Genomic DNA, 110,978 nt, shown 5'->3' with positions numbered 1-110,978 from the left:
GGTGAGCTCGCGGAGGAGACCCACAACCCGCGCCGGACCACCCCGAAGACGATCGTCCGGGCGCTCACGGTCTCCGGCCTCGGTGGTGGGCTGCTCATCATCGGCGCCCTCGTCGCCGCCCCGAGCCTGACCGACGGCAAGCTCGCCACCCAGGGTCTCGCCTGGGTGATCACCTCGACCCTCGGCGACGTCTTCGGTCGGCTCCTGCTCTGCACCGTCGCCGTCGCCGTCTTCGCCTGCACCCTCGCCGTGCAGACCGCCGGCGCCCGGATGGTCTACTCGATGGCCCGCGAGAAGGCGCTGCCCTTCCACCGCACCCTCGCCCGGGTCTCGCCCCGCACCGGCACCCCGATCGCCGCGTCGATCGTCGTCGGGGTCGGCGCCGGGCTGGCCCTCGCCGTCAACATCGGGCAGTCCGCGATCTTCACCGCCCTGTCGAGCCTGTGCATCGCGATGCTCTACCTGGCCTACCTCGGGGTCACCGGGCCGCTGCTGGTCCAGCGGATCAAGCTCCGGCGCACGGGGCTGCCGACCGGGGTGGACGAGGACGGCAAGCCGCTGTTCACCCTCGGTCGCTGGGGCATCCCGCTCAACGCCCTGGCCGTGGCGTTCCAGATCGGCATGGCGATCAACCTCATCTGGCCCCGGCCGGAGATCTACGACCTGACCGGCACCTCGTGGTGGCTGCAGTACAGCGCCCTGCTGTTCATCGGCGGCGTGCTGCTCGTCGGCTGGGCGTGGTCGAGCTGGCGGCACCGCACCCACGGGCCGATCACCCTGGCCGAGGTGCCCACCACCGCGGCGGTGCCCGTCCCCGCAGCCGCGACTGCGGCGAGCCCGACCGCCGCCTCCGTCGAAGCCTGATCCGGAAGGAACCCCATGCGCGACCTCCACCAGACCGACAGCGTGCTCGCCTCCCGGTCCGACGCACGCGCCCAGGCCGGCTCGCAGTCCGAGTACATGCCGTACCTGCCGGCGTCGTCGTCACCGTTCGCCCCCGAGGGCGTCGACCCCGCAGAACTCGTCTGGGCTGAGACGGTGGCGCCGGGCGGGTACACGCACAAGGTGCTGGCCCGAGGGTCACGGCTGCGGTTCGACGACCCGACGGGTCAGGCCTGCGCCAACGTCCTGGTGTTCAACGCGCTCGAACCGTGGGAGCGGCTCAACGTCGCCGACACCCAGAAGATCCCGTGGCAGGCGTACCTGGGCCAGGGTTCCCCCCTGCTGAGCGGGGACGGCCGGGCACTCGCGACCGTGCTCGAGGACACCTCGGGGCACCACGACGCGTTCTGCGGCACCTCGACCGACGCCTGGAACGAGCGGAAGTACGGCGACGCGGCACCCGAGGGGCGCACCCCGAGCGGTCGGTCGCTGTTCGCGAAGGCCGCCGCCAAGCACGGGCTCACCAAGCGGGACCTGCCGCCGAGCATCTCGTTCTTCCAGGGCGTGCGGATCGACGCCGAGGGGGCGATGACCTTCACCGGTTCGGCGGGCGCAGGCACCCACGTCACGCTCGTCGCCGAGCTGCCGCTGCTCGTGCTGGTCGCGAACGTCGCGCACCCGATCGACCCGCGCCCGGACTACCTGGTCGGACCACTGCGGGTGCACGCCTGGCGAGGGGCCCCGACGACCGCGGCCGACGAGCGGTTCACCGCGACGCCGGAGCTCACCCGCGCCTACCTGAACTCGATCGACCACGCGGAAGCCCGAGGCCTGTGATGACCGACACGACGATCCATTCCCCCGCCTCCACCGTCCCGGTCGGAGCCGTCCACGACCCGGACGTCGCCCTCGACTGGAGCGAGTCACTGGTGCCGGGCACCGTGGTCCGCGACGACCGGGTCGCCCCGCTCGCGCCGTGGTCCGCCGTGGTCCGCGCCGGCGAGGTGCTCACCATCGTCGACGTCGGCGGCAACCAGAGCGCCGACTGCCTGCTCTACGACGCCCACGACCCCGACGAGCGGTACAGCGTGCCGGACACCCTCGCCGCACAGGGCAACGCGTACGTCAGGACCGGCACCGTCCTGATGTCGAACGAGGGCCGCCCGCTGATGACCGTCGTCGCGAACGAGATCGACCGGCAGGACACCATCGGCGGCGCGTGCTCGAAGGAGTCGAACACCCTGCGGTACGGGCACCACACCCAGTACCAGCACGGCTGCCGCGAGAACTTCCTGGCCGAGGCCGGCCGCCACGGACTCGGTGCCCGCGACATCGTGTCGAACCTCAACTGGTTCATGAACGTGCCGGTCGAGGCCGACGGCGCCCTCGGGATCGTCGACGGCATGAGCGCCCCCGGCAAGCGGGTCGCGATCCGGGCCGAGCGGGACGTGCTCGTCGTCGTCTCGAACTGCCCGCAGATGAACAACCCCTGCAACGACTTCTCCTGCACACCGCTGCGCATGATCGTGGTCCAGCCGTGACCGCCGCGCCCGACCCCACCGGGACCGCCACCGTGAACCAGACCCCTGCCCTCAGCACCGACACCGTCCTCGTCGCGAACCGCGGTGAGATCGCCCGTCGCATCATCCGGTCCGCCAAGGCACTCGGCATGCGCACCGTCGCCGTCTACTCGGACGCCGACCGCGCGGCACCCCACGTCCGCGAGGCCGACACCGCCATCCGGCTCGGACCCGCACCCGCCCGCGACTCCTACCTGCGCATCGACGCGGTGGTGCAGGCCGCGAAGGACACCGGCGCCGGACTCGTGCACCCCGGCTACGGGTTCCTGTCCGAGAACACCGAGTTCGCCCAGGCCTGCGAAGACGCCGGCATCCGGTTCGTCGGGCCGACCGCCGACCAGATCGTCCGGTTCGGCGCGAAGCACACCGCCCGCGAGCTGGCCGCCGCAGCAGGGGTCCCGATGCTCGCCGGCACCGGACTGCTCGCCAGCGTCGACGACGCCGTGGCCGAGGCCGAGCGCATCGGGCTGCCCGTCATGCTCAAGGCCACCGGGGGTGGCGGCGGGATCGGCATGCAGGCGTGCTCCACCCTCGACGAGGTCCGCGAGGCCTACACGAGCGTCGTCCGCCTGGCGACCGCGAACTTCGGGTCGGCCGGCATCTTCCTCGAACGACTCGTGCGGCCGGCCCGGCACGTCGAGGTCCAGCTCTTCGGTGACGGCGAGGGCCGCGTCGCGGTGATCGGCGACCGCGACTGCTCCCTGCAGCGCCGCAACCAGAAGGTCATCGAGGAGGCCCCGGCACCGGCGCTCCCCGAGCACGTCCGCGCCGAGCTGCACTCGTCGGCCCGCCGCCTGGCCGAGAGCGTCGGGTACCGCAGCGCCGGCACCGTCGAGTTCGTCTACGACCCCGTGCGCGAAGAGGCGTCGTTCCTCGAGGTGAACACCCGCCTGCAGGTCGAGCACCCGGTCACCGAGGAAGTGTTCGGCGTCGACCTCGTCGAGCTCATGCTCCGCCTGGCCCGCGACGGTGCCGCCGGCATCGACCCCGACGTGTTCGACCGCACCTGGACGCCGAACGGCCACGCCGTCGAGGCCCGCGTCTATGCCGAGGACCCGGCGAAGGGCTCGCTGCCCTCGAGCGGCCTCGTCACCCAGGCCGTGTTCCCGAGCGCGACCACGGCATCCGGCGAGCGCACCGGCATCCGCGTCGACGGCTGGGTCGAGACCGGCTCCGAGGTGTCCGCGTTCTACGACCCGATGCTCGCCAAGGTGATCGCCACCGGGGAGACCCGCGACGACGCCCTCGACCTGCTGCGCGACGGACTCGCGGCCACCCGCATCGACGGCATCGTCACGAACGCCGGGCTGCTCCGCGCGCTGACCGACGACCTCGAGCTCCGCACCGCCACGCACTCCACCTCGACGCTCGACGCGACCGAGGACCCGGACCCGCGCATCGACGTCGTCGCGCCCGGCACCATGACGATGATCCAGGACCTGCCGGGCCGGGTCGGGTACTGGCAGGTGGGCGTCCCGCCGAGCGGCCCGTTCGACGCGGCGTCCTTCGCCGAGGCGAACCGCGCCGTGGGCAACCCGGACGGTGCCCCCGCGCTCGAGGTCACCGCCACCGGCCCGACGCTCCGGTTCTCGGCCGCCGCGGTGGTCGCGCTCACGGGTGCGCCGGCGCCGGTCACCCTCGACGGCGAACCCGTGGCGCTGTGGGAGCCGGTCGAGGTCGGCGCCGGGCAGACCCTGGCGATCGGCACGGCCCCCGGTCCGGGCCTCCGCACCTACCTGGCGGTCCGCGGCGGCTTCGACGTGCCGACCTACCTCGGCTCGACCGCGACCTTCACGCTCGGTGGCTTCGGCGGTCACGCCGGTCGGGCCCTGCTCGCCGGCGACGTCCTGCGCCCGGGATCCCCGGACTCGGACGCCCCGCACCCGGCGTTCCCGTCCGGCACCCGTCTGGGCCTGGTGGGCGGTCCGACCCCGGCCGACCGCCGCACCGCGCTGACCGACGCGTGGGAGATCGCCGTCACCGAGGGGCCGCACGCCGCACCGGACTTCTTCACCCGCGCCGACCTCGACGTCTTCTACGCCACCGACTACGCCGTGCACCACAACTCGGCACGCACCGGCATCCGGCTCATCGGGCCGCGGCCGGAGTGGGCGCGGACCGACGGCGGCGAGGCCGGTCTGCACCCGTCGAACATCCACGACACCCCCTACGCGGTCGGTGCGATCGACTTCACCGGGGACACCCCGATCATCCTCGGACCGGACGGGCCGTCGCTCGGCGGCTTCGTCTGCCCCGCCGTGGTCGCCAGCGGCGACCTGTGGAAGCTGGGCCAGCTCCGACCGGGTGACACGGTCCGGTTCGTCCCCGTCCGCGAAGCCGACGCCGCCGCGCTCGACGCGCACCGGGCCTCCAGGACGGTGCCGCGCACCGGAGGCGACGGCGACGACGGCGTGATCGCCCGCCTGGACGCGACCGACGTGCGGCCGAGCGTCGCGTACCGACGCGACGGCGACGACAACGTGCTCGTCGAGTACGGCGACATGACCCTCGACATCGCGCTGCGGATGCGCGTGCACGCGCTCATGACGAAGCTGCAGGAGCACACGCCGAAGGGGATCCTCGACATCACGCCGGGCATCCGCTCGCTGCAGGTGCACACCGACGCGTCCGTGCTCAAGGCGCGCGACGTGGCGGGGCTGCTCCGCGAACTCGAGGACGAGATCCCGCCGACCGACCAGCTCGTCGTGCCGTCGCGCACCGTGAAGCTGCCGCTGTCGTGGGACGACCCGGCCACCCGGCTGGCGATCGAGCGGTACATGAACGGCGTCCGGAACGACGCCCCGTGGACGCCGTGGAACATCGAGTTCATCCGTCGCATCAACGGGCTCGAGAGCGTCGACGACGTCTTCCGCACCGTGTTCGACGCGAGCTACCTGGTGCTCGGCCTGGGCGACGTGTACCTCGGCGCCCCGGTCGCGACCCCGCTCGACCCCCGGCACCGCCTGGTCACGACGAAGTACAACCCGGCCCGCACCTGGACCGCCGAGAACTCCGTCGGCATCGGTGGCGCGTACCTGTGCATCTACGGCATGGAGGGTCCCGGCGGCTACCAGTTCGTCGGCCGCACGGTGCAGATCTGGAACCGGTTCCGCCGGGGCGGGCTGTTCCAGGAGAACCCGTGGGCGCTGCGGTTCTTCGACCGGATCGAGTGGTACCCGGTCGGTGCCGACGAGCTGCTCGAGCTGCGCGCCGAGACGGACGCCGGACGGGGCTCGTTCGAGACCGTCGAGGGCGAGTTCTCGATCGCGTCGTACAACCGGTTCCTGGCCGACAACGCCGGGTCCATCGCCGACTTCCGGGCGCAGCAGGCGCAGGCGTTCGGCGAGGAGAAGGAGCGGTGGCGGGCATCGGGCGAGTTCGACGTCCGTGACGAACCGGCCGCCGTGGTGGCCGACGCCGTGACCGTGCCCGAGGGGTCGACCGCCGTGTACGCCCCCTTCACCTCGACCGTGTGGCAGGTGGACGTCCGCCCGGGTGACCGCGTGGACGAGGGGCAGAAGCTGCTGGCCGTGGAGGCGATGAAGATGGAGTCGATGGTGCACGCACCGGTGCCGGGCCACGTGCTCGAGGTGTACATCAAGCCGGGCGACCAGGTCGCGCCGGGCCAGGTCCTCGCCGCGATCGGAGCGGCAGCGTGAGCGGGACGAGCGCGGCGAGCGCCGGCGGGACCGCCGCCACCGCGACCGCCACTGCCGCCGCCCGCGTCCGCGACGCCTTCGCCCGCATCGACGCTGTCGACCGGCCCGAGGTCTGGATCACCCTGCGCGACCGCGCCGACGTGCTGGCCGAGGCCGAAGTCGTCGACCCGACGCTGCCCCTGGCCGGCCTGCTGTTCGCCGTGAAGGACAACATCGACGTCGCCGGCCTGCCCACCACCGCAGCCGCCCGCTCCTACGCCCACGACCCCGCCGCCGACGCCACCGCCGTCGCCCGGCTCCGCGCCGCCGGAGCGGTCGTCGTCGGCAAGACGAACCTCGACCAGTTCGCCACCGGCCTGGTCGGCACCCGCTCGCCGTTCGGTGCGGTCCGGAACGCCTGGGACCCGACGCGGATCTCCGGCGGGTCGTCGAGTGGTTCCGCCACGGCGGTCGCCCTGGGCATCGTGGACTTCGCGCTCGGCACCGACACCGCCGGGTCCGGCCGGGTACCCGCCGCGCTCGGCAACCTGGTCGGGGTGAAGCCGACGAAGGGGCTCGTGCCGAACACGGGCGTCGCCCCCGCCTGCCGCTCGCAGGACTGCGTCACGGTGTTCGCCCGGTCGCTCGACCTGGCGCGCACGGCGGCAGAGCTGATGGCCGGTCCGGACGGCGTCGACCCGCTCGCGCGGCCCGACCTCGCCCTCGCCGACCTGCCCGCCGTCCCGCGCATCGCGGTGCCGCTGCCGTCGCAGCTCGAGGGACTCGCACCCGGCTGGGCCGAGGCGTTCGCCGCGGCCGTCGACCGGTTCCGTGCGCTCGGACACCAGGTGGTCGAGGTCGACATCGCACCGCTGCTCGATGCCGCGTCGCTGCTCTACGACGGCGCGTTCGTCGCCGAGCGGTACGCGGCCGTCGGCGCCCACATCGAGGCCCACCGCGACGAGGTCGGTGCCGACCTCGACCCGTCGGTCGCCGCGATCGTGCTCGGTGGCGCACGACCGACCGCCGCGGAGCTCTTCGCCGACCAGGAACGGCTCGACGCGTTCGGGGCAGCGGGTCGCGCCGCGCTCGAGGGCACGACCGCCCTGCTCACCCCGACGACGACGTGGCACCCGACGCTCGAGCAGGTCGCGGCCGACCCGATCGGCGCGAACAGCCGGATGGGTCGGTACACGAACTTCGCGAACCTGCTCGACATGGCCTCGCTCGCCGCGCCCGCCGGCTTCGTCGACGGCCTGCCGTTCGGCGTCATGCTCACCGGTCCGGCGTTCAGCGACCGGCGCCTGGCGGCGTTGGCGGCCGCGTTCGCCGCTCCGACCGTCGACCTGCTGGTCGTCGGGGCGCACCTGCGCGGGCAACCCCTGAACGGACAGCTGGTCGCGTCCGGCGGATCGTTCGTCCGGGAGGCCCGCACCGCGTCCGACTACCGGCTGTACGCACTCAACACGGTGCCGCCCAAGCCCGGGCTGGTCCGCGTGGGTCCGGTCGCGCCCGGCGCAGCTGCACCGGGCTCGGGCATCGTCGGGGAGGTCTGGCGTCTGCCCGCCGCCGGCTTCGGCACCTTCGTCGCAGCCCTGCCGGCACCGATGGCGATCGGCACCGTGGCGCTCGACGACGGCACCGAGGTCACCGGGTTCCTGGTCGAGCCGTTCGCGGTCGAGGGGGCCGAGGACATCACCGACCACGGCGGCTGGCGCGCGTACCGGGAGCAGTCGTGACGGACACCGGCTGTCAGGATGGGGGCATGTCCCCCGACGACCGGCCCGTGCGCCCCGGCCGACCGCGGGTCGTGCCGAACGCCGACTCCGCGCTGAGCCCGCGCGACCAGATCCTCGACGCCGCCGCCGCGCTGTTCGTCGAGAACGGCATCAGCGCGACCTCGACCCGGGCGATCGCCGAACGGGTCGGGATCCGGCAGGCCTCGCTGTACTACCACTTCGCCGGCAAGGACGACATGCTCGTCGAGCTGCTCACGACCTCGGTGCGCCCGAGCCTCGAGCTGGTCCGCGGCCTCGAGCAGCTCGTGCCGGAGTCCGCCTCGGCAGCAGGGGCCCTCGCCGCGCTGGTCGTCGCCGACGTGGACACCCTCGCCCGCACGCCGCACAACATCGGCACGCTGTACCTGCTGCCCGAGGTGCAGGGCGAGCGCTACGACGGGTTCCGGGCCGAGCGCGTCGAACTGCAGGAGGCCTACGGACGCCTCGGCTCGCGCGCTGCCAGCCCGGAGGTCGCCGCCGGTGTCTCGCCGTCGCGCCTCGGTGCCGTGCTCATCCAGATCACCGAGACCGTCATCCAGCTCCGCCGGTCCGGCCCCGTGCAGGACGCCGACCGCGACGCCCTCGTCGCGACCTGCCTGCGCGCCTGCGGCCTCGACACCGCCGCCGTGGCCGAGGCCCGGCGCGACGCCGAGTCGCTGTTGGCCGCCGTCGCGGTCTGACCCTCCCTCTCCCCTCTGCAAGGAGTCACCATGACCACGATCACCCCCGCCGCACACCGTCCGCTCGCCGACGCCCTGCTCCCCCGCACCGCTGTCGTCAGCACCGCCCTGGTCCTCGGCGGCGCACTGCTGACCGCCGGTGCCGCACAGCTGTCCGTGCCGATCTGGCCCGTCCCGATCACCGGGCAGACCCTGGCCGTGCTGCTCGTCGGCAGTGCCCTCGGTGCCCGTCGCGGTGCCCTGTCGATGCTCGTCTACGCACTGCTCGGCGTCGTCGGGCTGCCGGTCTTCGCGGACGGTTCGGCCGGGGTCGGCGTGCTCGTCGGCCCCTCCGGCGGGTACATCGTCGGCTTCGTCGCCGCCGCGGCCCTGGTCGGCTGGGTCGCTGAGCGCTTCGGCGACCGCCCGCTGCGGAACGCGCTGCTGTCCTTCGCCCTCGGCACCGTCGTCACCTTCGTCGCCGGGATGGCCTGGCTCGCGGTGGCACTCGGCCTCGACCTGCAGCAGACCCTGCAGTACGGGCTGTACCCGTTCGTCCTCGGTGGCGTGGTGAAGACCCTGATCGGCGCCGGCGTGATCTCGCTCGGGTGGACCGCGGCACTCCGCTCGGCCACCCGCCGGTGAGCGCTCCGTCAGGACTCCGCCCCCGGCCGTAGGGGTTCCGTCAGGAGGCCTTCCGCGCTGCTCGAGCCCGCGAGAGCGTGAGGTCGTGACACTGACTGCGATCATGCCGACGCTCCGCGCGTCGCTCCCCGATCCGATGGACCCGTTCCTCTGGCCGGCCCACACCGTCGCCACCACCGACGACCTGTTGGTCTCGGCGATCTCGATGGTCCGGCTCGCCGACCTCACCGGCACCCCGACGGTGCACACCGCCGAGCAGTCCCCGCCCCGGTACCGCCCGCGCGGCTGGACGCCCCGCGACGTGAGCGTCGCCGTCGCGTCGGTCACCCGTGTGCGGCGACCGCGCACCGGGGTGGTGCTCCTGGAACTGGACGCGGTCCTGCCGACCTGCGCCGTGCTCGACCAGGTGCGCCTGATCGGACGCCGGAGCACCGCTCCCCTCTCCGCGATGTACGTCGTCACCCGCTGTGACGGTCAGGCCGACGGTCCGTTCCACCGCCTCCCGGCTCCGTTGCCCGCCGATGTCCGCGAAGGCGACCTGGTCTGCTTCCCGTGCCTGGCGACCGTCCGGCACCGCGACGTCGTCGAGCCGGTCCGGGCGGAACTCGCGCCGGTGCGCACCGAACTCGCGCCGGTGGCTCGATGACCGTCGAGCTGCCGGTCCGCACCCGGCTGCTCGACGGCACCCACCTGTGGGGCCGCTACACGATCCGACCCGTCGGGCGGACGCTGTGGAGCTCGCGGACCCTCGTCGTGTTCCCGCCGGGCACGACCACCGGCGAGCGCCTGCTGCTGCGTGCCTGGCACGTCTGGCCGGCCGTCGGGGCGGTCGTCGCCCTCGCCGCCCTGGTGCTCGCCGTCTCGGTCCCCGCCGTCGGGACAACCACCGCGCTGCTCGTCTACGGCGGTGGCTTCGCGGTCCTCGCCCGCGCCACCCGCTCGCTGCGACCACGGGTGCGGTCCGTCACCGTGACGACGTTCCTGGGCGACGGCCGCCGCGAGGTCCACGGCGACGAACGCCTGCTCACCGGCTCCCTGGACGCGCTGTCGATCCTGGAGCAGGCGCTCCGGGCCGACCGCATCCGCCCCGTCGACTTCGAGCTGATCTGGGGCGATGTGTGGAACGCCCTGGAGTCCCCGGACCCGGACCACCGCGTGCAGCGGTCATCCTGAAGCCGGTTCCCGCGCCGCGCGTTTGTATGGGTCCGGGAAGGAGTACGCGATGAAGCACATCCACTACGACGCCACCACGATCCTGGTCGGTGACGACGTCGCCGACGCCGTGATCGAGTACGCCGCGGCCCTCGCAGGCGGGGACCGAGCGGACACCGTCGACGTGCCCGCAGTCGCCGACGACGGGACGATGACCACCACGAAGATCCTCATCGGGCCGTCGAGCGAGATCGTCATCGAGGACGCGGAAGAGGACGAACTCGAGATGGACAACGGGGAGTTCGTCGGGCGGCTGCGCGCCGCCGCGAAGACCTTCGGGCACAGCGAGCCGATCCACGCGAACACGCGGTCGGACCTGGCGGACGCGGCGGAGACTGCCGAGGAGTCCTGACGCCCGGGCGTCGCGCTTCCGCGACGAAACGGAGAGGGTCTCCTGTACTGTGGTGATTCCGGAGAGCCTCTCCGGTACTCGACGCGACAGCCTGGAGGCCCGCCATGCCCGAGCAGACCGCTCCCGCCGGGCGCGCACCGCGCGCCGACGCGCTCCGCAACCGAGACCACATCCTGCGGGTCGCCGAGCGCGCGTTCGCCGAGCACGGCGTGACCGGCTCGCTCGACGCGATCGCCAAGCAGGCCGGCGTCGGCGCCGGCACCCTGTACCGGCACTTCCCCACGCGCGAGGCCCTGCTCGCCGAGCTCCTCGCCGCGCGCGACGAACACCTGGTGGCCCGTCGCGAAGCACTGCGCGACGGCTCCGTGGACACCGGCGACGCCCTGCACGGCTGGCTCGACGCGGTCGCCGAGTGGGCCGGCACGTTCGACGGGCTGCCCGAACCGCTCCGTGCCGCCGCGTCGTCCGACTCGTCGCCGCTCGCCCTGACGTGCCAGGGGTTCATCACCACCACGGACGAGTTCCTCCGCGCCGCCCAGCGTTCCGGTCGTGCGCGTGCCGACGTCCGCGCGCGGGACCTGTTCCTCGCCGCCCTGGCGACCAGCTGGGTCCGGGGTGCCGCGATGGCCGACGACTCGTCCTCCGCCGCACTCTCCGCCCTGTCGCGGCGCGGCTGGGAAGCCCCGATCCTCCCTTGACGTCCACCTCCCTGAAAGGGCACCACATGAACCGCATCGGCATCATCGGCAGCGGAGCCATCGGCACCGCGATCGCGCGCCTGGCCGTCGCCGCCGACCTCGACGTCCTCCTCGCGAACTCGCGCGGCCCCGAGTCGCTGCAGGACCTCGTCGCCGAGCTCGGCCCGCGGGCCCAGGCCGGCACCGTGCGACAGGCCGTCGAGTTCGGTGACGTGCCCGTCCTCGCGATCCCGCTCACCGCCTACCCGGCACTCGCCCCCGACCTCGACGCCTTCGCCGGGCGGACCGTGCTGTCGACGGGCAACTACTACCCCGGCCGCGACGGCCGGATCGAGCAGCTCGACAGCCTCGCGACGACCACGGCGGAGTACGAGCAGACGCTCCTGCCCGGCACCCGGATCGTCAAGGCGTTCAACAACATCGTCGCGCACCACATCCCGAACCTCGCCGGCTCCGCGCCCCGCACGGCGCTGCCGATCGCGGGCGACGACGAGCAGGCCGAGGCCGTGGTCGCCGAGCTCGTGCAGCTGCTCGGGTTCGACACCGTGGACGCCGGGACCCTCGCCGAGTCGTGGCGCTTCGAGCCGGAGTCCGGGGCGTACACGGGGATCTACGCGGCGAGTGCCGAGGGGTTCGCGGCGGACTACCTGGCCGATCAGGGAGCACCGTTGCCCGCCGCGCGGCTGCGGGACATACTGGCGGTGTCGCACCGGGCGGATGTGGCGAACCGGCAGTTCTGACGATCGCAACTCTTTGGGGGACCCTTGCGACGACGAGACCATCAGCTCCTCACTGCAGCAGCGGGCGTGGTCTGCATCGCAGTGGTCACCGGGTTGTCCGCATGTGCCGCGCCTGGGGGTGCCTCTGGGCCGCAGCCCGATGCGATGAGCGCAGCGCGGGCGGAGAACATCCTCGACGCGAGTACCGACCAGGCATGGCAGCTGGTCGAGTCTCGCCATCCAGGGCTCGAGCGGCCGGCAGTCGACCGCGTCCGGACCGTCTCGCACGCCGACTGGGCCCCGACGCAGGAACGCTGCATGAGCGCCGCGGGGTTCCCGCAGGCGAAGGCGATGCCCGATGCGAGCCTCACCTCCGGGCAGGTCCCGGACGCACGGTCCGAGGCGTTCGCGGTCGCTGAGTACACGTGCGGGGTCGAGTACCCCATGGCCGCGAAGTACCAGACTGCCTTCAACGAGTCCCAGCTGGAGTGGCTCTACCGCTACTCCACGGGCGAGCTCACGAAGTGCCTGCAGGACCACGGCATCGCGGTGGGGCGCGGCCCGAGCGAGCAGGAGTTCGTCGACAGCGACGGGGCGTGGTCGCCGTACCGGTCGGTCGATCTGCCGCAGTCCCAGTACTACGAGCTCGTCACCGCCTGCCCGGAGATCCCGGACTCGATCTACGGCTGAGCGGCTCGGAGGAACGCCCCCGAGACCCCGCTCGTCCGAGCTGCCCACCCAGGGAACCGAGGAGCGCGACGACGAAGCCGACGATCTGCAGCGGCGACAGCGCCTGGCCGAGGACAACCCACCCGAGCACCGCAGCGGTCAACGGACTGAGGACGCCCAACAACGCGATCCGGGCCGACGGCAGCGCCCGTGCGCCTCGGAACCAGACGCTGTAGGCCAGGGCACCACCGACCAGCGTGAGCCAGGCGTACCCCGCGTACCCGGCGGCGGCCGGCTGCCACGGCCCGCTGTCGATGATCGGGATGAGCGGGGCGATCACCACGCCCCCGACGATGAGTTGCCACGCGGTCGAGGTCAGGGGGTGTGTGCCCTCCGGGGTGCCCCACCGACGAGTGAGCAGGAGCCCCAGTGCCATGGACACCGTCCCGAGCGCCGCCGCGCCGAGCCCGAGCACGTCGAACACGGCACCTCCGCTGAGGGAGACGAGCGCGGCGCCGACCAGGGCTTTTGAGACGTCGACCGACTACCTTTACTGCCGTACGCTCGTGCTATGCGCGAGGAACTAAAGGACAATGTCGAAGACACCGCGGCCGCCACTCTTGAGGCCCTCGTTTCGCTCGTTCCCGGGATAGGCGGCGTCCTCGCTGTATTTACCAATCGAGCTCTTGGGTCGTCGTTCGAACGACGCACCGTGCGGATCCTTGCCGAGCTCCGCGATGACCTCAGTCGACTCGAAGCATCCGGTTATGTCGCGTTCGACGATCGCTTGACGGAATCTGATCGGTTCCAGGCGTCGGTCCACCGCACCATCCGCCATCTTCTCGAAGCTGACTCCGGAGACAAACGCACTCTCTTGCGCAACGCGCTTCTCAACAGAATCATTGGAGTCCGGGACTCCGGTCGCTTCGACGAGGCGCTCGACCGCATTCAGCCCAAGGACATGATGCTGCTCAAGCTCTTCGACGAGAAGTTCACCATCCGTGGCCTAGGTCGAAGAACCAGTGGGCTAAGCAACCCGCATGACCGACGCGCCGAGCGGCTGCATCGCATTGTTACGTTAGGTCTAGTTGCCGACGTCACACCACCCGGATCGCAGCACGCCGACGGAAACCCGCAAGGTCCGCCTCTGAGTTTCCAAAGCGGCCAGCAGACTGTTCATCGGCTCACGCGCCTGGGTTCGGACTTCATCGGGTACGTCTCCAACCCGATCACCGACGACGGCCCTGACCAAGCGGCTGGTGCATCGAACACTGGGGGCACCGGCGGCCCGTCGATTTGAGCTGTGGGGGGAATACGCACTGAGCGTGCCAGTCGGATCAGCCTAGCCGAGGACCGATCTTCGGTCGACGACCAAACGGAACTTACGTCCACGGGCGGTGCCAGGGCCGCAACGTCGACCTGTGGCCCGGTGAATCGGGTGGTCTCTCTGTGTCACAGCGTCCCGAAAGTGGGTCAGGTCCTCGCCGCGCGGGAGCAGCTCGAAAGCCGTCACACCGTTATCGTGACTCGGAGGTTCTCATCCTGAGGCGTCACCTTTGAGACGTCACCGACATCCTGAAGCCGGCTCAGCATGACCCGGACTTCATCCGTCGCAGGTAGTAGCGTCCACCCGCGCTCGCGGCTGCCAAGTTTGGCGAACGCGGCGCCCAGGTAGTTGGTGACGGCGTAGATCTGATTGACATCCATCGAATCACAAATGCGCGCGAGAAGAGAAATCGTCGGAGCAGTATCTCGCCCGTTCCGTGCAAGCCACGACAAGGCTTCCGGTGTCACAATCGCGTCGGCGTCGTCCGCGAGGCGTTGAAGGAGCGCACGCGCGACATTGTTTTCACGAACATCCCACAAGGGTATTAGCTCAGCGAGTGCACGAATGTTCTCCATCGGAACCGTTTCGGCGTGCGCGATCTCTATCAAAGCGGCGTCATCGGGGCGCGTTTGCAGCGATCCCAACGTCGCGCTCCAGGCGGTCGACGATTCTGCGAGACTAACTACCGCAGCTGTACCAAGCCGAATTGCTTGAGTGGCCGTGGCCAAAGTGTCGGGGAGTCGGCCACCTGCAACCAGGAGCCCGATCGTCGGCCCAGCAGAGCGACCAAGTGCACTCGCATCCACTGTTACGTCGTCGGACATGGAGTCGATCAACTCAATCCGCTCTGCGGCGTCGAGGTCTGCTGTGTTTAAAATACGGACTGCTAGATCACCGTCGCCCGACGGTACAAGGTCCGCAAATCTTCGCTGACTGCGAACCGTCGCCACCGCCGCATCGTCGAGGGCCTCCCCGCTATCTGCATCCGCTGTATATTGGACGAGATTTGCGGCAGTCAATATAACTAGATCCTCAGCGAGGAGCGATGCCCAAATAGTTCGGGGTGTGTGAGCCAAGATCGGTACGCGAACATTGGGGGCGGAAGCTTTGATAGCGCGTATTGTCGCATTGTTCACAGACGACTCGGCGTCTCTTAGCATCAGGCTTAGCCCCTCGCCTCGATCGGCTACTGCACCGTCGCCCGGGGTGCGCAGTGACACGAAGCCGGGCAGATCGTCGGTCAGGCGCGAGTAAAGGGCAGGAAGGGATTCCGCAATAGTCTCGATAGTCGGTATTGACGATGTTTCGAGTGCGTCAAGGATGTTCGCTCGACTCAGAACGAATGCTCCAGCCTGGACAACAGCCCCGCGGACACGAGGTGAGGTCAGAGAAAGATCCTCCACCCACGCTTCGGCATCGGCGAGCTGTGCCACGATACGCGCTGCAACGCGTTCATCGAGATCCCGATGCAATAAATCCAAGGTACCGACGTAGCGACGCATCAAAAGCCGGGACTCCTCTGTGGCAGTCTGCGAATGGCCGTGCTCGAGAGTAGCGGCGAGGAGGACCTCTGCACGCGACGCGGAAATGCCTTGCTCCTCAGCCAGGAACGCCAGCGCGCCGGGCCACTCGGAGGCCAGCGATGCCCAGAAGGAGACCGCGGCGTCCGAGCGAGTGAATACGGAGAGGAACTTCAATGCGACGGCGTCAGGCTCGGCCAGACGAAGTATCATGTTTTTAATACGGGAGTCGCCCGTTTCGACGAGCCGATTCGCAATAGACAAGTTCAAAGCAGAATCCTCCGAAAGAAATGCCGATCCGCGTTGTTCGAGAATCGCGTCAATATCCTCCGGTCGAGAAAAGGGCCGGTCGTAGTCAGGAATCCCTCGTTGAACGTTGCGGATCAAGAAGGTCATGCCGTCCGCCGACAACGAAGTACCGTAATAGCGCGCCGTATAGAGAACGAAGTTCTCATCGATTTCACCACTTGTGAGTAGTTTCACCCACAGATCTCCGTAGTCGCCAAGAAGCGCCTCCACGATCTGACGCGCACTTCTCTTGCCGAGGAGCGTTTCGAACTGCTCGCTGTTCTTGATAAGATCTCCCGCCGTCGCCGTGGACAGGAAGCTGCGGCGCCGCCCAAGTGTCGCGATTTCGTGCTCACGCTCGAGGTTCGCTCGGTCGACAGCGTCGGAACGCGACAGCGAACCTCCCGCCAAGACTTCTGCTTGGGCCTTAGTCAAAGAAAAATTGCCGAAGTCCATGCTCTTCGCGTCAAGTACGGCTGCTACCAATTCTGCCCGTTTCTCTTCGGCAATTGACACCGCAATCCCGTCGATCTGAACGGAAGCACGCGAAGCGGAGGACCATATCGCACTGTTCACGGTGTCAGTTCGTTCGATTAGTCGAGCGACGCGATTAGCCAGACCCTTTTCCAGCGCGTTGACGCTACCCATCTCGTCCTCGAGCTTTGCTATACGGATGTCCCCGACGCGTGCCTTCTCGGTCGTCAGCTTCGCAAGTTGGTCGAAAACCTCGTCGAGCCGGCTATCGCCGGACCTGATAAGTTCGAAATCAGCGGGAGCGAGATTCTTGTACGTGACCATCGCAAATAGTGCTGATGGTGTAAGGTCCTCGAGGTGCCCGGGTGCGAGCAGATCTGCAGAGAAAAATCGGTATTCATTGACAATGTTGCGCAGAAGGCGCATATCGGAGATATGTTCAGCGACAGCCGCGATAACCGCCCTGTTGGGCTTCTTCTCAACGTCCGCGAGTTCGGGTTCGAGCAGGTCTCTCGCAGTCCGGTAGGTTATGAAAGGAACGAGCGGGACTATCGCGTCGAAGAATTTAGTTCGACTTCCGGAGTGATCGACCGCCTTACGCCGACCCCGCGACGCTTGTTTCGAGGTAAAGATGCTATCCCGGATCGCGTAGACGAACCGCACAGATCGGTTGACCTGCTTCGAATTATTCAAAATGATATTCAGATTTCGAAGGGATTCGAGGATGTGCGTGTCGTCGAACCGGTCGAGATCCTCGAAAATGACCACATCGACACTATTGCATTCAAAGTAGTAGATTAACTCATCGAGGTATTCGTCGAAGTAGTAGGTGTCGCGATTACTCAAAGTTATCGAGGCTGGGCCCGCGGAAACCGTCCGAAGGTCGGTGCGCCGTCTAAGCACCCCGAACACACTGTATGCGGCACATCCCAGAGCGAATCCCATAACGAGGAGGCCCGCCCAAGCGGCTCGCTCATTGCCGGCCAGGAATATTTGTGCGATTCGAACGTGTAGACCGAGCAGGCCCGCAACCAATAACCAAGTGGAGCCGACGGCCGCACCGAAACTAATGTCGGGTCCGTTTCCTCGTCGGGCCGTGCGACTGTAGCGTGTTTCGGGCAGGTCGCTGGGTAGCTCACGATACAAGAGTTGTTTGACGATCTCCTTTTGGATGAAGTTCGTCGTCGGGAGTGGCCGCCCTTCGCGGTCGGCGTCCTCGTCGAGAGCCGGATCGATTGTGCTGAGGCTCGACAGCGAAACGTTGATCGACCGGGTCCCGAGACGCTTCTGCAACTCGAGAAGGACGCTGCTCTTGCCGCTTCCATAGGGTCCTGTTAGTGCAATATTGCGAACGTCCTGGTCGGTGTTGAGCTGGTCAAGTAAAGCCAACAGCGCGCTCTCGTGCGCGGACGGCCGATACTCAGGCGTCAGAGCCCGAAGAGACGGCGCTCGCGCCGGGTCTGATCGCCCACTTGAGGTCACTTCCAAATCGGCGATGTCGTTGGGTCGATTTGGACCGTACTGAGCCATGCTCGAAGCGTAGTCGCGGCGAGCGGCGTCGTCCCGCACCGTCGCCTGAGCCAGCTGGCGCGCGGCGTCGTCTCGCTGCTCCCCCGGAAGGCTGACGCTTCCCCCGCCGCCGCCACCTGTACTGCGAAGCCTCCCACTGTCGAAGTCGAACGGGCTGGGCACGTCGTGGACGTACGATCAGTTCATCGGCACGTGATCGTCGACGACGGCCTATGCGTCGCAACAGTCACGACCAGCACACGTTCCGTCGGGTCCTCCGTAGGCTTCATCATGTGACGGCCTCGCCGTCGGCGCTTACCGTGATGCTCTGCGCATGCGCCTACCACTTGCAGACGCGCCTCGACCTGCCGTGCCCGCGGGCGGAGGGCGGCCGCCAGTGCGAACCGTTCGGCCCGGATGCCGAGCTGGTTGGCGGATGCCCCACCCGCGTGTGCTCGTTCACCGTCGAGTGGTACGGGTTTCGACGCTATTGGCGTCCCGAGGTCGGCGTGGGCGTTGGCCAAGAGCCCTCTGACACTAAATCCGCGAATGCCGTTCTTGCGCACGGAGCCGAGCTGCGGATGCCGTCCGCGTCCGCCAGCACCGCGCTCACGGCGTCGGCCCGAATGGGTCCCGCAACCGTCGCACCAGGTTCACCACGAACAACACCGCGTAAGCCGCCAGACTTGCCGATCGACGGTCGCCGTTGCGGCGGTGTTTCGTCGCCGGGCGGGCTCGACCGCCGCTCGCGCGGCCTCGCAGCGTGAATCGCGTCGAAATGCATGTCGAGCATGTCGGGCTTGGCCCGCCAGCCGCCGTAGCCGTCATTCGCACGCCAATACTTGCGGAGCGTCCTGAAGTCACGGAACGGCGACCCGAACACAGCGATGCAAAGCCGCTCGAGTACTGCCTTCAACGTGCGGAGGAGCAAGCGCGGGTCGTCGTTACTGAGCGGCCAGCCCTGCGCGTGCGCGTGCGCGTGCGCGTGCGCGTGCGCGTGCGCGTGCGCGTGCGGCCAGCTTCGTACTTCTCGTGCACGACGCCACGCGCGAACGGACCGCGACCTCGACGTCTGCGAGTTGAGAAGCGTGCCCCCGGAGCACACCTCGAACAAGCCAGTGTCGATGGAGGCTTGCTGCGTGACCGCCGAGACTCCGCTGTCGGCCACCGCCCCTTCGCCCGGGAGGTAGAAGTTCCCAGTTCGCGGTGGCTTCACCCAGCCCGGCAGCCCGGCGTACCTCGTCGGCAATGGTCGCGGCCCTGACGTCGCGCCAATCGACGTCGTCCACATCCGCAGACAGACGCACCTTCTGGTCAATACACCGGGTGCAAGTCACACCAACGGTAATGGCGCAGACTACGGCTTTCGTAGCCTGCAGCCGCCCGAGCACCTCGACGACCGTCGGTCTGCAGGATGACCATGATCCGTGGCCACCGAGTAAGACGCCAAACGGGTCGATCCCCGCGAACAGCGAAGCGGCCCGGGGTTGCGGTTGCTCAGACCTGCTACGAGAAGCTCCGTTACCGCCTCATGACTGGCACTGCCGTCTGGGACAAAGCGAAAGAGCCCCAGATGCCCGCCTTGACGGGAATCTGGGGCTCTTTGCGTTGGCGGTACCGGTGGGATTTGAACCCACGGTGGAGTTGCCCCCACACATGTTTTCGAGACATGATCCTTCGGCCGCTCGGACACGGTACCGGGGAAGAGTTTACACGATCCGGGAGGCCCGTGATGACACCCCGGGTCGGCTCGCCCTCCACAGGCGGTCACCTGCAGGGCTCTCCCCACACCCACAGGTCCTCCTCGTCTCCGGCAAGACCGGCGGGCGTACCGTCCACGGCATGAGATCCCGCACGCTCATCGCACTCCTCACCTCCGTCGTCGGCAGCCTCGGCGTCGTCGGTGCCGCAGCCGTCGGTGCCCGCGCCGGCGTGAAGGGCCAACGGGCAGCGGCGCAACGGGTCGTCGACATGCTCCCGATCCACGCCGACTGGTGGCGGGAACGACAGCAGCACGAGGGGCAGCTGCTCTACGTGGCGATCGGTGACTCGGCAGCGCAGGGGGTCGGTGCGACCGCACCCGGGCGTGGCTACGTGGGGCTGCTCGCGCGGCGCATCCGTCACCGCTCCCACATGTCGGTCCGGGTGGTGAACCTCAGCGTCTCCGGTTCGACCACGTGGGGCGCGAAGCGTGATCAGCTGCCGAAGCTCCGGCACTACGCGCCCGACGTCTGCACGGTGTCGATCGGGGCGAACGACATCGCCGACTTCGACCCGGACAAGTTCGAGCGGAACATCCGGGCGATCTACGGCGCGGTGCCGTCGCACGCCGTGGTGGCCGAGCTGCCGTGCATGTTCGTGCCGGACCGGGAGCGCAAGGTGGCGGTGGCGAACGAGATCGTGCACCGGGTGGCCGACGAGTTCGGGCTGACGGTGGCGCCGCTGCACACGATCACGAAGCGCGTCGGGGTCCGCCGCACCTTCTTCAACAGCTACGGCGACCTGTTCCACCCGAACGACCGCGGCTACGAGGTCTGGGCGAGCGCCTTCGAGCCGGCGGTCGACGCGCGCGTCGACACGGTGGCGGCGATCCGGCACTACCTGTCCGTGCGCGAGGCCGAGAACCTCGGTCGCGAAGCCGGGGCGGTGGCGAATGCCCGCGCCGAACAGGACACCGACGGCGCCGAGGCGCTCGACCACGCGTCGCGTCAGGGTCCGGGGCCGGTCGAGCGCCTGCGCCACCGGATGACCGGGTCGATCGCGCTGCCCGACGAACGAGACCGGTCGGACGAACCAAGCGGACCAGACGAGCCGGCCGACCACGCCGGTGATGTCGGCCGTACGGCCTAGCCTCGACGACATGGCGCGCCCGCAGTCCCTCTACCGTTGCACCGAGTGCGGCTGGACCAGCATCAAGTGGGTCGGCCGGTGCGGTGAGTGCCAGACCTGGGGCACCGTCGAGGACAGCTCTGCGGCGTCGGCGAGCACCCGCGGCACGTCGGCGGTCGCCGTCACCGGCGCTCGGGCCGCGCGACCGATCACCGAAGCCCGCGGCACCTCCGTGCAGCGCTGGCAGACCGGCATCGGCGAGTTCGACCGCGTCCTCGGCGGCGGCGTGGTGCCGGGTGCCGCGGTCCTGCTGAGCGGCGAGCCGGGTGTCGGCAAGTCGACCCTGCTGCTCGAGGTCGCTTCGCGAGCCGCAGCCTCGGGCAAGCGCGTCCTCTACGTCAGCGCCGAAGAGTCCGTCGACCAGGTCCGGCTCCGTGCCGAACGCACCGGGGCGATGCACGACGACCTGTACCTGGCGAGCGAGGTCGACCTCGGCGTCATCATCGGCCAGATCGACCAGGTCCAGCCCGACCTGCTCATCGCCGACTCCGTGCAGACCATCTCGTCGAGCTCGATCGACGGCATCGCGGGTGGTACGTCCCAGGTGCGCGAGGCCGCCTCGACCCTGATCCGCATCGCGAAGGACCGCGCCCTGCCCGTCCTCATCGTCGGCCACGTCACGAAGGACGGCACGATCGCCGGCCCGCGCCTGCTCGAGCACCTGGTCGACGTCGTCTGCCACTTCGAGGGCGACCGGCAGACCGCGCTGCGCTTCGTCCGGGCGCTCAAGAACCGCTTTGGCCCCACCGACGAGGTCGGGTGCTTCGACATGGGCGGCGACGGCATCCACGAGGTCCCCGACCCGAGCGGCCTCTTCATGTCGAAGAACGCCACCCCGGTGTCCGGCACCTGCGTCACCGTCGCACTCGAGGGGCGCCGTGCCCTGCCGGTCGAGGTGCAGGCCCTCATCGTCCCGAGCTCGGCACCGCAGCCCCGCCGGGTCGTGAACGGTGTCGATGCCTCGCGTGTGGCGATGCTGCTCGCGGTCCTCGAACGCCGTGCCGGCCTCAAGCTGTCCGACGCCGACGTCTACGTGTCCACGGTGGGCGGCATGAAGCTCACCGAGCCCGGCGCCGACCTGGCGATCGCGCTGGCCCTCGCGAGCGCCGCACGAGACCGTCCGTACCCGCACACGCTGGCGGCCGTCGGCGAGATCAGCCTCGCCGGCGAGATCCGTCCGGCCACGGGCACGAAGCAGCGCGTGAACGAGGCCACCCGCCTCGGGTTCACGACGGTGCTCGGCTCGGACTCCGGGCACCTGCGCGAGGCCCTGCGTGTGGCGTTCTCGATGACGCAGTCCCCCCGCGAACGCGAGCTCGACCGCGCGTTCTGAGGCGCTACGCGCGCAAAGCGGCCAGCAGGTCCGCCGGCGCGGCCTGCATGGTGTGCGGGCCGGCGATGTCGAAGAACACGCCCTCGAGCATGTCGAGGTGGGCGGCCAGGAACTCCTCGAGCCGCGGCCCGTCGTAGACCATGACCTGCCGGATCTTCTCGTCCGGCACCATCGCCGTGTAGGCGTCCGCCGACGAGAACAGCAGCAGGATGCGCTTGTCCGACCCCTCACGGCCGAACACCCGCACCTGCATGTCCTTCTTGCCGGTGACGAGTCGGGGGACGATCACGATGTCGTGGCGGAGCGCGAACGCCACCGCAGCGACGTCCTGCTTCGCGAGGGCTTCCTCGAGCTGTTCGCTCCGGAAGCGCTGTTCCTTGTCTGCCATCAGCTCAATTCCACCAGATTTTCGTCGTTCCGTGACGCACGGGTAGCCAGTCGGCCCAGAGCACGCTAGCCTGATGGAACCGCTTCGGCGGCGCTCAACGTCCGGGCGAGGTGGTTTGCCCCTCAACCCGGGCCCCAGGGTCACTGGCCGACAGGCCTGGCCCCGAACCCGTCCCGCCGGCACCTGCCCGCGTGGCGCATCACCCCCGTCGACGTACGTCGGGGTCTCCGTCGGTGCATCTGCACCTTGGCGGAAGCAAGAAAGCTAAGGAAACGCCATCATGGCATCTACCGGTACCGTCAAGTGGTTCAACAACGAAAAGGGCTTCGGCTTCATCGCCCCGGACGACGGCAGCGCTGACGTCTTCGCGCACTTCTCTGCGATTGCTGGCAACGGCTACAAGTCGCTCGAGGAGAACCAGAAGGTGGAGTTCGACATCACCGAGGGCCGCAAGGGCCCGCAGGCGGAGAACATCACCGTCCTCGGCTGATCACATCAGCTTGAACAGGCCCCGTCGTCTTCGGACGACGGGGCCTGTTGCTGTTCCCCGGGCCTCTGCTCGGCACAGCCCAGCCGGAACGGATCGGAACCGCAAACCGCGAACCGGGAACCGCACACCCGCCGCCTACTGCAGGATGAACTGCACCGAGCTCTTCGACTCGAGGTTCCCGACGGCGACCTGCAGGTGGTAGCTCGCGCCTCCCGCGGTGACCGCCGGCCGTGACGAGTCGCAGGTCGACGTGGACGAGCGGGTCCGGTCCCAGGCGATCGCCGGGGTCGTGAGCGTCTGACCGGACTTGATCGTGACGTCCTGGTTCGTGCCACCGGTCTGGCAGTCCTTCGACGACCAGTACTGCTCCTGGCCGGAGCTGATCGTCAGCACCTGCTGCGCCGATCCGAGGTCCAGGTGGCAGGAGTTCGTGGAGGAGTTCTTGATCGACATCGCGATCTTCGGGTCCTCGGTGGGGCCGTAGGCCGACTTGTCGAGCACCGGGGTCAGGACGATCTGGTCCTTCGTGCAGGTCGAACCGTCGGCAGCTGCGGGCTTTGACGCAGAAGCCGAGGCGGAAGCCGACGGCTTCGGCGCGGCAGACCGCGAGGACCCGGAACCGGACCCAGAACCGGCAGACGATGCATCGGCACCAGACCCGGCAGAGGCCGACGCACTCGGCGCCGCCGACGTCGCCCCGCTCCCCCGCCCGACGACGATGAGCACCACGACCAGGACGACGACCAGCAGTGCCGCGAGCACGAGCGCCCGGCGACGCCAGTAGACGACCGGCTTCTCGGGCCCGACGGGGTGACGCAACGACGACATGCGCACAGGGTAGACAACGGCGCGGGCCGCACACGGCCACCCCGCCGGGCGGCACGAGAAAGCGTCAGAGGTTCTTCAGCATGCGGGTGTTGCCGAGGGTGTTCGGCTTGACCCGGGCGAGGTCGAGGAACTCCGCGACCCCTTCGTCCGACGAGCGGACCAGTTCGGCGTAGACGTCCGGTGAGACGACGCTCTCGCCGATCTCCAGGTACCCGTGCTTCGCGAAGAAGTCGACCTCGAAGGTCAGGCAGAAGATCCGGGCGACGCCGAGTTCACGGGCGTCGTGCTCGAGCGCTTCGAGCATCCGGTGCCCGACGCGCTTGTGGATCCACTGCTCGTCGAGGGCGAGCGTGCGCACCTCGGCGATGTCGTCCCAGAACACCGCGAGCGCGCCGCACCCGATGGGCGTGCCGTCGGGCCCCTCGGCGATCCGGAACTGCTGGATCGAGCCGTACAGGGCGACGTTCTCCTTGCCGAGCAGGATGCGCCGGTCGACGTAGGGGGCGATGAGCCGCTGGATGTGCGGGACGTCCGAGGCGAGCGCCGGACGCACGAGGATCCCGTGGTCGTCGCGCTCGTGGAACGCGTGCTTGCCGTGCTCTGTCATCCGCCTCACACTACCGGGGTCGCAGGGGGACAGCGCTGCTGAGTGCCGCCCAGGTCGATCGGCCTACCGTCCGGTGCATGCCTCAGATCATCGAAACCGTCGACGTCAACGTCCCCGTCCGCCAGGCCTACGACCAGTGGACCCGTTTCGAGGAGTTCCCGCACTTCCTCGACGAGGTCGAGAAGATCGTCCAGGTGGACGACAAGACCACCGACTGGACCGTGAAGATCGCCGGACAGGAGCGCGAGTTCCGGGCCCTCATCACGGAGCAGCACCCCGACGAGCGTGTCGCCTGGACCGTGAAGGACGGCGAGACCGACCACGCCGGGGTCGTCACCTTCCACAAGCTCTCCGACGCCGAGACCCGCGTCACCGTGCAGATCGACTGGGAGCCCTCCGGCATCCTCGAGAAGCTCGGCTCCGCCGTGGGCGTCGGTGGCCACGCCGTCAAGAAGGACCTGCAGAACTACAAGGAGCGCGTCGAGAACGCGCCGACCCAGCCGGGCTGGCGCGGCGACGTGCAGGCGTAGTCCGCACCACACGACGGACGGGAGGCGCGGTGCCAGCTGGCACCGCGCCTCCCGTTCGTTCGTCCCCCGTTCGGCATCCCCCCATCGAAATGCCGACCTGACGAGCGAGCGCGAGCCTGGCAGAGTGGTGACACCGGCCGACGCGCTGGATCAGTTTTATCATGTCTGAGACAGATGTGAGAGTGGGGACACGTGATCGAGTACAACGACGACGACGCACACCGTCGGGAACTGTCGCGCAAACTGCAGCTCCTGATGGACGTCGTCGAGGCCAACTCGGGCCAGCGACCCCCGTACAAGGAGATCGCCGCCGAGATCGAGACGCAGGGTGCGTCGATGAGTCGACCGCGCTGGGGTTACATGCTCGGCGGCAACGGTCCGGCCGTCCGAGACCAGCGACTCCTGGCTGCCCTGGCGACCTACTTCGGCGTCCCGGCGGAGTACCTGACCGACGCGGCCGGCAACACGGACGTGCCGGAGCGGGTGCAGGCGCAGCTGGAGCTCGTGCTCGAACTGCGCAAGCGCGAGGTCGTCGCGTTCGCGACCCGGCGTCTCGGTGAGTTCGCCTCGGCGGACGAGATCCGCGACTTCACCGACCACCTGCGTCGCCTGGACGAATCGGGCGGCACCCCGTGAGCGGGTACCGCGACCGCTTCGACGCCCTGCGTCGGCAGACCGAGGCCCGTCGCCGCGTGCAGCGCCTCGGGCTCCCCCGTCGGCTGTCCCTGCCGGAGCTGACCGCCCGCGCCGAGGCGGCGCTCGGCAAACCGATCCACGTGCGCACCACGGAGCTGCCGGGCGACCTGTCCGCGCGGCTCATCCAGCGCACCGACCACGCCCTGCTCGAGACCCGCCCCGGGCTGTCGGAGCGCTCCCGGGTGGCCTGCGTGCTGCACGAGCTCGCCCACGTGTTCATGGACGACACCGGCTGCGACCACCAGGCGTACACGGGGCTGCTCAGCGGCCGGACGGCGTTCACCCGCTCGCTGGACACCCCGCACGAACAGGCCGTCGAGCTCGTCGCCGACCAGCTCGCGCTGCGGATCGGGCTGCTCGACCCCGAGGGCCAGCCCGGGATCTTCCGGTGACGCGGTGACGCTGCACGTCTGGGGGTCGATCCCGGTCTGGCTGATCCTGGCGGTGCTGGTCGCCCGGCTGCTCCTGGTGCGCACCCAGTCGGCCAGCGTCACCTGGCTGATGGTCTGCTGCAGCTGCGTCGCCGTCGGGCTCACGATCAACCAGCCCGACGTGACGACGTTCCTCGCCGGGGTGACGCACGTGCCGAACATCGCCGACCTGATCGGCCGCTGCCTGATGGTCTGCGGCATGTTCGCGCTCGCGCAGTCGGTCGAGGCCGCCGCACGCTCCGCCAAGCTCCTGCGCGCCAGCCGCATCATCGGCTGCGTGCTCGTGCTCGTCGCCCTGGTCGTGCTGTTCAGCTTCATCGACGCACCGACGCCCACGGCGCAGTTCATGGTGGCCTACGGCGACCAGCTGCCGACCGCGCTGTACTCGGCGGTCGAGATGACCTACATCGCCATCGTGATCGCCCGGTCGGCCGTCGCCGTGCTGCGCGGGTTCCGGAGCGGCGACGGGCTCGGCCGCCTGTACTGGCTCTTCGTCGTCGGTGCTGCCGGCCTCGTGCTGCTCGCCGGCATCGCGATCGCCCTCGACGCCGTGCACGTCGCCGGTGCCGACGGTGCGGTCGGGGTCCTGTCGAAGCTCTACACCCCGGTGTTCCTCGGCTCGATGGTCCTGCTCGCCATCGGCGCGGCCGGCGGGGTGCTGCCCGACGCCGCGCGGGAGTTCCGCGACTGGCGGGCCGCCCGACGCCGGTTCCGCGTGCTCGAACCGGAACTCCGGCGGCTCGAGACGGCATCGGGCAACACCGGGCTCTACTTCACGATCGTGTGGCAGCGTCGCCAGTGGCGGAGTCGGCAGCACCGACTGTCCGTCGAGATCGAAGACCGCGCGCGCGAGGCCGGGCAGGACGTCCCGGCCGCTGCGACGCTCACCACGGCACGACTCAGGGAGATCACATGACCGGCGCACGCATCACGGCACTCGGGACCGCGGCAGGGGCGGTCGGCACGCTCGGACTCGGCGCGTTCGTCGCACGGCGGTTGCTGTTCCCCACGCCGTACACGGCGACCGTCACGGTCCGCAGCGCCTCGGACACCGAGGTCGAGTTGACCGCCACCCGCGACACCCGGCTGCCGGGCACCTACGACCTGCAGCGCGACGACACCCGGGTGCAGGTCGGCGCGATCACCACCGCGAGCACGGCGACCCGAGCCAGCAGCGACGGCGACACCGTCCGCCGCAGCGTCACCGCTCCCGTGGCGACCGGTGCGTGGGGCTGGGACGCCCTGCGGTACGACGGACCGGACGACGTGCCCGGCACCGAGCCCGAGGCCGCCACGACCCACGTGGTCCACGTGCACGGCCAGTCCCTCGGCCCGCGCCAGGTCCTGCGCGGTGTCGGGGTCTGGCGTTCGCTCGGCGCCTCGTCCGAGATCGTCGACACCACCGACCTGCCGCTCCGCTCCCTCGACGCAGGGGCAGCGGACCGCATCGTCGCCGCCGTGCGCGCCGCCCGGGCCCGCGGCGCTCAGCGCGTCGTGCTGCAGGGCTGGTCCGCCGGTGCGCTCGCCTGCTCCGTCGCCGCCGCACGCGTCGACGTCGACGGACTCGTGGCCGTGTCACCCCTGCTCGACGTCGCCTCGGCACTCCGCGGGGCTGTCCGCGGCGCGCACCTGCCCGCGTTCGTCGGCACCGTCGCCGCCCGCATCGCGACCACGAACGTGCTGTCGCGGCTCGCCGGGGCCCCGACTCCCGTCACGACGACCACCTGGCAGGACTCGTCGACGCCGACGCTGCTGATCCACTCCGAGGCCGATGCCCTGGTCGCCGCGGACGACGTCGCCGACGCCGCGCGGCAGGGCGCCACCACGGTCACGTTGCGCACGGCACCGCACACGCTCGAGTGGAACGAGGACCCGGAGCGCTGGGAGCGCGCCGTCCGCGACTTCGCCGCACAGCTGCCCGACGCCGCCTGACGCCACGGGCGCCCGCCCGCACGGACGACCGACACCGTCCCCGAACGTGCAACGGCCCCGGTCTGCGAACAGACCGGGGCCGGCTGCGTCTCGATCCGTTGGGGGGAACCGATCGAGCGCGACGCGCGAGGAGTTGGGGGGAACGTCTCGCGCGTTGTCATCACAGTACCCCCGGACGGGGGTCCGTGGCCGCAAGGACGCGCAGATCGGCGATGCGGGATCTGAACGCGACCCGAGAACGGACAGGAGGCCCGGTGCCAGCTGGCACCGAGCCTCCTGTCCGTGGGGTGTCAGGTCCTAGGACTCGATCTCGCCCTGGGGCGTGTCGGCCGCGGCCTCGACCGCGGCTGCACCGGCGAGGACCTCTTCGCGGCCCGGCTGACGCCCGGTCTCGAAGTGGAACGCACCGTCGACGAAGTCGACCTTGACGTGGTCGCCGGCGTTGAGCTCACCCTGCAGGATGTGCTCGGACAGCTGGTCCTCGACCTCGTGCTGCATCGCGCGACGCAGGGGCCGAGCACCGAGGGACGGGTCGAACCCGACCTTGATGAGCTGCTCCTTGGCCGGCAGCGTGAGCTCGACGGTCATGTCGCGGTCGAGCAGGCGGTCGGCCAGACGCTTCACGAACAGGTCCACGATCTGCAGCAGCTCGGGCTGCGACAGCTGCGGGAACACGATCGTGTCGTCGACACGGTTCAGGAACTCGGGCTTGAAGTGCTTCTTGAGCTCCTCGTTGACCTTGCCGCGCATGCGGTCGTAGCCGACGGCCGAATCACCCTCGACCTGGAAGCCCACCGGGCCACCGGCGATGCCCTGCGAACCGAGGTTCGTGGTCATGATGATGACGGTGTTCTTGAAGTCGACCACGCGGCCCTGACCGTCGGTGAGACGGCCTTCCTCGAGCACCTGCAGCAGCGAGTTGAAGATGTCCGGGTGGGCCTTCTCGATCTCGTCGAACAGGACCACGGAGAACGGCTTGCGGCGCACCTTCTCGGTGAGCTGGCCGCCCTCCTCGAACCCGACGAACCCGGGAGGGGCACCGAACAGGCGGGACACGGTGTGCTTCTCACCGAACTCCGACATGTCGAGGGAGATCAGCGCACCCTCGTCGTCGAACAGGAACTCGGCGAGGGCCTTGGCGAGCTCGGTCTTCCCGACGCCCGTGGGGCCGGCGAAGATGAACGAGCCGGAGGGACGGTTCGGGTCCTTCAGGCCGGCACGGGTACGGCGGATGGTCTTGGACAGGGCCGAGATGGCCTCTTCCTGACCGATGACGCGCTCGTGCAGTGCCTTCTCCATGAAGACGAGACGCGAGGTCTCCTCTTCCGTGAGCTTGAACACCGGGATGCCCGTGGCCTGGGCCAGGACCTCGGCGATGATGCCCTCGTCGACGGTGCCGGACGCGGCGACGTCACCCGCACGCCACTGCTTCTCGAGGCGGAGACGCTCGCCGAGGAGCTTCTTCTCCTCGTCGCGCAGGCTCGCGGCCTTCTCGAAGTCCTGCTCCTCGATGGCGGCTTCCTTCGACCCGCGGACCGTCGAGATCTTCTCGTCGAACTCGCGGAGCTCCGGCGGTGCCGACAGGATCGACAGACGCAGGCGAGCGCCGGCCTCGTCGATCAGGTCGATGGCCTTGTCCGGCAGGAAGCGGTCCTGCACGTAGCGGTCCGCCAGGTTCGCCGCGGCGACGATCGCGCCGTCGGTGATGGACACCTTGTGGAACGCCTCGTACTTGTCGCGCAGACCCTTGAGGATGTTGATCGCGTGGGGCAGCGACGGCTCGTTGACCTGCACCGGCTGGAAGCGACGCTCGAGTGCGGCGTCCTTCTCGAAGTGCTTGCGGTACTCGTCGAGCGTGGTGGCACCGATGGTCTGGAGCTCACCGCGGGCGAGGAGCGGCTTGAGGATCGAGGCCGCGTCGATCGCGCCCTCGGCTGCACCGGCACCGACGAGCGTGTGGATCTCGTCGATGAAGACGATGATGTCGCCGCGGGTGCGGATCTCCTTCGTGACCTTCTTCAGGCGCTCCTCGAAGTCACCGCGGTAGCGGGACCCGGCGATGAGCGACCCGAGGTCGAGCGAGTAGAGCTGCTTGTCCTTCAGCGTCTCGGGCACGTCGCCCTTGACGATCGCCTGGGCGAGGCCCTCGACGACGGCGGTCTTGCCGACGCCGGGCTCACCGATCAGGACGGGGTTGTTCTTGGAGCGGCGGGAGAGGATCTGCATGACCCGCTCCATCTCCTTCTCGCGCCCGATGACGGGGTCGAGCTTGCCGTCGCGCGCGGCCTGGGTGAGGTTCCGACCGAACTGGTCGAGGACCTGCGAACCCTGCTGCGCGTTCTGCTGCTGCTCGCCGCCGACGGCGACCGCTTCCTTGCCCTGGTAGCCGGACAGGAGCTGGATGACCTGCTGGCGCACCCGGTTCAGGTCGGCGCCGAGCTTCACGAGGACCTGGGCTGCGACACCCTCGCCCTCGCGGATCAGGCCGAGCAGGATGTGCTCCGTGCCGATGTAGTTGTGGCCGAGCTGCAGCGCCTCGCGCAGGGACAGCTCGAGCACCTTCTTGGCGCGCGGCGTGAACGGGATGTGCCCGGTCGGCTGCTGCTGGCCCTGCCCGATGATGTCCTGGACCTGCTCGCGCACGGCGTCGAGCGAGATGCCCAGCGACTCCAGCGCCTTGGCGGCGACGCCCTCGCCCTCGTGGATGAGGCCGAGGAGGATGTGCTCGGTGCCGATGTAGTTGTGGTTGAGCATCTTCGCTTCTTCTTGAGCGAGGACGACAACACGACGGGCCCGGTCGGTGAATCTCTCGAACATGTGCTCTCCCTTGGCCCCTGATGAGCGGAGCCGACGCTGTGCCGGTCTCGTGTGAGTCCGGCCAAGTACTTCGAGAGTAACCAGCGCTCCCCCCGGGGGCTGCCCCTGTTCGCCGTGGGCGTGACCAGGGTGCGTCTTGTGCGCAGTGAGCGAACGACAAGCGGACTGGAGGGCCGTGGCGGGATCGCCACGGGCCTCCAGTCCGCTTGTCGGTCGCGCTGGGTCAGGCGCGCCGCACCGCGCGACGCAGGTCCCGTCGGAAGCGGCGCGCATCGACGCCCAGGGCGTCGAGGACGTCGTGCGCCGATCCGGCGAGCGGATCGTCGACCGAGTCGAGCACGGCGAGGACGACGTGCGGCGGTCGGATGCGCTCCGAACGGCCCGCGATCGTCGCGGCTCGGGCGAGCACGCGCATCGCAGCGGGCGTGCACGCGACCCGGTCGTGTTCGCCGGGGCAGGTGGTGTGGGCGCCGACGAAGGCGCGGATGCCGGAGCGGACGGTGCCCGGGGTGATCCGGTGGGCGTCGAGGAGGGGGCGGAAGCGGGGCATGCCGGCGCAGAGCGTGACGGCGGCCAGCAGCAGGTGTTCGGCGTCGACGAAGCCGAAGCCGGACTCGTGGGATTCGAGGTCGGCGAGCAGCACGATCTCGCGGCCGTGCCGGACGGAAGGGAGGGCGACGGAGAGTTGAGCGGTCTGCATGTATTCAGAATATCGCATGCCGCTGCGAAGGGACAGCCCGCATCGGAGGTCCGCTCGGTACGATCCGGTCATGGAGCAGCCCGTCGTCGGCCTCGTCGTCCACCCGACCAAGAACGTGCAGGAGTCCGTGACGACCCTGCAGCGCTGGAACGCGTCCGGCCAGGGCGAGCTGCTCGCCCGGCGTGCGGACGCCCAGCGCATCGGTGGCGGGGTCGACGTGGTGGACGACGACGACTTCACCGACCGCGTCGACCTGGTCGTGGCCCTCGGCGGCGACGGCACCATGCTCGGCGCGATGCGGCTCGTGGCGAAGCGCCCGGTGCCCGTCCTCGGCGTGAACTACGGCAACGTCGGGTTCCTGGTCGAGATCGAGCCGCCCGAGCTCGAGAGCGCGCTCGAACGGTTGTCCGCCGGCGAGTACCAGCTCGAACCGCACCACGCGCTCGAGGCCCGGTTGTCCTGGGGTGGAGCCCGCACCGACTACCTGGCGTTCAACGACCTGACCATCGTGCGACGGCCGGGCTCCGGGCAGGTGTCGGCCGACCTCAGCGTCGGAGGCCTCGGGTACGGGTACTACCGGGCCGACGCCATCGTGGCCGCCACCCCGGCCGGCTCCACCGCGTACAACTACGCCGCCGGTGGGCCGGTGCTCTCCCCCGCGCTGTCCGGCTCGGTGGTGACGCCGGTCGCGCCGATGGCCGGGATCGACCGCTCGGTGGTGCTCGCCGCACGGGAGCGCTACCGGTTCGACATCGCCGAGGGCACCAGGAGCGCCGCGCTCGAGGTCGATGGGCTCGTGGTCGGCGAGGTGGCCACCGGAGCGCAGATCGACATGCGGCTCCGGAAGGACGCCGGCAGCGTGGTGCGCCTCGACGCCGAGCGGCACGGGCGCACCGGACGCGTGAAGCTCAGCCTGCTCGACCTGCCGGTGCGGCCCGACCAGCTGGTCGAGCTCATCCCGAGTGACCTGCGGCAGAAGCTCCGGCGCGAGATCGACGACTGACGCCGCGCCGGGGCTGGCCCTGGCTCCGGCTCCGTCTCCGGGAACGTGAATGGCCCGCTCGAGCAGTGCTCGAGCGGGCCGTCCCATCACCCCACCGGATCGTCTTCCCACAGAACGACCCGGTTTCCCCGCGCCGGCACGGGTGAACGTGCCGGCCGAAGTCCACTGACCTAGTCGGTCAGGTACAGCTGCATGTCCTGCGAAACCGCCTTGGCGAACAGGCGCAGCTTGGCGCGCGACTCCACCCGGCTGACGGCCTGGCGGGTCGTGTGCACGATCTTCGAGATCTCGTCGAGGGTCATCGGCTTGTCGTCGTCCAGGCCGTAGCGCATGCGGATGACGTTCGCCTCGTCGCTGGGCAGCTCGGCGACGATGGAGCGGATGTCGCGGTGCAGCAGCGTCGTCTCGGTGAGCTCGTTCGGGCTCGCGGCGTCCTCGTCCTCGATGAAGTCACCGAGTTCGCTGTCGTCGGAGTCGCCGACCACGGTGTGGATCGACACCGGCTCGTGCGAGCGACCCTTGAGGTCGACGAGTTCCTCGACGCTCATGCTCAGCTCGGCGGCGACCTCGTCCGGCATCGGTGCACGGCCGAGGTCGACGGTCAGGTCACGCTCGGTGCGCGAGATCTTGTTGATGAGCTCGACGGTGTGCACCGGGATGCGGATCGTGCGTGCCTTGTCGGCGAGACCACGCGAGATGGCCTGGCGGATCCACCAGGTGGCGTAGGTCGAGAACTTGTAGCCCTGCGTGAAGTCGAACTTCTCGACGGCACGGACCAGGCCGAGGTTGCCTTCCTGGATGACGTCCATGAAGGGCAGGCCGCGCTGCGAGTACCGCTTGGCGATGCTCACGACGAGGCGAAGGTTCGAGGTGATCATGCGCTCCTTGGCGCGCTCACCGTCGCGGACCAGCCAGCGGAGTTCACGCTGCAGGGTCTTCGCGAGACCCTTCTCGGTGGCGAGCTTCTCTTCGGCGAAGAGCCCGACCTCGATGCGGCGTGCGATCTGCGCTTCTTCCTCGGCGGTGAGGAGCGAGAGACGGCCGATGTGACGGAGGTAGTCGCCGACCTGGTCGACCGAGGCGCCGCGGACACCGGCGAGCTGCTCGTCGGCCTCGACCTCGGTGTCGAGGGAGGTGGTGGCGGACTCGGCGGTCGCGGTCTTCGATGCCGATGCCTTCTTGGTGGCGGTGCGGCGGGTGGTGCTGGGTGCAGCCGTTGCGATCGTCATGGTGTTTCTCCCTGCGTTCGACGGTGATGGCTTCGTGGGGCGTTGCCGGGGGGTGCTGATGAGTAAAGCGGCCCGGAGGTGTACCCCACAAATCGTTCGGAGCGATTCTCAGGGTTCTCCGTGCTTCATCATCGAAAGCGTCCCCCGCGGGGTACAGCCCACCGCCAGTCTGGTCCCCCAATCGGCCCTGGATCAAGCGGATAACGCCGTGTTTCCGGCGTTGCAGGCGTGTTTCACCAGCGTTTCCGATCGTGTACCCCAGGCGACTGCGTACTCCGGACATGCAAAAGGGGTACGTCCGACCGGATCAGTGCGATCTGGTCGTCGTACCCCGAATACCGAATGGGTGGGGGTCACCAGGAGGGTTCGAGCCACCCGTCCCGGCGCTTGGAGACCTCGAGGTCTGCGTCTCGGTCGAACTCGTCGTACTCGCTCTCGATGTCACCGACGAGGCTGCGGCCCGTGAAGGGATGTGCGGTGGTTGCCATGCGGACGATGCTCACCCCGGCACGCGTCGGCGAGGTGAACGGTGCGTGACGGTCCGTCGGCGCTCAGACGTCGAGGTCGTCGACGTCGCCCTCGTCGTCGAGGGGTCCGTCGTCGCTGCCGACGGGCGAGACGGACGCCCCGGACGCCGGGTGTCCGAAGGCGTCCTCCACGTCGAGGTCGTCGAGGTCATCGACGCCGGCGGCGGACTCCGGGATGGTGGGCATGCGCGACAGGATCACACCGCGCGGTGAACACGGGGTGAAGTGGATCGTGCGCGGGCGGCTACTCGGCCGACGTCGGAGCCGGCGCGGGGCGACCGTGCTCACGCTCGAAGCGGGCGCGCTCCTCGGCCTCGACCTTGGCGTACGCGGCACGCTCGGTCCGGTCAGCACGCATGATCGCGCGCATCACGAACCAGAAGATCAGGCCGACGACGATGGTCGGCGTCAGGGCGAAGACGATCCCGCTTACGACTCCTTCAGGCACCCGAGCATCGTACCCCGGTGGACCGGGAGCTACTTGACCAGCGGGAACAGGATCGTCTCGCGGATGCCCAGGCCCGTGATGGCCATGAGCAGGCGGTCGATCCCCATGCCCATGCCGCCCGACGGGGGCATCGCGTGCTCCAGGGCCCGCAGGAAGTCCTCGTCGACGCGCATCGCCTCGAGGTCACCGCCAGCCGCGAGCTTCGCCTGCTCGACGAACCGCTCCCGCTGCACGACCGGGTCGACGAGCTCGGAGTACGCCGTGCCGAGCTCGAAGCCGCGGACGTACAGGTCCCACTTCTCGACGACGCCCGGACGGGTGCGGTGCTGCCGGGTGAGCGGCGAGGTGTCGACCGGGAAGTTCATCACGAAGGTCGGGCGGTCGAGCGAGTCGATGACGAAGTGCTCCCAGAGCTCCTCGACGTACTTGCCGTGCGTGGCGTGGGCGACCTCGACGCCCTCGGCCTCGGCGAGCGCCTGCAGCTCGGACAGCGGGGTCTCCGGGGTGATCTCGCGCCCCGCGGCCTCGGACAGCGAGCCATACATGTCGATGCGGGGCCACTCGCCACCCAGGTCGTAGGTGCTGCCGTCGGGCAGGGTGACCTCGAGCGCACCACCGGTGACCGCGCGGGTCGCGTTCTGCACGAGCTCCTGCGTCAGGTCGGCCATCTGCTCGTAGTTGCCGTACGCCTGGTACGCCTCGACCATCGCGAACTCGGGCGAGTGCGACGAGTCGGCACCCTCGTTCCGGAAGTTGCGGTTGATCTCGAACACCCGGTCGATGCCACCGACGACGGCGCGCTTCAGGAACAGCTCGGGGGCGATGCGCAGGAACAGCTCGGTGTCGAAGGCGTTCGAGTGCGTCACGAAGGGTCGGGCCGAGGCGCCGCCGTGCTGGGTCTGCAGCATCGGGGTCTCGACCTCGAGGTACTCGTGCGCGGTGAAGGTCTGACGGAGCGAGGCCATCACGGCAGCGCGGGCACGCACGGTGGCGCGGGCCTCGTCGCGGACGATGAGGTCGAGGTAGCGCTGGCGGACCCGCGTCTCCTCGTTGAGCTCGTTGTGCAGGTTCGGCAGCGGCAGGATCGCCTTCGCCGCGATCGCCCAGTCGTCGACCATGATCGACAGCTCGCCGCGGAGCGAGGAGATCACCCGGCCGTGCACGAACACGTGGTCGCCCAGGTCGACGAACTCCTTCCAGCGGGCGAGGGACTCGTCGCCCACCTCGGCCAGGGAGACCATCGCCTGGATGCGCGAGCCGTCGCCCGACTGCAGGGACGCGAAGCAGAGCTTGCCGGTGTTGCGCGAGAACACCACACGACCCGCGATGCCCACGACGTCCTGGGTCTCCTCGCCGGTCTCCAGGTGCGCGTACTGCTCGCGCACGGCCGGGATCGTCGTGGTGATGGGGAGCTCGGCGGGGTACGCCTCGATGCCCGACTCCAGCAGCTTCGCCCGCTTGTCGAGCCGGACCTGTCGCTGCTCGCTGGTCTCCTGCTCGGCCAGTGCGGCGGCGTCGGCGATCGCGGTGTCGGGGGTGACGGTCTCGTCGGTCATGCGGGTGCGGCTCCGATGGTCGTGGGGGTCGGGGGAAATGCTACCCGCGCCGCGGTCCCGCCCCCGAACCGCTAGAGCGTCGACTGCCCGTCGGCGGCGGTGAGCGCGTTGTCGACGGCGGAGCGAACGAGCGCACCGAGGACACGTCCCGGGTGTTCGACGCCGATGCCGGACAGGGTGCCGGCCGACTGGTCGACGATCGCGGTCGAGAAGCTCACGGCCGCCCGCACCGCGTCGGCGTAGGCGGGCCGGTCGCCCTCGGCCACGACGAACGGTTCGGCGCCCATCTCGACCACGAGCGCCTGCGCGATCGGCAGCACGGGCGCCGGGGCGGTCACCGCGCAGTACGCGTCGCGCAGCCGGGACAGGTCGACGCTCGTGCCCGTGAAGGCCATCGCCGGGTGGATCGCCAACGGGATGGCACCGGCCGCCATCGCCGGGGCGAGGATGCCGACGCCGTGGTCCGGGCTGGTGTGCACGACGAGCTGCCCGGGCTGCCAGATCCCGGCGTCCGCCAGCCCCTGCACCAGCGAGGCGAGCTGGTCGTCCGGCACCGCGAGCAGCACGAGTTCGCTCCGCTCGACCAGGTCCGGCGTCGCGAGCACCGGGGCGCCGGGCAGCATCGCCTCGGCGCGGTCACGACCCTCGTCGGACACGGCGGTCACCCCGACGACGGCGTGCTCCGCGTTCGCCAGGGCTGCTCCGAGGACGGGCCCGACCCGTCCGGCGCCGACGATGCCGACCCCGAGACGCCCGGCCCTCATCGCGCGGCTCCGGTCGGTGGGACGTCGTCCCAGCCGGCGGGGACGGCGCCGGACCGGCGGTCCGCCGTCGGTCCGGCAGGGGCTCCGGACCCGGACACGGTGTCGGCCGCAGCGTGTGTGGCGGCCGCGGGACGGGCCTCCCGTTCGCGCCAGCGGTGGGTCGTGTCGACGGCGGCCGCCTCGACGGCACGCTGCGTCGTCTCCGCCCACAGGCGCTGCGCGTCCCGCGCGTCGAGCGCGCCGACGCGGGCCGAGACCGGGCCGGCCACGGTGTGGACGTGGACGGCTGCGAGCCGCAGGGCACGCTCGAGCGGACCCTGCTCGACCTTGACGCTCTGCACCCGGGGCAGCGGCACGATGACGAGCGAGCGCCACACGGCACCGAGCCGCAGCAGCACCGCACCCTGCACGAACCGGTAGCCGTTGCGCCGGAACGCGAACGGACGGAGCAAGGCGCCACGGCGTGGGGAGTGCACGAAGCCGCCGCGGTCGCCCGAGGTGGTGAGGCTGTCGTCGACGACGTCGACGGCTTCGGCTGCCCCCTCGCGCAGGGCTTCCTGCGAGGCCTCGGGGCCGGCGATGACGGTGCCGACGAGCCCCGGCAGGATGATGTCGAGGACCTCGCGGACGTCCGCCGTGGTGCCCACGGGCAGCACGATCGAGGACACCTGCTGGTTGCTCGACGCCCCGTTGCCGGCGCTCGTCGCACGGTTGATGCGGATGTCCCACCAGCCGAACGGACGCCACAGCAGCGGCTGCGCGACGCTGACGGCGTGGATGCGGCCGGGCGGCAGCGTCTCGTTCGACGTCGAGACCAGCCCGAAGCCGATCCGGATGCCGTCGCGGGTCTCGGCGATCGTGTACTGCAGCGAACGGGAGAACTTGCGGACGTAGTAACCACCGGCACCGAGCACGGCGGGGAACAGCCCGAAGAGCAGGCCGTACTCACCGGTGACGGCGACGCTGACGATCATCGCCGCGATGACGAGTACCAGGAACAGCGTCGTGCCGGACAGCAGCATCGACGCGATGAGGCGACCCGGTCGCACCTTGACGATGCGGGTCGCGTGCACGGCTGCCGGGTCGAGCTCGGGCGAGAACATCTCGTCGACGCGGTCCTGCAGTGCCCCGTGCGACTGCCGCGACGGACCGCCGTGGCCGTCGTCGTCCTTCGCCCCGGACGCGAGCACCAGGATCCGCTGCCGCAGGTCGTCGGCGGCGCGGGCCCCGAGGTAGGCGAGCTGCACGTTGGCGTCGTTGCCGGCCTGCGCGATCTCGAGCTTGGCGGTGCCGAACACCCGGGGCACGAGCGGCCGCTGGATGTTGATGCCCTGGATCCGGTCGAGCCGGGCCTTGCGGTGGTTCCGGAACAGCACGCCCGAGCGCACCTCGACGATCTCGCCGGTGACGCGGAACTCGTGCATGCGCCAGGACAGGTAGAACAACCCGATCAGCACCAGGAGCAGCACCACGATGCCGAGCAGGACCCAGCCGACGACGCCGTGCTCGTACACGTACCGGACCGGGTCACCGTCCTCCTGCTGCTCGCCCGGGATGAAGAACTCGACGAGCTGGTCCCGCAGGCTGTTCAGCACGTAGCCGAGGATGACGATGAGGAAGATCCCGCCCTTGAGCAGCGGGGTGAGCGGGTGCAGGCGGTGCCACTCGCCGTCGGTCAGGGGTGCCGCGGCGGCCGCGTTGCCCCGGGTGGGCGGGGCGGGCGGAGCGGGTGGCGGGGTGCCCGGTCGGAAGGTCACGGACGACCCCTACAGTCCGGCGCGACGGGACTCGGCGAGCTCGACGAGGCGGTCGCGCAGCTCGTCGGCGTCCGCTGCCGGGACGCCCGGGATCCGGACGTTCGTCGCAGCGGCGGCGGTGACGAACTTGAGCTCGCTCATGCCGAGCGCCCGGTCGAGCGGGCCCCTCGCGACGTCGACGAGCTGCATCCGGCCGTACGGCACGGCCGTGAACCGCTGCCACATGAGGCCGCGGCGCACGACCAGGTCGTCGTCGCGGAGCGCGTAGCCGATGGCCCGGACCCGTCGGGGTGTGAGCGCGGCGGTGATCGCCGTGGTGACGGCGACGACGATGCCGATGGAGAGCCAGACCGTGCCGGCCCCGGAACCGAAGCCGTCGGTGACGATCCCGATGAGCACGCAACCGGCGGTGAGCACGACACCGATCACGAGCGTGGTGATGAGTTCGGTCCACACGAGCTTCGCGGACACCCGCTGCCAGGCGATCCCACCGAGGCCGAGGCCGGGCTCGTCGAGTCGTTCACGCGGCATCGCGGGCCTCCTGGGGTTGCTCGGTCAGTTCACCGTCGTCGAACCGTTGCGGGGATCGTCACGGTCGTCGTCGTCACCCGGGGGTGCGATGCACATGCGCTCCGCCACGAGTGCGCAGACCGTCAGGACGATCCCGCCCCCGACGGTGATCACGTTCGGCAGGGTCGAGCCTAGCGAAGGCGTCGCGGAACGGGTCAGCAGGTACAGCACGAGGCCGAGGGCGAACCCGCCCAGCAGCGTGCCGCAGATGCTGGACGCCTTCGCGAGCACGACGACCCGCGTCGCGTAGAGCGGGTCGACCGGCCGCTGGCGTCCGGCACCGTCGCGCGCGTGCCGGCGCACCGGGCGCGCCATGAGCACGACGGCGACGCCGATGAACGCGAGCGTGACGCCGAGCGGGATCGAGAACAGGAACGTCGGCAGCTGGCGCGACGCCAGGACGGCGTCGAGTGCGAAGCCGGCGACCACCGTCACGACGGCGATGCTGATCAGCGTGGAGGCGCGGGTGGGCTTCATGCGCTGGTCGCGCTCCCCGCAGGCCGGGAGGCCCGTGCCGGCTCCGCGAACAGGCGCGGCTCGTCGACGCGCTCGGTGTCGTCCCCCACGGCGGTGAGCAGGTCGGCCACCGGTCCGGCACCGGGCAGGACGGCCTCGGGGTCGGCGTCGAGCCACGGGGCGAGCACGAACGCGCGCTCAGCGGCCCGGGGGTGCGGCACGACCAGGGTGTCCGTGGCGATCCGCAGGTCGTCCACCGCGACGACGTCGAGGTCGAGGGTGCGGTCGCCCCACCGGACCTCGCGCGTGCGGCCGTGGGCGTCCTCGATGCCGTGCAGGGCGTCGAGGAAGGCCTGCGGCTCGAGGTCGGTGTCGACGACCACGACGGCGTTCCGGTAGCGGGGCTTCGACGTGTCGAGGCCGTCCAGGGTCACGGCGACCGACTCGACCTCGCGGCTCGAGGCCACCGGCACGACTCCGGGCAGGGCGGCGATCGCGGTGGCGGCGGCTCGGAGCGTGCTCCCCCGGTCGCCGAGGTTCGCTCCGAGGGCGACGACGACCCGGTGGGTCATTCTTCTTCCTCGTCCCGCACCGTGGCGCCGCGGGCACGCCGGATGGTGATCGAGACGTCGGTGAACGGCACGGTGATCGGGGCCTGCGGCTTGTGCACCGTGACCTCGGTCGCCAATGCGGCACGGTGGGTGAGCACGGCCGCGGCGATGCGCTCGGCCAGGGTCTCGATCAGGTCGACCGGGTCGCGTTCGATCTCGGCGACGACCTGCTCGGCGAGGACGCCGTAGTGCACGGTGGCGTCGAGGTCGTCGCTGCCCGAGGCGGCGCGGGCGTCGAGCTCCACGGCGACGTCGACGACGAAGTCCTGGCCGTCCTCGCGCTCGTGGTCGAAGACGCCGTGGTGTCCGCGGGCGCGGACCCCGGTGAGTCGGATGGTGTCGTTCACGATCGAGCTGCCCTCCAGGCGTCCCAGACGTCGAGCACGGCACGGGTCGGTGCCGGGTCGTGCACGCGCACACCCCACGCGCCGCGTTCGGCGGCGAGCAGGCTGATGGCGGCGGTGGCGAGGTCGCGCTCCCTGGGCGGGGCACCCTCGGGGCTCCCGACACCGTCGAGGAACCGCTTGCGTGAGGCGGCGACGAGCACCGGCAGGCCGATCGAGGCGAAGCGCTCGTAGCCGGCCAGGATCTCCCAGTTCTGCACGCCGTGCTTGGCGAAGCCGAGGCCCGGGTCGATGACGACCTGCTCCTGCCGGACGCCGAGCACGATGAGTTCGGCGACCCGGAGTTCGACCTCGCGCCGGACCTCCTCGACCGCGTGGGTGTACTCGGCGTTGCGGTACATCCGGTCGCTGTGGCCGCGCCAGTGCATGACGACGAAGCCGACGCCCGTCGACGCCACGACCCGGGCCATGTCCGGGTCGGCGAGCCCACCGGAGACGTCGTTGACGATGGCGGCACCGAGGTCGACGGCACGTTCGGCCGTCGCGGCGTTCATCGTGTCGACGCTGACCGGGATGCCTTCGGCCACGAGCTGCTGCACGACCGGCAGCACCCGTTCTTGCTCGACCGGCACGGGCACGCGCTCGGAACCGGGGCGGGTGGACTCCCCGCCGACGTCGATGACGTCCGCACCGGCCGCGACGAGGTCACGTGCGTGCTGCACGGCGGCGTCGTAGGCCTGGTGCAGCCCGCCGTCGCTGAACGAGTCGGGGGTGACGTTGAGGATGCCGAGCACCCGGGTGCGCTCCTCGGCCGGACCACCGCGGTCACGGCGACGGCCGGTCACGACCTCGGGCACCGGCTGGGGTGCACGGAGGTCGATCGCGACCGTCGCCGGTTCGGCGGCGGCGGCGCGGGCACGACTCACCTCGGCGAGTCGACGCTCTCGTCGCGTCGGCAGCTCGGTCATGCCGGCCTACGCGGGGGCGATACCCGGGTTGCCGAACGGGCGACGACGGGTCTTCGAGGTCGACTCGGAGTCCGACGGGTCCGCTGCGGTCGAGGCGGCCTTGCCGGGCACGTCGATCGCGGGCAGGTTGCTGACCGGGCGCTTGTCGCTGGAGAGCCACTGCGGGCGCTCCGGCAGCTTGCGGACGTCCTTGAAGATCTCCACGAGCTCCGGGGCGTCGAGCGTCTCCTTCTCGAGGAGCTCGCCGGCAAGGCGGTCGAGGATGTCGCGGTTGTCGTTGAGCACCTGGTAGGCCTCGTCGTGCGCGGCCTCGAGCAGGGCGCGGGTCTCGGCGTCGACCGTCTGGGCGATGGTCTCCGAGTAGTCGCGACCGGTGCCACCGCTCATGTCACGGCCGACGAACGGCTCGCTCGAACCGGACCCGAGCTTCACGGACCCGACGGCCTGGCTCATGCCGTACTCGGTCACCATCTTGCGGGCGGTGCCGGTGGCCTTCTCGATGTCGTTCGAGGCGCCCGTGGTCGGGTCGTGGAAGACGATCTCCTCGGCGACGCGACCACCCATGGCGTAGGTGAGCTGGTCGAGGAGCTCGTTGCGGGTGACCGAGTACTTGTCCTCGAGCGGGAGCACCATCGTGTACCCGAGGGCACGGCCGCGGGGCAGGATCGTGATCTTCGTGACCGGGTCGGTGTGCCGCATCGCCGCTGCCGCCAGGGCGTGGCCGCCCTCGTGGTACGCGGTGATCAGGCGTTCCTGGTCGGACATGATCCGGGTTCGGCGCTGCGGGCCGGCCATCACGCGGTCGACGGCCTCGTCGAGGGCACGGTTGTCGATGAGCTGCGCGTTCGAGCGGGCGGTCAGCAGGGCCGCCTCGTTCAGGACGTTCGCCAGGTCGGCACCGGTGAAGCCCGGCGTCTTGCGGGCGAGCAGCTCGAGGTCGACGCTCGCGGCGAGCGGCTTGCCCTTCGCGTGCACCTCGAGGATCTGCTTGCGGCCGGCGAGACCCGGGGCGTCGACGCCGATCTGGCGGTCGAAACGGCCGGGGCGCAGGAGCGCGGGGTCGAGCACGTCGGGACGGTTCGTCGCGGCGATGAGGATGACGTTGGTCTTGCCGTCGAAGCCGTCCATCTCGACGAGGAGCTGGTTCAGCGTCTGCTCGCGCTCGTCGTTGCCACCGCCGATGCCGGCACCACGGTGACGACCGACGGCGTCGATCTCGTCGATGAAGACGATGGCCGGCGAGTTCGCCTTGGCCTGCTCGAAGAGGTCACGGACACGGCTCGCACCGACACCGACGAACATCTCGACGAAGTCCGAACCGGAGATCGAGTAGAACGGCACGCCGGCTTCACCCGCGACGGCGCGGGCGAGCAGGGTCTTGCCGGTTCCGGGAGGGCCGTAGAGCAGCACGCCCTTCGGGATCTTCGCCCCGACGGCCTGGAACTTCGCGGGCTCCTTGAGGAACTCCTTGATCTCGTGCAGTTCCTCGATCGCCTCGTCGGCACCCGCGACGTCGGCGAACGACACCTGCGGGTTCTCCTTGTTGTTGATCTTGGCCTTCGACTTGCCGAACTGCATGACCTTCGAGCCGCCACCCTGGGCGCTCGAGAGCAGGAACCAGAACAGGGCACCGATGATCAGGAACGGCAGCAGGATGCCGAGCAGCGACAGGAACCAGTTGCCCTGGGCGACGCGGTCGTTGTAGCCGTCCGGCAGGTTGGCGTCGTTGACGGCCTGGACGACCTCTTCGCCGCGTGGCGTGGAGTAGTAGAACTGCTCCTGCTTGTCGCCGTCCTTCAGGACGAGGTCGACCCGCTGCTCGGTGGAGTTGATGGTCGCGGACGAGACCTTGTCATCGGAGAGCTGCTCGAGACCCTTCTGGGTGTCGATCTCTTGCGTGCTGCCCTGGCTGATGACGCTCCAGCCGATGAAGATGCCCGCCAGCGCGATCAGCACGTAGAGGTACGGGCCGCGGAAGATGCGCTTGAAGTTCATGTGATCCGGGCGCGAGTGCCCGACACCTTTCTCTGCCGAAGTTGCGTGCAGGTCAGCATACGGCCGCGATTCTGTGGCGAGAATGGGTGTCCTCTGCGGGCGAACTCACCCCCGGGCCAGAGTCGGCCGAGTGCGGCCCGAGCGCGGCGGGCTGCCCGTCAGGAGTAGACGTGCGGAGCGAGGACGCCGACGCCGCGCAGGTTGCGGTAGCGCTCGTCGTAGTCCAGGCCGTAGCCGACCACGAACGCGTCGGGGATGTCGAAGCCCACGTACTTCACGTCGACCTCGACCTTGGCGGCCTCGGGCTTGCGCAGCAGGGCGACGATCTCGACGCTGGCGGCACCACGGGACTGCAGGTTCTGCTTGAGCCACGACAGGGTCAGACCGGAGTCGATGATGTCCTCGACGATCAGGACGTCGCGGCCGTGCAGGTCGGTGTCGAGGTCCTTGAGGATCCGCACCACACCGGACGACTTCGTGCCGGAGCCGTACGACGACACCGCCATCCAGTCCATCCGCGCCTGCATCTTGAGGTGGCGCGAGAAGTCCGCCATCACCATGACGGCACCCTTGAGCACCCCGACGAGCAGCGGGTCGCGGCCCGCGTAGTCGGCGTCGACGACCGCCGCGAGCTCGGCGAGCTTCTCGTCGATCTGCTCGGGGGTGAAGAGCACTTCGGACAGGTCTGCCTGGACGTCGGAGAGTTCCACCACGCCAGCCTAACCGGCGCTGAACTCGATGCGGTCGCCGGTCCGCGTGGCACGGACGCCCGGCAGGTCGATCGGGCCCTGTCCGCTCCAGTCCGTGACGAGCCGGCAGACCTCGAGCGTCTGCACGCGCGACAGCGTCACCCCGAACTCGCTCTCCACCGCCAGGCGCACGAGTCGCTGCCGGAGCGCCGGCGGGTTCGCCCCGAGCGCCCGCACCGACAGCGAGATGCCGGCCTCGGAGTGCTCGGCGATGTCCTCCGCGATCTCCTCGGCGAAGTGGTCCAGCGCCGCGGAGTCCTCGCGCAGCTGGTCGGCCGTCCGGGCCAGGGCCTCGGGCACCCCGGCACCGAGCTCCCGTTCGAGCACCGGCAGCAGGGTGTTCCGCACCCGCACCCGTGCGTACGCGGGGTCGTCGTTCTGCGGGTCGCGCCACGGCGCCAGCCCCGCTGCGGCGCACGCCTGCCGGGTCGCGTGGCGCCGGACCGACAGGAGCGGCCGGCCGTAGGCCGGACCGCCGTCACGGCGGGCGAGCGGCTGCATGCCGGACAGGCTGTCCGGCCCGCTGCCGCGCAGCAGGCCGAGCAGCACGGTCTCGGCCTGGTCGTCCAGGGTGTGGCCCAGCAGCACCAGGGGTGACCCGGTGGCGGCCGCGACCTTGGCGATCGACGCGTGGCGGGCCTCCCGGGCGGCGCCTTCCGGGCCGCCGTCGGAGCCGACCGTGACCCTGCGGACCGTCACCGGGTCGAGTCCCAGCTCGGATGCCTGCCGGGAGGCGCGGCTCGCGACCGCCTCGGAGCCCGCCTGGAGCGCGTGGTCGACGACCACTGCCCCGGCCCGCAGACCCTGCTTGCCCGCTTCGAACGCGGTGGCCGCGGCGAGGGCGAGGGAGTCCGGTCCGCCGCTCAGTGCGACGAGGACCAGGTCGCCTGCGGCGACCACGCCGTCGTCGACGGCTGCGGCGAGCAGGTCGCGGACCGCCAGGCGGGTCTCGGCGACGGCGGGGTCGAGCCGGGGACGCGGAGAGTTCACCCGGTAACGTTAGCCGCGCTTTCGCAACACACGACAGTCCCCGAAGCAGACACAGGAGCGCAACATGGCCGCGTACGACGTCGTCGTCGAGATCCCCAAGGGCAGCCGCAACAAGTACGAGGTGGACCACGAGACCGGTCGCGTCTACCTCGACCGCGTGCTGTTCACCTCGTTCGTCTACCCCACCGACTACGGGTTCTTCGAGAAGACCCTGGCCGACGACGGTGACCCCGTGGACGCGCTGCTGCTGCTCGAGTTCCCGACGTTCCCCGGCGTCGGCGTCAAGGTCCGCCCCGTCGGCGTCTTCAAGATGAGCGACGAGGCCGGCAACGACGAGAAGGTCCTCGTCGTCCCCGCCAAGGACCCGCGCTGGGCGCACATCCAGGACATCTCGGACGTGCCGGAGCAGACGAAGGCCGAGATCGCGCACTTCTTCGAGCGCTACAAGGACCTCGAGCCGAACAAGTGGGTCAAGGCCGAGGGCTGGGGCGACGCCGCCGAGGCCGAGCGCATCGTGCAGGCCGGTCAGGCCGCGTACGTGCCCGGCTCGCACTGACGATCCCCTGACGACGAACGGCGCCCGCTCTCCTTCCGGAGGGCGGGCGCCGTTCTGTGTCGTGCGGGGTGGGCTGCTGCGGGGCGGGGCGGGGCGTGCGCGGGCGGAGCGTGGCGTGCGGGGGCGCGGCGTGCGGGGGCGCGCCTGGTGGAAACGGGCGTACCGGGTGGAAACGGGCGTACCTGGTGCGTTGATCCGTGCAGGTACGCCCGATCTCGCTTGGTACCGCAGCCGCTCTGGGAAAGAACGGGCACTCCGGGAGCGGGCTACAGGGAACCGCTCGGGCGGGCGACGTACGGCATGAGCTGGTTCGGCAGCCAGATCGCGCGCTCGACGACGCCGACGCCGGGGCGCGCGGCCTCGACCATGGTGCCGTAGCTCGTCACGATCGAGTCGTGGTACGCCCCCGAGGCCGTGCCGTTCGACGAGTAGAACAGGATGTCGCCGGGCTGGCGCTGGGACAGCGGGACGAGGCGGCCGATCGACTTGAAGTAGTTGTACTGCCAGACGACGTTGTGTCCGCCGGTCGCGATGCCCTGCGAGCTGTAGGCCATCATCACGAGGCCGGAGCAGTCCCAGGTGTTCGGGCCGGCGCCGGTCAGGACGTACGGCTCGCCGAGCTGGGCACGGGCGAACGCGATGGCACCGGCGGCCTTCGAGGGGCTGCTCGGGGCAGGGGCGGGAGCGGGCGCCGGTGCCGGTGCCGGAGCAGGGGCGGGTGCCGGAGCAGGCGCGGGTGCCGGCTTGCTCGGAGTGCTCGGCTTCGCGGGGGTGCCGGGGTTCGACGGGGTGCTGGGCTTGGACGGCGTGCTCGGCACGGCCGGGGTGGAGGTCCCGCCGCCGGTGCTGCCGGTGCCGCCCGTGTTGCCGGTGTTGCCACCGCTCGTGCCGCCGCCGGTGGCGTTCCCGGTGCCGGAGCCGGTGCCGGTGCCGGTGCCGCGCGTCTGCTTCGCGATGGCGGCCGCGGCGGCCTTCGCCTGCTGCGCACTCCAGTACGCGGTCTCCGTCGCGACGCTCGTGCCCTTCAGGTACGCGAGCTGGCGCAGGACCTCGGCCTGCTGGTCCTGTTCCTTCAGCACCCGGGCCTGGGCGCCTGCGGCCACGTCGTTGGCCGTCGCGAAGGTGGTCTTCGTCGCCTCGGTCGCCTTGCTCAGGGCCTTCTCGGCCGCGGACTGCTGGGCGGCCAGGGACTCGACGGTCTTCTGGTCGGCGCGTGCTTCGGCCAGGACGGTCGCGGAGCGCTCGGACAGGTGCGACATCGTGCCGACGCGGTAGAGCAGGTCCTTCGAGTCCGACGAGTCCATGAGCATGGTCGTCGACAGGTCACCGCCGCCCGTGCGGGACAGCTCGACCACGAGCCCGGCGACCTGGCCGGCCGAGTCGTCCGCCCGGGCCTTCGCGCGCTTCGACTGCGCGGACAGGTCGGCGAGGGTGTCCTTCGCCTCCTGCTGCTGCGACGCCGCGAGGGCGTACGCCTGCCCGGCCTGCTGCTCGGCGACACCGGCCTGGTCGGCGGCGTCCTGCAGCGTGCCGAGCCGGTCGCTCAGCTCGTCGACCGTCTGCTGGGCGTCGGCCGCATCGGACTTCGCGGCCTTGACGTCGTCCCAGGACGGACCCGAGGGTGCGGCCTGGGCCGGTCCGGCGATGACGACCGACAGGCCGATGCCGAGCACGGCGATGGTCGCGATCCCGCAGGAGAACGAGCGAGCGGAGGTGGTCATGACGTGGGTCGACGCCTTCTGGTGGCGCTGATGCTCATACCGAGATCCCCCGCGCTGCCATGAAGGGGACCGGGTCGACGGCAGCGCCGTTGATCCGGGTCTCGAAGTGGAGGTGGCACCCGGTCGACCAGCCGGTCGATCCGATCTTGGCGATCTGCTGTCCCGCGGTGACGTGCTGGCCGGCGGTGACCATGATCCCGCCGTCGACGACGTGGCCGTACGCGGTGGAGATGCCGCCGCCGTTGTCGAGGATGACCTCGTTGCCGTACCCGCCACCGTTGCCGGCGAAGGTGACGGTGCCGTCGTGCGCCGCGTAGATCGGGGCGTAGCAAGCGGGGGCCAGGTCGACGCCCGCGTGCAGGGCGCTGACGTGCGTGTAGGGGTCGACGCGGTAGCCGTAGGGGCTGGTCTGGAACCCGCCGGCGGGTCGGACCCAGCCCGCCGGGTTGGCGCTGCCGCCGCCGGTGCCGCCCTGGCTGGTCGCCGCGGCCTTGGCTGCTGCCTTCGCGGCGGCTGCGGCGAGGCGGGCCTGGCGGGCCTTCTCGGCGGCGACGCCCTTGCGGTAGTCGGCCTCGACGCCGCGCTGCTTCGACGTGAGCGCGGTCAGCTGCGCTTCGAGCCTGGACTCGTTGTCGTTCTGGGCGTCGACCGCGGTCTGTGCGGCGTCCGCGGCTCCCTGGGCCTGCTGCATCTTCGACTGTGCGGCGTCGGCCAGGTCCCCGAGGGCCTGCTTGGCGCGGTCCGCCTTGTCCGCGAGGCCCTGGGCCACACCGCGGTCTTGCGAGGCCTGCGCGTAGATGCCCTCGGACTGCTCGCTGAGCTTCGACATGGCGCCGAGCTCGTAGAGGAGGTCGCCGGAGTCGGACGGGTGCGTGAGGATGTCCGTCGTCACGTCGTCACCGCTGGTGCGACCGAGCTGAGCGGCGAGCTGACCGGCCTGCTCCTCGGACCGTGCGGCGGTCTGCTCGGCGTCGTCGGCCTGCGACTGGAACTTCTTCTGCTTGAGCGTCGCCTCGTCGTACTTGTTCTGCGCGGCCTGGTACGCCTCGCCCGCGGCCTGTGCGGCCTTCTGCTTGGCAGCGGCCTCGCTCTTCAGCGATGAGATGAGCGACTTGATCTCGCTGACCTTGGCCTGCTGGGCACTGGTCGACGACTTCGCCCGCTGCACCTCGTCCCAGCTGGGGTAGCTCGCGGCGCTGGCGGACGACGCCGGGGCGAGGACCGCGAGCGTGCCGGCTGTGAGCGCGACGGCGACCGCGGCGGCGATCAGGCGGCTGCGGGAGCGGAGGGAGAAGGGAGTGGAGGTCGACATGTATCTCGATTTCGTAACAGCGCGGCAAGGCTCACGCACGTAACACTGTTAACAGGTGCAACAGTAACAACACGGGTCGCAGGCTCGACAGCCCCTCGGACGAGGGGTGCGGCCGCCGACGATGCTCGCACCGACAGCATCGGAGACCCGTGCGCTGACGCCGCGACACGCCGGGGATGCACGGTTGGCGGGGTTGGATTTGTGAAACCCGGGGGGCATCCGTATGCTTGTCCATCGGTAGCGCGATGCACTGCTTGCGGCCCTATCGTTTAGTGGCCTAGGACACCGCCCTTTCACGGCGGCAGCACGGGTTCGAATCCCGTTGGGGTCACTCCTTGAGTGAGCGAGCAAGTAGTACTGAACAACACCACAGCAATTCAATATGGCCCTGTAGCGCAGCTGGTTAGCGTGCCGCCCTGTCACGGCGGAGGTCGCGGGTTCAAGTCCCGTCAGGGTCGCCACGGCTGGATAGCTCAGTTGGTAGAGCGTTCGACTGAAAATCGAAAGGTCCACGGATCGATGCCGTGTCCAGCCACCGGTGAAGGCCCCCTGCTTCGGCAGGGGGCCTTTTCCGTTGTCTGGCCGGTGTGACCTGCTCGCAAAACACCGGTGTTCGCGCATCGAGCCGCGGCATGCGCGTGTTCAACGGGCGAACACCGGTGTGTTGCGGACTGCCTACGCCTCGCGGGTCTTCGGGCTGCTGTCGTTCGTCTTCGCGGGGTCGCGCTCGACCACGGCGCCGAGGGCATCGTCGATCCGCGACATGAGCTCCGCGGGGATCGTGACGCCGGCAGCGCCCGCGTTGTCGTGCACCTGCTCCGGACGCGAAGCCCCGATGATCGCCGAGGCGACGTTCTCGTTCTGCAGGACCCAGGCGACCGCGAGCTGCGCCATCGACAGGTTCAGCTCGTCGGCGACCGGCTGCAGCTCCTGCACCGAGGACAGCACCTCGTCGCGCATGAACCGCTTGATCATGTCCGCGCCGCCCTTGTCGTCGGTCGCGCGGGAGCCCTCGGGCAGCGGCTGACCCGGCTTGTACTTGCCGGTGAGCACACCCTGGGCGATCGGTGACCAGACGATCTGCGAGATGCCGAGTTCCTTCGAGGTGGGGACGACCTCGTCCTCGATGACCCGCCACAGTGCCGAGTACTGCGGCTGGTTCGAGATGAGCTGGAAGCCGAGGTCCTTCGCGAGCGCCGCCCCCGCACGCAGCTGGTCCGCGGTCCACTCGCTGACGCCGACGTACAGGACCTTGCCCTGACGCACGATGTCCGCGAAGGCCTGCATCGTCTCTTCGAGCGGGGTCTCGTGGTCGTAGCGGTGCGCCTGGTACAGGTCGACGTAGTCCGTCTGCAGCCGCTGCAGCGAGCCGTCGATCGACTCGAGGATGTGCTTGCGGGACAGCCCGGTGTCGTTGTGGCCCTTCGGACCGGTCGGCCCGAACACCTTCGTGGCGATCTCGAGGGACTGGCGCCGCTCCCCCTTGAGCGCTTCGCCGAGGACCGTCTCCGCGCCGGTGTTGGCGTAGACGTCGGCGGTGTCGAACGTCGAGATGCCGACCTCGAGGGCGGCCTTGACGCAGGCGATCGCCGCGTCGTTCTCGACCTGGGATGCGTGGGTGAGCCAGTTGCCGTAGGTGATCTCGGAGACCTTGAGGCCCGAGTTGCCGAGGTAGCGGTACTCCATGTGCGTGTCACTCCTGTCGTGGGGCGCGTCGGTGCGACCCGAACCGTGACGGTAGTCCCGTCGCCCCCAGGAGCACTCGGCCTGCGAGTGCACGCCTGTACGCTGATGTTTCAGAGACGATCGAAAAAGACGAAACCCCGGCGATGTGGCCTGAGCCAGGGATCGTTCCGGGGTCTTCGTGAACAACGTTAGCAGGCGAGGCGGGATGCAGGAAGACGAGCTCGAGCGGCTCATCACAGCCGATCGGCTCCGTTCGTACGCAGGGCGGACGGGGTCGTCGACTGAAGCACTGCGGCTCTACGAGTGGAACATGCGAGCCGCGGCGGCAGTCATGGAGCTCACCGGCGTCGTCGAGGTGTTCGCTCGCAATGCGCTCGACCGTGAACTCTGCGCGTGGGCATCGAGCCGCACCGGGCCGCCCTGGTTCGACATCGCACCACTCGACAGCCGCGGGCGTGCCGACCTCGCGAAGGCACGGGCACGGGCGGGTCGAGAAGGTCGACGTCCCGAAGTACACGGACGGGTCATCGCGGAGCTCAGCTTCGGGTTCTGGCGGTACCTCGTCGAATCGCGGTACCACACCTCGCTCTGGGTGCCTGGCCTGCATCGAGCCTTTCCGCACGGGCCGGACAACCTGCGCATCCGACGGAGCGAGGTGGCGCGACGGCTCCAGCAGCTGCACTTCGTGCGGAACCGCGCCGCGCACCACGAACCCATCCACGCGCGGAACCTGCAGCGGGACCACGACTTCGCACTCGAACTGCTCGGCTGGATCAGTCCACACGCGGCGTCCTGGGCTGAGGGCACCACTTCGATCGAAGCCGTGCTCCGTGCCCGCCCCGACGGGTAGGTGCAGGATCGAAAGGGTTGCGGCACGGAGCGGTGCCGCCGGAAGCGAGGGAGCATCCATGACCGGAGCGAGCGTGTTGTTCATCGGCGGGAGCGGCGTCATCAGCGCCGCCTGCGTCCGGGAAGCCGTCGAGCAGGGGTTCGACGTGACCGTGCTCAACCGGGGGACCACCGGGGGCAGGCCGATCCCGGAGGGTGTGACGCGCCTCCAGGCCGATGTGTCGGACCGCAGCGCACTGGCGGACGCACTCGGCGACCAGCGCTTCGACGTGGTCGTGAACTGGATCGCCTTCACGCCGGACCAGGTGCAGGCCGACGTCGACTTCTTCGCCGGGCGGACGCGGCAGTACGTGTTCATCAGCTCGGCTTCGGCCTACCAGACGCCGGCGACGCACCTGCCGATCACGGAGTCGACGCCGCTGAAGAACCCGTACTGGCAGTACTCGCGCGACAAGATCGCGTGCGAGGAGCTGCTGATGGAGGCGTACCGGCAGCAGGACTTCCCGGTGACCATCGTGCGTCCGTCGCACACCTACGACGAGACGAAGCTGCCGCTGACGGGTGGATGGACCGCGGTCGCTCGGATGCGTGCCGGCAAGCCGGTCATCATCACCGGCGACGGCACCTCGCTGTGGACCCTGACGCACAGTCGCGACTTCGCGGTCGGGTTCACCGGGCTGCTCGACCGGGCCGAGGCGATCGGCGAGCCCTTCACGATCACGAGCGATGAGGCCCCGACGTGGAACGCCATCGCGCACGAGATCGCGGCGGCGGCCGGGGTCGAGGACCTGCGGATCGTGCACGTGCCGGCGGACGCGATCAACGCCGTCGACCCCGAGTGGGGCGCGGCGCTGCTCGGCGACAAGGCGAACTCGTCGGTGTTCGACAACAGCAAGATCCGGTCGCTCGTGCCGTGGTACCGGCCGCGCACGACCTACCGGCAGGGTGTGCGCGAGGTCATCGCCTGGTACGAGGCGCACCCCGAGGAGCAGGTCGTCGACGAGCGGCTCGATGTCCTGATGGACGAGCTGGCGGCGCGCTGGGCGGTGTGAGCCGCACTTTGTGACGCGCGCCGGCGCGCAAGACACCGGTGTTCGCGCTCCGCACCGCGGCATGCGGGGGTTCAACGCGCGAACACCGGTGTTTTGCGGATCAGGTCAGGCCCGCGCGGCGAGCACGTCCGCCAGGGTTCCGATCGCGAAGCGCAGCTCGTCGTCGGTGACGACCAGGGGCGGCGCGAAGCGGATCGTCGACCCGTGGGTGTCCTTCACCAGGAGCCCGCGGTCGGCGAGGTCCTTCGAGATCGCCTTGCCCGTGCCGAGCGCGGGGTCGATGTCGATCCCTGCCCAGAGTCCGGCGACCCGGTGCGAGACGACACCCTTGCCGAGCAGGTCGTCGAGCAGGCCGCGCAACAGCGGTTCGCCGTCGAGGGCCCGCTGCTGGAAGGTGCCCTCACCGAGCATCGCCACGACCTCGGCGCCGACGGCTGCGGCGAGCGGGTTGCCGCCGAAGGTCGATCCGTGTTCGCCGGGGCGCAGGACGCCCAGGACATCGCGCGAGCCCACCACCGCGGACACCGGCACGATGCCGCCACCGAGGGCCTTGCCGAGTGTGATGAGGTCGGGACGCACCCCGACGCGCTGCACCGCGAGCGTGTGCCCCGTGCGACCGAGGCCGGACTGGATCTCGTCGGCGATGAACAGCGCACCGAACTCGTCGCAGACCGCCCGGACGTCGGGAAGGTAGGACTCCGGCGGGATGACCACGCCGCCCTCACCCTGGATCGGCTCGAGCAGCACGGAGACGACGGTCTCGTCCATCGCTTCGCGCAGGGCCGCCGCGTCGCCGTACGGCACCGTGCGGAAGCCCGGCGTGAACGGCCCGAAGTCATCGTGGGCCGAGGGGTCGTCCGAGAACGAGATGATCGTCGTGGTGCGGCCGTGGAAGTTCCCGGACGCGACGATGATCGTCGCCCGCTCGGCCGGCACGCCCTTGACGCGGTAACCCCACGCGCGGGACACCTTGATCGCGGACTCGACGGCCTCGGCACCGGTGTTCATCGGCAGGACCATCTCGGTCTCCGTCAACGCCGCCAGTGCTGCAGCGAACGGCCCGAGCTGGTCGTTCACGAACGCGCGGCTCGTGAGCGTCACGCGGTCGAGCTGCGCACGTGCGGCGTCGAGCAGCCGCGGGTTGCCGTGACCGAAGTTGACCGCCGAGTACGCGGCGAGGCCGTCCAGGTACTGCTTGCCGTCGACGTCGGTGACGGTCGCTCCGGCACCCGACGCGATGACGACGGGCAGCGGGCTGTAGTTGTGCGCGAGGGCGCGGTCCTCGACGGCGAGCGCCGCCGCGGTGTTGACCCCGAGCGACGCTGCCGCCGACATCAGCTGACCCCGAGCGAACGCGCGACCGAGGTGCCGGTGCCGACCGGGTGCAGGTCGAGGGTGCAGCACTTCACGCCGCCACCGCCGAGCAGCAGCTCGGACAGGTCGACGCCGATCGGGTTGTAGCCCTTCTCGCGCAGCTGCTCGGCGAACCGAACAGCCCGGGCGGCGATCACGACGTTGTACCCGTCGGAGTAGGAGTTCAGGCCGAGGATCGCGGCGTCCTCTTCCGTGGCGATGATCGCGTCCGGGAAGCGCTCGCGCAGGATCGCCAGCGACGGCTCGTCGAAGGCGCTCTCCAGGTACGCGATGTTGCTCGTCCCGTCGACGGCGGGCTCGGGGTCGAGCACGGCGATGGCGGTGTCGAGGTGGTAGAAGCTCGGGTTGATGAGCTTGAGCGTGACGACCTCGCGGCCGTAGATCTTCGCGAGCTCGTCGTGCGAGGTGCTGTCCGACCGGAAACCGGTGCCGGCGAAGATCGTGTCCCCGATGAGCAGGAAGTCGCCCTCGCCCTCGTTGGTCTGTTCCGGCTCGGCGACGGTCAGACCGGCCTGGCGGAACCAGTCCATGTACGCGGGGCCCTCGGGCTGGCGCTCGGGGTACTGGAACTTCGCGCCGTACGCGATGCCGTCGAGGACGAACCCGCCGTTGGCCGCGTAGACCATGTCCGGCAGTCCGTCGATCGGGTCGATGTACGAGATGTCGAAGCCGAGCTGCTCGTAGACGGCGACGAGCGACTCCCACTGCTCGACGGCCTTCGACGTGTCGGTCGGCTCCTCCGGGTGCATCCACGGGTTGATCCGGTAGCTCACGGTGTAGAAGTCCGGCTTGCACATCAGGATCGTGCGCTTGGTGGCGACACGGGCCGGGGTGGCGACGGACTCGGGGGCGGGTGCGGTGTTCGACATCAGTCCTCCTGGAAGGGACCGGGGCCCGAGCCTGCCAGGAACCGAAACGGAACGAGGAGAAGAGCTCCGGTGAGATGCAGGCTCACTCACCGCAGCGGACCAGGTCGACGCCGTGTCGATCCTTCCACAGACCGTCCGGCAAGTGCAGTACCGGGGCTCTGACGGCTTGACACCCGTTCGGGTGACGCACGTTTCGTGCGCGAGACCCACCAGCCTCGCAACAAGTCCGCGTACGATGGGGACAAATGGATACGCTCGACCACCGCATCCTGGATCAGCTCCGGGACAACGCCCGCGCCGGCTACGGCGACATCGGGTCGGTGGTCGGACTCTCGGCCTCGGCCGTCAAGCGCCGTGTCGACCGGCTGGTCGGTGACGGCGTCATCCAGGGCTTCACGATCAAGGTCGACCCCGCCGTCGAGGACCGCGGGACCGAGGCCTGGGTCGAGCTCTACTGCCGCGGCACCGTCTCGCCCGACGAGCTGCGTGCCCTGCTCGACACCGTCCCCGAGGTCATCGACGCCGGTACGGTCACCGGCAGCGCCGACGCCGTCGTGCACATGCGTTCGAAGGACCTGTCCGCGCTCGAGGAGGCGCTCGACAAGGTCCGCCTCGCTCCCCAGGTCGACCACACCCGCTCCGCGATCGTGCTCTCCAAGCTCGTCAGTCGAGAGACCGCGTAACGTCCCACGCATGGGACGGAAGACGGCCGGGAGGCGCGGATCACCGCCCACGGGATCGCGTCCGGCCCGGCAGCTGGTCACCGCTGCGGGCCTTGCCTACGTCGCGAACTGCCTGTGGGGCACCGCGGTCGCCGTGCGGCTGATCCGCACGAAGAAGCTCCGCGTCGTGCACCACGGGCTGTTCGTCGTGACCGCGACCCTGACCGGCGTCGCCGCGACGACCCCCGCGTGGACGCGCGACCGGACCGCACTGTTCCTGCTGCCGGCACTCGTGCCCCTGGCGGTCGCTCCACGCACCAACCCGCGCTCCGGAGCACACTGGAAGGTCGCGGTCGCCGCCGCACCGTCCTACCTGGGGGCCGTGCTCGCCCGCAGGCGATCAGAGAGGTGAGCAGTGGAGCTGTTCGAGGCCATCCGACGACGACGCACGACGAACGGGCCGTTCCTGCCCGATCCGGTGTCGGACGAGCACCAGCGGCTGCTCATGGAGCTCGCCGGCCGGGCGCCGTCGCAGCTCAACAGCCAGCCGTGGCGCTTCGTGCTGATCGAGGAACGCCGGACGATCGACCGCGTCGCCGAGATCAGCGGCAGCTCGATGACCCGCACGATGGCCGAGGGCACGTTCTTCGAGCGGTACAAGCCGTACTTCCGGTTCTCGAAGGCAGAGATGGACGAGCGGCGCGACGGCATGCTGTTCGACAAGCTCCCCGGGCCGCTGCGGCCGTTCACGAAGCAGGTGTTCACGAAGCGCGGGCAGCTGCTCATGAACACGCTCCGGGTGCCGCAGACCCTGGGTGAGGAGAACCGGAAGCTCGTCGCCGGGTCGCCGCTGCTGCTCGGCGTGATGCTCGACCGCCACGAGTACCGGAAGGAGGAGCTGTCCGGCTTCTACTCGGTGTTCAGCATGGGCGCGGCGATGGAGAACATCTGGCTCGCGACGACCGAGCTCGGCCTGGGGATCCAGTTCGTGTCCTTCCCGATGGAGACCCCCGGCGCGTGGGAGGAGATCGAGGGACTGCTCCGTGTGCCCGAGTCGCTCGAGCTGATGGCCGTCTACCGGATCGGGTACCTGCCCCCGGAACGACGACGTCCGGCCATCGACTGGACGTCGAGCGAGCGGAAGCGTCCCTCGCAGTACGTGTTCCGCGGCACCTGCGACACCCCGCAGCGCGGGTGGGACGACGCACCCGTCGCAGCCCACATCGAACCGGAGGCGACCACATCGTGACCGACACCCGACCCACCCACGTGACCCCGGGCCTCCAGGCCGTTGCCCCCGGCCTGCCGGGCCGCCCCTGGATCTCGCAGGACTGGCTCGACGTCGTCTTCGTGCACTGGCGCGTCGATGTGTCGGCGGTGGCCCCGCTGCTGCCGGCCGGCACACGGCCCGACACGATGGCGCTCGACGGCACCGACGACGGGGTGACCACCTGGGTGGGCCTCATCGCGTTCCGGTTCGAGGACACGCGGTTCCCGCCGTTCTCGACCGGGAGCATCGGCGACTTCGTCGAGCTGAACGTCCGCGTCTACACGGTCGACGAGCAGGGGCAGCGCGGGGTGGTGTTCCTGTCGCTCGACGCCGGCAAGCTCCTGCCGACCATCGGCGCACGCGTCGCGACCGGACTGCCGTACCGGTGGGCGGTCGCGGAGTCGCGCAGCGGTGACGGCCGCGTGGGGTACGCGATGCGTCGGCACGGCACCCACCTGCGGTCGATGCTCGACGTCCGGATCGGTGAGGCACTCGACGAGCCGGGGCCGCTCGAGACGTTCCTGACGGCGCGGTGGGGCATGCACGTGCACCGGGCCGGACGGACGCGGTTCTGGCCGAACGAGCACGAGTCGTGGCCGTTGCACCGGGCCTCGGTGGTGTCGCTGCGGGACGACCTGGTCGGGGCGGCCGGGCTGCCCTTCGGGCTGACCGAGCTCGAGCCGGACTCGGTGCTCTACTCGCCGGGGGTCACGACACGGTTCGGTCGGGGGCGCTGAGGCCGGACGACGTCAGTCGTGGGGTGACCGACGTGCGACGACGAACTGATGGACGGCCATCACGGCGCTGATCACCGCGAAGGCAGCGCCGAACGTCCAGGTCGTGCTCCGGTAGTCGGGGAGATCAGCGAGCGTCAGGCCGAGGACCGCGAGGACACCGCACCACACGGCGACGGCGAGTGCTGTCCACGCGACGACGAGGCGATCGATCCGCGGCACCGAGCGCGTCAAGCGGAACGCCGTCGGGACGCCGGCGACCGCACCGAACAGGGCGCCGAAGGGGAACCCGACGGTCAGGGTGGTGACCGACACGATGCCGACGCTCGCGACCGCGACGACCACGCGGGTGACGTGGGACCGCCACGAGGCTCCGCGGCTCTGCTCGTCGTACGCGCGCCGACCCGTCACGAACAGGGCAACGGCGCCGACGGTCGTCACCACTGCGGCGGACACCCCGACGACGAGCGCCAACGCACCACCGAAGGCGATCCCGACGGCGACGTGTGCGGCGGCGAGGAGCAGCGCGAGGACCGGGTACAGCCAGACCTCGAGCGGCCGGGTCGGTGTGTTGAGCACCCAACCGGGCGGCGCCTCCTCGGCGGGGCCGGCGGTGTCGGGGTCTCGGGTCTCCACCTGGCCATGATGTCCGATCGGTGCGTGCGTGGTTCGGTACGGCGACTTCGGGGGACAGCGGCTGAGTGGTGCACGGCCGACCGCAGGTACAAGGGAGCCATGACTCGAGTGGCAGTGGTGACCGGTGGATCCGCAGGACTGGGACGGGCGACCGTCCGGGAACTCGCCGCACGGGGGTGGGACGTGGCCGTCCTGGCCCGCGGGCAGGAGGGCGTCGACGCCGCCGTCGCCGAGGTCGAGGCCGCCGGGCGCCGCGGGCTGGCCCTGGTCGCCGACGTCTCCGACCGCGACGCCGTCGAGGCCGCGGCTGACCGGGTCGAGCAGGAGCTCGGACCGATCGACCTGTGGGTGAACGGCGTGATGGTCGGGGTGTTCGGGAAGTTCCTCGACACCGCCCCGGAGGACTTCGAGCGGGCGCTGCACGTGACCTACCTCGGCTTCGTGAACGGCACCCGGTCGGCGCTGTCGCGGATGGTCCCCCGCGGCCGTGGGCACGTGATCCAGGTCGGCTCGGCGCTCGGGTTCCGTGGGATCCCCCTGCAGGCCGCGTACTGCGGTGCGAAGCACGCGATCGTCGGGTTCACCGAGTCCGTCGTCTCCGAGCTGCGCGAACAGGGCAGCAAGGTCAAGGTGTCCCGTGTGGACATGCCGGCGCTCAACACGATCCAGTTCCAGTGGGTGAAGTCGAAGCTGCCGCACCACCCGCAGCCGGTCGCCCCGATCTACCAGCCCGAGGTCGGTGCCCGGGCCATCGCCGCCGTGGCCGAACGACCGCGCAGCCGCACCTGGGTGGGCGAGTCGACGGTCTACACGATCCTCGGCAACCGGATCAGCGGACGCTTCGCCGACTGGTACGCCGCCAAGACCCTGGTCGACGGGCAGCAGGCACCGGACAAGGACGGCCTCGAGATGCGGGACAACCTGTACGAGCCGGTGCCGGGCGACCACGGAGCGCACGGGGTCTTCGACGAGTCCGCCCACGCCTGGTCGCCGCAGACCTGGTGGGTGGAGCACCGCCGGGTCGGCAACGGCATCATCGGCGCGGTGCTCGGCGCGGCCGGTGCCGCTGCACTCGTCGTGGGACGCCGACGATGAGCCGCCGGTCGTCTGCCGGCAACGGGGCAGCCGTCGTCGAGCTGGCCCGGGCCGGGCTCGGCCTGTGGCACCTGAGCCGTGCGGCCCGAGGGTCGGACCAGGCCGTGCTGCACGGCGTGCTCGGGGTCCGGCAGCTCGCACAGGCCGTCCTCGTCGCGCGGGTGGGTTCCGGCAACGCGCACACCCTGAGTGCCGTCGTGGACGCCCTGCACGGTGCAACGATGGTGCCGCTCGCCGTCGATCCGCGTCGACGCCGGTTCGCGGTCGACCAGCTCTGGATCGCCGCCGTGCTCGCGATCGCCGAGGCAGCGGTCGTCGGTCGCCGAGGCCGCCGCTGACTCCTGTCGGGGGTGCTCGGTAGCGTCCCCGGCATGAGCACGATCTACTCCGTCGCGTCCTCGCTGGACGGCTTCGTCGCTGCGCCCGACGACGACCTCGACTGGCTGCTGCAGTTCGGGTTCGAGCCGTTCCAGGAGCACCACGACCGGTTCTACGCGGGCGTCGGCGCGATCGCGATGGGGTCGACGACGTACGAGTGGCTGCTCGACCACGACGACACGTGGGCGTACCCGGACCTGGCGACGTGGGTGTTCACGACCCGTGACCTGCCGGTGCCGGATGGCGCCGACGTGCGCTTCGTCTCGGGCGAGGTCGGCGACCACCAGGCCGACCTCGAGCGCGTGGCCGACGGCCGCGACGTCTGGGTCGTCGGCGGCGGACTGCTCGCGGCGCAGTACCAGCAGGCGGGCATCCTCGACGAGCTGCGGGTCACCGTGATGCCGGTCGCGCTCGGCGGCGGAGCGCCCCTGCTGCCGGTCGCCGCACCGACCCCGGTGTTCGAGCTCGTCGGCACCACGCAGTTCGACGGCGGGGCGGTCGAGCTCCACTACCGTTCCGCAGCAACCGCGGCGTAGCGTCCGGAGCATGAGCGACAACGAGCAGACCGAGCCCGTCATGGACGGTGCCACCGATGCCACGAACCACGAGAAGCTGCAGGGCCTGATCGAGCAGGTCGACCACGACCACGCCGGTGAGGGTGCCGGCGCGATGGCCGACCACCTGCGCGACCGCATGGACGAGACCGGCGTCGAGGACGAAGAAGCGGGTGACGCCGAGGACTGATCCTCGGGTCACTTCGTGAGCAGAAGAGGTCGGGTTCCCACACGGGACCCGACCTCTTCTGCTCACCAAGCGGAACGTACGAAGCAGAACGCGCGAAGCGCCTAGACGCGCAACTCGGAGAAGTCGCTGTCGACGTCGCCGAACCGGTGCGCGGTGATCGACACCGACTGCTCGCGCAGGTACGGCAGCATCTCGATCACGCCGGCCTCGACCACGGGGTCGTCGTGGATCGCGACGTCGATGCTCGCACCCAGGGCTTCCTCGAGGGCGAGCGGGTCACCGCCGAGCAACCGGATCCGGGCACCGGGACCACCGAACGCCGTGTGGGCCGGGCGGTCCTGCCCCTGTGACAGCACGGCCTCGAGCGCGTCGACGGGCTGGTCGTCCTGGTCGGTGGACCAGTCCGCCTGGAACACGGCCCCCGACGACGCGCGGGCGTGGAACTCCTGATCGGACTCCACCAGGTGGTCGACGACGTCGAGCGGCGACCGGTTCCCCGCCAGCAGCTGCGTGAGCGGGCCGGGTAGCGGGCGAGCTGTGCTGAGCAGGACGTGCGCACGTGCCGAGGTCGCGGCGACGAGCGTCCGGACGAGGTCCACGGTCGAGGCGTCCTCGGCCTGGCGCACGATGACGGACTGGGGGCGGTGGCGCAGCACGTTCCGCTGCACCACGAGCCCGGACAGGTCCCGCGACCGGAAGAGGGTCTCTCGTGCATGCACGTCGCTCAGGGCCCCGGCGCGGACGCGGTCGAACTCCTCGAAGGACAGCCCGCTGCGTGCGGCCTCGATCACCGCGGTGACGCGCGGGGGCAGGCCGTGCAGCTGGATGCTCTTGTGCACGGTCCGGGGCGTGGGCAGCCAGCGGCCGAGCGTCGCGACGTACATGGGCCCGCCGGCCTTGGTGCCGGTGCCGACCGAGGAGCCCTTCCAGCCGCCGAACGGCTGGCGTCCCACGACGGCACCGGTGATGCCGCGGTTGACGGAGAGGTTGCCGGCGCGGACGCGAGCCAGCCACTCGGACACCTCGTCGACGTCGAGCGAGTGGATGCCCGCCGTCAGCCCGAAGTCGGTGCCGTTCTGGATGGCGATGGCCTGCTCGAGGGTCTCGGCGCGCATGATGCCGAGCACCGGGCCGGAGTACTCGGTCTGGTGGAAGTCACTGCCGGGGCGGACGCCGTCACGGATCCCCGGCGACCAGAGCCGGCCGGAGTCGTCGACCGCCTCGGGCTGCACGAGCCAGGACTCCCCCGGCCCGAGCTCGGTGAGGCCCTGGCGGAGCCGGCCCTGCGGTTCGGCGATGAGCGGGCCGACCTGCGCCGTGGGGTCGTCGGGCCACGCGACCCGGAGCGTGCGGGTGGCGTCGACGAGCTGCCGCTGGAGGCGCTCGCTCTCACCCACCGACCCGACCAGGATCACGAGGGACGCCGCCGAGCACTGCTGTCCGGCGTGCCCGAAGGCGGACTGCACGATGTCCTGCACCGCCAGGTCGAGGTCGGCGCTCGGCGTGACGACGATGGCGTTCTTGCCGCTCGTCCCGGCGGTGAGCGGCAGCCCCGCACGCCACCAGCGGAACGAGCGGGCGGTGTCGGACGAGCCGGTCAGGATGATGCGGTCGACCGTGGGGTGGCCGATGAGGTCGCGGCCGAGTTCGTCCTCGGCCAGGTCGACGAGCTGCAGCAGCGAGTGCGGCACCCCGGCGTCCCAGAGCACGTCGGCGAGCACGGCGCCGGAGCGCTTGGCCTCGGGCGCGGGCTTGAGCACGACACCGCTGCCCGCGGCGAGCGCCGCCAGCACCCCACCGGCGGGGATCGCGACGGGGGAGCTCCACGGCGGCACGACAACGGTCAGCCGCGGCGGCACGTACTGCGCGCCCTCGATGTCACCGAGGCGGCGGGCGCTCTCGGCGTAGTAGTGGGCGGAGTCGACGGCCTCGGTCACCTCGGCGTCGGCCTCGGCGAAGGTCGTGCCCGTCTCGGCGGCCATCACCTCGATCAGGTCGGCACGGCGGGTCTCGAGTTCGTGCCCGATGAGGTCGAGGAGCTCGGCACGGTCGGACGGGTCCTGCCGCCCCCAGTTCACGCCGGCCTGGGCGGTGCGCGCCATGATCCGCTCGAGCTTGGAGCGGTCGGCGACCTTCGCACCGCGGATCGTCTGCGCGCCGAGCTGCGAGCGCGGCACCCGGCGCAGGACGTCGAGCGCCCAGGCGCGGTTCGCGGCGATGGACGGGTCGGTGTCGGGGGCGTTGCGGAACGCGTCGCGCAGGACGGGTTCGCCGAGGGCACGGTGGCGGTCCTGCGTGCGGTGGGTGGCGGGGACGGGCTCGTCGAGTGCGGCGACGGACGCCAGGAACCGGCTGTGCTCCCGCTCGAAGACGCTGGCGTCGTGGTCGATGTCGGCTGCGGCGGCGATGAAGTTCTCGGGGCTCGCGCTCTCCTGCAGGCGACGGGCCAGGTACGCGATGGCCGAGTCGAACTCGTCCGGCTGCACGACGGGTGTGTAGAGCAGGATCTGCCCGACGTCGGCCCGGACGGCCTGGGCGTGGGTGGACGCCATGCCGAGCAGCATCTCGACGTCGACGGCGTCGGTGACCCCGCGGCGTTGCGCGAGCACCCACGCGGTGGCGAGGTCGAACAGGTTGTGCCCGGCGACCCCGATCCGCACGGCGTCGGTGCGTTCCGGTGTCAGTGCGGCGTCGAGCAGCCGGAGGTAGGCGGTGTCGGTCTCGCGCTTGCTGCCCCAGGCGGCGAGGGGCCACCCGTGCAGGATCGCGTCGACGTGCTCCATGGCGAGGTTCGCGCCCTTGACGAGCCGCACCGTGATCGGGGCGCCGCCGCGCGCCCGGCGTTCCTGCGCCCACGCGGTCAGCGCGTCGAGTGCTCCCGCGGCGTCGGGCAGGTAGGCCTGCAGCACGATGCCGGCCGGCAGGTCGGCGAACTCGTCACGGTCGAGCAGCGCCCGGAACACGGCGAGGGTGACGTCGAGGTCGCGGTACTCCTCGATGTCGAGGTTGATGAACTTGGCGGGGCGCCCGGAGGCTGTCGGTGCCGCGGCCAGGCGGTAGAGCGGGACGAGCCGGTCGACGACGCGCTCGACGGTCTGGTCGAAGGCCCACGGCGAGGTCTGCGGCACGACGGCGCTCACCTTGATCGACACGTGGTCGACGTCGTCGCGGGCGAGCAGGTCCATGGTGCCCTGCAGGCGTCGGTCGCTCTCGGCGCTGCCGAGGACGGCTTCGCCGAGCAGGTTCACGTTCAGTCGCGTCCCCGGACCGCGGACCTTGGCGAGGGCCGGTCCGAGCTTGCTCGTGCTCGCGTCGATGACCAGGTGCCCGGTCATCCGGCGCAGGATCCGGCGCGCGGTCGGGATCACGGCCCAGGGCGCCATGGTGGCGAACCCGCCGCCGAGCGTCACCGCCCCGCGCAGGTACCAGGCGAGGAAGTCGGGGACGTCACGGCTCAGCTGCTCGAGGTTGCGTGCCGCCACCCGGGGGTCTTCGGGGCGGATGACCTTGTCCACGAACCCACGGGTGAAGTCGAGGCCCTGCTCGTCGCGCAGGACCTCGGCCAGACGGACCGCTCCCGGGTCGGGCTTCACCCCGGCGGACGCCGCCAGCCACCGGCGCACGAGCGCGACGGCGTCATCGGTGGTGTCCTGGAGGCGAGCGCTCGGCATCCCCCGATCGTATGCCGCACGTCCGACGCGACCTCGGAGCACGCCGTACGTCGGCCAGGAGTCATCCGAGCGGATGAAAGGGGTCGCTGGGCGGACCGACCGTCCGCCCGGTGGATACGCTGGTCGGCATGTCGACGGAGGGCAACGGTGGCCACGACTGGGCCACCTGGGACGCGTACCACGACGCCTGGCGACGACTCGACCGGGCGCTCGACCGGGCCGTCCAGGCGGGCGCCGGCATCTCCGTCCCCGAGTTCGAGATCCTGATCGGCCTGCACCGGGACCCCGACCACCGTCTGCGCGTCCGGGACATCGCGGCGGGGATCGGCTGGGAGAAGTCGCGCGTCAGCCACCAGGTCACTCGGATGGTCTCCCGCGGCCTGGTCGAGCGGGCGGACTGCCCGAGCGACGCCCGTGGCAGCTGGGTGGTGATGACCGCGGAGGGCCGTCGCGCGGTGCTCGCCGGCATCCGCGCGCACACCGGTGCGCTCGAGGACCTGTTCTGGAGGCCCGTGGGGACCGACGCCGAGACGCTGCGGTCCGTCAGTGCACGCGTCCAGGACGCCATCGGCCCCGACGACGCCTCGGACGATGCCGACGTCGGCTAGAGCGTGACGACGGCGAGCGCGCCGCGCTCACCGCGCAGCCGGACCTGCACGCTCTTGATCTCGTCCCGCGGGATGTCCGTCGACGCCGACAGTCCGCGCGCATCGGCGCCGGCAGCCGTCCACGAGCCCACGGTCTGCGTCGTGCCGTCGGTCCGGACGACGACCAGGTCGTAGAGGATCGACCCGTCCGGCGACCACTCCTTGCCGCCGTACGAGCACCCCCAGTCGAAGCGGGTGCCCCACTGCTCGCCGCTGATGGCGAGCTGGACGTCGAGTCCCTGCACGCCGGTCATGTCGTAGCGGTCGGCGGTGGCAGCCGCCGTCGGAGCGGCACCGGCCTGCACCGTGGTGCGCTCACCCGCGGCACCGACCGCGAGCCCGCCCAGGACGGCGGCGACCACCGCGAGCCCCGCGGTTGCGGCGACCCAGACCCGGCGACGGCGGCGACGGTGTCGGACGCGGTGCGCGACGGAGGCGAGGTCGCTCTCGGAACGGGTGTCGGGCCTCCCGTCCGGCTCTGCGATCTCGATCGCCTGGTCGGCCGGCAACTTGCCGAGCAGCCCCGGCAGACCGACCAGCTCCGCGACCGCGGCCGCACAGCGGTCGCACGTCTCGAGGTGCCGTTCGTACTCCAGCCGCTCACCGGCCGGGAGCGACCCGAGGACGTACGCCGCATCCCACTCCGCGTACTTGTCGTCGCTCATCGGGTCACTCCTCGTTCCTGCAGTGCGAGCCGCAGGGCTCGCAGCCCGTAGTGCAGCCGCGACTTGGCGGTGCCCTCCGGGATGTCGTGTCGTCGCGCGATCTCCGGCACCGTGTGCCCGAGCCAGTACGCGTCCACCACCACGCGACGGTGGTCCGGGCTCAGCGACGCGAGTGCGTCGGCGACCACGATCCGGTCCAGCACGGCGTCCGTGCTGTCCGACTCGATCCGTTCGACCTGGTGCTCGGTGCCGTGCTCACGGCGGTTGCGGGCCGACCGTGCGTCGTCGACCACCAGGTTGCGCGCCACCGTGAAGAGCCACGCCCGTGCGCTGTCGGGTGCCCGTTCGAGCACGGCCGGGCGCTGCCAGGCGCGGACCATCGCCTCCTGCACGACGTCCTCGACCGTCGAGCCGTCCCGCGTGAGGTGCCGGACGTACCGCGTGAGCGCGTCACCGTGCTCGCGGTACAGCGTCGCGAGCAGCTCGTCCGCGGAACGACTCGTCACGGTCACTTCCCGAGGTCGAGGGAGAACTCGACGGAGCCCTTCCCGTCCACGGTGACGAAGCCGAGCGAGGGGGCCTTCACGCCGTAGTCGGCGAAGGTGATCGGCACGGTGCCGGCGACCTGGACGGTCCCGCCCTTGCCGACCGCGACCTGGGCGTCGGCCGTGACCGGCTTCTCGACGCCGTGCAGGTCCATCGTGCCGGTCAGGGTGACGTCCTGCGTGGAGCCGTCGAGCGCCTTCGTGACGTCGACGGGCTTCGTCAGCTCGAACGTCGCCGTCGGGTACTTGTCGGTCTGCAGCGCGGTGGAGCGGAAGTACTCGTCGCGGGCGGCTTCCGGGGTGCTGATCTTGCCGACCTGCACGGTGACGGACGCCTTGGTGAGGGACCCACCGTCGACGACGGCGGTGCCCTTGACGTCCTTCGTGCGACCGACCACGTTCACATCATTCCCCTGCAGGACCTCGTGCACCCGGTACCCGGCGTACGAGCTGCTCTTGCTGGTCCAGGTGCCGTCGGCGTCCTTCGCGTCGAGGGTGCCGGACGAGGACGCCGACAGCGAGGGTGCTGCGGCGGCCTGGCCGTTGACGGTGTTCGCGTAGATGACCGGGCCGGCGATGACGGCTGCTGCCGCCACGACGACGACGCCGGCGGAGATCCCGATGATGACCTTGGTTCGTTTGCGGAGTGCCATACCCAGACGACGAGGCAGCCGGGCGGATCGTTCAAACGGGTTTCAGTCGGAGGTGCGGGCGCGGTCCTGGTCGGCGCGGTCCTGGTCGGATCGGTCGTCGTCCGCCGCTGTGTCGTCCGCGGTGACGGCGTCGGCGGGGGTCTCCCCGCGCATCCGGACGAGGCTCGCCAGCGTCGACACGGCCATCGCGGCGACGATCACCAGCAGGGACACCCACGTGTTGATCTCCGGCGCCCACTCGATGTGGTGGCCGCCGTTCAGGAACGGCAGCTCGTTGTCGTGCAGCGCGTGCAGCACGAGCTTCACGCCGATGAAGGCCAGGATCACGGCGATGCCGTACTTCAGGTAGACCAGACGCTCGAGCAGGCCGCCCAGCAGGAAGTAGAGCTGGCGCAGACCCATCAGCGCGAAGACGTTCGCGGTGAACACGATGAAGGGGCTCTCGGTGATGCCGAAGATCGCCGGGATCGAGTCGAGCGCGAACAGCAGGTCGGTGGTGCCGATCGCGATGAGCACGATGAGCAGCGGCGTGAAGTGCCGAACACCGTCGTGGTGGGTGCGGAACTTCATGCCGTCGTACGTGTCGGTGAGACGGACCCGGCGGCGGAGCAGCCGGACGATGAAGGTGTCCTTCTGGTCGTCCTCGTCCTCGCCGCGGAGCTGCTGGATCGCCGTCCAGATCAGCCAGGCGCCGAAGATGTAGAAGATCCACGAGAAGTTCTCGATGAGCTGCGCGCCGACCAGGATGAAGATCCCGCGGAGCACGAGCGCGATGATGATGCCGAGCAGCAGCACCTCCTGCTGGATCTTCTTCGGCACCGAGAAGCGCGCCATGATGATCACGAACACGAACAGGTTGTCGATGCTCAGGCTGTACTCGGTCAGCCAGCCCGCCAGGAACTGCCCGGCGGAGTCGCCGCCGGCGAAGACCAGCATGAGCACCGCGAAGACCAGTGCGAGCCCGACGTAGATGCCCACCCAGATGCCGGATTCGCGCAGCGTCGGCACGTGCGGGCGACGCGCGACGATGAGCAGGTCGGCGAGCAGGATCGCGACCAGGGCGATCATCGAGCCGACTTCGAACACGACGGGGAGCTCGGGCATGCGGAGCCTTCCTTGCTGGTGGTGGGGCGGGCAGCTTCGTGAGCGACCCGCACCAGTCTCCGGCATGATCCGGGCGGTGGCGAACCCCGGGGCTGCGTGCGGCGGACAGAGCCGTGCTGTCAGCGCGCTGACGTCACCGCGCCCGCGACGGCCCGTGCGACCTCGGTGGCGGGCACGTCGGTCGCGTCGATGACCTCGGCCTCGGCGTGCAGCCAGCCGCGAGCCGCCTCGGCGTAGGCGTCGACGTACGCGAACCGGAACGTCGACGGCCCCACGATCGGGTCGTTCTGGATCCGGTCGCGGAGCGTCGACTCGTCGACGTGCAGCACGAAGTGCCGGACCGGGACGCCGTGGTCCGCGAGCCCCGCTGCGATCTCACGCCAGTACGCCTCGACCAGGACCGTCATCGGCATGATGAGCGGCCCGCCCACGTAGTCGTGCACCCGGCGAGCGGTCTCGACCACGAGCGGCCGCCACGGGTCCCAGTGCTGGAAGTTGTCGCTCTCCGGCAGCCCCGGCGTCACGTCCATCAGCACCTCGCCGACCTTCTCGGCATCGAGGATCCGCGAGCCGGGCAGCAGCGGCTGGAGCAGTCGGCTCGTCGTGGTCTTGCCCGCCCCGTGTGTTCCGTTCAACCAGACGATCACACCAGGACCCTAGCCGCCGACCACCCCGAGGGGCGGTCGGCGGCTGGGGTCGGCCGGGCAGTCAGCGGTTCGGCCGGTCGGTCGGCCTGTCAGCGACCGCTGAGGTCGTACGGGGCCACCGTCGAGTCGACCGTCGTCAGGTACCCACCCCCGGCGAGCGCCGTGGGCAGCGTGATGGTGCGGAGCACGGAGGGCTTCGCACCGGCGGTGTCGATCTGGGTGATCTTCCCCTCGTCGCCCCGTGTCACGAACACGCTGCGGCCGTCCTCGGTCGCCGCGGTGAACCGCACCGACGCCCCGGTGGCCGGCTGTCCGGCGACGGGCCCCTTGCGGAGCGGCGTGAGCGCGACCGAGGTCGTCGGGCCGGAGTAGACACCGTCGGCCTGCTTCCGCACCAGGACGAGCGAGTCCCCGGTGCCCGACGTCAGCGCGACGGCGGCGAACCGGGCGGTGACGGCGACCCGGGTGAAGGACCCGGTGCCGAGCTCGACGCTGCTGATCCCGCTGGACGCCGTCGACGAGGTGGTCAGGTACGCGGGGACGGCGTTCCACGGGGTACCGGCAGCCGTGCTGCCGGCCTGGGTGCCGACCACGGTCGTCCCGTCCGGCGCCATGCGGGGGCGGTAGCTCTGCACGCTCGGCTTCGGGTACGCGACGGACCGGGAGCCCGTGAAGCCGGTCCGTGTCACCCGGACGGTCTGCACGCCGGCGGCCAGGTCGGAACCGATCACGGTCCCGGTGGCGTTCACGATCGGGCCGTGGGGATACGCGCCGAGGGGCGTGGTCGCGACGGGGCGCGGGTGCGTCGCACCGCGCATGATCGCGGAGACGGAGTAGGCGTCGAGGCGTCCGCCCGCGGTGACGACCAGGCGCAGGGGGCTGCCGACCAGGAACGTCTCGACCTCTTCGGTGCCGCGCTTGCCCGTCGTGGCGAGCTGCACCGCCGAGGTGTCGATCCGGGCGGTGCGCTCCGTCTTCCGCCGCAGGTCGATGACCGTGACCCGCTGTCGCTCGGAGCCGTCGAAGTCGGAGCCGACCGCCAGGTGCCGGCGTGCGGTGTCGGTCGACAGCCAGCCGGCACGCTCCCAGCGCTTGTCGGCGTTGGGGATCGCGTAGTGCTGGGCGATGTGCGCCGTGCCGCGGGGGCCGATGGCGAGGACGTCGAGCTGCGGCTTCGACTCGTCCATGAACGCGATCTGCCCGTGGCCGAGCTGCACGGAGCCCGCGTGGGTGCCGAACTCGATCCCGCTCAGGGTGGCGGTCCGCCGACCGGTCACGGCGTCGTTGACGTACACGCGCTTCGCCGTCGGGTCAGCCGTGACGAGCCAGCTGTGGTGGGCGGTCCGCGTCACGGCGGGTGCAGCCGACGCGGGGACGGCGATCGCGGTGGCGACGAGGGGGACGAGCCCCGCGAGGACGAGGGCGGGAAGGAGACGTGGAGGTCGAGCGGACATGGGGCTCCTGGGGTGCAGTGTCGGATGACGGTCGTCTAGACGATAACCGTTCTCATCTAGACGAGACGCTCCAGAACTGTACGAAGACGCTCAGCATCCCGACGAAGGGGATGGCACCCACGGCCACCGACAGGGCAGCGAAGCAGATCGCCGGCGTCCTGGCCTCGAGTCCGCGGAGCCGCACCGCCGCGACGAGCGCGCCGACCGCGAACGGGAACGTCACGAGGACGGCGTACATCGGCCACGACAACGGCGCCCACGACTCCGCGCTCTCCCCCTCGGCCCCGACGGAGACGATCGAGCCGGCGACGACGAGCACGATCTCGACGACCGGGGGCAGGGCGATCGCCACGTCACGCACCACCCGTCGCCGCTGCCGCCCCATGCGCCGACCCTAGTGATCTGCGATGTGCGCGCTTCCCCGCCTTCCACCAACCGGCCGTGCCAGGGTCGAGCCGTGCACAACTCCACGACAGTCGTCATCGCCGGATGCGGCGACCTCGGGACCGAAGCCGGCCTGCGCTTCGCCGACCAGGGCCACCGCGTGATCGGACTCCGCCGCCGTGCCGAGCTGGTCCCCGCACCGATCACCGGCCGGAGCGTCGACCTGCGCCACGAGGTCCCCGATGTCCCCGCCGACACGAGCGTCGTCGTCGTGGCCTTCGCAGCCGGCAGCCGCGACGTCGACGAGTACCGCGCCACCTACGTCGACGGACTGCGCAACGTGCTCGACGGCATCGACGCCTCGGAGGCCGACCCACGGGTGCTCGTCGTGTCCTCGACCGCCGTGTACGACGTCTCGGACGGCAGCGAAGTCACCGAGGAGACTCCGGCGCGCGGTGCGACCCCGACCGCCGAGGTCCTGGTCGAGGCGGAGGTCCTGCTGCGCGAGCGCGCTCCCGGCGCCGTGCTGGTCCGGCTGTCGGGCGTCTACGGCCCCGGCCGCGAGCGACTGATCGAACAGGTCCGGTCCGGTGCCGCACGGCTGGCACCGGGGACCTCACCGCACACCAACCGCATCCACCGCGACGACGCCGCCGCCGCACTCGTGCACCTGGCGGCGCTGCCGGACCCGGCACCGCTCTACCTGGGGACGGACGACGAGCCGAGCCGGCTGGACGACGTGCTGCGGTTCCTGGCCGACGAACTCGACGTCGCCGAGCCGTCGACGGGTGACGGTGACGCGCGGCAGGCCGGCGGCGACAAGCGCCTGTCGAACGCGCTCCTCCGGTCGACGGGATGGACACCCCAGTACCCGACGTTCCGCGAGGGGTACCGCGCCGTGCTGGCGGGCGCGGGCACACGCCACCCCTGACGCCCCGCGAGACACCGGTGTTCGCACTCCGAACACCCACGTGCCGGTGTGCAATGCGCGAACACCGGTGTTTTGCGGACCCACACACCCGCCCGACAGACGCGCTCAGTGGCCGCGGTGGTCCTGGATCGTGATCCGCGGCCCGAACGACGGCTTCCGGAACCCGGAGCCACCGATCAACCGCACGACCCGCTCCCGGTGCCCGCGCCAGGGTTCGAGCAGCTCGAGCATCCCGTCGTCGTCGACCGGGGCACCGGTGAGCGCCCACCCGACGAGCGCCGGTACGTGGAAGTCCCCCACGCTCGGCGAGTCCGGGTCGCCGTGGGAGCGTTGGGCGGTCTCGGCGGCGGTCCACCGCCCCACCCCGGGGATCGACTGCAGCTTCGTGGAGACGACCTCGCCACCGCGCCCGTGCGCCAGGGTCCGTTCGAGTGCCGGCGCGAGCTTCACGGCGCGCATCACGGTGGCCGAGCGCCCCGGTTCGATGCCAGCCCGGTGCCACTCCCAGCTCGGGATCCGCGCCCACGTCCGAGCGTCCGGCGGCACCATCATGCCCGCGGGTGCCGGACCGGGCGCCGGGGTGCCGTGCCGACGGAGCAGGTACCGCCACGCGCCCCACGCCTGCCGCGAGGTCACCTTCTGCTCCATGATCGCCGGGACGAGCATCGCGACCACGGTGTTCGTGCGGAGCAGCCGGAGCCCGGGCTGCCGGTGTCGTGCCGCGGCGAGGAACTCGTTGCCGGAGACGTCGAACGACGACCAGTCGTCGCCGCGTCCGAGCAGATCGGGGGCGTGCTCGACCGCCCACGACGCACCGCTCCCCCACGCCGACACCGCGATGGTGTCGCCGGCCCGCCGGATCGCCACGGAAGCGGGACCGGATGGAGTGCGCAGCGCGAGCCACACGACGCCGCCGACCACCTGGAAGGCCGGGTCGCCGGAGCCGCGCTGCAGGGGCCGCAGGGTCGACGCGACGTCCACCGCGCCTCCAGGCCGGTACACCGTGTCGACGCGAGACGCGTCACCGGACGCACCAGCGGCGTCGACGGCGGCGGAAGCGAGCAGGGACACACGGGGATGGTAATGCGGAACCACCGTCAGTCATGATGGGCACTGATCCCCACCACCCGACGACGGAGTTCCCATGCGCATCGGCATCCTCACCTCCGGAGGCGACTGCCCCGGCCTGAACGCGGTCATCCGCGCGATCGTCCTGAAGGGCATCGCCATCTACGGACACGACTTCGTCGGCTTCCGCGACGGGTGGCGCGGGGTGGTCGACGGCGACATCGTCCCGCTCGGCCGCAAGGACATCCAGGGCATCGCGAAGCAGGGCGGCACGATCCTCGGCACCAGCCGCACGAACCCGTTCGAAGGCCCCAACGGCGGGTTCGAGAACATCTCCGCGACCCTGCAGCGGCACGGCATCGACGCGATCGTCGCGATCGGCGGCGAGGGCACCCTGGCCGCCGCGAAGCGCCTGACCGACGCCGGCCTGCAGATCGTGGGCGTGCCGAAGACGGTCGACAACGACCTGGGCGCGACCGACTACACGTTCGGCTTCGACACCGCCGTCGCCATCGCGACCGAGGCGATGGACCGCCTGCGCACCACCGGTGAGTCGCACTCGCGCTGCATGGTCGCCGAGGTGATGGGCCGGCACGTGGGCTGGATCGCGCTGCACTCCGGCATGGCCGCGGGCGCGCACGCGATCCTCATCCCCGAGCAGAAGACGAGCATGGAACAGATCGCGAAGTGGGTGCGGGCCGCCTACGACCGCGGTCGCGCGCCGCTCGTGGTCGTGGCCGAGGGCTTCGTCCCCGACCACGAGGACACGGCGCACACGGAGCGCGGGCTCGACGCCTTCGGGCGCCCGCGGCTGGGTGGCATCGGCGAGCGCCTCGCGCCGCTCATCGAGGAGATGACGGGCATCGAGACGCGTGCCACGACCCTGGGGCACATCCAGCGCGGTGGCACGCCGACCGCGTACGACCGGGTGCTGTCGACCCGGCTCGGGCTGGCGGCGATCGACTCGGTCGTCGAGGAGCGCTGGGGCCGGATGGTGGCGCTGCGGGGCACCGAGATCGAGCACGTCTCGTTCGAGGAGGCGCTCGGGGAGCTCAAGACCGTGCCGCAGGCGCGCTTCGACGAGGCCGCCATCATGTTCGGCTGAGTGGGGCGGGGCTGGGGCTGGACTGGGCTGTTTCGGGCGTACCTGGTCGAATCGGGCGTACCTCGTCGGATGTTCTGCCCCGGTACGCCCGAATCCACCAGGCATCGCGCGCGTTCTGGGAAAGAACGGGCATGCCGAGGCGCCCGCCGAGTCTGCGCCGGGTCAGATCGGGCGTACCTGGTCGAATCGGGCATACCTCGTCGGTTCTTCGGACCCGGTACGCCCGAATCCACCAGGCATCGCGCGCGTTCTGGGAAAGAACGGGCAGCCCGACGGACCCGCGGGCTCTGCGCCCGGCCAGATCGGGCGTACCTCGTCGAATCGGGCGTACCTGGTCGGTTGTTCTGCCCCGGTACGCCCGAATCCACCAGGCATCGCACGCGTTCTGGGAAAGAACGGGCAGCCCGACGGGTCCGCCGACTCTGCGCCCGGTCGAATCGGGCGTACCTGGTCAGATCGGGCATACCTGGTCGGTTGTTCTGACCCAGTACGCCCGAATCCACCAGGCATCGCGCGCGTTCTGGGAAAGAACGGACCGAAGGCCGGGAGGCCCGGGGTAGCGTCCGGCGCATGACCCACGCCGTCCTCGTGTCCAGTGCAGCCCCGCCCACCGTCACCGACGTCGACCTGCCGGATCCGGCCGAGGGCGAGGCCCTCGTCGACGTCACGTACTCGAGCGTCAACTACAAGGACGGCCTGGCCCTCGCGCGGAACCCCGGTGTCGCCCGGCTCGACCCACTGGTGCCGGGGATCGACGTCGTCGGCACGGTGTCGGGGCTCGGACCGGGCGTGCACGAGGTCGCGATCGGTGACCGGGTGGTGCTGAACGGCGCCGGCCTGGGTGAGACCCGGCACGGGGGCTGGGCAACGCAGGCCGTGGTGCCGTCGGGGTCGCTCGTCGTGCTGCCCGAGGCGATCGACGACTCGTTCGCGGCGGCCATCGGCACCGCGGGGTTCACGGCCATGCTCAGTGTGCTGGCGCTCGAGCGCTTCGTCGCGCCGGACGACGGGCCGGTGCTGGTGACCGGGGCATCCGGCGGGGTCGGCACCGTGGCGATCGCGCTCCTCGCGGCCCGCGGGTACCGGGTCACGGCGTCGACCGGTCGCGCGGCCAACACGGACTCGCTCCGCCGGCTCGGGGCCACCGAGGTGGTCGACCGCGGCACCCTGTCCGAGCCGGGCAAGCCGATGCAGCGTGCCACCTGGGCCGGAGCGGTGGACAGCGTCGGCGGGGCCACGCTGGCGAACGTCCTCGCATCGACCCGGTGGGGTGGTGCCGTGACGGCGTGCGGGCTGGCGCAGGACTCCGCACTGCCGACGACCGTGCTGCCGTTCATCCTGCGGTCGGTGTCGCTGCTCGGGATCAACTCCGTCGACGCCCCGCTCGAGCTCCGTCGTCGGGCGTGGGACCGACTGGCGACCGACCTCGACGCGGCGCTCCTGGCGGACGTCACCCGCACGGTGACGCCCGAGCAGGCCATCGCGGTGGGGGCCGAGGTCGTCGCGGGACGGGTGCACGGACGAACGGTCGTCGCCGTCACGGGCTGATCCGGCGTGCTTTCCGGGCGATTCATTTAGCAAACGTTTGCATATTGGCACGCTAGGATTTCGAGTGTCGATTTCGTCCTCGAGGAGATGACATGCCGGTCCCCAAGTCCACCGTGGAGAGCTCTCCCCGGAAGCTCCTGCGCGACGTCGTGTACGACAAGATGCTCGCGGCCCTCCGCGACGGCACACTGCAGCACGGCGAGCGCCTGAACGACGACGAGCTGGTCCAGTGGCTGGGTGTGAGTCGCACCCCGATCCGCGAGGCGATCGCGAAGCTCGTCGACATCGGCCTGGTCGAGATGGAGGCGAACCGGTACACCCGCGTCGCCACCCCGACCTTCGAGGACTGGGTCACCGCGACCCGCGCGACCGCCGGGTTCTTCGAGCTCAGCCTGCGCTGGGGTGTCCCCGAGTACAGCGACGAGGACGTCGAAGCCCTCACCGTTCTGCTCGACAAGGCCGACCGCATGCGCAAGGTGCGGGACTACGGCTTCAGCGGCGCCCTCAACGAGATCATCGAGTTCGCGGTCGAGCACTCCGGCAACCCCCTGGTGCAGAACGCCGCGGTCGGTGCCATGGAGCGGGTCCGCTTCACGCTCAACCCCACGCCGGCGTTCGAGCAGTACGGGTCCGAGGCGTTCTTCTCGATCCTGCGCGAAGCACTCACCGAGCGCGACGGCGAAGGCGCTGCCGAGGCCGGCCGCGCCCTCACTCGCAACTTCGAACAGCACATCGAGGCGGTCCGCGCCGACCGCGGCTGACCCGTGGTCGCCGGCGAGTGGGGTGACCCGTGGGCGTCGGTGAACGACGACGCCTACGCCGCCCTGCTCGCCCACGTCCGATCCGGTCCAGGGGACACCGTCGTGGTCGATGTCGACCACCTCGCAGCCACACAGGGGGCACCCCGGGCGCGACTGCGCGCGGCTGCAGCCCGACTGCATGACCTCGGACTGTTCACGCTCCGCAGCGACGGGTCCTGGGAGTACGACGGACTCTCCGACCAGGACATCGCGGACGGGTACGACCTCTGGGTCGCCCTGCTCGGTCCGGCGATGCGGGCGACGGTGCCGGTGCTGTCGGACGACCTCGTGCGGCGTCTGGACACCGCCGTCGCCCTCACACGGTCGCTCGCGGCGCTCCGGCAACCCGAGTACCGCGCGGCGTTCGCGACCACGGCCCAGTTCTGGTTCGAGCACTGCCCGAACGGCCTCGTCCGATCGTTGGGCGTCCAGGCGTTCGAACGGCTCCGGTGGGCGAGGTTCCCGAACCAACCCTGGACCGTCCCGCAGCTCGACGCCTGGCTGGCCGCGGTCGAACGTGTCGCCGAAGACCGCGGGCCCGACGCCGTGGACACGGCCGTCGACGAGCTGTCCGCACTCTTCGAGGTGCAACGCCGCAACGCCGGGATCCCGCGGCCCTCCGGCCTCGCCGTGTCCACCTCCCGGCACCGTCGGTCGACGACGGAGCGGTCGCTCCTGCGGGACATCCGCACCGGTGCACTCCCCGTCGGCTCGACGCACGCGTTCCCGAGCCTGGTCGCGCGGACCGGCTCGCCTCCGGCCGAGGTCACCGACGCCTTGAGGAGCCTCGCCGACCTCGCCCTGGTCGAGGACGACCACGGGCTGGTGCGGATCGCCGAGCCGTCGCTCACCGCCTGGCGGGACGCGATGGAGCTGCTCGCGGGACTGTTCACGGCAGCTGCTCGCCGACTGCTCCCGGCGCTCGACGGTGACGCGCTCGAGGAGTTCCACGACCTCGTCGAGCGTGCCCGCACCGACGGTGAGGTCCGTGATCACCGCTACACGGACAGCGCCTTCGCCGTGAGCCGGTTCTTCGCCGAGCACTCGGGCAACCGGTGGGAACGAGGCGCCCTTCGCCTCGCGATCGGCCGGCTCGTGTACGCGCTGCCCGAGGCCCCCGCGTTCCGGCAGTGGGACGCCGGAGCGCTCTGGTCCGCCCTCGACGCAGCTGCGGGCAGCGGCGAACCAGTGGCCGCCCGGACGGCCGCCGAGCTCTTCGTCGACGTCGCACGGGCGCACGTGGACGACGTCACGGCCCGGTGGGGCACGATGGGGTCATGACCGACCCGCGCGACGACGTCCTGATCCACGCCACCGGGGTCCGCGTCACGCGCTCCGGCCGCGACCTGCTGCACGACGTCGACCTGATCGTCCGGCGCGGGGAGCACTGGGCGCTGCTCGGACCGAACGGCGCCGGCAAGTCCACGCTGCTGGCCGTCCTCGGCGCGACCGGACACCCCACCGCCGGCACGGTCGAGGTCCTCGGCCGCCGGCTCGGACGCGTCGACGTCCGCGAACTCCGGGAGCACATCGGCCACGTCGACCCCCGGCACCGGATGCTCTCGCCGCTCACGGTGCTCGAGACGGTGCTCACCGGACTGACCGGCACGACGGACCTCATGATGCGGTGGGACCCCTCGGCCGAGCAGGTCGCGCTGGCCGAGCAGCACATCGCCGACGTCGGGCTCACCGCACGACGCGACGCCCGCTGGCCGGTGCTGTCGCAGGGTGAGCGGGGACGTGCCCTCATCGCCCGTGCCCTGATGTCCGAACCCCAGCTGCTCCTGCTCGACGAACCGGCGACCGGGCTCGACGTCGCCGCACGGGAGCACCTGCTCGAGACCGTCGACGCGCTGCGGCACCGGCACCCCGAGCTGGGCAGCGTCATGGTGACCCACCACCTGGAGGACCTGCCGGCCTCGACATCGCACGCGATGCTGCTCCGCGACGGTGCCGTCGTGGCCCAGGGCACCTCGGACGAGGTCATCACGTCGTCGGCGGTGTCGCACGCGTTCGACTTCCCGCTCGCGATCCTGCGGTCGGAAGGGCGCTGGGCGGCACGCCGATCCGCCTGACGCGTGCTTGAATGGCCGTTCAGTGTCCGCGGCCCGTGTCGGGGAGGGACCCGGCACCGCACCACGGTGTCACGCCGCGGACCGTCACCAGGGGGAACCATGACGAACACGCCGCCGCCCTACCCGGGGTCCGAGCCGCAGCCGAACGACGGGCAGCCGAACGCGGGCCAGCCGAACGGCCAGCAGTACCCGCAGCAGCCCGCCGGCCAGCCCCAGCAGCAGCCCGCAGGCCAGCAGTACCCGCAGCAGCCCGCCGGCCAGCCCTACACGCAGCAGCAGCCCGCCGGCCAGCCGTACGCCCAGGCCGCTCCCGCCGGAGCCGCTCCCTACGCTCCCCCGCCCAAGTCGTCGTCGTCCCGCGGCAAGCGCGTCCTGATCTCGGTGCTCGGCGTCGTCGTCGCTGTGGTGGTGGCCTTCCTCGTCCGCCAGGGCCTCAACGCGGCCTTCAGCGACTCCACGGAAGAGAAGGTCTCGAAGGCCGTCGAGCAGATCCGCGAGCAGAGCGACCTGCCGAAGCAGGTCGACTCCGTCACGACGTGGACCGGGATCGAGGCCGAGGGCGCCGCGATCCACTACGACTACACGGTGTCGTCGAACGTCGATCCGGCCTCGATCACCGAGGGGGCCATCCGCGACGCCGTCGGGCCGAACCTCTGCTCGAACAGCGAGACGAAGAAGCTCCTCGACGAGGACGTCGACATGCGGTACACGTACAAGTTCGAGGGCTCGTCGAAGACCGTCGACACGACCTTCACGAAGGCCGACTGCTCCTGAGCCCCGACGCCCGTCACGCGGGCGCGGCGGCAGCAGCCTCCGCGCCCGTCACACGGTCGCGGCGGCAGCAGCCTTCGCGGCCGCGGGCAGGGCGTCGAGGATCCGTCCGACGGCGCGGTCGTCGTGCGCGGCCGTGACGAACCACGCCTCGAAGACGCTCGGCGGCAGGGTCACCCCGGCGTCGAGCATCGCGTGGAAGAACGGCGCGTAGCGGAACACGTCCTGCGCCCGCACGTCGTCGTAGTTCCGCGGTGCCTGCTCGGTGAACGCGAACGAGAACAGGTTGCCGGCGCGCTGCACGGTGTGGGCGACGCCCTCGGCCGACAGGGCCTCCGACGTGGCCGCGGAGATGACCGCAGCCGTGCCGTTGAGCGACTCGTACACGGACGGCGTCGCGGCCCGAAGCGTGGCGATGCCGGCAGCGACGGCCAACGGGTTCCCCGACAGGGTTCCCGCCTGGTACACCGGCCCGAGCGGGGCGAGGAAGTCCATGACCTCGCGCCGTCCGCCGAGTGCGGCGAGGGGCATGCCGCCGCCGATGACCTTGCCGAACGTGATGAGGTCGGGCTTCCACCCGGCACCGTCCGGCACGACCTTGGACGCCTCGAGGCCCCACCAGCCGGCAGCACCGACGCGGAACCCGGTCAGGACCTCGTCGACGATGAGCAGCGCCCCGTGCGACCGGGTGATCTGCGCCAGGGCACGGTTGAAGCCGCGCTCCGGTGCCAGGACGCCCATGTTCGCGGCGGCCGACTCGACGATGACGGCGGCGATGCGCTCGGAGTGCTCGTCGAAGGCCCGGCGGACGGCGTCGAGGTCGTTGTACGGCAGCACGAGGGTCTGCGCGGCGGTCTCGGCGGTGATGCCCGCACTGCCCGGCATGGCCAGGGTCGCGACGCCCGAGCCGGCCTCGGCCAGCAGGGAGTCCGAGTGCCCGTGGTAGTGGCCGGCGAACTTCACGAGCAGGTCGCGACCGGTGTAGCCGCGGGCCAGCCGGATCGCGGTCATCGTGGCCTCGGTGCCGGTCGACACCATGCGGAGCTTCTCGATGGGGCCGTCGCCGTCCACCGACACCCGCTGCTTCACGAGTTCGGCCAGCTCGGTCTCACCCGGGGTCGACGCCCCGAACGACAGTCCGCGCGCGGCGGCCTGCTGCACCGCCTCGACCGTGCCGGGGTGGGCGTGCCCGAGGATCGCGGGACCCCACGACGCGACGAGGTCGACGTACTCGCGACCCTCGGCGTCGGTGACGTAGGCGCCCTTGGCGGACACCAGGAACCGCGGGGTGCCGCCGACCGACCCGTAGGCGCGGACCGGGGAGTTCACGCCACCCGGGATCGCGTTCTTGGCACGGCCGAAGAGCTGGTCGTTCGTGGTCATTCGGGGGCCTTCCCGGTCGAGGCGATGCCGGCGACGTCCGCGGTGCTGCCCGAGGTGCGGAGGCCCGCTTCCTCGTTGAGCTTCCGCGCGATGTCGACGGCGAAGTAGGTCAGGATCGCGTCGGCACCGGCGCGCTTGATGCCGACGAGCGACTCCATCGCGGCGGCGTCGCGGTCGATCCACCCGTTCTGCGCTGCTGCGGTGATCATCGCGTACTCGCCGGAGATCTGGTACGCCCAGACCGGGACGGGCGAGGTCGCAGCGGTCTCGGCGAGCACGTCGAGGTAGCTCATCGCCGGCTTCACCATCACGATGTCGGCGCCCTCGTCGACGTCGAGCTCGACCTCGCGGAGCCCCTGCCGACCGTTCGCGGCGTCGATCTGGTACGTCCGGCGGTCGCCGACGAGTGACGACGACACGGCCTCGCGGAAGGGACCGTAGAACGCCGAGGCGTACTTGGCGGCGTAGGCGAGCAGCGCGGTGCCGCTGTGCCCGGCGCCGTCGAGGGCGTCACGTGCGGCGGCGATCTGGCCGTCCATCATGCCGCTCATGCAGACCAGCTCGGCACCGGCTTCGGCCTGTGCGACCGCCATGTCGCGGTAGCGCAGCAGGGTGGCGTCGTTGTCGACGGAGCCGTCGGCGGCGAGCACACCGCAGTGTCCGTGGTCGGTGAACTCGTCGAGGCACAGGTCGGACTGCACCACGAGGGCATCACCGACCTCTTCCTTCGCCACCCGGATCGCCACGTTGAGGATGCCGTCCGGGTCGGTCGCGCCGGAGCCCTCGGCGTCCTTCGTGGTCGGGACGCCGAACAGGTTCACGCCACCCACACCCACCGATGCGGCGTCGACCAGCGCGCGGCGGAAGGAATCGAGGGAGTGCTGCTGCACCCCCGGCATGCTCGAGATGTCCACGGCGTCGGTCGCGCCTTCGCGGATGAACATCGGCAGCACGAGCTCGGCGGGGTGGAGCCGGGTCTCGGCCACGAGTCGTCGCATCGCGGGGGTGGCGCGGAGCCGACGGGGGCGGACCTGGGGGAAGCGTCCAGTCACGGGTGACCTTCCTGGTGGGGGGTGGTTGGGTTCAGTGCCTCGACGACGGCGTCGAGCAGGGCTTCTGCGGACCGGGTGCCTCCGACGGCGTGCACGGGGAGTCCGGCCGCACGGGCGTCGGTCGCGGTCCCGGGGCCGATGCAGGCCACGATGGTGCGGGGGTCGAGCGGGGTCATCCGGCGGGCGATCTCGCGGGCGACGCTGCCGCTCGTCACGAGCACCGCAGCGGGCGTCGTCTCGAGGGTGATCGGCTCGTCGCCGGTCCCCACGGTACGGTACGCGACCACGTCGTCCACGTCGATGCCGCGGGCACGGAGGCCGTCGACGAACGTGGGTGCCGCGATCTCGGAGCGGGGGAACAGCACGGTGCCGTCGGTGTCCGGAAACTCCTGCACCAGGCCGGCTGCGGACGTCTCGTCCGGCACCAGGTCGACGACCCAGCCCGCAGCGCGCGCGGCACGGGCGGTCGGCTCGCCGACCGCGGCGACGCGCACCCCGGCCGGGAGGCCCGCCATGCGTTCCGACAGGACCGTCACGGCCGTCGCACTGGTCACCACCACCCATGCGTAACCAGCCACAGGGGTCCGGTCACCGACGGAATTCGGCGATCCGTTCCTCCCGGCCGCCCCGGAGGCGACCAGGCGGCGGAGCGCAGCGTCGAGCGCGGCGGGGTCGGACGGCGGAGCGTCCGTGATGAGGGGGACGACGACGGGCGCGAGCCCTCGGGCCCTGGCCTCGGCGGCGACCCGGTTCCCCCACGCACCGCCACGCGGGACGAGGACGACCGGGGGTCGCGCCTCGTCCGTCGCGGTGGTGGAGGGTTCCGTGGTGACCGCCTACTCGGCCGGCGTCGCGAGGCCGGGGCCCGCGGTGTACGGCCCGTCCGTGGTGTCCTCGGCGACGGTGGTCGCCAGGTCGGCGAGGTCGGCAGCGCCGTTCTCGAGCAGCTCGGTCGCCACACGGCCACCGACCGCGAGCGCTTCGTCGAGACGCTCCTGCGCCGACCCGTCGAGCACGGCCGCGTGCGACGCCGTGCGGTACTCGGTGCCGTCGGGGCGGTAGACGGTCGCGGACACGAGCAGGAGCTCGGCGTCCACGACGGCCGTCGCACCGATCGGGGCGGAGCAGCCGGCCTCGAGCTTGGCGAGGACCTCGCGCTCGGCCGTCACCGTCAGGCGCGTGGGGGCGTGCTCGATCTTGCGGAGTGCGGCGAGCAGCCCACGGTCGGTCTCGTCCGAGCGGATCTCCACCGCGAGCGCACCCTGTCCGGGAGCACTCGGCCAGAAACCGAGGTCGAGCAGTTCCGTGGCAGCCGACAGGCGGTCGATGCGGCCGAGGCCGGCGGCGGCGAGCACCACGGCGTCGAGGTCGTCGTCCACCCGGCCGAGGCGGGTGTCGATGTTGCCGCGGATGTCGACCACATCGAGGTCGGGGCGCTGCGCACGGAGCTGCGCGGCACGACGGGGCGAGCCGGTGCCGACCTTCGCGCCCTCGGGCAGGGTGTCGACGGTGGCGCCGTTCCGGGCGACGAGGACGTCACGGGCGTCCGCACGCTTCGGCACGGCACCGATCGTCAGGCCCGGGTACGGCGCGGTCGGCAGGTCCTTGAGCGAGTGCACGAGCACGTCGACCTCGCCCGCGACGAGCGCTTCACGCAGGGCGCTGGCGAAGACACCGGTGCCGCCGAGCGACGCCAGGGAGGCACGGTTCGTGTCGCCCTCGCTCGTGACGGTGACGAGTTCGACGGGCCGACCGGCCGCCTTCGCCAGGCGGTCGGCGACGTCCTGCGACTGCGCGACCGCGAGCCGGCTGGCACGGGTGCCGAGCCGGATCGGGGTCGGGCCGTCGGGCGCTGTGGCGCTGGGGTCGTTCACGGTCGTGTCGGTCACGGAGCGACGCCCGCGGCGGCGGGCTTGAACCCCGCTCGCACGTTCTCGCAGCACCCCGGACGGCACACGTCGTACCAGGGGCCGATGTCGGTCATGTGCGGACGCTCGGCCTTCGGCGTGCCGTTGACCCGCTCGAGCACCAGGTCGACGAGACCGGACACGTAGGCCGGGTCGATGCCGGGGGTCTGCGTGCGGAGCGACCAGAAGCCGAGCTCACCGGCGGTCTCGGTGGCTTCCTCGTCGAGGTCCCACATGACCTCCATGTGGTCGCTGACGAAGCCGAGCGGGACGATCAGCACGGCACGGGTCGGGCCGCCCTTGAGGTCCTCGTTCATGTAGTCGTTGATGTCGGGCTCGAGCCACGGCTGCGTCGGGGGGCCGGAGCGCGACTGGTAGACGAGCTTCCAGGCGGGCTTCGACGTGCCCTGCAGGTGGGCGTGCTCGGGCTGCTCGAGGAGCTCGGCCCAGGCCTGGTCGAGCACGACCTCGCCGACGGCCAGGTGCTGCGCCTCGTACGCGCCGTGCTCGTCGAACCCGCGGTAGTCGGGGCCCGAGCGGGCGGCGTCGGTCGAGGGGATGGAGTGCGTCGAGAAGAGCACCTGCAGCTCGGTCGCGACGTCGAGGCCCTCGTTCTCGGCGATCGCGCGGGCCATGCCGTCGCGGACGCCGTCGATGAACGGGCGGACGAAGCCCGGGTGGTCGAAGAACTGGCGGACCTTGTCGATCTGGATGGTGTCGATCAGACCGGTCTCGTTCAGCACGCGGGCGTAGTCCTCGCGGTACTGCCGGCAGCTCGAGAACGACGAGTACGCGCTCGTGGCGATGGCGACGAGCTTCGTGTAGCCCTTGTCCGCCGCCTCGGTGAACGCCTGCTCCAGGTACGGCTCCCAGTTGCGGTTGCCCCAGAGGACCGGCATGTCGATGCCGCGCGACGCCAGCTCGGCCTCGAGCGCGGCCTTGAGCGCACGGTTCTGCGCGTTGATCGGGCTCACGCCGCCGAAGTGGCGGTAGTGGTGCGCCACCTCTTCCAGGCGCTCGTCCGGGATCCCGCGGCCGCGGGTGACGTTGCGCAGGAAGGGGATGACGTCGTCCTGTCCCTCGGGGCCACCGAAGCCGGCGAGCAGGATCGCGTCGTAGGCGGTCGGGGTCTCGACGTGCTCGGGACCGGACGCCGCCGCGGGGGTGGCGGCGAGGACCTGGCCGTTCGTGATCATGCTGGTGTCGGTCATGACAGCACCTCCGGGAGTTCGGCGGTCGTCACGCGACGACCCGTGAAGAAGGGGACCTCTTCGCGCACGTGCATGCGCGCTTCGGTGTAGCGGAGATCGCGCATCAGGTCGACGAGGTCGACGAGGTCCGGGCTCTCGAGCGGCAGGATCCACTCGTAGTCGCTCAGGGCGAAGGTCGCGATGGTGTTCGTGAGCACGCGGCGGTACTTCGCGCCGGCGATGCCGTGGTCGCGGAGCATCTTCGAGCGCTCCTCTTCCGGCAGCAGGTACCACTCGTAGGAGCGGACGAACGGGTACACCGTGATCCACGCCTCGGGGTCCTTGCCGCGCAGGAACGCGGGGGTGTGCCGCTTGTTGAACTCGGCCTCGCGGTGCATGGCCATCACGTGCCAGACCGGCTCGGCGTCCTGGAACAGGCCGGTGCGACGGATCTCGCGCAGCACGGCCTGGATGGCCTGCGCGTCGTCGCCGTGCAGCCAGACCATGACGTCGGCGTCGGCACGGAAGGCCGAGACGTCGTAGAAGCCACGGATCGTGACCCCGCGCTCGGCGGCGCTGGCGATCACGGTGTCGAGTTCGGCCACGGCGTCGTCGCCGACGCGGTGGACCGGACCGAGGGGCCGGCGGAACACTGCCCAGAGGGCGTAGGCCGTCAGCAGGTTCGGGTCGATCCCGGAGTCCGGGTGACCGGTCTCGGCGGGTTCCGTGTGGGGGTGGTCGTGCGCGGGCACGGGCCCGGTGTTCGTGGGCGCGTCGGAGCTCATGGATCCATTGTCCTATCGGTTGCCAGGGTGTTGGCCGCCCCGCATCCGGTGGACCGCGCTCGGGCGGTCTACCGCCGTCGGAGCACCAGCACGACGATACCCCCGACCACCGCTACGCCGGCTGCGAGACCGGCCAGGTAGGGCACCGGCTTCTCGTCGAGACCGCGCTTGAACTTCGACGCCGCGATCCCGATCTGCTTCGGGACGTTGAGCTTGTCCTCGATCGCGTCGAGGGTGTCGAACAGCTGGGCGCGGGTCGCGGCGACGCGAGCAGCGAGATCGTCGTGCGGGTCGGTCACGGTTCCTCCGTCGGTGGTGCGGCTGTCGGGGCTGTCGGCGCTCAGGAGCGGCCGTCGACGTCCGGCTTGCGGCTGCCGTACTGCGTCGGCGGGGTCGGCTTCTTGCCGAGGCCCTTCACCGCGTTGATGTCGTCCTTGACGCTGGCGATCGTGCGCTTCGGCGTGATCGGCAGGCCCTTCTTCAGGCGCTTCCAGCCGATCAGGCCGAGGATCGCGGCGATGATCAGCATCACCACGGCCACCACCAGTGCGGCCAGCCACGCCGGCATCACGGTCGCGAGGCCCATCACGGCTGCGGTCAGCAGGACGCCGATCGCGTAGAGCACGACGACGAGCGCCCCGACCAGCAGACCGGCTGCGAGGCCGAAGATCTTCGCCTTCGCGAGCATCTCGGCCTTGAGCAGGTCGATCTCGCCCTTGACCAGGCCCTTGACGAGCTTCGGGACGTCGCCGACCAGGCCGAACAGCGAACGCGACTTGCGATCGCGGGTGTCGGTCATGAGGTGGTGGTGTCCTTCTTCTGGCCGACCTTGCGGACGGCCTTCTTGGTCGTCTCACCGATGAACTCGGCGACGTCCGGGGTCTTGTCGGCGATGAAGTCCTCGGCGACGTGCACGCCCTTCTGGACGCCGTTGCTGTTCCAGACCTTGCCGCTGACGGTCTTGATCTGCTCGTACCGCGCCCGTCCGGCTCGCGATCCCAGGACGTACCCGAGTGCGGCGCCGGCGACGAACAGGAGCTTTCCGCGCATGTGCGATTCCTCCGTGCATTGGTTGTGCGGTGGTCATGCACCGAACGGAATACGTCCGGCGGTCTCACCAACAGTAGCCCTCAGGGGCTGCGCGGTCCGCTCAGGAACCGAGGATCTCGTCGGCTGCCTTCCGAGCGGCGGCGATGATCCCCGCCAGGCCGCGTCCTGTCGAGGCCTCGCCGATCCCGACGACGCCCTCGGCCAGGCTGGCCGCGGTGAGGTCCGGTCCGTACCAACCGGCGCGTGCGGCTCCGCTGACGCGGTCGGCCGTGATCGCCACACCGAGCAGCGTGGACGCGTCCTGCAGGGCACGGCTGCCGACGGGGTCGGTCGGGTCGACCGGGAGGCTCGTGGCGACGCCCGCAGGGTCCGTCGCGGTGGCCGCGTAGCTGAGCCGCAGGACGTGGCGTCCGTCCGCCACGTCGGCCAGCCACGGCCACTTCACCGTCGCGTGCGTGAGGGCCTTCGCCGACACGGCCTGCGCGTCCGGGTGCACGAGCATCCCGGTGCCTCGCGGGGCGGCGTCGAGCTCGGGTTGGTCGACGACGAGCGTGACGAGCTGGATGCCCGTCCGGTCGGGGGCAGCGGCACGCTCCGGGTCGGCGACGGAGGACAGGGTGTGCTGGGCCGGCAACCGTTCGGTCGTGCCGTCGGCGCCGACGATCTCGACCGCGTGCGCCTCGATGCGGGTCGCCCGGGTGTGCAGCCGGACGTCCACCCCGAAGGTCGCCATGTCGGCGACGAGCTCGTCCACCAGGCGCACCGTCCCACCGCGGATCCCCTGCACCGGGGTGCCGGCGGCCGCGCGTGCCCGCAGCGACAGGACGGCCCGGGCGAGCGAGCCCTCGCGCAGCAGCGCGGCGCGCAGGCCCGGGGCCACCCGGTCGGGGTCGAGCTGGTCGGGGTGGGTGGAGTGCACCCCACCGGCGATCGGCACCACGAGGTCGTCGAGCACCCGCTCCCCCATGCGCCGGCGGACGAGTTCGCCGAGCGAGGAGGCCTTGGCGCCCACCGGTGCCGGCAGCAGCGAGTCCATCTGGGCGCGCAGGCCGCCCTTCTGCCCGACCACGGCCAGCACGTCGGCGGCCATCGGGGTGCTCGGGATGCCGAGGAGTCCGGTCGCCGGGATCGGGGAGGTCCGGCCATAGCGGGTCATCAGCCAGGCGCCGCGCGGGTCGGGGGCGACGACGTCGTTGCCGAGTCCGAGCTCGATCGCCAGGCGGCCGACGGCGTCCGTGCGGGTGGCGAAGGAGTCCGCCGCCATGTCGAGGTCGATCCCGCCGACGGTGTGCCGACGGATCATGCCGCCGAGCGCACCCGAGGACTCAACGAGCACCACGTGGGCGCCGCCCTTGGCGAGGTCACGGGCTGTGACGAGCCCGGCGATCCCGCCGCCGACCACGACGACGTCGGTCACGCGCCGGCTCCGTCCTGCGCTGCACCGTCGTCCGAGCGGCCGTCGCCGAGCGAGTGGACCAGCTCGACCACCCGGGTCAGGACGTCCGGGTCGGTCTCGGGCGGGACCCCGTGGCCGAGGTTCACGACGTGGGCCCGTGCGGCGCCACCCCGACGGACGACGTCGCGGACGTGCGCTTCGAGGACATCCCACGGTGCCGAGAGCATCGCCGGGTCGATGTTGCCCTGCACGCTGACGCCGGTGCCGACGCGCTGGACCGCCTGGTCGAGCGGCAGGCGCCAGTCGACCCCGACCGCGTCGACGCCGACGGTGTCCGTGCCGAAGGTCGTCATGTCGGCCAGGACCTCGCCGCTGCCCACGCCGAAGTGGATGCGCGGCACGCCGAGCTCGGCGACGTGCGACATCGCCTGGGCGGAGTGCGGTGCGACGGACCGGACGTAGTCGGCGCGGGAGAGCGACCCGACCCACGAGTCGAAGAGTTGCGCGGCCGAGGCCCCGGCGAGCACCTGTGCCCGGAGGAACATCCCGGACACCTCGGCGGCCCAGGCGAGCAGCCGCGACCAGGTCTCCGGGTCGGCGTGCATGAGCGTGCGGGCGCGGATGTGGTCCTTGGACGGGCCGCCCTCGACCAGGTAGGCGGCGAGGGTGAACGGCGCCCCCGCGAAGCCGATCAGCGGGGTGTCGCCGAGCTGGTCGACCGTGCGTCGGACGGCCTGCTCGATGGGGGCGAGGGCCGCGGGGTCGAGCTGCTCCAGGGCGTCGACGTCGGCGGGGGTCCGGATCGGCGACGAGAGCACCGGGCCACGGCCGGGGACGATCTCGACGTCCACACCGGCGAGCTTGATCGGCACGACGATGTCGCTGAAGAAGATGCCCGCGTCGACCCCGTGCCGGCGGACCGGCTGCAGGGTGATCTCCGACGCCATCTCCGGGTCGAGGCACGCGTCGAGCATGGCTGTGCCGATCCGAAGCTCCCGGTACTCCGGCAGGGACCGTCCGGCCTGCCGCATGAACCACACCGGGAGCGTCTCCGGACGGTCACCCCGCAGGGCCCGTACCAGGCGGGAACCACTCGTCCGCCCTGATGCCAGGGGGTGGGAGTCGGGGAGGGATGTGGTCGTCGCTTCGGTCACCGGATGATTCTCCCATCGAGCGCGTTACCATTGACTACGTGCTCATCTGTCTCACGGCGTCGCATCGCAACGCCAGCTTCGATCTCCTGGAGCGACTGAGCATCGGTGCACCCGCGGCAGCCAGCCGACTCGTCACGGATGCCGGCGTCCTGGACGGTGCAGTGGTCCTCGCGACCTGCAACCGCTTCGAGGCGTACCTCGACATCGCGGGCGACGAGAGCGACTCCGCCGTCTCCGCCACCGTGCAGGCCGTGGCCGCCGCGAGCGACCTGGACGCCACCGAGGTCCTGGACTCCGTCAACGTGCTGGACGGCAAGGACGTCGTGCAGCACCTGTTCGCCGTGTCGAGCGGTCTCGAGTCCGTCGTCGTCGGCGAGACCGAGATCTCCGGCCAGGTCCGTCGCTCGCTCGAGGACGCCCGGTCGAACGGCACCACCACCTCGGACCTCGAGCGCCTGTTCCAAGAGGCCGCGCACACCTCGCGCGGCGTCAAGACCCGCACCCGCATCGGTGCCGCCGGCCGGTCCCTCGTGCGCCTCGGCCTCGAACTCGCCTCGTCGCGGGTCACCGACTGGGCCCGCACCCGCGTGCTGCTCGTCGGCACCGGCAGCTACGCGGCCACCACCATCGCCGCCCTGCGTGACCGCGGCGCCACGAACATCCAGGTGTTCTCGCCCTCGGGCCGGGCGCCCTGGTTCGCCGCAAAGCACGACCTCGTCGCCGCCCTCGACCTGCGCCAGGCCATCGGCGAGAGCGACGTCCTGATCACCTGCACCTCGAGCGAGGTCCCGGTCGTCGCACCGGCCGACCTCGACGACGGGGTCCGCCGCATCGTCATCGACCTCGGGCTCCCCCGCAACGTCGACCCCGCGGCCGCCGGTGTCGACGGCGTCGAACTGCTCGACCTCGAGACGATCAGCATCCACGCCCCGATCTCCGAGCTGAACGCCGAGTCCGAGGCCCGCGCGATGGTCGACGACGCCGTGTCCCGGTTCCGCGCGCAGGCGATGGAGCAGTCGACGACCCCGGCGCTCGTGGCGTTCCGCAAGCACGTGTTCGACATCCTCGACGACGAGATCGAGCGGGCCAAGCGCCGCGCGGACGCCGACGGCGAGTCCGTCGAGCACACCGAGCGGGCGCTCCGGCACCTGGTCGGCGTCCTGCTGCACCGTCCCTCGGTCCGCGCTCGTGAGCTCGGTCGCGCCGGTCGCGGCGAGGAGTTCGTCGGGGCGATCGACTCCCTGTACGGCGTCCGGCCGGAGGCCGAGCCGGAGCTGCCGTCGCCCGTCGTCCCGCTGGCCGACCGCACGGCACTGGACCCGACCACCTCGGATCGCGACGACCAGGCGGACGCGAGCTGAGCCTCCAGACAGGCTCGCAACCACCCACGCTGCGCGTGAGTGCGCTGCTGCTGGTGCGTGACCGACGTGTCCTGATGGTGCGCGCCCGGGCGCGCGACGTGCTCTACCTGCCCGGCGGCAAGGCGGAGCCGCACGAGACCGACGTCGAGGCCGCCGTGCGCGAGGCCTACGAGGAGACCGGCCTGCGGCTCACCGCCGACGACGTCGACCCGTTCGGCGTCGTGCTCGAGCCCGCCCACGGGCAGGCTCCGGGGACCATGGTCGCGATGACGCTGTTCCTGGTCCGGCCGGGAGGCCCGCTGGACTCCGCCACGCCCGTCGCCTCGGCCGAGGTGGACGAGGTCGAGTGGGTCACCTCCGCCGACGCGGACCGCTGCCCGCCTGCGGGCGTGGAGACGCTCCGCCGCCTGGTGGCGGCGGAGCTCATCGACTGACCGTCAGGCCCTGGGCGGAGCTGCCGGCACGTGTCTGGTCGGCGGCACGACGCCGGTGTCACCAGCCGGAGAGGCGAGACGGCGTTCCAGCAGTGCCAGCGCGCCGATCACGGCGTCTGCCTCGAAGACACGGTTCCGCCGTCCCGCCGATCGTTGTGTCAGGACTCCACGCTCGACGAGGACCCCCAAGGCCGTGTTCGCGGCCTGCTCGCTCCGGCCCGTCGCGGCCGCGAACGTCTGCGCGGTGAGCACGGGCATGCGGGGCGCGAGTTCGAGCGCCGACCATGCAGCGGAGTCAGAGCGGACTCCGGCGAGCGCAGATCGCCAGGACTCCTTGATCCGGACGAGCTCGTGCTCGAACTGCGTCATCCGGTCCACGACCTCGGCCATCGCCTCGGCGAAGAGCCGGACGAACTGCCCGACGGCCCGCTGCGCTGGCTCCGATGCCGGCGGATCGGTGGACCGGAACCGCTGGAGCCCCGCTTCGTAGTCGACAGCACGGGTCGCCAGGACCAGGGACACCGGTGGAGACGACTCGATGGTCAGCCCCCGTGACCGCAGGACAGCGTGGATCAGTGCGCGTCCGATGCGACCGTTGCCGTCGGCGAACGGGTGGATCGTCTCGAACTGCGCGTGTGCGACGGCGGCGATGGCGATCGTCGGCAGCGTGCTCGAGTTCACGAACTCCAGCAGGTCGTCGAGGAGCCCTGGCACCCGCTCCGGCACGGGCGGAACGAACGCCGCTGCGGCAGGCGTCGGTCCGCCGATCCAGTTCTGGACCGCTCGGACCGTGCCCCCGACCTCGGGTGTCGTCGAAGCCTCCATCAGCCGCCGGTGCGCCTCGAGGAGCAGGTCGAGGGTCACCGGAGAACCCGGACCGACCGACTCGGTGAGGAAGGTCATGGCGTCGATGTTGCCGAGGACCTCGGTTGCGGTGCTCCACTGCCCGAGCGGGCTCCGTCCGCGCGCCTCTTCTTCGAGCAGCTTCCGCGGGGAGACCTCGAGGCCCTCGATCATCGACGACCCGACAGCCTCGGCTCGGAGGAGCATCCGACCCAGTGCGTCTCCGCTGCCGAGCAGGGTGGATCTCGTCTCGGCTTCGGTCACCGCAGCGGTGGCCTCGAGTACGGCCGCTTGTTCGGCCGGTCCGAGTTCGACCGTTCGGCCCTGCAGCGGATCCGGCACGTAGGCCTCGAAGACCATCGGCATCCGGAAGGCGCGTGTCGCGGCTGCCGGGTCGCCCGTGCGTCGGATCGTCTCGTACGAAGCCATACATGGATCATCCCATGATCAAGGATGAGTGCCTATCCTTGATCATGGGATGCGTTCGGCTCGAGTTTGTCAGGCCTTGTCGGTGTCGGTGTACTCCCCGACCTCGCCGTTCTGGGCCGGCTCGGCCTCGCCGGGGATGTCCGAGTCGACGTACTCGCCGTCGGGTCCGGTTCCGGTCGGACGCGTCTCGCCCGGGATGTCGCTCGAGACGAACTCGCCGACGGGCTCCGTCGACTCGACGTGCTCCTCGCCCGGGATCTCGCTGTCCGTGAAGGCTCCGGCGCGGGGTTCGACCCCGTCCGCGCGACCCTCGTCGCCTCGTGCCTGTTCGTGCTTGCCCGTCATGTCCGACCTCCGCTGCTCGGGTTGCTTGCCTCGGAGTGTGCCCGTGGTCCCTGGACGCCGACCGAACCGGATGCGGCGTTCGGTGGTTGCCTGTGCACCATGCAACGCAGCAGCCGATCGAAGTTCCTGCTCGTCGTGACCGGGCTCGTCGCCGTCGGGACACTGGCGGGGTGCGCCTCGGACGGGCAGCCCGCCGCCACCGAGACCGTCACGGCGCCCGCACCGTCGCCGTCCGCGTCGGCGTCCACGCCGCAGTCGTCGGAGGAGTCCGCCTCGGCGGCACCGTCGTCCGGGTCCGGTTCTGGGCCGTCCACCGGTTCGTCTTCCGGCGACCGGTGCGCGGTGTCGTCGCTCGCCGGACGCATCGAGGCCGGCAGCGGTGGTGCCGCCGGCAGCGTCATCGTGCACCTGGTGCTCGAGAACACCGGGTCGACGACCTGCACGGTGCAGGGGTGGCCCGGCGTCTCGTTCGTCGGGGGTGGCACCGGCAAGCAGATCGGAGCGGCGGCGATCGCGGAGAAGAGTTCCCCGCACCCGACCGTCGCACTCGCTCCCGGTAAGACCGCCGTCGCACCGCTGAAGATCGTCCGGGCCGAGAACTACTCGGCGGGCGACTGCTCGCCCAAGACCCCGGACGGCTTCCGCGTGTACCCGCCCGGGTCGAAGCAGTCCCTGTTCGTGAAGGACACGGACTACCAGGCGTGTGCGTCGGCTGATGCCTCGCTGCTGTCCGTGCAGGCGTTCGTGCCGGAGGGGCAGGCGACCTCGTAGCGGTCAGCCGGGCGGTCTCGGCGGGTCTCGAGCACGGGCCGCTGCCGCCACGGACGGAGCCGTCCCGCTGTGATCGCAGCGGGACGGCTCGGTCTGTCCTGACGTGCTGACCGACTAGCTGACCGGCACCGGGACGGCCCCGGTCCCCCGGTCGTGCTCGGGAGCCCGGTCGAGTCCGTGTCCCTCGGTGTCCAGGTTCGGGATGACCTTCTGCATCCACTTCGGCATCCACCAGGCTGCTTCCCCGCAGAGTGTGAGGAGCGCCGGCATGATCATCATCCGCACGAGGAAGGCGTCTGCGAGGACCCCGACGAGCAGCCCGACGGCGATCGACGCGGCGACGGCCATCTCGCTCGTGGCGAAGCCGGCGAAGACGACGGCCATGATCGTGGCTGCTGCGACGAGGACGGTGCCGGACTTGGTGAACCCGGAGAACACGGCGTCCTTCGGGCTCAGCCCGCGGGCGTGTTCTTCCTTCATCCGGGACACGAGGAACACCTGGTAGTCCATCGCCAGCCCGAACAGGACCCCGACCAGGATGATCGGCAGCAGGCTCAACATCGGGTCGCCCTGGGGTGCGGCGATGAGCGGGTCGAGCCAGCCCCACTGGAAGATCGCGACCGATGCGCCGAACGCCGCTCCGACGGAGAACAGGTACCCGAGGGTGGCGAACAGGGGCACGAGCAGGGATCGGAACATCACGATCAGGAGCAGGAACGACAGCGCGACGATCACGATGATGTAGGTGATCAGTGCCCGGTTCATCTGCGCGGTGTCGTCGAGCCCGATCGCGGTCTCGCCGGTCACCTCGACGCGCACGCCGCTGATGGCCGTGGTCTCGTCGCGGATGTCCGTGACGAGCTGCTTCGTGCTCTCGGCGATCGGACCGCCGGTCGGGATGACGGTGAGGAGTGCGGCGTCGTCGGTCTTCGTGACCTGGCCGGGGACGACGGCTTCGACGTGGTCGAGGCCCGTGATCTCGTCCTCGACCGCGGTGAGGTTGCTGGTGACGTCGTCGCCCTGCACGAGCACGAGCAGCGGGGACTGGATGCCGCCGAACTCGTCGACGATCAGGTCGTAGGCCTTCCGCTCCGACGACGTCGGGTCGGAGCCACCGGGGATGTTGGAGGCCGTCTTCATGTCGAGGACCGGTGCGGCGACGAGCCCGAGGACGACGACGGCGCCGAAGAGTGCGAGCCACGGGCGTCCGGTGACGAACCTGGCCCACCCGCGGAGGAAGTTCTTGCGGTTCGCGGGACGCTGCGGGATCGGCTGGCCGGCGGCGAGGAGTTCCCGGTGCTTCCGGGGCAGGGCGCGCAACCCGAGGGTCCCCAGGATGACGGGGAGCAGCGTGAGGGCCATCAGCACCGCGATCAGGACGCTGAACGCTCCGGCGAAGCCCATCACGGTGATGACCTCGTTGCCGGTCACGACGAGACCCACGAGGGCGATGATGACCGTGAGGCCCGCGAACACGACTGCGGTGCCCGCGGTGCCGGTGGCCCGGGCGACCGCGTCGACGACGCTGCGTCCCTCGCGGAGCTCCGAGCGGAACCGGGTGAGGATGAACAGCGTGTAGTCGATCCCGACCGCGAGGCCGAGCATGGTCGCGAGCGTCAGGGTGGTCCCCTGGATCGGGTTGATCGCGGAGTACGCGAGGACACCGACCGTCCCCACGGCGACCCCGGAGATCGCGACGAGCATGTTCGCTCCGGCGGCCAGGAGCGAACCGAACGTCAGGAACAGCACCAGGAACGCGACCAGGATCCCGATGACCTCGCCGGGACCGAAGGTGGCGTAGGTGTCGCCGAACAGGTGTCCGCCGACCTCGGCGTGGAAGGCAGCACGGTGGTCGGCTGCGAAGTCCAGGACGGTGTCGTACGTCTTCTCCTGGTTCGCCTCGGTGACGCCGGAGAAGGTCAGCGTGGAGATGACCGTGGTGCCGTCCTTCGAGACCATCGGGTTCCGCTGGGCGAACGGGTCCGAGACCGTCTGCACGTGCGGAAGGCTCTTCGCGTCGGCGAGGACTGCCTGCACCTCGGCGGCGGTGGCCTGGTCGGTGACCTTCGCTCCGTCTCGCGCCTGGAGGACGAGCTGCAGCGTCTTCGCGTCGCCCGACGACGAGGAACCGAGGTCGAACTTCTCGTTGACGACGGTGAGCGCCTTCGCGGCGGCGGTCGTGTTGCCGGCCGAGCCGGTGGCACTGGTGTCCATGCCGGCGGCGGTGACCGCGGTGAGGCCCGCGAAGAGCACCAACCAGACGGCGACGATGATGAGCCGGTGCCGGGCGCTGAAGCGTCCGATCGCGGCGAGGACCTTGGGCATGATGCTCCCGGAGAGAAGAAGAGGAAGCCACGCGGAGACCGTCGCGGCGGGTACTCCTCAATGCTCCGAGCAACGCTCCGTCCGGCCGTCGTCCCGTCGGATCGACGGACCTACTGCGTCCGCAGTAGGTCCGGGTCAGTCGACGAGTCCGGCGCGGTAGGCGAGGGACACCAGCTGCGCACGATCACGGACGCCGAGCTTCGCCATCGCGCGGTTGGCGTGGGTCTTCACGGTGTAGGGCGAGACGAACATCTCCCGGCCGATCCGGTCGTTGTCGCCACCGCGGGCGATCGCCACCACCACGTCGTGTTCACGCGGGGTCAGCGCTCGGAGACGTTCCTGCGCATCGGTGTCGATGACGCGGTCGGACTGGGAGCTGACCTGCGCGATGACCGCGGCCTGCGCAGCCGCGGAGAGTGCTCCACCGCCGAGGACGACCTCGTTGATGCCCGCCACGAGCTCGCGGGGTCCGACGGTCTTGCCGAGGAAGCCGTTCGCGCCGGCCCGGAGCGCCGAGACCACGATCTCGTCCTGCTCGAACGTCGTCAGGATGACGATGCGGAGCTGCTCGGCGGAGAACCGATCACGGAGGCGGCGTGTGGTCTCGACGCCGTCGATCCCCGGCATCCGCACGTCCAACAGGACGACGTCGACCGTCGTCGTCTCGAGGAACCGCAGGGCCTCGAAGCCGTCGCCGGCCTCGCCGACGACGGTGAGGTCGTCGTGCGCCTCGAGGATGGTGCGGAGCCCGACGCGGATCATCGCCTGGTCGTCGACCAGCAGGATCGTCGTCACGACAGCTTCCTTCCGTCCAGCGCCAGCACGGCGTGCACGACGAACCGATCGGTTCGCTCGTCGACGTCCAGTGTCCCGCCTGCGGCCCCGACGCGTTCGCGCATGCCCACGAGCCCGAACCCCGAACCCTGCGTCTGCTTGGTCCGCGGCGCGCGTGGGTTGTCGGAGACCACGTGGAGTCGACCCTGCTCGGCGCGGACGGTGATCGTGACCGGGCCGGTCCCGTACCGGTGTGCGTTGGTCAGGGCCTCCTGCACGACGCGGTAGACGGTGACCTCGACCACGGGGGCGACCGGTTCGTCCGGCAGCTCGACGTCAGCCACGACGTCGAGCCCGATCGACGTGAACGACGACACCAACGCGGGCAGCGAGCCCAGCCCGGCGACGGTCCGGTCCGGAGCGGCATCCCGTGACCGGAGGAGCTCGAGGATCTGCTGCGTCTCGGCGGTGACCATCCGCAACGCCTCACGCGCGTCACCTGCTGCGCGTGCCGCCGTCACCGGGTCGCGGTCGACGGTGACCTCGACCGCACCCAGGTGCATGCTCGCCACCGCGATCTGGTGACCGACGACGTCGTGCAGGTCGCGGGCGATGCGGAGCCGCTCGGCGTCCACGCGTCGGCGCGCTTCGAGATCCCGTGACGCGATCGCCTCGCGGGCTTGCTCCCGCAGGGCCGACCAGTACCGGAGCTGTGCCCAGACCGCGGCCCCCGTGGCTCCGGCCGCCGCACACGCCGCGACCGCCGCCAACGCGTCCGTACTGACCAGCCCCGCGCCGGACTCCACCGCGACCACGAGGTAGAGCGGCAGCGCGGTCGCGACGACCATGCGGAACGGGGCCGCACCGCGGAGGGTGACGGAGAACAGCGCGAACACCACGATCGTCCACCCCACGATCGGGTCCCACCCCTGCACCGCTGCCACCGCACAGCCGACCACGGTGAGCAGCACCCCCGGCCACGGGTAGCGACGGGCCACGGCCACACCGGCGATGCCGAGCAGCACACCGACCAACGGGAAGACCCCGGCGCCCGCGACGAGGACTCGGACGATCTCCACCGCTGCACCGGCCACGGCGAGGCCCGCGGCCAGCTCGGGCAGGAGCGCCGGTGACCGGAGCCACCACGGGTTCGGTGGCAGCACGAGATCACCGTCGTTCGTCATCCCCCGAGTCTCCTGCTTCCACCTCACCGACACGTACTGCGGACGCAGTAGGTTCGACGATCCGCGACGACGACGAGGCGCCGCGTCCCGATCCGGAGGATTGGCACCAATCCCACCGGAAGGCACCCCATGACGACGATCACCGCTCCCGAGTCCGCACCGACGGCCCGACGGCACTCCCTCACCCGCGCACCGCAGCTCACCGCGTGGGCAGCCCTGATGGGTGTCTCCGAGGTCGTCCGCTTCGCCGGGTTCATGACCCTGCTCGTCGCGATGGGCGTCGAAGCCGGCGCCCGACGCGTGATCGACCACGAGGAGGCGTGAGCATGCGTCCCATCCGCCCCGAGGACATCACGCTCCCCGACACCCGATCGATCGACATCACCGCGTCCATGCGCGAGGTCGAGTCCGGCGCAACGGACCCCGCCGATCGCTGAGGCCCCAAGACGGGGACCGCTGAGCAGGAACGGCACCAGGCGTCCACGCTCCCCGAGTCTCGGCCCCGCGGACAGTTTCGCCGTCACTCTGCCCGCTATCTGCCCGCCGGACAGAGACTCGGCACGGGCGGCGAGCGGCGACCAGCCGGCGGCGAACGGCGAGCGCCGTCAGCGCCGCGCAGGCGCGTGCACAGCCTCGAGCACCTCGGTCCCCATGGTCCGCAGCGCCTCCACCACGGCCAACCGCCGCTGCAACGAAGCATCGTCGAACGTGACGGTCACGGCGTAGCTGACCGACGACCCCGGCCCCCGCAGGATCCCCGCCTCCGCCCGCACACCGGTGCTCGACCCGGTGACCGCGACGACCTGCAACCCGTGGTCGAGCGCCCGGTGCGCCAGGGGATCGAGCCCGAAGGACCCGGCGACCAGGTTCAGGTCACTCGCCAGGGACAACCAGCCGAGCACCCGGTTCGACACCGCCTCGTCGACGACCTCGCCGAGCGCCAGTCCGCGCATCACCCACGACAGCTCTCCGGTCGGTGCGACGGAGGCGTCGGGGGCGTCGTCCGGGCCGCGGCGGTCCCGCACCCGGTCGATCAACGCGGTGCGCTCGATGCCCAGGGACTCCGCACGCTCCCGGACGGCGTCGATGCCCACGGTCGACAACAGTGCGTTCATGGCCCAGGCGTCGGCGGTGGCCCCGACCAGGGTCGCCAGGTCGGGCACCTGCATGGTCGGCTCCTGCAGGAACTGCCACAGGCCCGCACCGGTCGCGGTGTCTCGGGCCATGCGCTGCAGTCGGTCACCGTGCAGGCGGCCGTCCTCGAGCTGGGCGGCGACCTCGATGAGCAGCAGGACACGGCCCAGGCTCGCGACCGGCTGCACCAGGGTGTCGTCGATCGCGAGCAGGGCCTTACCGCTGGAGGTGTCGATCACCGAGGCACTGACCCCGGCGCCCTCGAGCGCGAGGGCACCGAGCGCCTCGGTGGTGGCGGTGAAGCGGTCGTCGGCCCGGCCGCTGTGCCGCCCACGACCGCGGCCGCCACCTGCTGGGCGGTCGTCCGGTCGCCGGCGGCGCGACGACCGGGCCGCGTCCGGCTCCGTCATCACCAGATCGCGACGCGCTCGGCGGGGTCGAGGTACATCGCGTCCTGCTCGGTCACGCCGAAGGTGTCGTACCAGACGTCGATGTTCCGCACGACCTGGTTGCAGCGGAACTCGTTGGGCGAGTGCGGGTCGATGCTCAGCAGACGAGCCGCCTCTTCCGGGCGGATCGCCATGCGCCAGGCCTGGGCCCAGCTCAGGAAGAAGCGCTCAGCACCGGTGAGTCCGTCGACGACCGGGGGCTCCTGGCCGTCGAGCGACAGCAGGTACGCCTTCCACGCGATCGACAGGCCACCGAGGTCACCGATGTTCTCGCCGATCGTCAGGGCACCGTTCACGTGGCTGTCGGGCACCTCGGTCGGTACCAGGGCGTCGTACTGGGCGATGAGGGCCTTCGTACGCTCCTCGAACGCCGCGCGGTCGGCCTCGGTCCACCAGTTCTCGAGCTTGCCGTCGCCGTCGTACTGCGACCCCTGGTCGTCGAAACCGTGGCCGATCTCGTGCCCGATGACGGCACCGATCGCGCCGTAGTTCGCGGCGGCGTCGCGGTCTGCGTCGAAGAACGGGAACTGCAGGATCGCCGCCGGGAACACGATCTCGTTGAAGCCGGGGTTGTAGTACGCGTTGATCGTCTGCGGGGTCATGAACCACTCGTCGCGGTCGATCGGCTTGCCGATCTTGCCGAGCTCGCGGTCGACCTGGAACGAGGCGACGGCGCGGACGTTCGCGACCAGGTCGTCGGCGAGGACGGGCAGCGCCGAGTAGTCACGCCACTTCACCGGGTAGCCGATCTTCGGCGTGAACTTGTCGAGCTTGTCGAGCGCACGGGCACGGGTCTCGTCGGTCATCCAGTCGAGCGCCGTGATGCTCTGCCGGTACGCCTCGACCAGGTTGGCGACGAGGTCGTCCATCTTGGCCTTCGAGGTCTCGTCGAAGTGCTCCTGCACGTAGATGCGGCCGACGGCCTCGCCCATCGCGCCCTCGACCAGCGAGACGCCACGCTTCCAGCGCTCGCGCTGCTTGGGCGCACCGGTGAGTGCGGTGCCGTAGAACGAGAAGTTCGTGGCCGAGAACGCGCTCGTCAGGTACGCGGCGGAGCCACGGATGACCTGCCAGCGCAGCCAGTCCTTCCAGACCTCGAGCGGCTGATCGTTCAGCAGGTCGGCCAGGCCGGTGATGAACGAGGGCTCGCGCACCACGACGGTCTCGAACGCACCGGCGGGGGCGTCGATGGCCTGCCACCAGGTCTGCAGGTCGACGCCCTTCGCGAGCGCGGCGACGTCGGCCCAGGGCAGCTTGTTGTAGGTCTTCTGGCTGTCACGGGTCGTGACGTTGTCCCAGTGCTGGGCGGCGAGCGCCGTCTCGAGCGCGATGACGTGCTCGGTGCGGGCACCGCCGTCGTCGAGGCCGGCGAGCGGGAACATCGCCGCGACGAACTCGCGGTACTTCTCGCGGATGTCGGCGAAGCGCTCTTCGCGGTAGTACGACTCGTCGGGCAGCCCGAGGCCGGACTGCTCCAGGAACACGACGTAGGACTCGGGGTCGCCCGGGTCGTTGTCGACGAAGAGCTGCAGGAAGCTCGGCAGGCCGATGCGCTCGAAGCGGCCGACGGCGGCGATGACCTCGGGCACGGACTCGATGGCGGTGATCTCGGCGAGCAGGTGCTCGATCGGTGCGGTGCCGAGCTCCTCGAGCCGCGCTTCGTCGGTGAACGAGGTGAAGAGGTCGCCGACCTTGCGCTCCTCGGTGCCGGGGGAGGCCTGCTGCGAGCGCTCGATGATGTCGCGCACGGCGATCTCGGCGGCTTCGGCCAGCACCGTGAAGGAGCCGTACCGGGCCTTGTCGTCGGGGATCGGCGTCGCCTCGATCCAGGTCCCGTTCACGTGGCGGTACAGGTCGTCCTGGGGGCGCACCGCGGGGTCGAGTTCGTCAGTGTGGATGCCGGAGGCACGTGCGACGTCGGTCATGCGGTCCACGATAGCCACCGACCCCATGGGGCAGGTCGATCCGGGTCGTCACCGGCACACGGCTGCCGGTACGGTCATCGCATGGGACTTCCGTGGAAGCTGCACGGCGACGGCAAGACCGTCTCCGCGACGACGATCGTGGCACCCGACGAACGGCTCACCTGGCCCCGGACCATCGGCCTCGGCGTGCAGCACGTCGTCGCGATGTTCGGCGCCACGTTCCTGGTGCCCCTGATCACCGGGTTCCCGCCGTCGACGACGCTCCTGTTCAGCGGTATCGGCACGATCCTGTTCCTGCTCATCACGGGCAACCGCCTGCCGAGCTACCTCGGCTCGTCGTTCGCCTTCATCGCCCCGATCGGTGCGGCGACCAAGATCGGCGGCATCCCGCTCGCCCTGTCCGGCATCATCGTCGTCGGTGCGCTGCTCGCGATCGTCGGGCTCGTCGTGCACCTGGCCGGCGCCGGGTGGATCGACCGGCTGATGCCCCCGGTGGTCTCCGGCGCGATCGTCGCCCTGATCGGCTTCAACCTGGCTCCGTCGGCCCGGGACAACTTCACGGCGGCCCCGGTCATCGCGGTCATCACCCTCGCGACGATCATCCTGGTCACCGTCCTGTTCAGGGGCCTGATCGGCCGCCTGTCGATCGTCATCGGCGTGCTCGTCGGGTACGTCGCAGCGCTCATCGGCGGTCAGGTCGACTTCTCCAAGGTCGGAGACAAGCCGTGGATCGGTCTGCCGGACTTCACCGCTCCCGCGTTCGACCCGTCCCAGCTTCCGATCTACCTGGCGTTCGTGCCGGTCGTCCTGGCGCTGGTCGCCGAGAACGTCGGCCACGTCAAGGGCGTCGGGCAGCTGACCGGCCGTGACCTCACGCCACTCACCGGTCGCGCGCTCTTCGCCGACGGCATCTCGACCGTCCTGGCCGGCGTCGGCGGCGGCTCCGCCACCACCACCTACGGCGAGAACATCGGCGTCATGGCCGCCACCCGCGTCTTCTCCACCGCCGCCTACTGGGTCGCCGCGATCGCGGCCGTCCTGCTCGGCCTGTCGCCGAGGATCGGCGCCGTCATCTCGTCGGTGCCCGCGGGCGTGCTCGGTGGCGCCACCACCGCGCTCTACGGCCTGATCGGCATCATCGGCATCCGGATCTGGGTCGAGAACCGCGTCGACTTCTCGAAGCCGAAGAACCAGCTGACCGCCGGCATCGCCCTGATCATCGGCATCGCCGACTTCACGTTCCGCTTCGGCCAGGCGAGCTTCGGCGGCATCATCGTCGGCACCATCGCAGCGATCGTCGTCTACCACGTGATGGACGTCATCGGCCGGGCCCGCGGCACCGACGAGCCCTCAACCGAGGCCGCCGAGCCCGCACACGCCGCCACCGGCGCCGTCCCCGCGGAACCGCGCGCCGACTGACGCGAGTGGTCGGCCGGAACGCGCGTCCGGCCTGACGACGTGGACCACCGGACTGGAGGCCCGTGGCGGACACGGCCACGGGCCTCCAGTCCGTCACGTGGTGCGTTGCGGACCGGAACGCCCCCCAGTCGGTCGCTCCGGTCCGCACACCGCTCGCCCGGTTCAGCGGGGCGCGCTGGGCGATGGGGTCGCGGTCTGCACGGACTCCTGCTCGTCGATGTACCGCTGATCGAGCGGGACCTCATCGGCGACCCCCGCCGTCCACTGCCCGACCACGGTCGTGCCGTCGGACTCGTACACGTCGCCGCCGTCCGGCTCGCTCCACAGAACCCAGCCCTTGCGGCCGTTGTCCGCCCTCCCGGGGACCAGATCCGGGTGACCCGACGCGTTCGGGACTCCGTAGGTCTGGCCCTTGTCGTTGACCGCCCAATCCGACGTGACCGCGGTGGCGTACTGCAGCGTCGCCGTCCACCGCGTCCCCGCCGACGCTTCGATGCTGAACGTCGTGGTCCCTCGCTCCGGGAGCCGGCCGTCGACGACACGCATCGTCCCTTCGTCCCGACAACTCAGGCCGGATGCGCCCCTTCCGACGGTGAGGACCCGGACCATGCCGACGTCGTTGCGGCACGTGATGTCGACGATCACGGCAGCCGCGGTGTCGGGAGCCGGCCCGATGTCGATCAGTGCGGGGCCGGTGTGCGTCGCAGTGGTCGTGCGCCCGACTGCTGCCGTCGTCGTGGTCCCCGGGAGCCCGGCGACGACCAGGGCGGCGGCGCTCGTCGTCACCGCGATCGCCGCGACGGAGACGATCGAGACGCCGATGCGTGCACGTCGTTGCTGGCGCTGCAGGGCGCTCCGCCGTGTCCCGATGGCGGCCAGCTCCGAGCGGACCGCTGCTGCAGCGTCGTGGTTCATGTCGATGCTCATCAGTAGGTGCCTTCCGGTGCGTTGCGGACACTGGGACGGAGGTCGTGCAGGTCGCGTTGCAGGCGCTGCCGCATCCGGTGCAACCGCACGCGTGCCGCCGGCGGTTTGAGACCGACCGCCTGCGCTGCCTGCCAGACCGGCATCTCCTCGACCCCGGTGAGCACCAGCAGCGCGGCGTCCTGCGGCGCGAGTCCCCGGATCGTCGTCCTGAGGCGTTCACGGGCCTCGAGGTCTTCGGCGTCCGTGGCTGGAGCGTGGGGATCATCTCGAGGGAGTGCGTCGAGGAGCTTCCGGTACCGCGCCGCTGCGCGTCGGTGGTTCTGGGTCAGGTTGACCGTCGTGACCAGCAACCACGGAGCGACGGAACCGGCCACGAGGGTGACGCTCTTGCGCTTGCGCCAGAGCTCGTAGAACGCCGCCGCCGTGATGTCCTCGGCGTCGTGCGAGTTCTCCGTCAGGCTCAACGCCCGTCGGTAGATGCGCGGTCGGTGCCGGTCGAACAGCGCGGCGAACGCAGCCCCGTCATCACGGACCGCTCGCGTCCACAGCGGGCCGTCGTCCTGTTCGTCCTTCACACTCTGGAGTGTCCGGTCATGGCTCCAGCGTTACAGACGCCCGCGGATCGGCTCGTCGCGCAGCGAGGTCGTCCGTGGCGCAAGCCCGAGGACGTGGGACCACCGGACTGGAGGCCCGTGGCGGACACGGCCACGGGCCTCCAGTCCGTCCCGGGGTCGCGCCCACCGCGCCTGGCGACGACGACGGGTCGGCATCGCCGACAGAATGGGTCGGTGCACCGACCGACGCGACCCGCTCTGACCGCTGAGCGGCGCGCGGTCGACCGCGACATCGTGCGGCTGGCGGTGCCCGCGCTCGGAGCACTCGTGGTCGAGCCGCTGTTCCTGCTGACCGACACCGCGCTCGTCGGGCACCTCGGGGCGACGCCGCTGGCGGCCGTCGGGCTCGCGAGTGCCGTGCTGTCGACGGTGACCGGGCTGCTGGTGTTCCTGGCGTACTCGACGACCCCGGCCGTGGCACGGGCGCTCGGTGGTGGCGACCGTCGCGGAGCCGTGCACGCGGGCATCGACGGGATGTGGCTCGCGCTCGTGCTGGGGGTGCTGCTGGCGCTGGTCGGGTGGCCGCTCGCCGGGCCGCTCGTCGACCTGTTCGGCGCCTCGGCCGAGGTGTCGGCCGCCGCCACCGCGTACCTGACCATCTCGCTGATCGGGCTGCCCGGCATCCTGGTGGTGACCGCCTCGACCGGACTGCTGCGTGGGCTGCAGGACACGAAGACCCCGCTCGTCGTCGCGACCATCGGGTTCGTCGCGAACGGGCTGCTCAACGCCGTCCTGATCTACGGCGCCGGCTGGGGTGTCGAGGGATCCGCCGCCGGCACCGTCATCGTGCAGTGGGCGATGGCCGTCGTCTACGTGCGCATCGCGGTGCGGGCCGCTCGGTCGTCGGGGGCGCCGCTGCGACCCGGCGCCTCCGGCGTCGCCCGGGCACTGCGGTCGGGGGCATGGCTGTTCCTGCGGACCGCGTCGCTGCGGATCGCGATGCTCGCGACCGTCGGGGCCGCCGCCGGGCTGGGGACCACCGGGCTGGCGACGACGCAGGTCGGGCTGACCGTCTTCTCGACGCTGGCGTTCGCGCTCGACGCCCTGGCGATCGCCGGGCAGGCACTCGTCGGGCACGGGCTGGGCGGACGTGACCCGGAGCGGGTGCGACTGGTGACGCGACGGCTCGTGCTGCTCGGGATCGCCGGCGGTGTGCTGCTCGGGGTGCTGACCCTGGCGGTGAGCGGCGTGCTCGGGCCGGTGTTCTCGGACGCGCAGGCGGTGCGGGACGCCCTGCCCGTCGTGCTGGTGCTCATCGCCGTCGGGATGCCCGTCGCCGGCTACGTCTTCGTGCTCGACGGGGTGCTGATCGGCGCCGGTGACGCGCGGTACCTGGCCATCGCCGGAGGCGCGAACCTCGTCGTGTACCTGCCGCTGCTCTGGTGGGCCGGCGGGACGCTCGCGGGGTTGTGGGCGGCCTTCGCCCTCGGGTACATCGGGGTCCGGGCGGTGACGCTCGCGGTGCGGGCGCACCGGCGCGGCTGGGTGGAACAGGCGCTGGCGCGGTGAGCGGGGCGTCTCCTTCTGGGCCAGCTTCGTCCGCCGGGCCTGATTCTCCTGCGGCTCCGTCGTCTTCGGTGGCGTCGTCGGCCGTGCTCGCCACGGTCGGCATCGGGGTGCAGGGTGTCGCGAAGCTGCTCGTGACCGTAGTAGTCGGGCGGGTGTTCGGCACCGAGACCCTCGGGCAGACCACCGCCCTGCTGTCGCTCTCGGTGTTCGTCGCCCTGCTCTGGCCGAACGCAGCGGGCAACACCGCGTCACGGTTCCTGGCCATCGCACTACGGGGTCGACGGTCGGACGCCGCGGTGAACCGGCTGCTCGGGGTCTCGATGCTGGTGTCGAGCGTGGTGCTCGCCGCGGTCACCGTGCCGATCGCGCTGGCCTGGGGCAACGGCCCCGGCATGGTGCTCGGTGGTGCCGCGGTCGTCGTCGGCTACGGCCTCTACTGCTACGCCCGCGGCGCACAGCTCGGCTACGACCGGGCGCCCCGGGTCGCGCTCTGGGACTCCGTGACGAGCGTCCTGGCGCTCGGGTTGCTCGTGCTGGCGTGTGTCGCCCGCCTCGAGCCGTTCGTGCTGCTGCCCCTGGCCGTCGGGTACACCGTGTTCGCGATCGCGTGCTGGCCGCGGGGCAACGGCTTCGCTGTTGCAGCTCGCGAGCCCGCTGCCGGGGTGCTCGGGTTCGCGGCATGGAACGTGCTGGCGGTGGTGACCTCGAACGGGTTGCTGCAGTTGACGATGATCTCGGCGCAGGTGACCTCCTCAGCGCACGACGCCGGTGTCTACGCCGCCGCCTTCACCCTGGCGACGCCGGCGTCGATGCTCGGGCAGGCGTTGGGGCAGGTGCTCGTGCCGGCGTTCGCGCACCGGACCGATGGTGGATCGTTGCGCTCTCGTGGGGCGCTGCTGCTCGTCGTCGGGTTCGCTGCTGCGTCCGCCGTCGTCTTCGGTCTGATCGCACTGCTCTCCGGGTGGTTCCTGCCGGTCGTCTACCCAGCCGAGGGGGCCGCTGCCGTCGCCGACCTGCGGTACCTGATGGTCGCGGTGTGGGTGTTCACCGTCGGGCTCGTGCCGGCGGCGTTGCTGCTCGCCGCTGGACGCTCACGCCAGGTCGCACTGGCCTCGGTCGCGGGGTTCGTCGTCGGGGCTGGGCTCATGGCAGTGCTCGGACCGGTGGCAGGAGTCGCTGGTGGGACAACGGGGTTCTTGGTGGGAAGTGCGGTGAACCTGGTCGCGGTGGTGGGGATCGGGGTGCGCACCAGCGCCGTGCCTCGACAATCCGTAGGGAATGTCGCATGAAGCTCGCACGGAACCACTCGCGGACCCCGCTGCTCACGAGCATCGGGATCGTCGCCGCGGTCGCGTTGGCCGGTTGCTCCGGACACAACGTCCCGACCGATGTCGGAGGCGAACCCTCCGACGCCTCGGAGACCGCGGCGAGACAAGCAGCGGTCGAGGGTCTCGAGGAGCACGACGAACACCGCTTCGTGTCGGCGGTGGGACAGGATCAGCGTTCCGGCGCGGTCACGGCGTGGAAGGTCTGCGAGCCGCTCCTGACACCGGGTGCGAAGGTCACCTCGAACGATGCGGTGATGACGACCATCGTCGGCGTCTTCGTGCACCCTGCCGACAAGCGGGCGAAGGACTGCTGGGTCACGCTGTCGTGGACAGAAGGTCAGGGGTGGAGCATGACGGCTGAACTGTCCGCCGCCGACGACTAGGCCGCGGACGCTTCGTGCGCGGGAGCCCGTGGCCGTGGTGCGGCGAGCTCGAGCACTTCACCGTCGACGAACTCCAGGTGTGGATCCCCGTGCACGGTTCGATCCGGGACCGTGACGGCGTGCTCGGAGTGGCTCCGTAGCGGCGCAAGCAGCCAGGCGCAGTGCTTTCGTTAACCGGGGCTCGGAGCTGGTGGCGGCCCCGTCGTGTCCCCCACCCGCAACTCCGAGATGAACGACGCCGGCTGCGGCTCCGCACCCTCGAGCGCGGCACTCGGGCCCGTCGCCGGTGTCGCGGGCGGGACAACGGAGTTCTTGGTCGGGAGTGCGGTGAACCTGGCTGCGGTGGTGGGGCTCGGGGTGCGGCGGCGCTGACGCGACGCGCATGGGTAGTGTCGGCGCGTTGTCTCTTTTGGACGTCCCCGCAATGAGAATTAAGGCGAACGAGCTATTCGAGAATCCCCTGGTCGGGAAGTGAGGGACTGGGGACTGGACCACCCGAGAGAAGGTCGCGGCGGACGACCGACCATCGGGCACCGTCGCTTCACCGCGTCTGACCTAGCTCATCGGTGCCCAGGCCCCACACGCTCACTTCGGGACGGCTTCGCCCGGTTACCCGAGAACGCTCATTGTCGCACCGGTAACAAGTGCGGCTAAGCCGAGGGCGAGCAGGGCTGTCGACCAGATCGTCAAAACGAACTTCCTGTCAGCGATAGCTGCGTTGATGGCGACCTGGCGGAGGAGGTTTGCGCTCAACTCGCCGCGAGCTTGGGCAGCTGCGAATGCTGCGGCGTAGTCGGTAGGCGCTGCGTAGAGGGAGGCGACTGCCCGATAGAACACCACCTCGGCCTGGTCCGATGCGAGGAAGCGACGTCTCGGTATCAACCCGAGAACCACGCATATGGCCGCACTGGCAAGCAGCGCCCCGGCAACTGCGGCCGTGGCGAGGATGGAAGGTCGCCCACATGCGTCCTGCGCCACCGCGTATACCCCGCCGCCAGCGATACCTACCAGTGCGAGCAACGCAGTGAGCTTCGCATCGCTGTGTCGAATCCACCCGTTCACCAGCTCGAGCTGCTGCCAGGCGGCGCCTTCGAGCCGTTCCGACTTCTTCTTGTTCATCGGTTAGACAACCCGGTGCGACGGTTCCGTGCTGCGGCCTTCTTGTCGGCCATTACTTTCTCAAGATTGCCGGCGCGTGCCGATCGCATCGACTCGTCGCGCGCCTCCTCGGACTCCGTCCTTGTCGTCTCGCCCTGAAGGATTGCGTCGCAGAACGTCTCGCCACAGCTCGTGCACCACGACGAGGTGAGCACCCGGCCATAGCGGCTGTCGTCTTCCTCCGGAACGTTGTCGATGGTCTTGTTTCGCCAGAGAGCGACAGGCTTCGTCCCGGATTCGTGGGCACAAGTCGTAGTTAGGTAGTCGTTGTCTTCGATACTCGCCCAGACGTCGGCCGACACAATCAGTTCCCCAAGGCCAGCAGTCTGAGCGGCTTTCGCCGCGTAGTTCACCGGCTTCCCCGACCAGATGGGCTCTTGTTCGTTTAGGTTGCGAGGCGTGCCGATCCTCTTAGCCAGCACCCGCCCACTTGCGATGCCAACTTTGTAACCGGTTTCTGGTGCGTCAGGCCACTTCTTGCGGATCTTCTCGGACAGGCCGACACTGAAGGTCTTGACTGTGATCCCTGCGCAGACTGCCTTCTCGTAGCGGTTGTCTCCCCAGAAGAGCCCGAACGCTCCATCGCCTTGGATCTGAATGAAGTCAGCACCAAAATGCTTGAGCACCCCCACAGCGTTGTCGGTAGATGCCTCGTAGATGCTTGCAGTCGAAGACGCATGCTTGCCCGTCCCCAAGCGGGAGGAGCCCTTGAGGTCGACGACAACAGCAACCACGTCATCGAGCTGGTGCCACTCGCGCTTCTCAATCGCCAGCTTCGTTACATCAAAGGAGGCAGGGTCCTTCTTAACGACGTTGGGCATCGTGGCCAATTCTGCTGCGATGTCACCCTGTATCTCATCCAGGAGTTGCGACAAACCGGTCGCTTCCATGCGGCCCCTCTCATCGAGTTCAGTAGTGGATCGATTCTCATCTCTGCCACCGACATTCGCGAAGTCGGGCTCGCCCCCTGCCTGTCACTCCACCGAAGCGACCCAAGGGCAGGACCTCAGTCGCCACGTTCACGCCGGCCGGCGTATTGACCGTTTCGGCCGAAACGCACGTCTGCCCCCTTCCCAGATCGATGGAAGCGCCGCCCTCCACTTCGTGTTCCTCACTCTAAGACAGTCATGAGGTCGCCTCAAAGTGTCCCGGATTGTCGGTAGGGTGACGGGATGGACGATGTAATGCACTACTTCGCCGGGCGCGACGGGTATGAGGAGCCGGCGAAGGTTTCCATCTACGACGTGTGGGTGCGCGCACAACGTGTGCGGCTCGAAGTGACTGACCGCGGCGAAGCAGCGGGCATCACTCGATTCTCGGTCGTTGCGTTCGCCGTCGACGTGCCGGAAGCCGACCGGGAAAACAACCGGTACGGACTCTCCGTCGGCAACCCCGACGCCACCGTCGACGGTGCGCTGTCAGTGGTGCACTGGAACATCTTCGAGCGCGAGCGATGACGAGCACGGTACTGCCGCGGCAGCAGCGGACCGGAAGCGTCAGGGCATGATCAAACTGCGAGCGGGTGTCGACGTACAGCAGGTCATTGCGACGCTCCGCGACCTGAGTCGGAGTCTCTCGAACATCCGCGGCAGGGGTGGTGTGACGCCGCGACGCATGTACGAATGGCGTGTGTGGAGTGCCGACGCTATCCGGCGCGCCAGCCTGTTGCTTCCCGAAAGAGAGCTGGAGCGAGTCGTCCTGGGAAGCCGATTCACGATGCTGCACTCGACCGATCCGAACAACGCGCTGATCGACGCGGAGCTCGACACTCGCGCCCGTGCCCTTGTAGACGCTGCCGATGAGCTGGAGCTCGAGTGGTCGAAGTGGCACTCCGGGCAGGGGACAGCAATCATCCTCGATACGAACGTGCTCATGGAGTACGGCACGCGGGTGCGGCTGGTGGACTGGCACGACCTGGCGGACCTGACCTACCGTCCGCCCGTGGTGGTGCTTATCCCGATTCAGGTGGTCGAGGAACTGGATGTGTTGAAAGACCGCGGCAGCGACAACCAGAAGCGGGCGACGGCGCGCGCGGTGCTGCGATGGCTGGACACGTCCTTCCCGCTTGGGCAGGACAGCATCCACATGACCGGTGCCGGCGTCCCGGACGGTGAGGGTGCCACTTTACGGGTGTGGGTGGACGACGTTGACCGAGTGCCGATGCCACGTGCCGACGCCGACATCATCGACCGAGTACTGGGTTTGCGTGGCTTCACCGCCCGCACCCTGCTGATCAGCCAAGACCGCAGCATGCAATTGCGGGCTCGAACGTCGGGCATCGACGCCCGACACCTCCCGCGGGCTCGGGTACCAGACGAGCCGACGACCGAGCAGCCAGCGACCGCGGGGGCACGCTGAGTGACGACTCCTTCGCAGGGCCATCCCCTCAACAGGCGGCGACCGATGGGGTCCGGCGTCCGTCCTGGGCCCGAGCTTCGTTCCCGCCGCTCACCTGAACCATCCACCAACCCGCGCGGTGAAGCGATGCGACCGACACGATCCAACACCTCGAGCACCACCGGCGCGACGCGACCACCGAAGGCGCAGCTCTCACCGAACGATCCCCACGAGGTGGTCGACTTCCAGCGACACGTCAGCGATGATCCGTCCCAGGCCGTACCCGGGAAGCAGGGCTGCGCTCCTGGCCGACCAGCGTGCGATCGAAAACTCAGCGCCGCGCTGGTCGACGTCGCGAGCGCCCCGCCGATGCACTTCTCCGGCGGCGGCTACCGGGAAGCCACCAAGGGCGACCTGAAGGGGTGGTTCGGGTGGACGGTCCGAACCGCGAGCATGCAAGACGCCCCATGCGAAGGCGTTCAGTCGGCTGGCGTTTTTTCGGTCTGCGCACCGTCGGTTCCGGCGAAGTCGCCGGGCACATTTGGCAGTTTCCAGTTGTGGCTATCCAGGTACCGATGCAGCAGCTTCAAAGAGGATGTTCGGTTCAGATGCCCGGTTACTGCGGATGCAGGAGCGCCGCTTGCGAGGAGTCCGAGAACCAAGAGCCGAATGAGGATCGGATCGTGGGCGCTATCGATGCGGCCACGGATTGTTCGTCGCGTCGGCTGCGGTTCGATGCTGGCGAGCCGCTGCACTGCGACGGCGAGCTTCTGCGCGTTCTGTGAAAGCGCTAGCCACGAGCGGAGCACCCTGCCGGCGTCATCGCTCATAGCTTCGGCGGCGATCGC

The 110,978-nt window shown here is 70.5% G+C and carries 113 protein-coding genes and 4 tRNA genes (2 of these 117 cut by a window edge); 56 read left to right on the top strand and 61 right to left on the bottom strand.

Going from position 1 to position 110,978, the window contains the following annotated elements:
* The 13 genes from DEJ08_RS01095 to DEJ08_RS01035 all read left to right on the top strand — a co-directional run.
* Positions 1-864, top strand: partial view of an APC family permease gene (locus tag DEJ08_RS01095; RefSeq protein ID WP_110863544.1) — the 3' portion only. It extends 765 nt beyond the left edge of the window; 864 of the gene's 1,629 nt are visible here — the last part of the coding sequence; its start codon lies beyond the left edge, outside the window; it ends in the stop codon at positions 862-864.
* 15 nt (positions 865-879) lie between these two features.
* Complete coding sequence (locus DEJ08_RS01090) at positions 880-1,719, top strand: urea amidolyase associated protein UAAP1 (protein ID WP_071404759.1); 840 nt, start codon at positions 880-882, stop codon at positions 1,717-1,719.
* Positions 1,719-2,423 carry an urea amidolyase associated protein UAAP2 gene (locus DEJ08_RS01085; RefSeq protein ID WP_111054765.1) on the top strand — a complete coding sequence of 235 codons (705 nt, stop codon included), beginning with the start codon at positions 1,719-1,721 and terminating at the stop codon, positions 2,421-2,423. Before DEJ08_RS01090 ends, DEJ08_RS01085 begins: the two co-directional genes overlap by 1 nt.
* Positions 2,420-6,121 (top strand): urea carboxylase, encoded by a 3,702-nt coding sequence (uca, locus tag DEJ08_RS01080; protein WP_502869446.1) that lies wholly within the window; start codon positions 2,420-2,422, stop codon positions 6,119-6,121. The genes DEJ08_RS01085 and uca overlap by 4 nt, the downstream gene beginning before the upstream one ends.
* Positions 6,118-7,839 (top strand): allophanate hydrolase, encoded by a 1,722-nt coding sequence (locus tag DEJ08_RS01075; RefSeq protein WP_111054764.1) that lies wholly within the window; start codon positions 6,118-6,120, stop codon positions 7,837-7,839. Before uca ends, DEJ08_RS01075 begins: the two co-directional genes overlap by 4 nt.
* A gap of 26 nt (positions 7,840-7,865) precedes the next feature.
* Complete coding sequence (locus DEJ08_RS01070) at positions 7,866-8,558, top strand: TetR/AcrR family transcriptional regulator (protein ID WP_111028703.1); 693 nt, start codon at positions 7,866-7,868, stop codon at positions 8,556-8,558.
* A gap of 30 nt (positions 8,559-8,588) precedes the next feature.
* On the top strand, positions 8,589-9,182 hold the full coding sequence (locus tag DEJ08_RS01065) for a biotin transporter BioY (protein WP_111054763.1): 594 nt from the start codon (positions 8,589-8,591) through the stop codon (positions 9,180-9,182).
* Between the two features lie 85 nt (positions 9,183-9,267).
* Positions 9,268-9,828, top strand: a complete 561-nt coding sequence (locus DEJ08_RS01060) for a hypothetical protein (RefSeq protein WP_146248510.1) — start codon at positions 9,268-9,270, stop codon at positions 9,826-9,828.
* A complete protein-coding gene (locus tag DEJ08_RS01055; RefSeq protein ID WP_111054761.1) occupies positions 9,825-10,355 on the top strand; it encodes a DUF6611 family protein in 531 nt (176 codons plus the stop codon). The genes DEJ08_RS01060 and DEJ08_RS01055 overlap by 4 nt, the downstream gene beginning before the upstream one ends.
* A gap of 49 nt (positions 10,356-10,404) precedes the next feature.
* The gene (locus DEJ08_RS01050; protein WP_111054760.1) at positions 10,405-10,746 is read left to right on the top strand and encodes a hypothetical protein; all 342 of its coding nucleotides are present in this window, start codon (positions 10,405-10,407) and stop codon (positions 10,744-10,746) included.
* Between the two features lie 104 nt (positions 10,747-10,850).
* Positions 10,851-11,444: a TetR/AcrR family transcriptional regulator gene (locus DEJ08_RS01045; protein WP_111054759.1), complete on the top strand. Its 594-nt coding sequence runs from the start codon at positions 10,851-10,853 to the stop codon at positions 11,442-11,444.
* 26 nt (positions 11,445-11,470) lie between these two features.
* Positions 11,471-12,184 (top strand): NADPH-dependent F420 reductase, encoded by a 714-nt coding sequence (locus DEJ08_RS01040; RefSeq protein ID WP_111054758.1) that lies wholly within the window; start codon positions 11,471-11,473, stop codon positions 12,182-12,184.
* Positions 12,185-12,328: 144 nt separating this feature from the next.
* A complete protein-coding gene (locus DEJ08_RS01035; RefSeq protein ID WP_111054757.1) occupies positions 12,329-12,853 on the top strand; it encodes a hypothetical protein in 525 nt (174 codons plus the stop codon).
* Here DEJ08_RS01035 and DEJ08_RS01030 read toward each other — a convergent pair.
* Positions 12,813-13,316 carry an EamA family transporter gene (locus DEJ08_RS01030; RefSeq protein ID WP_258367111.1) on the bottom strand — a complete coding sequence of 168 codons (504 nt, stop codon included), beginning with the start codon at positions 13,314-13,316 and terminating at the stop codon, positions 12,813-12,815. The genes DEJ08_RS01035 and DEJ08_RS01030 overlap by 41 nt on opposite strands.
* 87 nt (positions 13,317-13,403) lie before the next feature.
* On the opposite strand from DEJ08_RS01030, the gene DEJ08_RS01025 reads away from it, so the two are divergent.
* A complete protein-coding gene (locus tag DEJ08_RS01025; protein WP_146248509.1) occupies positions 13,404-14,132 on the top strand; it encodes a hypothetical protein in 729 nt (242 codons plus the stop codon).
* 209 nt (positions 14,133-14,341) lie between these two features.
* Here DEJ08_RS01025 and DEJ08_RS01020 read toward each other — a convergent pair whose 3' ends face one another.
* Together DEJ08_RS01020 and DEJ08_RS01015 are read right to left on the bottom strand one after the other, a co-directional pair.
* Positions 14,342-17,971, bottom strand: coding sequence for a YobI family P-loop NTPase (locus DEJ08_RS01020; protein WP_146248508.1), 3,630 nt, complete (start codon positions 17,969-17,971; stop codon positions 14,342-14,344).
* A gap of 1,588 nt (positions 17,972-19,559) precedes the next feature.
* A tRNA-Ser gene (locus DEJ08_RS01015) sits at positions 19,560-19,649 on the bottom strand.
* Positions 19,650-19,792: 143 nt separating this feature from the next.
* On the opposite strand from DEJ08_RS01015, the gene DEJ08_RS01010 reads away from it, so the two are divergent.
* Both DEJ08_RS01010 and radA read left to right on the top strand, forming a co-directional pair.
* Positions 19,793-20,800, top strand: a complete 1,008-nt coding sequence (locus DEJ08_RS01010) for an SGNH/GDSL hydrolase family protein (protein ID WP_111054754.1) — start codon at positions 19,793-19,795, stop codon at positions 20,798-20,800.
* 10 nt (positions 20,801-20,810) lie between these two features.
* Positions 20,811-22,172, top strand: a complete 1,362-nt coding sequence (gene radA, locus DEJ08_RS01005) for a DNA repair protein RadA (protein ID WP_181439009.1) — start codon at positions 20,811-20,813, stop codon at positions 22,170-22,172.
* A gap of 4 nt (positions 22,173-22,176) precedes the next feature.
* Here radA and DEJ08_RS01000 read toward each other — a convergent pair whose 3' ends face one another.
* Positions 22,177-22,560 carry an SseB family protein gene (locus DEJ08_RS01000; protein ID WP_017887661.1) on the bottom strand — a complete coding sequence of 128 codons (384 nt, stop codon included), beginning with the start codon at positions 22,558-22,560 and terminating at the stop codon, positions 22,177-22,179.
* A 280-nt stretch (positions 22,561-22,840) separates the two neighbouring features.
* Here DEJ08_RS01000 and cspE point away from each other — a divergent pair, with 280 nt between their 5' ends.
* Positions 22,841-23,050 carry a transcription antiterminator/RNA stability regulator CspE gene (gene cspE / locus DEJ08_RS00995; RefSeq protein ID WP_017887662.1) on the top strand — a complete coding sequence of 70 codons (210 nt, stop codon included), beginning with the start codon at positions 22,841-22,843 and terminating at the stop codon, positions 23,048-23,050.
* 135 nt (positions 23,051-23,185) lie between these two features.
* Here cspE and DEJ08_RS00990 read toward each other — a convergent pair whose 3' ends face one another.
* Both DEJ08_RS00990 and DEJ08_RS00985 read right to left on the bottom strand, forming a co-directional pair.
* A complete protein-coding gene (locus DEJ08_RS00990) occupies positions 23,186-23,878 on the bottom strand; it encodes a hypothetical protein (protein ID WP_111054752.1) in 693 nt (230 codons plus the stop codon).
* Positions 23,879-23,942: 64 nt separating this feature from the next.
* The gene (locus tag DEJ08_RS00985; protein ID WP_071245253.1) at positions 23,943-24,485 is read right to left on the bottom strand and encodes an amino-acid N-acetyltransferase; all 543 of its coding nucleotides are present in this window, start codon (positions 24,483-24,485) and stop codon (positions 23,943-23,945) included.
* A 77-nt stretch (positions 24,486-24,562) separates the two neighbouring features.
* Between DEJ08_RS00985 and DEJ08_RS00980 the strand changes: the two genes are divergently transcribed.
* The 5 genes from DEJ08_RS00980 (at position 24,563) to DEJ08_RS00960 (ending at position 28,074) form a co-directional block, all read left to right on the top strand.
* Positions 24,563-25,015 carry an SRPBCC family protein gene (locus DEJ08_RS00980; RefSeq protein WP_027467072.1) on the top strand — a complete coding sequence of 151 codons (453 nt, stop codon included), beginning with the start codon at positions 24,563-24,565 and terminating at the stop codon, positions 25,013-25,015.
* A gap of 192 nt (positions 25,016-25,207) precedes the next feature.
* Positions 25,208-25,651, top strand: a complete 444-nt coding sequence (locus DEJ08_RS00975) for a hypothetical protein (RefSeq protein WP_111054751.1) — start codon at positions 25,208-25,210, stop codon at positions 25,649-25,651.
* On the top strand, positions 25,648-26,103 hold the full coding sequence (locus tag DEJ08_RS00970; RefSeq protein WP_111024020.1) for a hypothetical protein: 456 nt from the start codon (positions 25,648-25,650) through the stop codon (positions 26,101-26,103). Before DEJ08_RS00975 ends, DEJ08_RS00970 begins: the two co-directional genes overlap by 4 nt.
* A gap of 4 nt (positions 26,104-26,107) precedes the next feature.
* On the top strand, positions 26,108-27,058 hold the full coding sequence (locus DEJ08_RS00965; RefSeq protein WP_071245259.1) for a hypothetical protein: 951 nt from the start codon (positions 26,108-26,110) through the stop codon (positions 27,056-27,058).
* The gene (locus DEJ08_RS00960) at positions 27,055-28,074 is read left to right on the top strand and encodes an alpha/beta fold hydrolase (RefSeq protein ID WP_111054750.1); all 1,020 of its coding nucleotides are present in this window, start codon (positions 27,055-27,057) and stop codon (positions 28,072-28,074) included. The genes DEJ08_RS00965 and DEJ08_RS00960 overlap by 4 nt, the downstream gene beginning before the upstream one ends.
* Before the next feature lie 297 nt (positions 28,075-28,371).
* Here DEJ08_RS00960 and DEJ08_RS00955 read toward each other — a convergent pair whose 3' ends face one another.
* Both DEJ08_RS00955 and DEJ08_RS00950 read right to left on the bottom strand, forming a co-directional pair.
* Positions 28,372-30,891 (bottom strand): ATP-dependent Clp protease ATP-binding subunit, encoded by a 2,520-nt coding sequence (locus DEJ08_RS00955; protein ID WP_111054749.1) that lies wholly within the window; start codon positions 30,889-30,891, stop codon positions 28,372-28,374.
* Positions 30,892-31,114: 223 nt separating this feature from the next.
* Entirely contained in the window at positions 31,115-31,591 is a 477-nt protein-coding gene (locus tag DEJ08_RS00950) for a Clp protease N-terminal domain-containing protein (RefSeq protein ID WP_111054748.1), read from the bottom strand.
* Between the two features lie 70 nt (positions 31,592-31,661).
* On the opposite strand from DEJ08_RS00950, the gene DEJ08_RS00945 reads away from it, so the two are divergent.
* Positions 31,662-32,594, top strand: coding sequence for an NAD(+)/NADH kinase (locus tag DEJ08_RS00945; RefSeq protein WP_071404515.1), 933 nt, complete (start codon positions 31,662-31,664; stop codon positions 32,592-32,594).
* A 170-nt stretch (positions 32,595-32,764) separates the two neighbouring features.
* Here DEJ08_RS00945 and DEJ08_RS00940 read toward each other — a convergent pair whose 3' ends face one another.
* The 15 genes from DEJ08_RS00940 to tilS form a co-directional block, all read right to left on the bottom strand.
* On the bottom strand, positions 32,765-33,823 hold the full coding sequence (locus tag DEJ08_RS00940) for a sigma-70 family RNA polymerase sigma factor (RefSeq protein ID WP_111028721.1): 1,059 nt from the start codon (positions 33,821-33,823) through the stop codon (positions 32,765-32,767).
* Between the two features lie 353 nt (positions 33,824-34,176).
* Complete coding sequence (locus DEJ08_RS00935) at positions 34,177-34,311, bottom strand: hypothetical protein (RefSeq protein WP_258320880.1); 135 nt, start codon at positions 34,309-34,311, stop codon at positions 34,177-34,179.
* Between the two features lie 63 nt (positions 34,312-34,374).
* On the bottom strand, positions 34,375-34,536 hold the full coding sequence (locus DEJ08_RS00930; RefSeq protein ID WP_163343079.1) for a hypothetical protein: 162 nt from the start codon (positions 34,534-34,536) through the stop codon (positions 34,375-34,377).
* 58 nt (positions 34,537-34,594) lie between these two features.
* Positions 34,595-34,798 (bottom strand): hypothetical protein, encoded by a 204-nt coding sequence (locus DEJ08_RS00925; protein WP_071245264.1) that lies wholly within the window; start codon positions 34,796-34,798, stop codon positions 34,595-34,597.
* A 29-nt stretch (positions 34,799-34,827) separates the two neighbouring features.
* Positions 34,828-36,354: a lysine--tRNA ligase gene (lysS, locus tag DEJ08_RS00920; protein ID WP_111054747.1), complete on the bottom strand. Its 1,527-nt coding sequence runs from the start codon at positions 36,352-36,354 to the stop codon at positions 34,828-34,830.
* Positions 36,355-36,425: 71 nt separating this feature from the next.
* Positions 36,426-37,118: a Rossmann-like and DUF2520 domain-containing protein gene (locus DEJ08_RS00915; RefSeq protein ID WP_181421243.1), complete on the bottom strand. Its 693-nt coding sequence runs from the start codon at positions 37,116-37,118 to the stop codon at positions 36,426-36,428.
* Positions 37,115-38,875, bottom strand: coding sequence for a PH domain-containing protein (locus tag DEJ08_RS00910; protein ID WP_284180496.1), 1,761 nt, complete (start codon positions 38,873-38,875; stop codon positions 37,115-37,117). The genes DEJ08_RS00915 and DEJ08_RS00910 overlap by 4 nt, the downstream gene beginning before the upstream one ends.
* Positions 38,876-38,884: 9 nt before the next feature.
* A complete protein-coding gene (locus DEJ08_RS00905) occupies positions 38,885-39,406 on the bottom strand; it encodes a PH domain-containing protein (protein ID WP_110863569.1) in 522 nt (173 codons plus the stop codon).
* A gap of 24 nt (positions 39,407-39,430) precedes the next feature.
* Positions 39,431-39,922 carry a DUF3180 domain-containing protein gene (locus DEJ08_RS00900; protein WP_111055725.1) on the bottom strand — a complete coding sequence of 164 codons (492 nt, stop codon included), beginning with the start codon at positions 39,920-39,922 and terminating at the stop codon, positions 39,431-39,433.
* A complete protein-coding gene (folK, locus tag DEJ08_RS00895; protein ID WP_111055724.1) occupies positions 39,919-40,473 on the bottom strand; it encodes a 2-amino-4-hydroxy-6-hydroxymethyldihydropteridine diphosphokinase in 555 nt (184 codons plus the stop codon). Before folK ends, DEJ08_RS00900 begins: the two co-directional genes overlap by 4 nt.
* Positions 40,470-40,859 carry a dihydroneopterin aldolase gene (folB, locus tag DEJ08_RS00890; RefSeq protein WP_111088265.1) on the bottom strand — a complete coding sequence of 130 codons (390 nt, stop codon included), beginning with the start codon at positions 40,857-40,859 and terminating at the stop codon, positions 40,470-40,472. The genes folK and folB overlap by 4 nt, the downstream gene beginning before the upstream one ends.
* Positions 40,856-41,824, bottom strand: coding sequence for a dihydropteroate synthase (folP, locus tag DEJ08_RS00885; protein WP_173032459.1), 969 nt, complete (start codon positions 41,822-41,824; stop codon positions 40,856-40,858). Before folP ends, folB begins: the two co-directional genes overlap by 4 nt.
* A gap of 6 nt (positions 41,825-41,830) precedes the next feature.
* Complete coding sequence (ftsH, locus tag DEJ08_RS00880; RefSeq protein ID WP_027467057.1) at positions 41,831-43,819, bottom strand: ATP-dependent zinc metalloprotease FtsH; 1,989 nt, start codon at positions 43,817-43,819, stop codon at positions 41,831-41,833.
* A gap of 158 nt (positions 43,820-43,977) precedes the next feature.
* The gene (gene hpt, locus DEJ08_RS00875) at positions 43,978-44,529 is read right to left on the bottom strand and encodes a hypoxanthine phosphoribosyltransferase (protein ID WP_017887686.1); all 552 of its coding nucleotides are present in this window, start codon (positions 44,527-44,529) and stop codon (positions 43,978-43,980) included.
* 9 nt (positions 44,530-44,538) lie between these two features.
* Positions 44,539-45,558 (bottom strand): tRNA lysidine(34) synthetase TilS, encoded by a 1,020-nt coding sequence (tilS, locus tag DEJ08_RS00870; RefSeq protein ID WP_111055723.1) that lies wholly within the window; start codon positions 45,556-45,558, stop codon positions 44,539-44,541.
* A gap of 64 nt (positions 45,559-45,622) precedes the next feature.
* Between tilS and DEJ08_RS00865 the strand changes: the two genes are divergently transcribed.
* The gene (locus tag DEJ08_RS00865; RefSeq protein ID WP_027467055.1) at positions 45,623-46,114 is read left to right on the top strand and encodes an inorganic diphosphatase; all 492 of its coding nucleotides are present in this window, start codon (positions 45,623-45,625) and stop codon (positions 46,112-46,114) included.
* A 266-nt stretch (positions 46,115-46,380) separates the two neighbouring features.
* Here the strand turns inward: DEJ08_RS00865 and DEJ08_RS00860 are convergent, their stop codons facing one another.
* Positions 46,381-47,835, bottom strand: coding sequence for a C40 family peptidase (locus tag DEJ08_RS00860; RefSeq protein WP_111055222.1), 1,455 nt, complete (start codon positions 47,833-47,835; stop codon positions 46,381-46,383).
* Positions 47,836-47,869: 34 nt separating this feature from the next.
* Positions 47,870-49,147: a M23 family metallopeptidase gene (locus tag DEJ08_RS00855; RefSeq protein WP_111040160.1), complete on the bottom strand. Its 1,278-nt coding sequence runs from the start codon at positions 49,145-49,147 to the stop codon at positions 47,870-47,872.
* 258 nt (positions 49,148-49,405) lie between these two features.
* Between DEJ08_RS00855 and DEJ08_RS00850 the strand changes: the two genes are divergently transcribed.
* The 3 genes from DEJ08_RS00850 (at position 49,406) to DEJ08_RS00840 (ending at position 49,682) form a co-directional block, all read left to right on the top strand.
* Positions 49,406-49,478 (top strand) — tRNA-Glu (locus tag DEJ08_RS00850).
* Between the two features lie 53 nt (positions 49,479-49,531).
* A tRNA-Asp gene (locus tag DEJ08_RS00845) sits at positions 49,532-49,608 on the top strand.
* Between the two features lies 1 nt (position 49,609).
* Positions 49,610-49,682 (top strand) — tRNA-Phe (locus tag DEJ08_RS00840).
* Between the two features lie 140 nt (positions 49,683-49,822).
* Here the strand turns inward: DEJ08_RS00840 and DEJ08_RS00835 are convergent.
* Positions 49,823-50,833: an aldo/keto reductase family protein gene (locus tag DEJ08_RS00835; RefSeq protein ID WP_071404504.1), complete on the bottom strand. Its 1,011-nt coding sequence runs from the start codon at positions 50,831-50,833 to the stop codon at positions 49,823-49,825.
* A 205-nt stretch (positions 50,834-51,038) separates the two neighbouring features.
* Here DEJ08_RS00835 and DEJ08_RS00830 point away from each other — a divergent pair, with 205 nt between their 5' ends.
* Together DEJ08_RS00830 and DEJ08_RS00825 are read left to right on the top strand one after the other, a co-directional pair.
* Positions 51,039-51,683: a hypothetical protein gene (locus tag DEJ08_RS00830; protein WP_111040158.1), complete on the top strand. Its 645-nt coding sequence runs from the start codon at positions 51,039-51,041 to the stop codon at positions 51,681-51,683.
* Between the two features lie 58 nt (positions 51,684-51,741).
* Positions 51,742-52,734: an NAD-dependent epimerase/dehydratase family protein gene (locus DEJ08_RS00825; protein WP_111055223.1), complete on the top strand. Its 993-nt coding sequence runs from the start codon at positions 51,742-51,744 to the stop codon at positions 52,732-52,734.
* Positions 52,735-52,839: 105 nt separating this feature from the next.
* Here DEJ08_RS00825 and rocD read toward each other — a convergent pair whose 3' ends face one another.
* Positions 52,840-54,069: an ornithine--oxo-acid transaminase gene (gene rocD, locus DEJ08_RS00820; protein WP_111055224.1), complete on the bottom strand. Its 1,230-nt coding sequence runs from the start codon at positions 54,067-54,069 to the stop codon at positions 52,840-52,842.
* Positions 54,069-54,977, bottom strand: a complete 909-nt coding sequence (gene ddaH, locus DEJ08_RS00815) for a dimethylargininase (protein WP_071245287.1) — start codon at positions 54,975-54,977, stop codon at positions 54,069-54,071. Before ddaH ends, rocD begins: the two co-directional genes overlap by 1 nt.
* 245 nt (positions 54,978-55,222) lie before the next feature.
* Here ddaH and DEJ08_RS00810 point away from each other — a divergent pair, with 245 nt between their 5' ends.
* Genes DEJ08_RS00810 through DEJ08_RS00795 form a run of 4 tightly spaced genes read left to right on the top strand, consistent with a single transcriptional unit; the run spans position 55,223 to position 57,646 of the window.
* Positions 55,223-55,660, top strand: coding sequence for an Lrp/AsnC family transcriptional regulator (locus DEJ08_RS00810; protein WP_017887694.1), 438 nt, complete (start codon positions 55,223-55,225; stop codon positions 55,658-55,660).
* A gap of 10 nt (positions 55,661-55,670) precedes the next feature.
* Positions 55,671-56,051 (top strand): hypothetical protein, encoded by a 381-nt coding sequence (locus DEJ08_RS00805; RefSeq protein WP_071404501.1) that lies wholly within the window; start codon positions 55,671-55,673, stop codon positions 56,049-56,051.
* Positions 56,052-56,054: 3 nt separating this feature from the next.
* A complete protein-coding gene (locus DEJ08_RS00800; protein ID WP_111055225.1) occupies positions 56,055-56,888 on the top strand; it encodes a nitroreductase family protein in 834 nt (277 codons plus the stop codon).
* Entirely contained in the window at positions 56,885-57,646 is a 762-nt protein-coding gene (locus DEJ08_RS00795; protein ID WP_258367223.1) for a YqjF family protein, read from the top strand. Before DEJ08_RS00800 ends, DEJ08_RS00795 begins: the two co-directional genes overlap by 4 nt.
* A gap of 12 nt (positions 57,647-57,658) precedes the next feature.
* Here DEJ08_RS00795 and DEJ08_RS00790 read toward each other — a convergent pair whose 3' ends face one another.
* Positions 57,659-58,279, bottom strand: a complete 621-nt coding sequence (locus DEJ08_RS00790; RefSeq protein WP_111055226.1) for a hypothetical protein — start codon at positions 58,277-58,279, stop codon at positions 57,659-57,661.
* Between the two features lie 99 nt (positions 58,280-58,378).
* Between DEJ08_RS00790 and DEJ08_RS00785 the strand changes: the two genes are divergently transcribed.
* Genes DEJ08_RS00785 through DEJ08_RS00770 form a run of 4 tightly spaced genes read left to right on the top strand, consistent with a single transcriptional unit; the run spans position 58,379 to position 60,496 of the window.
* Positions 58,379-59,374, top strand: a complete 996-nt coding sequence (locus tag DEJ08_RS00785; RefSeq protein WP_111045601.1) for an SDR family oxidoreductase — start codon at positions 58,379-58,381, stop codon at positions 59,372-59,374.
* Positions 59,371-59,712 carry a hypothetical protein gene (locus DEJ08_RS00780; protein ID WP_111055227.1) on the top strand — a complete coding sequence of 114 codons (342 nt, stop codon included), beginning with the start codon at positions 59,371-59,373 and terminating at the stop codon, positions 59,710-59,712. The genes DEJ08_RS00785 and DEJ08_RS00780 overlap by 4 nt, the downstream gene beginning before the upstream one ends.
* A 33-nt stretch (positions 59,713-59,745) precedes the next feature.
* Entirely contained in the window at positions 59,746-60,288 is a 543-nt protein-coding gene (locus DEJ08_RS00775; RefSeq protein ID WP_111055228.1) for a dihydrofolate reductase family protein, read from the top strand.
* Between the two features lie 10 nt (positions 60,289-60,298).
* Entirely contained in the window at positions 60,299-60,496 is a 198-nt protein-coding gene (locus DEJ08_RS00770; protein ID WP_071404495.1) for a hypothetical protein, read from the top strand.
* Positions 60,497-60,597: 101 nt separating this feature from the next.
* Here DEJ08_RS00770 and DEJ08_RS00765 read toward each other — a convergent pair whose 3' ends face one another.
* Positions 60,598-64,167: a proline dehydrogenase family protein gene (locus tag DEJ08_RS00765; RefSeq protein ID WP_111055229.1), complete on the bottom strand. Its 3,570-nt coding sequence runs from the start codon at positions 64,165-64,167 to the stop codon at positions 60,598-60,600.
* A 128-nt stretch (positions 64,168-64,295) separates the two neighbouring features.
* Here DEJ08_RS00765 and DEJ08_RS00760 point away from each other — a divergent pair, with 128 nt between their 5' ends.
* A complete protein-coding gene (locus tag DEJ08_RS00760; protein WP_111055230.1) occupies positions 64,296-64,775 on the top strand; it encodes a MarR family winged helix-turn-helix transcriptional regulator in 480 nt (159 codons plus the stop codon).
* Here the strand turns inward: DEJ08_RS00760 and DEJ08_RS00755 are convergent.
* The 7 genes from DEJ08_RS00755 to DEJ08_RS00725 form a co-directional block, all read right to left on the bottom strand.
* Positions 64,772-65,479 (bottom strand): anti-sigma factor, encoded by a 708-nt coding sequence (locus tag DEJ08_RS00755; protein WP_071404492.1) that lies wholly within the window; start codon positions 65,477-65,479, stop codon positions 64,772-64,774. The genes DEJ08_RS00760 and DEJ08_RS00755 overlap by 4 nt on opposite strands.
* Positions 65,476-65,991 carry a sigma-70 family RNA polymerase sigma factor gene (locus DEJ08_RS00750; protein ID WP_111055231.1) on the bottom strand — a complete coding sequence of 172 codons (516 nt, stop codon included), beginning with the start codon at positions 65,989-65,991 and terminating at the stop codon, positions 65,476-65,478. The genes DEJ08_RS00755 and DEJ08_RS00750 overlap by 4 nt, the downstream gene beginning before the upstream one ends.
* On the bottom strand, positions 65,988-66,677 hold the full coding sequence (locus tag DEJ08_RS00745; RefSeq protein WP_071404490.1) for a YceI family protein: 690 nt from the start codon (positions 66,675-66,677) through the stop codon (positions 65,988-65,990). The genes DEJ08_RS00750 and DEJ08_RS00745 overlap by 4 nt, the downstream gene beginning before the upstream one ends.
* A 42-nt stretch (positions 66,678-66,719) precedes the next feature.
* Positions 66,720-67,781, bottom strand: a complete 1,062-nt coding sequence (locus DEJ08_RS00740) for a TerC family protein (protein WP_110863587.1) — start codon at positions 67,779-67,781, stop codon at positions 66,720-66,722.
* Between the two features lie 119 nt (positions 67,782-67,900).
* Positions 67,901-68,428 carry an ATP-binding protein gene (locus DEJ08_RS00735; RefSeq protein WP_111055232.1) on the bottom strand — a complete coding sequence of 176 codons (528 nt, stop codon included), beginning with the start codon at positions 68,426-68,428 and terminating at the stop codon, positions 67,901-67,903.
* A gap of 89 nt (positions 68,429-68,517) precedes the next feature.
* Entirely contained in the window at positions 68,518-69,882 is a 1,365-nt protein-coding gene (locus DEJ08_RS00730; protein ID WP_111055233.1) for a hypothetical protein, read from the bottom strand.
* 52 nt (positions 69,883-69,934) lie between these two features.
* Positions 69,935-70,267 carry a hypothetical protein gene (locus DEJ08_RS00725; protein ID WP_111111165.1) on the bottom strand — a complete coding sequence of 111 codons (333 nt, stop codon included), beginning with the start codon at positions 70,265-70,267 and terminating at the stop codon, positions 69,935-69,937.
* A 72-nt stretch (positions 70,268-70,339) separates the two neighbouring features.
* On the opposite strand from DEJ08_RS00725, the gene DEJ08_RS00720 reads away from it, so the two are divergent.
* Positions 70,340-71,197, top strand: a complete 858-nt coding sequence (locus tag DEJ08_RS00720) for an NAD-dependent epimerase/dehydratase family protein (RefSeq protein WP_111055235.1) — start codon at positions 70,340-70,342, stop codon at positions 71,195-71,197.
* Between the two features lie 105 nt (positions 71,198-71,302).
* Here DEJ08_RS00720 and DEJ08_RS00715 read toward each other — a convergent pair whose 3' ends face one another.
* Positions 71,303-72,268 (bottom strand): DNA-3-methyladenine glycosylase family protein, encoded by a 966-nt coding sequence (locus DEJ08_RS00715; RefSeq protein WP_111055236.1) that lies wholly within the window; start codon positions 72,266-72,268, stop codon positions 71,303-71,305.
* A 73-nt stretch (positions 72,269-72,341) separates the two neighbouring features.
* Here DEJ08_RS00715 and DEJ08_RS00710 point away from each other — a divergent pair, with 73 nt between their 5' ends.
* The 6 genes from DEJ08_RS00710 to DEJ08_RS00685 all read left to right on the top strand — a co-directional run bounded on the left by DEJ08_RS00710 (position 72,342) and on the right by DEJ08_RS00685 (position 78,567).
* Positions 72,342-73,370 (top strand): 6-phosphofructokinase, encoded by a 1,029-nt coding sequence (locus tag DEJ08_RS00710; RefSeq protein ID WP_071404484.1) that lies wholly within the window; start codon positions 72,342-72,344, stop codon positions 73,368-73,370.
* A gap of 570 nt (positions 73,371-73,940) precedes the next feature.
* Positions 73,941-74,918, top strand: coding sequence for an MDR family oxidoreductase (locus DEJ08_RS00705; RefSeq protein ID WP_111055237.1), 978 nt, complete (start codon positions 73,941-73,943; stop codon positions 74,916-74,918).
* Between the two features lie 92 nt (positions 74,919-75,010).
* Positions 75,011-75,679, top strand: a complete 669-nt coding sequence (locus DEJ08_RS00700; protein WP_111028750.1) for a GntR family transcriptional regulator — start codon at positions 75,011-75,013, stop codon at positions 75,677-75,679.
* A gap of 3 nt (positions 75,680-75,682) precedes the next feature.
* Positions 75,683-76,999, top strand: a complete 1,317-nt coding sequence (locus tag DEJ08_RS00695) for a hypothetical protein (protein WP_111055238.1) — start codon at positions 75,683-75,685, stop codon at positions 76,997-76,999.
* Positions 76,996-77,793, top strand: coding sequence for an ABC transporter ATP-binding protein (locus DEJ08_RS00690; RefSeq protein WP_111055239.1), 798 nt, complete (start codon positions 76,996-76,998; stop codon positions 77,791-77,793). Before DEJ08_RS00695 ends, DEJ08_RS00690 begins: the two co-directional genes overlap by 4 nt.
* A 99-nt stretch (positions 77,794-77,892) precedes the next feature.
* Positions 77,893-78,567, top strand: a complete 675-nt coding sequence (locus tag DEJ08_RS00685) for a hypothetical protein (RefSeq protein WP_111055240.1) — start codon at positions 77,893-77,895, stop codon at positions 78,565-78,567.
* Between the two features lie 48 nt (positions 78,568-78,615).
* Here the strand turns inward: DEJ08_RS00685 and hemL are convergent, their stop codons facing one another.
* From hemL to hemE, 11 genes are all read right to left on the bottom strand, one after another.
* Positions 78,616-79,947: a glutamate-1-semialdehyde 2,1-aminomutase gene (gene hemL, locus DEJ08_RS00680; RefSeq protein WP_111028754.1), complete on the bottom strand. Its 1,332-nt coding sequence runs from the start codon at positions 79,945-79,947 to the stop codon at positions 78,616-78,618.
* Positions 79,944-80,999: a porphobilinogen synthase gene (gene hemB / locus DEJ08_RS00675; RefSeq protein WP_258367226.1), complete on the bottom strand. Its 1,056-nt coding sequence runs from the start codon at positions 80,997-80,999 to the stop codon at positions 79,944-79,946. Before hemB ends, hemL begins: the two co-directional genes overlap by 4 nt.
* Positions 80,996-81,577: a uroporphyrinogen-III synthase gene (locus tag DEJ08_RS00670; protein WP_258367227.1), complete on the bottom strand. Its 582-nt coding sequence runs from the start codon at positions 81,575-81,577 to the stop codon at positions 80,996-80,998. Before DEJ08_RS00670 ends, hemB begins: the two co-directional genes overlap by 4 nt.
* 258 nt (positions 81,578-81,835) lie before the next feature.
* Complete coding sequence (gene hemC, locus DEJ08_RS00665) at positions 81,836-82,888, bottom strand: hydroxymethylbilane synthase (RefSeq protein WP_258367228.1); 1,053 nt, start codon at positions 82,886-82,888, stop codon at positions 81,836-81,838.
* Positions 82,885-84,117 (bottom strand): ferrochelatase, encoded by a 1,233-nt coding sequence (locus tag DEJ08_RS00660; RefSeq protein ID WP_110863600.1) that lies wholly within the window; start codon positions 84,115-84,117, stop codon positions 82,885-82,887. Before DEJ08_RS00660 ends, hemC begins: the two co-directional genes overlap by 4 nt.
* Positions 84,114-84,881: a hydrogen peroxide-dependent heme synthase gene (gene hemQ / locus DEJ08_RS00655; protein WP_228513031.1), complete on the bottom strand. Its 768-nt coding sequence runs from the start codon at positions 84,879-84,881 to the stop codon at positions 84,114-84,116. The genes DEJ08_RS00660 and hemQ overlap by 4 nt, the downstream gene beginning before the upstream one ends.
* A gap of 68 nt (positions 84,882-84,949) precedes the next feature.
* Positions 84,950-85,180, bottom strand: coding sequence for a DUF3618 domain-containing protein (locus DEJ08_RS00650; RefSeq protein WP_071404475.1), 231 nt, complete (start codon positions 85,178-85,180; stop codon positions 84,950-84,952).
* A 41-nt stretch (positions 85,181-85,221) separates the two neighbouring features.
* Positions 85,222-85,680 (bottom strand): phage holin family protein, encoded by a 459-nt coding sequence (locus DEJ08_RS00645; RefSeq protein ID WP_071404474.1) that lies wholly within the window; start codon positions 85,678-85,680, stop codon positions 85,222-85,224.
* Complete coding sequence (locus tag DEJ08_RS00640) at positions 85,677-85,931, bottom strand: hypothetical protein (RefSeq protein ID WP_017887727.1); 255 nt, start codon at positions 85,929-85,931, stop codon at positions 85,677-85,679. The genes DEJ08_RS00645 and DEJ08_RS00640 overlap by 4 nt, the downstream gene beginning before the upstream one ends.
* A 100-nt stretch (positions 85,932-86,031) precedes the next feature.
* Positions 86,032-87,348, bottom strand: coding sequence for a protoporphyrinogen/coproporphyrinogen oxidase (locus DEJ08_RS00635; protein WP_258367229.1), 1,317 nt, complete (start codon positions 87,346-87,348; stop codon positions 86,032-86,034).
* Positions 87,345-88,481: a uroporphyrinogen decarboxylase gene (gene hemE, locus DEJ08_RS00630; protein WP_111055243.1), complete on the bottom strand. Its 1,137-nt coding sequence runs from the start codon at positions 88,479-88,481 to the stop codon at positions 87,345-87,347. The genes DEJ08_RS00635 and hemE overlap by 4 nt, the downstream gene beginning before the upstream one ends.
* A 38-nt stretch (positions 88,482-88,519) precedes the next feature.
* Between hemE and DEJ08_RS00625 the strand changes: the two genes are divergently transcribed.
* Positions 88,520-89,842: a glutamyl-tRNA reductase gene (locus tag DEJ08_RS00625; protein WP_111055244.1), complete on the top strand. Its 1,323-nt coding sequence runs from the start codon at positions 88,520-88,522 to the stop codon at positions 89,840-89,842.
* A 35-nt stretch (positions 89,843-89,877) separates the two neighbouring features.
* Positions 89,878-90,276: an NUDIX hydrolase gene (locus DEJ08_RS00620; protein WP_083404464.1), complete on the top strand. Its 399-nt coding sequence runs from the start codon at positions 89,878-89,880 to the stop codon at positions 90,274-90,276.
* Positions 90,277-90,279: 3 nt separating this feature from the next.
* On the opposite strand, the gene DEJ08_RS00615 is transcribed toward DEJ08_RS00620, so the two are convergent.
* Positions 90,280-91,548 (bottom strand): Fic family protein, encoded by a 1,269-nt coding sequence (locus tag DEJ08_RS00615; protein WP_220035466.1) that lies wholly within the window; start codon positions 91,546-91,548, stop codon positions 90,280-90,282.
* A 69-nt stretch (positions 91,549-91,617) separates the two neighbouring features.
* Positions 91,618-91,893: a hypothetical protein gene (locus tag DEJ08_RS00610; protein ID WP_071404469.1), complete on the bottom strand. Its 276-nt coding sequence runs from the start codon at positions 91,891-91,893 to the stop codon at positions 91,618-91,620.
* 99 nt (positions 91,894-91,992) lie between these two features.
* On the opposite strand from DEJ08_RS00610, the gene DEJ08_RS00605 reads away from it, so the two are divergent.
* Positions 91,993-92,664 carry a DUF4232 domain-containing protein gene (locus DEJ08_RS00605; RefSeq protein WP_111055245.1) on the top strand — a complete coding sequence of 224 codons (672 nt, stop codon included), beginning with the start codon at positions 91,993-91,995 and terminating at the stop codon, positions 92,662-92,664.
* 114 nt (positions 92,665-92,778) lie between these two features.
* Here the strand turns inward: DEJ08_RS00605 and DEJ08_RS00600 are convergent, their stop codons facing one another.
* The 3 genes from DEJ08_RS00600 to DEJ08_RS00590 all read right to left on the bottom strand — a co-directional run bounded on the left by DEJ08_RS00600 (position 92,779) and on the right by DEJ08_RS00590 (position 96,947).
* Complete coding sequence (locus tag DEJ08_RS00600; protein WP_111055246.1) at positions 92,779-94,989, bottom strand: MMPL family transporter; 2,211 nt, start codon at positions 94,987-94,989, stop codon at positions 92,779-92,781.
* Positions 94,990-95,124: 135 nt separating this feature from the next.
* Entirely contained in the window at positions 95,125-95,784 is a 660-nt protein-coding gene (locus tag DEJ08_RS00595; RefSeq protein WP_111045623.1) for a response regulator transcription factor, read from the bottom strand.
* Positions 95,781-96,947, bottom strand: a complete 1,167-nt coding sequence (locus DEJ08_RS00590) for a sensor histidine kinase (RefSeq protein ID WP_111055247.1) — start codon at positions 96,945-96,947, stop codon at positions 95,781-95,783. The genes DEJ08_RS00595 and DEJ08_RS00590 overlap by 4 nt, the downstream gene beginning before the upstream one ends.
* 129 nt (positions 96,948-97,076) lie before the next feature.
* Here DEJ08_RS00590 and DEJ08_RS00585 point away from each other — a divergent pair, with 129 nt between their 5' ends.
* A complete protein-coding gene (locus DEJ08_RS00585; protein WP_111055248.1) occupies positions 97,077-97,271 on the top strand; it encodes a hypothetical protein in 195 nt (64 codons plus the stop codon).
* A gap of 281 nt (positions 97,272-97,552) precedes the next feature.
* Here the strand turns inward: DEJ08_RS00585 and DEJ08_RS00580 are convergent, their stop codons facing one another.
* Together DEJ08_RS00580 and DEJ08_RS00575 are read right to left on the bottom strand one after the other, a co-directional pair.
* Positions 97,553-98,491, bottom strand: a complete 939-nt coding sequence (locus DEJ08_RS00580) for a serine hydrolase (protein ID WP_071404465.1) — start codon at positions 98,489-98,491, stop codon at positions 97,553-97,555.
* Positions 98,491-100,455: a M13 family metallopeptidase gene (locus tag DEJ08_RS00575; protein ID WP_111055266.1), complete on the bottom strand. Its 1,965-nt coding sequence runs from the start codon at positions 100,453-100,455 to the stop codon at positions 98,491-98,493. Before DEJ08_RS00575 ends, DEJ08_RS00580 begins: the two co-directional genes overlap by 1 nt.
* 81 nt (positions 100,456-100,536) lie before the next feature.
* On the opposite strand from DEJ08_RS00575, the gene DEJ08_RS00570 reads away from it, so the two are divergent.
* Complete coding sequence (locus tag DEJ08_RS00570) at positions 100,537-101,874, top strand: uracil-xanthine permease family protein (RefSeq protein WP_111055249.1); 1,338 nt, start codon at positions 100,537-100,539, stop codon at positions 101,872-101,874.
* Between the two features lie 162 nt (positions 101,875-102,036).
* Here the strand turns inward: DEJ08_RS00570 and DEJ08_RS00565 are convergent, their stop codons facing one another.
* Together DEJ08_RS00565 and DEJ08_RS00560 are read right to left on the bottom strand one after the other, a co-directional pair.
* Positions 102,037-102,801, bottom strand: a complete 765-nt coding sequence (locus tag DEJ08_RS00565; protein WP_111055250.1) for a hypothetical protein — start codon at positions 102,799-102,801, stop codon at positions 102,037-102,039.
* Positions 102,801-103,376, bottom strand: coding sequence for an RNA polymerase sigma factor (locus DEJ08_RS00560; RefSeq protein ID WP_056072533.1), 576 nt, complete (start codon positions 103,374-103,376; stop codon positions 102,801-102,803). Before DEJ08_RS00560 ends, DEJ08_RS00565 begins: the two co-directional genes overlap by 1 nt.
* Positions 103,377-103,613: 237 nt before the next feature.
* Here DEJ08_RS00560 and DEJ08_RS00555 point away from each other — a divergent pair, with 237 nt between their 5' ends.
* The 4 genes from DEJ08_RS00555 to DEJ08_RS00540 all read left to right on the top strand — a co-directional run bounded on the left by DEJ08_RS00555 (position 103,614) and on the right by DEJ08_RS00540 (position 107,007).
* A complete protein-coding gene (locus DEJ08_RS00555; protein WP_111055267.1) occupies positions 103,614-104,924 on the top strand; it encodes an MATE family efflux transporter in 1,311 nt (436 codons plus the stop codon).
* An 83-nt stretch (positions 104,925-105,007) separates the two neighbouring features.
* Entirely contained in the window at positions 105,008-106,213 is a 1,206-nt protein-coding gene (locus tag DEJ08_RS00550; RefSeq protein ID WP_146248544.1) for a lipopolysaccharide biosynthesis protein, read from the top strand.
* Positions 106,210-106,635 carry a hypothetical protein gene (locus DEJ08_RS00545; RefSeq protein ID WP_017887742.1) on the top strand — a complete coding sequence of 142 codons (426 nt, stop codon included), beginning with the start codon at positions 106,210-106,212 and terminating at the stop codon, positions 106,633-106,635. Before DEJ08_RS00550 ends, DEJ08_RS00545 begins: the two co-directional genes overlap by 4 nt.
* A gap of 204 nt (positions 106,636-106,839) precedes the next feature.
* On the top strand, positions 106,840-107,007 hold the full coding sequence (locus DEJ08_RS00540; protein WP_181439049.1) for a hypothetical protein: 168 nt from the start codon (positions 106,840-106,842) through the stop codon (positions 107,005-107,007).
* Between the two features lie 237 nt (positions 107,008-107,244).
* Here DEJ08_RS00540 and DEJ08_RS00535 read toward each other — a convergent pair whose 3' ends face one another.
* Both DEJ08_RS00535 and DEJ08_RS00530 read right to left on the bottom strand, forming a co-directional pair.
* Positions 107,245-107,754, bottom strand: coding sequence for a Pycsar system effector family protein (locus tag DEJ08_RS00535; RefSeq protein WP_111055252.1), 510 nt, complete (start codon positions 107,752-107,754; stop codon positions 107,245-107,247).
* Positions 107,751-108,683: a nucleotidyl cyclase domain-containing protein gene (locus tag DEJ08_RS00530; RefSeq protein ID WP_111055253.1), complete on the bottom strand. Its 933-nt coding sequence runs from the start codon at positions 108,681-108,683 to the stop codon at positions 107,751-107,753. The genes DEJ08_RS00535 and DEJ08_RS00530 overlap by 4 nt, the downstream gene beginning before the upstream one ends.
* Positions 108,684-108,965: 282 nt before the next feature.
* Between DEJ08_RS00530 and DEJ08_RS00525 the strand changes: the two genes are divergently transcribed.
* Together DEJ08_RS00525 and DEJ08_RS00520 are read left to right on the top strand one after the other, a co-directional pair.
* Complete coding sequence (locus DEJ08_RS00525) at positions 108,966-109,250, top strand: hypothetical protein (protein ID WP_146248545.1); 285 nt, start codon at positions 108,966-108,968, stop codon at positions 109,248-109,250.
* A gap of 46 nt (positions 109,251-109,296) precedes the next feature.
* Entirely contained in the window at positions 109,297-110,151 is an 855-nt protein-coding gene (locus tag DEJ08_RS00520; RefSeq protein ID WP_111055255.1) for a PIN domain-containing protein, read from the top strand.
* 458 nt (positions 110,152-110,609) lie between these two features.
* Here DEJ08_RS00520 and DEJ08_RS00515 read toward each other — a convergent pair whose 3' ends face one another.
* Positions 110,610-110,978 carry the end of an RNA-directed DNA polymerase gene (locus tag DEJ08_RS00515; protein WP_111055256.1) on the bottom strand. Its footprint extends 1,203 nt past the window's final position, so only the last 369 of its 1,572 coding nucleotides appear in the window; its start codon lies off the right edge, out of view — the gene reads right to left on this strand; it ends in the stop codon at positions 110,610-110,612.

The organism is Curtobacterium sp. MCLR17_054 (assembly GCF_003234335.2).
Classification (GTDB): domain Bacteria; phylum Actinomycetota; class Actinomycetes; order Actinomycetales; family Microbacteriaceae; genus Curtobacterium; species Curtobacterium flaccumfaciens.
Note: the sequence above shows the minus strand (reverse complement) of the source record. Positions and strands in the feature narration are given on the sequence as shown.

What these genes read in the sequence shown, in the direction of transcription:
- DEJ08_RS00775 (WP_111055228.1), top strand. Translation starts at nt 59,746, where the DNA reads ATGAGCACGATCTACTCCGTCGCGTCCTCGCTGGACGGCTTCGTCGCT.
- DEJ08_RS01040 (WP_111054758.1), top strand. Translation starts at nt 11,471, where the DNA reads ATGAACCGCATCGGCATCATCGGCAGCGGAGCCATCGGCACCGCGATC.
- DEJ08_RS00615 (WP_220035466.1), bottom strand. Translation starts at nt 91,548, where the DNA reads ATGGCTTCGTACGAGACGATCCGACGCACGGGCGACCCGGCAGCCGCG.
- DEJ08_RS00755 (WP_071404492.1), bottom strand. Translation starts at nt 65,479, where the DNA reads ATGAGCGACGACAAGTACGCGGAGTGGGATGCGGCGTACGTCCTCGGG.
- ddaH (WP_071245287.1), bottom strand. Translation starts at nt 54,977, where the DNA reads ATGTCGAACACCGCACCCGCCCCCGAGTCCGTCGCCACCCCGGCCCGT.
- DEJ08_RS00860 (WP_111055222.1), bottom strand. Translation starts at nt 47,835, where the DNA reads ATGACCACCTCCGCTCGCTCGTTCTCCTGCGGGATCGCGACCATCGCC.
- DEJ08_RS00830 (WP_111040158.1), top strand. Translation starts at nt 51,039, where the DNA reads ATGCAGGAAGACGAGCTCGAGCGGCTCATCACAGCCGATCGGCTCCGT.
- DEJ08_RS00960 (WP_111054750.1), top strand. Translation starts at nt 27,055, where the DNA reads ATGACCGGCGCACGCATCACGGCACTCGGGACCGCGGCAGGGGCGGTC.
- DEJ08_RS00545 (WP_017887742.1), top strand. Translation starts at nt 106,210, where the DNA reads ATGAAGCTCGCACGGAACCACTCGCGGACCCCGCTGCTCACGAGCATC.
- DEJ08_RS00740 (WP_110863587.1), bottom strand. Translation starts at nt 67,781, where the DNA reads ATGCCCGAGCTCCCCGTCGTGTTCGAAGTCGGCTCGATGATCGCCCTG.
- DEJ08_RS00900 (WP_111055725.1), bottom strand. Translation starts at nt 39,922, where the DNA reads ATGAAGCCCACCCGCGCCTCCACGCTGATCAGCATCGCCGTCGTGACG.
- DEJ08_RS00745 (WP_071404490.1), bottom strand. Translation starts at nt 66,677, where the DNA reads ATGGCACTCCGCAAACGAACCAAGGTCATCATCGGGATCTCCGCCGGC.
- DEJ08_RS00575 (WP_111055266.1), bottom strand. Translation starts at nt 100,455, where the DNA reads ATGACCGACGTCGCACGTGCCTCCGGCATCCACACTGACGAACTCGAC.
- DEJ08_RS00825 (WP_111055223.1), top strand. Translation starts at nt 51,742, where the DNA reads ATGACCGGAGCGAGCGTGTTGTTCATCGGCGGGAGCGGCGTCATCAGC.
- DEJ08_RS00945 (WP_071404515.1), top strand. Translation starts at nt 31,662, where the DNA reads ATGGAGCAGCCCGTCGTCGGCCTCGTCGTCCACCCGACCAAGAACGTG.
- DEJ08_RS00855 (WP_111040160.1), bottom strand. Translation starts at nt 49,147, where the DNA reads ATGTCGACCTCCACTCCCTTCTCCCTCCGCTCCCGCAGCCGCCTGATC.
- DEJ08_RS01045 (WP_111054759.1), top strand. Translation starts at nt 10,851, where the DNA reads ATGCCCGAGCAGACCGCTCCCGCCGGGCGCGCACCGCGCGCCGACGCG.
- DEJ08_RS00570 (WP_111055249.1), top strand. Translation starts at nt 100,537, where the DNA reads ATGGGACTTCCGTGGAAGCTGCACGGCGACGGCAAGACCGTCTCCGCG.
- DEJ08_RS00810 (WP_017887694.1), top strand. Translation starts at nt 55,223, where the DNA reads ATGGATACGCTCGACCACCGCATCCTGGATCAGCTCCGGGACAACGCC.
- DEJ08_RS00930 (WP_163343079.1), bottom strand. Translation starts at nt 34,536, where the DNA reads ATGCCCACCATCCCGGAGTCCGCCGCCGGCGTCGATGACCTCGACGAC.
- DEJ08_RS00990 (WP_111054752.1), bottom strand. Translation starts at nt 23,878, where the DNA reads ATGTCGTCGTTGCGTCACCCCGTCGGGCCCGAGAAGCCGGTCGTCTAC.
- DEJ08_RS00905 (WP_110863569.1), bottom strand. Translation starts at nt 39,406, where the DNA reads ATGCCGCGTGAACGACTCGACGAGCCCGGCCTCGGCCTCGGTGGGATC.
- radA (WP_181439009.1), top strand. Translation starts at nt 20,811, where the DNA reads ATGGCGCGCCCGCAGTCCCTCTACCGTTGCACCGAGTGCGGCTGGACC.
- DEJ08_RS00710 (WP_071404484.1), top strand. Translation starts at nt 72,342, where the DNA reads ATGCGCATCGGCATCCTCACCTCCGGAGGCGACTGCCCCGGCCTGAAC.
- DEJ08_RS00760 (WP_111055230.1), top strand. Translation starts at nt 64,296, where the DNA reads ATGTCGACGGAGGGCAACGGTGGCCACGACTGGGCCACCTGGGACGCG.
- DEJ08_RS00660 (WP_110863600.1), bottom strand. Translation starts at nt 84,117, where the DNA reads ATGACCGACACCAGCATGATCACGAACGGCCAGGTCCTCGCCGCCACC.
- lysS (WP_111054747.1), bottom strand. Translation starts at nt 36,354, where the DNA reads ATGACCGACGAGACCGTCACCCCCGACACCGCGATCGCCGACGCCGCC.
- folK (WP_111055724.1), bottom strand. Translation starts at nt 40,473, where the DNA reads ATGACCCACCGGGTCGTCGTCGCCCTCGGAGCGAACCTCGGCGACCGG.
- DEJ08_RS00565 (WP_111055250.1), bottom strand. Translation starts at nt 102,801, where the DNA reads ATGAGCATCGACATGAACCACGACGCTGCAGCAGCGGTCCGCTCGGAG.
- DEJ08_RS00980 (WP_027467072.1), top strand. Translation starts at nt 24,563, where the DNA reads ATGCCTCAGATCATCGAAACCGTCGACGTCAACGTCCCCGTCCGCCAG.
- DEJ08_RS00585 (WP_111055248.1), top strand. Translation starts at nt 97,077, where the DNA reads ATGACGACGATCACCGCTCCCGAGTCCGCACCGACGGCCCGACGGCAC.
- DEJ08_RS00580 (WP_071404465.1), bottom strand. Translation starts at nt 98,491, where the DNA reads ATGACGGAGCCGGACGCGGCCCGGTCGTCGCGCCGCCGGCGACCGGAC.
- DEJ08_RS00955 (WP_111054749.1), bottom strand. Translation starts at nt 30,891, where the DNA reads ATGTTCGAGAGATTCACCGACCGGGCCCGTCGTGTTGTCGTCCTCGCT.
- DEJ08_RS00700 (WP_111028750.1), top strand. Translation starts at nt 75,011, where the DNA reads ATGCCGGTCCCCAAGTCCACCGTGGAGAGCTCTCCCCGGAAGCTCCTG.
- DEJ08_RS01065 (WP_111054763.1), top strand. Translation starts at nt 8,589, where the DNA reads ATGACCACGATCACCCCCGCCGCACACCGTCCGCTCGCCGACGCCCTG.
- DEJ08_RS01070 (WP_111028703.1), top strand. Translation starts at nt 7,866, where the DNA reads ATGTCCCCCGACGACCGGCCCGTGCGCCCCGGCCGACCGCGGGTCGTG.
- DEJ08_RS01035 (WP_111054757.1), top strand. Translation starts at nt 12,329, where the DNA reads ATGAGCGCAGCGCGGGCGGAGAACATCCTCGACGCGAGTACCGACCAG.
- DEJ08_RS00915 (WP_181421243.1), bottom strand. Translation starts at nt 37,118, where the DNA reads ATGAGGGCCGGGCGTCTCGGGGTCGGCATCGTCGGCGCCGGACGGGTC.
- DEJ08_RS00525 (WP_146248545.1), top strand. Translation starts at nt 108,966, where the DNA reads ATGGACGATGTAATGCACTACTTCGCCGGGCGCGACGGGTATGAGGAG.
- DEJ08_RS00985 (WP_071245253.1), bottom strand. Translation starts at nt 24,485, where the DNA reads ATGACAGAGCACGGCAAGCACGCGTTCCACGAGCGCGACGACCACGGG.
- cspE (WP_017887662.1), top strand. Translation starts at nt 22,841, where the DNA reads ATGGCATCTACCGGTACCGTCAAGTGGTTCAACAACGAAAAGGGCTTC.
- DEJ08_RS00590 (WP_111055247.1), bottom strand. Translation starts at nt 96,947, where the DNA reads ATGACGAACGACGGTGATCTCGTGCTGCCACCGAACCCGTGGTGGCTC.
- DEJ08_RS00610 (WP_071404469.1), bottom strand. Translation starts at nt 91,893, where the DNA reads ATGACGGGCAAGCACGAACAGGCACGAGGCGACGAGGGTCGCGCGGAC.
- DEJ08_RS01025 (WP_146248509.1), top strand. Translation starts at nt 13,404, where the DNA reads ATGCGCGAGGAACTAAAGGACAATGTCGAAGACACCGCGGCCGCCACT.
- DEJ08_RS00685 (WP_111055240.1), top strand. Translation starts at nt 77,893, where the DNA reads ATGACGAACACGCCGCCGCCCTACCCGGGGTCCGAGCCGCAGCCGAAC.
- DEJ08_RS01000 (WP_017887661.1), bottom strand. Translation starts at nt 22,560, where the DNA reads ATGGCAGACAAGGAACAGCGCTTCCGGAGCGAACAGCTCGAGGAAGCC.
- folP (WP_173032459.1), bottom strand. Translation starts at nt 41,824, where the DNA reads ATGACCGAGCTGCCGACGCGACGAGAGCGTCGACTCGCCGAGGTGAGT.
- DEJ08_RS00520 (WP_111055255.1), top strand. Translation starts at nt 109,297, where the DNA reads ATGATCAAACTGCGAGCGGGTGTCGACGTACAGCAGGTCATTGCGACG.
- DEJ08_RS01050 (WP_111054760.1), top strand. Translation starts at nt 10,405, where the DNA reads ATGAAGCACATCCACTACGACGCCACCACGATCCTGGTCGGTGACGAC.
- DEJ08_RS00705 (WP_111055237.1), top strand. Translation starts at nt 73,941, where the DNA reads ATGACCCACGCCGTCCTCGTGTCCAGTGCAGCCCCGCCCACCGTCACC.
- DEJ08_RS00865 (WP_027467055.1), top strand. Translation starts at nt 45,623, where the DNA reads ATGGCCGCGTACGACGTCGTCGTCGAGATCCCCAAGGGCAGCCGCAAC.
- DEJ08_RS00765 (WP_111055229.1), bottom strand. Translation starts at nt 64,167, where the DNA reads ATGCCGAGCGCTCGCCTCCAGGACACCACCGATGACGCCGTCGCGCTC.
- DEJ08_RS00805 (WP_071404501.1), top strand. Translation starts at nt 55,671, where the DNA reads ATGGGACGGAAGACGGCCGGGAGGCGCGGATCACCGCCCACGGGATCG.
- DEJ08_RS00605 (WP_111055245.1), top strand. Translation starts at nt 91,993, where the DNA reads ATGCAACGCAGCAGCCGATCGAAGTTCCTGCTCGTCGTGACCGGGCTC.
- DEJ08_RS00785 (WP_111045601.1), top strand. Translation starts at nt 58,379, where the DNA reads ATGACTCGAGTGGCAGTGGTGACCGGTGGATCCGCAGGACTGGGACGG.
- DEJ08_RS00645 (WP_071404474.1), bottom strand. Translation starts at nt 85,680, where the DNA reads ATGACCGACACCCGCGATCGCAAGTCGCGTTCGCTGTTCGGCCTGGTC.
- DEJ08_RS00835 (WP_071404504.1), bottom strand. Translation starts at nt 50,833, where the DNA reads ATGGAGTACCGCTACCTCGGCAACTCGGGCCTCAAGGTCTCCGAGATC.
- hemL (WP_111028754.1), bottom strand. Translation starts at nt 79,947, where the DNA reads ATGACCACGAACGACCAGCTCTTCGGCCGTGCCAAGAACGCGATCCCG.
- DEJ08_RS01085 (WP_111054765.1), top strand. Translation starts at nt 1,719, where the DNA reads ATGACCGACACGACGATCCATTCCCCCGCCTCCACCGTCCCGGTCGGA.
- DEJ08_RS00530 (WP_111055253.1), bottom strand. Translation starts at nt 108,683, where the DNA reads ATGGAAGCGACCGGTTTGTCGCAACTCCTGGATGAGATACAGGGTGAC.
- ftsH (WP_027467057.1), bottom strand. Translation starts at nt 43,819, where the DNA reads ATGAACTTCAAGCGCATCTTCCGCGGCCCGTACCTCTACGTGCTGATC.
- DEJ08_RS00780 (WP_111055227.1), top strand. Translation starts at nt 59,371, where the DNA reads ATGAGCCGCCGGTCGTCTGCCGGCAACGGGGCAGCCGTCGTCGAGCTG.
- rocD (WP_111055224.1), bottom strand. Translation starts at nt 54,069, where the DNA reads ATGTCGGCGGCAGCGTCGCTCGGGGTCAACACCGCGGCGGCGCTCGCC.
- DEJ08_RS00950 (WP_111054748.1), bottom strand. Translation starts at nt 31,591, where the DNA reads ATGCAGACCGCTCAACTCTCCGTCGCCCTCCCTTCCGTCCGGCACGGC.
- DEJ08_RS00940 (WP_111028721.1), bottom strand. Translation starts at nt 33,823, where the DNA reads ATGACGATCGCAACGGCTGCACCCAGCACCACCCGCCGCACCGCCACC.
- DEJ08_RS01055 (WP_111054761.1), top strand. Translation starts at nt 9,825, where the DNA reads ATGACCGTCGAGCTGCCGGTCCGCACCCGGCTGCTCGACGGCACCCAC.
- DEJ08_RS00640 (WP_017887727.1), bottom strand. Translation starts at nt 85,931, where the DNA reads ATGCGCGGAAAGCTCCTGTTCGTCGCCGGCGCCGCACTCGGGTACGTC.
- DEJ08_RS00535 (WP_111055252.1), bottom strand. Translation starts at nt 107,754, where the DNA reads ATGAACAAGAAGAAGTCGGAACGGCTCGAAGGCGCCGCCTGGCAGCAG.
- DEJ08_RS01020 (WP_146248508.1), bottom strand. Translation starts at nt 17,971, where the DNA reads ATGGCTCAGTACGGTCCAAATCGACCCAACGACATCGCCGATTTGGAA.
- DEJ08_RS00935 (WP_258320880.1), bottom strand. Translation starts at nt 34,311, where the DNA reads ATGGCAACCACCGCACATCCCTTCACGGGCCGCAGCCTCGTCGGTGAC.
- DEJ08_RS00690 (WP_111055239.1), top strand. Translation starts at nt 76,996, where the DNA reads ATGACCGACCCGCGCGACGACGTCCTGATCCACGCCACCGGGGTCCGC.
- DEJ08_RS00725 (WP_111111165.1), bottom strand. Translation starts at nt 70,267, where the DNA reads ATGGGGCGGCAGCGGCGACGGGTGGTGCGTGACGTGGCGATCGCCCTG.
- DEJ08_RS01090 (WP_071404759.1), top strand. Translation starts at nt 880, where the DNA reads ATGCGCGACCTCCACCAGACCGACAGCGTGCTCGCCTCCCGGTCCGAC.
- DEJ08_RS00730 (WP_111055233.1), bottom strand. Translation starts at nt 69,882, where the DNA reads ATGTCCGCTCGACCTCCACGTCTCCTTCCCGCCCTCGTCCTCGCGGGG.
- DEJ08_RS01010 (WP_111054754.1), top strand. Translation starts at nt 19,793, where the DNA reads ATGAGATCCCGCACGCTCATCGCACTCCTCACCTCCGTCGTCGGCAGC.
- DEJ08_RS00770 (WP_071404495.1), top strand. Translation starts at nt 60,299, where the DNA reads ATGAGCGACAACGAGCAGACCGAGCCCGTCATGGACGGTGCCACCGAT.
- DEJ08_RS00600 (WP_111055246.1), bottom strand. Translation starts at nt 94,989, where the DNA reads ATGCCCAAGGTCCTCGCCGCGATCGGACGCTTCAGCGCCCGGCACCGG.
- hemQ (WP_228513031.1), bottom strand. Translation starts at nt 84,881, where the DNA reads ATGAGCTCCGACGCGCCCACGAACACCGGGCCCGTGCCCGCGCACGAC.